This is a genomic window from Ruegeria sp. HKCCA0370, assembly GCF_013033705.1.
In the GTDB taxonomy this organism is placed as follows: Bacteria; Pseudomonadota; Alphaproteobacteria; order Rhodobacterales; family Rhodobacteraceae; genus Ruegeria.
Map to the genome: position 1 here is coordinate 335,404 of NZ_WQEP01000002.1, position 109,975 is coordinate 445,378.

General features: G+C 58.7%; 132 protein-coding genes and 1 pseudogene (2 of these 133 running past the window's edge). 59 read left to right on the top strand and 74 right to left on the bottom strand.

The window, feature by feature from the left end:
* On the bottom strand, positions 1-452 hold the 5' portion of the coding sequence (rplC, locus tag GOW31_RS07970) for a 50S ribosomal protein L3 (protein ID WP_152459170.1). The gene continues 274 nt to the left of window position 1, outside the view; 452 of the gene's 726 nt are visible here — the first part of the coding sequence; the start codon lies at positions 450-452; its stop codon lies off the left edge, out of view.
* Between the two features lie 15 nt (positions 453-467).
* The gene (gene rpsJ / locus GOW31_RS07975) at positions 468-782 is read right to left on the bottom strand and encodes a 30S ribosomal protein S10 (RefSeq protein WP_008756422.1); all 315 of its coding nucleotides are present in this window, start codon (positions 780-782) and stop codon (positions 468-470) included.
* Between the two features lie 409 nt (positions 783-1,191).
* Between rpsJ and GOW31_RS07980 the strand changes: the two genes are divergently transcribed.
* On the top strand, positions 1,192-2,001 hold the full coding sequence (locus GOW31_RS07980; RefSeq protein ID WP_171169131.1) for a hypothetical protein: 810 nt from the start codon (positions 1,192-1,194) through the stop codon (positions 1,999-2,001).
* A gap of 121 nt (positions 2,002-2,122) precedes the next feature.
* Here the strand turns inward: GOW31_RS07980 and tuf are convergent, their stop codons facing one another.
* The 3 genes from tuf to parC form a co-directional block, all read right to left on the bottom strand.
* Positions 2,123-3,298: an elongation factor Tu gene (gene tuf / locus GOW31_RS07985; RefSeq protein ID WP_152457114.1), complete on the bottom strand. Its 1,176-nt coding sequence runs from the start codon at positions 3,296-3,298 to the stop codon at positions 2,123-2,125.
* A 115-nt stretch (positions 3,299-3,413) separates the two neighbouring features.
* A complete protein-coding gene (locus GOW31_RS07990; protein WP_171169133.1) occupies positions 3,414-4,004 on the bottom strand; it encodes a hypothetical protein in 591 nt (196 codons plus the stop codon).
* Positions 4,005-4,100: 96 nt separating this feature from the next.
* Positions 4,101-6,449, bottom strand: a complete 2,349-nt coding sequence (parC, locus tag GOW31_RS07995; RefSeq protein ID WP_171169135.1) for a DNA topoisomerase IV subunit A — start codon at positions 6,447-6,449, stop codon at positions 4,101-4,103.
* 203 nt (positions 6,450-6,652) lie between these two features.
* Between parC and GOW31_RS08000 the strand changes: the two genes are divergently transcribed.
* The 6 genes from GOW31_RS08000 to GOW31_RS08025 all read left to right on the top strand — a co-directional run bounded on the left by GOW31_RS08000 (position 6,653) and on the right by GOW31_RS08025 (position 10,913).
* Positions 6,653-7,282 (top strand): SH3 domain-containing protein, encoded by a 630-nt coding sequence (locus GOW31_RS08000; protein ID WP_253282630.1) that lies wholly within the window; start codon positions 6,653-6,655, stop codon positions 7,280-7,282.
* A gap of 69 nt (positions 7,283-7,351) precedes the next feature.
* Complete coding sequence (locus GOW31_RS08005) at positions 7,352-8,179, top strand: SDR family NAD(P)-dependent oxidoreductase (protein ID WP_171169137.1); 828 nt, start codon at positions 7,352-7,354, stop codon at positions 8,177-8,179.
* A 78-nt stretch (positions 8,180-8,257) separates the two neighbouring features.
* Positions 8,258-8,461, top strand: coding sequence for a twin transmembrane helix small protein (locus GOW31_RS08010; protein ID WP_152457110.1), 204 nt, complete (start codon positions 8,258-8,260; stop codon positions 8,459-8,461).
* Positions 8,462-9,034: a cob(I)yrinic acid a,c-diamide adenosyltransferase gene (locus GOW31_RS08015; protein WP_152457109.1), complete on the top strand. Its 573-nt coding sequence runs from the start codon at positions 8,462-8,464 to the stop codon at positions 9,032-9,034.
* Between the two features lie 191 nt (positions 9,035-9,225).
* A complete protein-coding gene (locus tag GOW31_RS08020) occupies positions 9,226-9,984 on the top strand; it encodes an electron transfer flavoprotein subunit beta/FixA family protein (protein WP_171169139.1) in 759 nt (252 codons plus the stop codon).
* Positions 9,984-10,913, top strand: coding sequence for an electron transfer flavoprotein subunit alpha/FixB family protein (locus GOW31_RS08025; protein ID WP_152457107.1), 930 nt, complete (start codon positions 9,984-9,986; stop codon positions 10,911-10,913). The genes GOW31_RS08020 and GOW31_RS08025 overlap by 1 nt, the downstream gene beginning before the upstream one ends.
* A gap of 50 nt (positions 10,914-10,963) precedes the next feature.
* Here the strand turns inward: GOW31_RS08025 and GOW31_RS08030 are convergent, their stop codons facing one another.
* Entirely contained in the window at positions 10,964-11,767 is an 804-nt protein-coding gene (locus tag GOW31_RS08030; RefSeq protein ID WP_253282629.1) for a DUF6473 family protein, read from the bottom strand.
* A 163-nt stretch (positions 11,768-11,930) separates the two neighbouring features.
* On the opposite strand from GOW31_RS08030, the gene GOW31_RS08035 reads away from it, so the two are divergent.
* A complete protein-coding gene (locus GOW31_RS08035) occupies positions 11,931-12,806 on the top strand; it encodes a 3-hydroxybutyryl-CoA dehydrogenase (RefSeq protein WP_152457106.1) in 876 nt (291 codons plus the stop codon).
* A 75-nt stretch (positions 12,807-12,881) separates the two neighbouring features.
* Here GOW31_RS08035 and GOW31_RS08040 read toward each other — a convergent pair whose 3' ends face one another.
* From GOW31_RS08040 to GOW31_RS08075, 8 genes are read right to left on the bottom strand one after another with little or no spacing between them, the layout of a single operon-like run.
* Positions 12,882-13,781, bottom strand: a complete 900-nt coding sequence (locus GOW31_RS08040) for a lysophospholipid acyltransferase family protein (RefSeq protein WP_171169141.1) — start codon at positions 13,779-13,781, stop codon at positions 12,882-12,884.
* A 39-nt stretch (positions 13,782-13,820) separates the two neighbouring features.
* Positions 13,821-14,090 (bottom strand): HPr family phosphocarrier protein, encoded by a 270-nt coding sequence (locus GOW31_RS08045; protein ID WP_152457104.1) that lies wholly within the window; start codon positions 14,088-14,090, stop codon positions 13,821-13,823.
* A gap of 16 nt (positions 14,091-14,106) precedes the next feature.
* The gene (locus tag GOW31_RS08050) at positions 14,107-14,499 is read right to left on the bottom strand and encodes a PTS sugar transporter subunit IIA (RefSeq protein WP_152457103.1); all 393 of its coding nucleotides are present in this window, start codon (positions 14,497-14,499) and stop codon (positions 14,107-14,109) included.
* Positions 14,496-15,389, bottom strand: a complete 894-nt coding sequence (rapZ, locus tag GOW31_RS08055; RefSeq protein ID WP_254441660.1) for an RNase adapter RapZ — start codon at positions 15,387-15,389, stop codon at positions 14,496-14,498. The genes GOW31_RS08050 and rapZ overlap by 4 nt, the downstream gene beginning before the upstream one ends.
* Positions 15,374-15,844, bottom strand: coding sequence for an HPr kinase/phosphorylase (locus GOW31_RS08060; protein WP_171169143.1), 471 nt, complete (start codon positions 15,842-15,844; stop codon positions 15,374-15,376). The genes rapZ and GOW31_RS08060 overlap by 16 nt, the downstream gene beginning before the upstream one ends.
* A gap of 4 nt (positions 15,845-15,848) precedes the next feature.
* On the bottom strand, positions 15,849-17,567 hold the full coding sequence (locus tag GOW31_RS08065) for a sensor histidine kinase (RefSeq protein WP_171169146.1): 1,719 nt from the start codon (positions 17,565-17,567) through the stop codon (positions 15,849-15,851).
* Between the two features lie 32 nt (positions 17,568-17,599).
* Positions 17,600-18,304, bottom strand: a complete 705-nt coding sequence (locus GOW31_RS08070; protein ID WP_171169148.1) for a response regulator transcription factor — start codon at positions 18,302-18,304, stop codon at positions 17,600-17,602.
* A gap of 21 nt (positions 18,305-18,325) precedes the next feature.
* Positions 18,326-18,649 (bottom strand): hypothetical protein, encoded by a 324-nt coding sequence (locus GOW31_RS08075; protein ID WP_171169149.1) that lies wholly within the window; start codon positions 18,647-18,649, stop codon positions 18,326-18,328.
* Here GOW31_RS08075 and GOW31_RS08080 point away from each other — a divergent pair.
* The 3 genes from GOW31_RS08080 (at position 18,648) to GOW31_RS08090 (ending at position 21,475) form a co-directional block, all read left to right on the top strand.
* Positions 18,648-20,246 (top strand): phosphoenolpyruvate carboxykinase, encoded by a 1,599-nt coding sequence (locus tag GOW31_RS08080; protein WP_152457097.1) that lies wholly within the window; start codon positions 18,648-18,650, stop codon positions 20,244-20,246. The genes GOW31_RS08075 and GOW31_RS08080 overlap by 2 nt on opposite strands.
* Before the next feature lie 359 nt (positions 20,247-20,605).
* Positions 20,606-20,896: a hypothetical protein gene (locus GOW31_RS08085; protein ID WP_152457096.1), complete on the top strand. Its 291-nt coding sequence runs from the start codon at positions 20,606-20,608 to the stop codon at positions 20,894-20,896.
* 24 nt (positions 20,897-20,920) lie between these two features.
* Positions 20,921-21,475, top strand: a complete 555-nt coding sequence (locus tag GOW31_RS08090) for a hypothetical protein (RefSeq protein WP_367397137.1) — start codon at positions 20,921-20,923, stop codon at positions 21,473-21,475.
* Positions 21,476-21,479: 4 nt separating this feature from the next.
* Here the strand turns inward: GOW31_RS08090 and GOW31_RS08095 are convergent, their stop codons facing one another.
* Positions 21,480-22,244 (bottom strand): sulfite exporter TauE/SafE family protein, encoded by a 765-nt coding sequence (locus tag GOW31_RS08095; protein ID WP_171169150.1) that lies wholly within the window; start codon positions 22,242-22,244, stop codon positions 21,480-21,482.
* A gap of 144 nt (positions 22,245-22,388) precedes the next feature.
* On the opposite strand from GOW31_RS08095, the gene GOW31_RS08100 reads away from it, so the two are divergent.
* The 3 genes from GOW31_RS08100 (at position 22,389) to GOW31_RS08110 (ending at position 25,317) form a co-directional block, all read left to right on the top strand.
* Complete coding sequence (locus GOW31_RS08100) at positions 22,389-24,080, top strand: acyl-CoA dehydrogenase family protein (RefSeq protein WP_171169152.1); 1,692 nt, start codon at positions 22,389-22,391, stop codon at positions 24,078-24,080.
* Between the two features lie 249 nt (positions 24,081-24,329).
* On the top strand, positions 24,330-24,884 hold the full coding sequence (locus GOW31_RS08105) for a hypothetical protein (RefSeq protein ID WP_171169154.1): 555 nt from the start codon (positions 24,330-24,332) through the stop codon (positions 24,882-24,884).
* 40 nt (positions 24,885-24,924) lie between these two features.
* The gene (locus GOW31_RS08110; protein WP_171120247.1) at positions 24,925-25,317 is read left to right on the top strand and encodes an META domain-containing protein; all 393 of its coding nucleotides are present in this window, start codon (positions 24,925-24,927) and stop codon (positions 25,315-25,317) included.
* On the opposite strand, the gene recO is transcribed toward GOW31_RS08110, so the two are convergent.
* Positions 25,301-26,026, bottom strand: coding sequence for a DNA repair protein RecO (recO, locus tag GOW31_RS08115; protein WP_171169330.1), 726 nt, complete (start codon positions 26,024-26,026; stop codon positions 25,301-25,303). The two genes, GOW31_RS08110 and recO, sit on opposite strands and share 17 nt — an antisense overlap.
* Before the next feature lie 194 nt (positions 26,027-26,220).
* On the opposite strand from recO, the gene GOW31_RS08120 reads away from it, so the two are divergent.
* Together GOW31_RS08120 and GOW31_RS08125 are read left to right on the top strand one after the other, a co-directional pair.
* Positions 26,221-26,472: a hypothetical protein gene (locus GOW31_RS08120; protein ID WP_152457090.1), complete on the top strand. Its 252-nt coding sequence runs from the start codon at positions 26,221-26,223 to the stop codon at positions 26,470-26,472.
* A 290-nt stretch (positions 26,473-26,762) separates the two neighbouring features.
* A complete protein-coding gene (locus GOW31_RS08125) occupies positions 26,763-27,152 on the top strand; it encodes a VOC family protein (protein ID WP_152457089.1) in 390 nt (129 codons plus the stop codon).
* A 56-nt stretch (positions 27,153-27,208) separates the two neighbouring features.
* Here GOW31_RS08125 and GOW31_RS08130 read toward each other — a convergent pair whose 3' ends face one another.
* From GOW31_RS08130 to era, 3 genes are all read right to left on the bottom strand, one after another.
* Complete coding sequence (locus GOW31_RS08130; RefSeq protein ID WP_152457088.1) at positions 27,209-27,532, bottom strand: SemiSWEET transporter; 324 nt, start codon at positions 27,530-27,532, stop codon at positions 27,209-27,211.
* 110 nt (positions 27,533-27,642) lie between these two features.
* On the bottom strand, positions 27,643-27,972 hold the full coding sequence (locus tag GOW31_RS08135) for a DUF1491 family protein (RefSeq protein ID WP_152457087.1): 330 nt from the start codon (positions 27,970-27,972) through the stop codon (positions 27,643-27,645).
* Positions 27,969-28,877, bottom strand: a complete 909-nt coding sequence (era, locus tag GOW31_RS08140; RefSeq protein WP_171169156.1) for a GTPase Era — start codon at positions 28,875-28,877, stop codon at positions 27,969-27,971. Before era ends, GOW31_RS08135 begins: the two co-directional genes overlap by 4 nt.
* A 159-nt stretch (positions 28,878-29,036) precedes the next feature.
* Between era and GOW31_RS08145 the strand changes: the two genes are divergently transcribed.
* Positions 29,037-30,419 (top strand): multicopper oxidase family protein, encoded by a 1,383-nt coding sequence (locus tag GOW31_RS08145; RefSeq protein ID WP_171169158.1) that lies wholly within the window; start codon positions 29,037-29,039, stop codon positions 30,417-30,419.
* 2 nt (positions 30,420-30,421) lie between these two features.
* Here the strand turns inward: GOW31_RS08145 and GOW31_RS08150 are convergent, their stop codons facing one another.
* The 11 genes from GOW31_RS08150 to folK form a co-directional block, all read right to left on the bottom strand.
* Positions 30,422-30,940: a GNAT family N-acetyltransferase gene (locus GOW31_RS08150; protein WP_171169160.1), complete on the bottom strand. Its 519-nt coding sequence runs from the start codon at positions 30,938-30,940 to the stop codon at positions 30,422-30,424.
* A 4-nt stretch (positions 30,941-30,944) separates the two neighbouring features.
* Positions 30,945-31,637, bottom strand: a complete 693-nt coding sequence (gene rnc / locus GOW31_RS08155) for a ribonuclease III (protein ID WP_171169162.1) — start codon at positions 31,635-31,637, stop codon at positions 30,945-30,947.
* Positions 31,634-32,473: a signal peptidase I gene (lepB, locus tag GOW31_RS08160; RefSeq protein ID WP_171169164.1), complete on the bottom strand. Its 840-nt coding sequence runs from the start codon at positions 32,471-32,473 to the stop codon at positions 31,634-31,636. Before lepB ends, rnc begins: the two co-directional genes overlap by 4 nt.
* A 60-nt stretch (positions 32,474-32,533) precedes the next feature.
* On the bottom strand, positions 32,534-32,953 hold the full coding sequence (gene acpS / locus GOW31_RS08165) for a holo-ACP synthase (RefSeq protein ID WP_171169166.1): 420 nt from the start codon (positions 32,951-32,953) through the stop codon (positions 32,534-32,536).
* 4 nt (positions 32,954-32,957) lie between these two features.
* A complete protein-coding gene (locus GOW31_RS08170; protein WP_171169169.1) occupies positions 32,958-33,428 on the bottom strand; it encodes a hypothetical protein in 471 nt (156 codons plus the stop codon).
* Positions 33,428-34,051 (bottom strand): LysE family translocator, encoded by a 624-nt coding sequence (locus GOW31_RS08175; RefSeq protein ID WP_171169170.1) that lies wholly within the window; start codon positions 34,049-34,051, stop codon positions 33,428-33,430. Before GOW31_RS08175 ends, GOW31_RS08170 begins: the two co-directional genes overlap by 1 nt.
* Positions 34,048-34,794, bottom strand: a complete 747-nt coding sequence (locus GOW31_RS08180; protein ID WP_171120263.1) for a pyridoxine 5'-phosphate synthase — start codon at positions 34,792-34,794, stop codon at positions 34,048-34,050. Before GOW31_RS08180 ends, GOW31_RS08175 begins: the two co-directional genes overlap by 4 nt.
* On the bottom strand, positions 34,787-35,485 hold the full coding sequence (locus GOW31_RS08185; protein WP_171169172.1) for a DUF2062 domain-containing protein: 699 nt from the start codon (positions 35,483-35,485) through the stop codon (positions 34,787-34,789). The genes GOW31_RS08180 and GOW31_RS08185 overlap by 8 nt, the downstream gene beginning before the upstream one ends.
* Positions 35,486-35,501: 16 nt before the next feature.
* Positions 35,502-37,634 (bottom strand): bifunctional (p)ppGpp synthetase/guanosine-3',5'-bis(diphosphate) 3'-pyrophosphohydrolase, encoded by a 2,133-nt coding sequence (locus GOW31_RS08190; RefSeq protein ID WP_117869872.1) that lies wholly within the window; start codon positions 37,632-37,634, stop codon positions 35,502-35,504.
* A gap of 26 nt (positions 37,635-37,660) precedes the next feature.
* Positions 37,661-38,014 (bottom strand): DNA-directed RNA polymerase subunit omega, encoded by a 354-nt coding sequence (gene rpoZ / locus GOW31_RS08195; protein WP_117869873.1) that lies wholly within the window; start codon positions 38,012-38,014, stop codon positions 37,661-37,663.
* 94 nt (positions 38,015-38,108) lie between these two features.
* On the bottom strand, positions 38,109-38,678 hold the full coding sequence (gene folK / locus GOW31_RS08200) for a 2-amino-4-hydroxy-6-hydroxymethyldihydropteridine diphosphokinase (protein ID WP_171169174.1): 570 nt from the start codon (positions 38,676-38,678) through the stop codon (positions 38,109-38,111).
* Between the two features lie 140 nt (positions 38,679-38,818).
* On the opposite strand from folK, the gene GOW31_RS08205 reads away from it, so the two are divergent.
* From GOW31_RS08205 to GOW31_RS08235, 7 genes are all read left to right on the top strand, one after another.
* On the top strand, positions 38,819-39,394 hold the full coding sequence (locus tag GOW31_RS08205; protein WP_117869875.1) for an NYN domain-containing protein: 576 nt from the start codon (positions 38,819-38,821) through the stop codon (positions 39,392-39,394).
* A 190-nt stretch (positions 39,395-39,584) separates the two neighbouring features.
* Entirely contained in the window at positions 39,585-40,535 is a 951-nt protein-coding gene (ispH, locus tag GOW31_RS08210) for a 4-hydroxy-3-methylbut-2-enyl diphosphate reductase (protein ID WP_171169176.1), read from the top strand.
* Positions 40,532-40,984, top strand: a complete 453-nt coding sequence (locus GOW31_RS08215) for a DUF3429 domain-containing protein (RefSeq protein ID WP_171169178.1) — start codon at positions 40,532-40,534, stop codon at positions 40,982-40,984. Before ispH ends, GOW31_RS08215 begins: the two co-directional genes overlap by 4 nt.
* Positions 40,981-41,568 carry a class I SAM-dependent methyltransferase gene (locus GOW31_RS08220; RefSeq protein WP_171169180.1) on the top strand — a complete coding sequence of 196 codons (588 nt, stop codon included), beginning with the start codon at positions 40,981-40,983 and terminating at the stop codon, positions 41,566-41,568. The genes GOW31_RS08215 and GOW31_RS08220 overlap by 4 nt, the downstream gene beginning before the upstream one ends.
* Positions 41,561-42,028 carry a ribonuclease HI gene (gene rnhA / locus GOW31_RS08225; protein ID WP_152457071.1) on the top strand — a complete coding sequence of 156 codons (468 nt, stop codon included), beginning with the start codon at positions 41,561-41,563 and terminating at the stop codon, positions 42,026-42,028. Before GOW31_RS08220 ends, rnhA begins: the two co-directional genes overlap by 8 nt.
* Positions 42,025-42,648: a trimeric intracellular cation channel family protein gene (locus GOW31_RS08230; RefSeq protein WP_171169182.1), complete on the top strand. Its 624-nt coding sequence runs from the start codon at positions 42,025-42,027 to the stop codon at positions 42,646-42,648. The genes rnhA and GOW31_RS08230 overlap by 4 nt, the downstream gene beginning before the upstream one ends.
* Before the next feature lie 65 nt (positions 42,649-42,713).
* Positions 42,714-43,316, top strand: coding sequence for an alpha/beta hydrolase (locus GOW31_RS08235; protein WP_171169183.1), 603 nt, complete (start codon positions 42,714-42,716; stop codon positions 43,314-43,316).
* A gap of 1 nt (position 43,317) precedes the next feature.
* Here GOW31_RS08235 and speB read toward each other — a convergent pair whose 3' ends face one another.
* From speB to def (GOW31_RS08265), 6 genes are read right to left on the bottom strand one after another with little or no spacing between them, the layout of a single operon-like run.
* Positions 43,318-44,139 (bottom strand): agmatinase, encoded by an 822-nt coding sequence (gene speB / locus GOW31_RS08240; protein WP_171169185.1) that lies wholly within the window; start codon positions 44,137-44,139, stop codon positions 43,318-43,320.
* A gap of 60 nt (positions 44,140-44,199) precedes the next feature.
* On the bottom strand, positions 44,200-44,436 hold the full coding sequence (locus GOW31_RS08245) for a GlsB/YeaQ/YmgE family stress response membrane protein (RefSeq protein WP_152457067.1): 237 nt from the start codon (positions 44,434-44,436) through the stop codon (positions 44,200-44,202).
* Between the two features lies 1 nt (position 44,437).
* On the bottom strand, positions 44,438-44,674 hold the full coding sequence (locus GOW31_RS08250) for a hypothetical protein (protein WP_170344822.1): 237 nt from the start codon (positions 44,672-44,674) through the stop codon (positions 44,438-44,440).
* 6 nt (positions 44,675-44,680) lie between these two features.
* On the bottom strand, positions 44,681-45,595 hold the full coding sequence (fmt, locus tag GOW31_RS08255) for a methionyl-tRNA formyltransferase (RefSeq protein WP_171169187.1): 915 nt from the start codon (positions 45,593-45,595) through the stop codon (positions 44,681-44,683).
* A 2-nt stretch (positions 45,596-45,597) separates the two neighbouring features.
* Complete coding sequence (def, locus tag GOW31_RS08260; RefSeq protein ID WP_171120283.1) at positions 45,598-46,092, bottom strand: peptide deformylase; 495 nt, start codon at positions 46,090-46,092, stop codon at positions 45,598-45,600.
* Positions 46,089-46,607, bottom strand: coding sequence for a peptide deformylase (gene def / locus GOW31_RS08265; RefSeq protein WP_171120285.1), 519 nt, complete (start codon positions 46,605-46,607; stop codon positions 46,089-46,091). Before def (GOW31_RS08265) ends, def (GOW31_RS08260) begins: the two co-directional genes overlap by 4 nt.
* A gap of 94 nt (positions 46,608-46,701) precedes the next feature.
* Here def (GOW31_RS08265) and GOW31_RS08270 point away from each other — a divergent pair, with 94 nt between their 5' ends.
* The gene (locus tag GOW31_RS08270) at positions 46,702-47,874 is read left to right on the top strand and encodes a MalY/PatB family protein (protein WP_171169189.1); all 1,173 of its coding nucleotides are present in this window, start codon (positions 46,702-46,704) and stop codon (positions 47,872-47,874) included.
* Between the two features lie 165 nt (positions 47,875-48,039).
* Here GOW31_RS08270 and GOW31_RS08275 read toward each other — a convergent pair whose 3' ends face one another.
* Positions 48,040-48,393, bottom strand: coding sequence for a hypothetical protein (locus GOW31_RS08275; protein ID WP_171169191.1), 354 nt, complete (start codon positions 48,391-48,393; stop codon positions 48,040-48,042).
* Between the two features lie 213 nt (positions 48,394-48,606).
* On the opposite strand from GOW31_RS08275, the gene GOW31_RS08280 reads away from it, so the two are divergent.
* Positions 48,607-49,596, top strand: a complete 990-nt coding sequence (locus GOW31_RS08280; RefSeq protein ID WP_171120289.1) for a glutathione S-transferase family protein — start codon at positions 48,607-48,609, stop codon at positions 49,594-49,596.
* Here the strand turns inward: GOW31_RS08280 and GOW31_RS08285 are convergent.
* Entirely contained in the window at positions 49,578-49,940 is a 363-nt protein-coding gene (locus GOW31_RS08285; RefSeq protein WP_117869888.1) for a response regulator transcription factor, read from the bottom strand. The genes GOW31_RS08280 and GOW31_RS08285 overlap by 19 nt on opposite strands.
* A 185-nt stretch (positions 49,941-50,125) precedes the next feature.
* On the opposite strand from GOW31_RS08285, the gene cobD reads away from it, so the two are divergent.
* Genes cobD through GOW31_RS08300 form a run of 3 tightly spaced genes read left to right on the top strand, consistent with a single transcriptional unit; the run spans position 50,126 to position 53,184 of the window.
* The gene (gene cobD / locus GOW31_RS08290; RefSeq protein ID WP_171169193.1) at positions 50,126-51,091 is read left to right on the top strand and encodes a threonine-phosphate decarboxylase CobD; all 966 of its coding nucleotides are present in this window, start codon (positions 50,126-50,128) and stop codon (positions 51,089-51,091) included.
* The gene (gene cbiB / locus GOW31_RS08295; RefSeq protein WP_171169195.1) at positions 51,088-52,008 is read left to right on the top strand and encodes an adenosylcobinamide-phosphate synthase CbiB; all 921 of its coding nucleotides are present in this window, start codon (positions 51,088-51,090) and stop codon (positions 52,006-52,008) included. The genes cobD and cbiB overlap by 4 nt, the downstream gene beginning before the upstream one ends.
* 12 nt (positions 52,009-52,020) lie before the next feature.
* Positions 52,021-53,184 (top strand): lytic murein transglycosylase, encoded by a 1,164-nt coding sequence (locus GOW31_RS08300; protein WP_171169197.1) that lies wholly within the window; start codon positions 52,021-52,023, stop codon positions 53,182-53,184.
* Between the two features lie 13 nt (positions 53,185-53,197).
* Here GOW31_RS08300 and GOW31_RS08305 read toward each other — a convergent pair whose 3' ends face one another.
* The 5 genes from GOW31_RS08305 to GOW31_RS08325 all read right to left on the bottom strand — a co-directional run bounded on the left by GOW31_RS08305 (position 53,198) and on the right by GOW31_RS08325 (position 59,776).
* Entirely contained in the window at positions 53,198-53,995 is a 798-nt protein-coding gene (locus GOW31_RS08305; RefSeq protein ID WP_171169199.1) for a class II glutamine amidotransferase, read from the bottom strand.
* Positions 53,996-54,130: 135 nt separating this feature from the next.
* Positions 54,131-54,481 (bottom strand): hypothetical protein, encoded by a 351-nt coding sequence (locus GOW31_RS08310; RefSeq protein WP_171169201.1) that lies wholly within the window; start codon positions 54,479-54,481, stop codon positions 54,131-54,133.
* Between the two features lie 53 nt (positions 54,482-54,534).
* Positions 54,535-57,990 carry a chromosome segregation SMC family protein gene (locus GOW31_RS08315; RefSeq protein WP_171169204.1) on the bottom strand — a complete coding sequence of 1,152 codons (3,456 nt, stop codon included), beginning with the start codon at positions 57,988-57,990 and terminating at the stop codon, positions 54,535-54,537.
* 140 nt (positions 57,991-58,130) lie between these two features.
* A complete protein-coding gene (locus GOW31_RS08320) occupies positions 58,131-58,538 on the bottom strand; it encodes a hypothetical protein (RefSeq protein ID WP_171169206.1) in 408 nt (135 codons plus the stop codon).
* A 44-nt stretch (positions 58,539-58,582) separates the two neighbouring features.
* Positions 58,583-59,776: a PLP-dependent aminotransferase family protein gene (locus GOW31_RS08325; protein ID WP_171169208.1), complete on the bottom strand. Its 1,194-nt coding sequence runs from the start codon at positions 59,774-59,776 to the stop codon at positions 58,583-58,585.
* A gap of 150 nt (positions 59,777-59,926) precedes the next feature.
* On the opposite strand from GOW31_RS08325, the gene GOW31_RS08330 reads away from it, so the two are divergent.
* Entirely contained in the window at positions 59,927-60,697 is a 771-nt protein-coding gene (locus GOW31_RS08330) for a FadR/GntR family transcriptional regulator (RefSeq protein WP_152457051.1), read from the top strand.
* Positions 60,698-60,739: 42 nt separating this feature from the next.
* Here GOW31_RS08330 and GOW31_RS08335 read toward each other — a convergent pair whose 3' ends face one another.
* From GOW31_RS08335 to GOW31_RS08360, 6 genes are all read right to left on the bottom strand, one after another.
* Complete coding sequence (locus GOW31_RS08335) at positions 60,740-61,573, bottom strand: hypothetical protein (RefSeq protein ID WP_171169210.1); 834 nt, start codon at positions 61,571-61,573, stop codon at positions 60,740-60,742.
* Positions 61,574-61,774: 201 nt separating this feature from the next.
* The gene (locus GOW31_RS08340; protein WP_170344804.1) at positions 61,775-62,335 is read right to left on the bottom strand and encodes a F0F1 ATP synthase subunit B; all 561 of its coding nucleotides are present in this window, start codon (positions 62,333-62,335) and stop codon (positions 61,775-61,777) included.
* A 5-nt stretch (positions 62,336-62,340) separates the two neighbouring features.
* Positions 62,341-62,892: a F0F1 ATP synthase subunit B' gene (locus GOW31_RS08345; RefSeq protein WP_171169212.1), complete on the bottom strand. Its 552-nt coding sequence runs from the start codon at positions 62,890-62,892 to the stop codon at positions 62,341-62,343.
* A gap of 86 nt (positions 62,893-62,978) precedes the next feature.
* Positions 62,979-63,203, bottom strand: coding sequence for a F0F1 ATP synthase subunit C (locus tag GOW31_RS08350; RefSeq protein WP_005981269.1), 225 nt, complete (start codon positions 63,201-63,203; stop codon positions 62,979-62,981).
* A gap of 48 nt (positions 63,204-63,251) precedes the next feature.
* Positions 63,252-64,010 carry a F0F1 ATP synthase subunit A gene (locus GOW31_RS08355; RefSeq protein WP_152457047.1) on the bottom strand — a complete coding sequence of 253 codons (759 nt, stop codon included), beginning with the start codon at positions 64,008-64,010 and terminating at the stop codon, positions 63,252-63,254.
* Positions 64,011-64,012: 2 nt separating this feature from the next.
* On the bottom strand, positions 64,013-64,345 hold the full coding sequence (locus tag GOW31_RS08360) for an AtpZ/AtpI family protein (RefSeq protein ID WP_152457046.1): 333 nt from the start codon (positions 64,343-64,345) through the stop codon (positions 64,013-64,015).
* A gap of 231 nt (positions 64,346-64,576) precedes the next feature.
* Here GOW31_RS08360 and GOW31_RS08365 point away from each other — a divergent pair, with 231 nt between their 5' ends.
* The gene (locus GOW31_RS08365) at positions 64,577-64,912 is read left to right on the top strand and encodes a metalloregulator ArsR/SmtB family transcription factor (RefSeq protein ID WP_170344797.1); all 336 of its coding nucleotides are present in this window, start codon (positions 64,577-64,579) and stop codon (positions 64,910-64,912) included.
* Here the strand turns inward: GOW31_RS08365 and GOW31_RS08370 are convergent.
* From GOW31_RS08370 to GOW31_RS08380, 3 genes are all read right to left on the bottom strand, one after another.
* Positions 64,909-65,322 (bottom strand): universal stress protein, encoded by a 414-nt coding sequence (locus GOW31_RS08370; RefSeq protein ID WP_171169214.1) that lies wholly within the window; start codon positions 65,320-65,322, stop codon positions 64,909-64,911. The two genes, GOW31_RS08365 and GOW31_RS08370, sit on opposite strands and share 4 nt — an antisense overlap.
* A 127-nt stretch (positions 65,323-65,449) precedes the next feature.
* Entirely contained in the window at positions 65,450-66,364 is a 915-nt protein-coding gene (locus GOW31_RS08375) for a DMT family transporter (RefSeq protein ID WP_171169216.1), read from the bottom strand.
* Complete coding sequence (locus GOW31_RS08380; protein ID WP_152457042.1) at positions 66,361-67,239, bottom strand: LysR family transcriptional regulator; 879 nt, start codon at positions 67,237-67,239, stop codon at positions 66,361-66,363. Before GOW31_RS08380 ends, GOW31_RS08375 begins: the two co-directional genes overlap by 4 nt.
* A gap of 120 nt (positions 67,240-67,359) precedes the next feature.
* On the opposite strand from GOW31_RS08380, the gene GOW31_RS08385 reads away from it, so the two are divergent.
* Together GOW31_RS08385 and GOW31_RS08390 are read left to right on the top strand one after the other, a co-directional pair.
* Positions 67,360-67,941, top strand: a complete 582-nt coding sequence (locus GOW31_RS08385; RefSeq protein ID WP_171169218.1) for an FMN-dependent NADH-azoreductase — start codon at positions 67,360-67,362, stop codon at positions 67,939-67,941.
* A 70-nt stretch (positions 67,942-68,011) separates the two neighbouring features.
* A complete protein-coding gene (locus tag GOW31_RS08390; protein ID WP_171169220.1) occupies positions 68,012-68,749 on the top strand; it encodes an aspartate/glutamate racemase family protein in 738 nt (245 codons plus the stop codon).
* Here the strand turns inward: GOW31_RS08390 and GOW31_RS08395 are convergent, their stop codons facing one another.
* On the bottom strand, positions 68,750-69,280 hold the full coding sequence (locus GOW31_RS08395) for a prolyl-tRNA synthetase associated domain-containing protein (RefSeq protein ID WP_171169222.1): 531 nt from the start codon (positions 69,278-69,280) through the stop codon (positions 68,750-68,752).
* Positions 69,281-69,558: 278 nt separating this feature from the next.
* On the opposite strand from GOW31_RS08395, the gene GOW31_RS08400 reads away from it, so the two are divergent.
* Positions 69,559-70,083 (top strand): hypothetical protein, encoded by a 525-nt coding sequence (locus tag GOW31_RS08400; RefSeq protein WP_171169224.1) that lies wholly within the window; start codon positions 69,559-69,561, stop codon positions 70,081-70,083.
* Here the strand turns inward: GOW31_RS08400 and GOW31_RS08405 are convergent.
* Entirely contained in the window at positions 70,080-70,967 is an 888-nt protein-coding gene (locus GOW31_RS08405; RefSeq protein WP_171120314.1) for a sulfotransferase domain-containing protein, read from the bottom strand. The genes GOW31_RS08400 and GOW31_RS08405 overlap by 4 nt on opposite strands.
* A 251-nt stretch (positions 70,968-71,218) precedes the next feature.
* Between GOW31_RS08405 and ffh the strand changes: the two genes are divergently transcribed.
* The 12 genes from ffh (at position 71,219) to GOW31_RS08465 (ending at position 78,588) form a co-directional block, all read left to right on the top strand.
* Positions 71,219-72,715 (top strand): signal recognition particle protein, encoded by a 1,497-nt coding sequence (ffh, locus tag GOW31_RS08410; RefSeq protein ID WP_171169226.1) that lies wholly within the window; start codon positions 71,219-71,221, stop codon positions 72,713-72,715.
* Between the two features lie 41 nt (positions 72,716-72,756).
* Positions 72,757-73,269 (top strand): GNAT family N-acetyltransferase, encoded by a 513-nt coding sequence (locus GOW31_RS08415; protein WP_171169228.1) that lies wholly within the window; start codon positions 72,757-72,759, stop codon positions 73,267-73,269.
* On the top strand, positions 73,266-73,817 hold the full coding sequence (locus tag GOW31_RS08420; protein WP_171169230.1) for a GNAT family N-acetyltransferase: 552 nt from the start codon (positions 73,266-73,268) through the stop codon (positions 73,815-73,817). The genes GOW31_RS08415 and GOW31_RS08420 overlap by 4 nt, the downstream gene beginning before the upstream one ends.
* Positions 73,814-74,353, top strand: coding sequence for a GNAT family N-acetyltransferase (locus GOW31_RS08425; RefSeq protein WP_171169232.1), 540 nt, complete (start codon positions 73,814-73,816; stop codon positions 74,351-74,353). Before GOW31_RS08420 ends, GOW31_RS08425 begins: the two co-directional genes overlap by 4 nt.
* Positions 74,350-74,646 (top strand): chorismate mutase, encoded by a 297-nt coding sequence (locus tag GOW31_RS08430; protein WP_170344783.1) that lies wholly within the window; start codon positions 74,350-74,352, stop codon positions 74,644-74,646. The genes GOW31_RS08425 and GOW31_RS08430 overlap by 4 nt, the downstream gene beginning before the upstream one ends.
* A 71-nt stretch (positions 74,647-74,717) precedes the next feature.
* Entirely contained in the window at positions 74,718-75,107 is a 390-nt protein-coding gene (gene rpsP / locus GOW31_RS08435; protein ID WP_010437590.1) for a 30S ribosomal protein S16, read from the top strand.
* 12 nt (positions 75,108-75,119) lie between these two features.
* Positions 75,120-75,755 (top strand): 5,6-dimethylbenzimidazole synthase, encoded by a 636-nt coding sequence (gene bluB, locus GOW31_RS08440; RefSeq protein WP_171120327.1) that lies wholly within the window; start codon positions 75,120-75,122, stop codon positions 75,753-75,755.
* A 6-nt stretch (positions 75,756-75,761) separates the two neighbouring features.
* Positions 75,762-75,911, top strand: coding sequence for a hypothetical protein (locus GOW31_RS08445; RefSeq protein ID WP_162896811.1), 150 nt, complete (start codon positions 75,762-75,764; stop codon positions 75,909-75,911).
* Complete coding sequence (gene rimM, locus GOW31_RS08450; protein ID WP_152457030.1) at positions 75,904-76,407, top strand: ribosome maturation factor RimM; 504 nt, start codon at positions 75,904-75,906, stop codon at positions 76,405-76,407. Before GOW31_RS08445 ends, rimM begins: the two co-directional genes overlap by 8 nt.
* Positions 76,407-77,222 (top strand): hypothetical protein, encoded by an 816-nt coding sequence (locus GOW31_RS08455; protein ID WP_171169234.1) that lies wholly within the window; start codon positions 76,407-76,409, stop codon positions 77,220-77,222. The genes rimM and GOW31_RS08455 overlap by 1 nt, the downstream gene beginning before the upstream one ends.
* Positions 77,219-78,028 (top strand): tRNA (guanosine(37)-N1)-methyltransferase TrmD, encoded by an 810-nt coding sequence (trmD, locus tag GOW31_RS08460; protein WP_171169237.1) that lies wholly within the window; start codon positions 77,219-77,221, stop codon positions 78,026-78,028. Before GOW31_RS08455 ends, trmD begins: the two co-directional genes overlap by 4 nt.
* A gap of 134 nt (positions 78,029-78,162) precedes the next feature.
* On the top strand, positions 78,163-78,588 hold the full coding sequence (locus tag GOW31_RS08465) for a hypothetical protein (protein WP_171169239.1): 426 nt from the start codon (positions 78,163-78,165) through the stop codon (positions 78,586-78,588).
* Here the strand turns inward: GOW31_RS08465 and GOW31_RS08470 are convergent.
* A complete protein-coding gene (locus GOW31_RS08470; protein ID WP_171169241.1) occupies positions 78,585-79,385 on the bottom strand; it encodes a GH25 family lysozyme in 801 nt (266 codons plus the stop codon). The genes GOW31_RS08465 and GOW31_RS08470 overlap by 4 nt on opposite strands.
* Before the next feature lie 370 nt (positions 79,386-79,755).
* Here GOW31_RS08470 and rplS point away from each other — a divergent pair, with 370 nt between their 5' ends.
* The 3 genes from rplS (at position 79,756) to GOW31_RS08485 (ending at position 80,765) form a co-directional block, all read left to right on the top strand.
* A complete protein-coding gene (gene rplS, locus GOW31_RS08475; RefSeq protein ID WP_152457026.1) occupies positions 79,756-80,139 on the top strand; it encodes a 50S ribosomal protein L19 in 384 nt (127 codons plus the stop codon).
* A gap of 11 nt (positions 80,140-80,150) precedes the next feature.
* Entirely contained in the window at positions 80,151-80,372 is a 222-nt protein-coding gene (rpmE, locus tag GOW31_RS08480; protein ID WP_050605278.1) for a 50S ribosomal protein L31, read from the top strand.
* Positions 80,373-80,537: 165 nt separating this feature from the next.
* The gene (locus GOW31_RS08485; RefSeq protein WP_152457025.1) at positions 80,538-80,765 is read left to right on the top strand and encodes a hypothetical protein; all 228 of its coding nucleotides are present in this window, start codon (positions 80,538-80,540) and stop codon (positions 80,763-80,765) included.
* Here the strand turns inward: GOW31_RS08485 and GOW31_RS08490 are convergent.
* Both GOW31_RS08490 and GOW31_RS08495 read right to left on the bottom strand, forming a co-directional pair.
* Positions 80,762-82,369, bottom strand: coding sequence for an MFS transporter (locus tag GOW31_RS08490; protein ID WP_171169243.1), 1,608 nt, complete (start codon positions 82,367-82,369; stop codon positions 80,762-80,764). The two genes, GOW31_RS08485 and GOW31_RS08490, sit on opposite strands and share 4 nt — an antisense overlap.
* A gap of 77 nt (positions 82,370-82,446) precedes the next feature.
* On the bottom strand, positions 82,447-83,334 hold the full coding sequence (locus GOW31_RS08495) for an AEC family transporter (RefSeq protein ID WP_171169245.1): 888 nt from the start codon (positions 83,332-83,334) through the stop codon (positions 82,447-82,449).
* Between the two features lie 217 nt (positions 83,335-83,551).
* Between GOW31_RS08495 and GOW31_RS08500 the strand changes: the two genes are divergently transcribed.
* A complete protein-coding gene (locus GOW31_RS08500; protein WP_152457022.1) occupies positions 83,552-84,361 on the top strand; it encodes a division plane positioning ATPase MipZ in 810 nt (269 codons plus the stop codon).
* Positions 84,362-84,394: 33 nt separating this feature from the next.
* On the opposite strand, the pseudogene GOW31_RS22245 reads toward GOW31_RS08500, so the two are convergent.
* The 11 genes and pseudogenes from GOW31_RS22245 to GOW31_RS08555 form a co-directional block, all read right to left on the bottom strand.
* Positions 84,395-84,631 (bottom strand): annotated as a pseudogene (locus GOW31_RS22245) (XdhC family protein); the annotation flags it as partial.
* A 117-nt stretch (positions 84,632-84,748) separates the two neighbouring features.
* Positions 84,749-85,201 carry a carbon monoxide dehydrogenase subunit G gene (locus tag GOW31_RS08510; RefSeq protein WP_171120341.1) on the bottom strand — a complete coding sequence of 151 codons (453 nt, stop codon included), beginning with the start codon at positions 85,199-85,201 and terminating at the stop codon, positions 84,749-84,751.
* A 103-nt stretch (positions 85,202-85,304) separates the two neighbouring features.
* Positions 85,305-86,090 (bottom strand): XdhC family protein, encoded by a 786-nt coding sequence (locus tag GOW31_RS08515; protein WP_171169246.1) that lies wholly within the window; start codon positions 86,088-86,090, stop codon positions 85,305-85,307.
* Positions 86,087-87,274 (bottom strand): VWA domain-containing protein, encoded by a 1,188-nt coding sequence (locus GOW31_RS08520; RefSeq protein ID WP_171169248.1) that lies wholly within the window; start codon positions 87,272-87,274, stop codon positions 86,087-86,089. Before GOW31_RS08520 ends, GOW31_RS08515 begins: the two co-directional genes overlap by 4 nt.
* Positions 87,271-88,146, bottom strand: coding sequence for a MoxR family ATPase (locus tag GOW31_RS08525; RefSeq protein WP_171169250.1), 876 nt, complete (start codon positions 88,144-88,146; stop codon positions 87,271-87,273). Before GOW31_RS08525 ends, GOW31_RS08520 begins: the two co-directional genes overlap by 4 nt.
* Before the next feature lie 59 nt (positions 88,147-88,205).
* Positions 88,206-90,632: an aerobic carbon-monoxide dehydrogenase large subunit gene (locus GOW31_RS08530; protein ID WP_171169252.1), complete on the bottom strand. Its 2,427-nt coding sequence runs from the start codon at positions 90,630-90,632 to the stop codon at positions 88,206-88,208.
* Positions 90,629-91,123 carry a (2Fe-2S)-binding protein gene (locus GOW31_RS08535; protein ID WP_152457016.1) on the bottom strand — a complete coding sequence of 165 codons (495 nt, stop codon included), beginning with the start codon at positions 91,121-91,123 and terminating at the stop codon, positions 90,629-90,631. The genes GOW31_RS08530 and GOW31_RS08535 overlap by 4 nt, the downstream gene beginning before the upstream one ends.
* Before the next feature lie 11 nt (positions 91,124-91,134).
* A complete protein-coding gene (locus tag GOW31_RS08540) occupies positions 91,135-91,989 on the bottom strand; it encodes a xanthine dehydrogenase family protein subunit M (protein ID WP_171169254.1) in 855 nt (284 codons plus the stop codon).
* A 148-nt stretch (positions 91,990-92,137) separates the two neighbouring features.
* Positions 92,138-93,112, bottom strand: a complete 975-nt coding sequence (locus tag GOW31_RS08545; protein ID WP_371813731.1) for an MHYT domain-containing protein — start codon at positions 93,110-93,112, stop codon at positions 92,138-92,140.
* 437 nt (positions 93,113-93,549) lie between these two features.
* Positions 93,550-94,800 carry an adenylate/guanylate cyclase domain-containing protein gene (locus GOW31_RS08550; RefSeq protein WP_171169258.1) on the bottom strand — a complete coding sequence of 417 codons (1,251 nt, stop codon included), beginning with the start codon at positions 94,798-94,800 and terminating at the stop codon, positions 93,550-93,552.
* 60 nt (positions 94,801-94,860) lie between these two features.
* Positions 94,861-95,313 carry a MarR family winged helix-turn-helix transcriptional regulator gene (locus GOW31_RS08555; protein WP_171120356.1) on the bottom strand — a complete coding sequence of 151 codons (453 nt, stop codon included), beginning with the start codon at positions 95,311-95,313 and terminating at the stop codon, positions 94,861-94,863.
* A 57-nt stretch (positions 95,314-95,370) separates the two neighbouring features.
* Here GOW31_RS08555 and hmgA point away from each other — a divergent pair, with 57 nt between their 5' ends.
* From hmgA to GOW31_RS08595, 8 genes are all read left to right on the top strand, one after another.
* The gene (gene hmgA, locus GOW31_RS08560) at positions 95,371-96,726 is read left to right on the top strand and encodes a homogentisate 1,2-dioxygenase (protein ID WP_170344769.1); all 1,356 of its coding nucleotides are present in this window, start codon (positions 95,371-95,373) and stop codon (positions 96,724-96,726) included.
* Complete coding sequence (locus tag GOW31_RS08565; protein WP_171169260.1) at positions 96,723-97,346, top strand: LysE family translocator; 624 nt, start codon at positions 96,723-96,725, stop codon at positions 97,344-97,346. Before hmgA ends, GOW31_RS08565 begins: the two co-directional genes overlap by 4 nt.
* Before the next feature lie 21 nt (positions 97,347-97,367).
* On the top strand, positions 97,368-98,624 hold the full coding sequence (gene fahA, locus GOW31_RS08570; protein WP_171169262.1) for a fumarylacetoacetase: 1,257 nt from the start codon (positions 97,368-97,370) through the stop codon (positions 98,622-98,624).
* Positions 98,625-98,634: 10 nt separating this feature from the next.
* Positions 98,635-99,585 carry an MBL fold metallo-hydrolase gene (locus GOW31_RS08575; RefSeq protein ID WP_039541551.1) on the top strand — a complete coding sequence of 317 codons (951 nt, stop codon included), beginning with the start codon at positions 98,635-98,637 and terminating at the stop codon, positions 99,583-99,585.
* A 135-nt stretch (positions 99,586-99,720) separates the two neighbouring features.
* Positions 99,721-101,331 carry an FAD-dependent oxidoreductase gene (locus tag GOW31_RS08580; RefSeq protein WP_171169264.1) on the top strand — a complete coding sequence of 537 codons (1,611 nt, stop codon included), beginning with the start codon at positions 99,721-99,723 and terminating at the stop codon, positions 101,329-101,331.
* A 5-nt stretch (positions 101,332-101,336) separates the two neighbouring features.
* On the top strand, positions 101,337-101,534 hold the full coding sequence (locus GOW31_RS08585; RefSeq protein ID WP_171169266.1) for a DUF2783 domain-containing protein: 198 nt from the start codon (positions 101,337-101,339) through the stop codon (positions 101,532-101,534).
* Positions 101,535-101,545: 11 nt separating this feature from the next.
* Positions 101,546-102,184 (top strand): maleylacetoacetate isomerase, encoded by a 639-nt coding sequence (gene maiA / locus GOW31_RS08590; RefSeq protein WP_171169268.1) that lies wholly within the window; start codon positions 101,546-101,548, stop codon positions 102,182-102,184.
* A gap of 86 nt (positions 102,185-102,270) precedes the next feature.
* Positions 102,271-102,624 (top strand): DOPA 4,5-dioxygenase family protein, encoded by a 354-nt coding sequence (locus GOW31_RS08595; RefSeq protein WP_171169271.1) that lies wholly within the window; start codon positions 102,271-102,273, stop codon positions 102,622-102,624.
* Here GOW31_RS08595 and GOW31_RS08600 read toward each other — a convergent pair.
* Positions 102,603-104,231, bottom strand: coding sequence for an acyl-CoA synthetase (locus GOW31_RS08600; RefSeq protein WP_171169273.1), 1,629 nt, complete (start codon positions 104,229-104,231; stop codon positions 102,603-102,605). The genes GOW31_RS08595 and GOW31_RS08600 overlap by 22 nt on opposite strands.
* Before the next feature lie 221 nt (positions 104,232-104,452).
* Between GOW31_RS08600 and GOW31_RS08605 the strand changes: the two genes are divergently transcribed.
* Entirely contained in the window at positions 104,453-105,844 is a 1,392-nt protein-coding gene (locus tag GOW31_RS08605) for an aspartate aminotransferase family protein (RefSeq protein ID WP_171120373.1), read from the top strand.
* Positions 105,845-105,934: 90 nt separating this feature from the next.
* Here the strand turns inward: GOW31_RS08605 and GOW31_RS08610 are convergent, their stop codons facing one another.
* From GOW31_RS08610 to GOW31_RS08630, 5 genes are all read right to left on the bottom strand, one after another.
* Positions 105,935-107,110 carry a peptidase S41 gene (locus GOW31_RS08610; protein ID WP_171169275.1) on the bottom strand — a complete coding sequence of 392 codons (1,176 nt, stop codon included), beginning with the start codon at positions 107,108-107,110 and terminating at the stop codon, positions 105,935-105,937.
* Between the two features lie 126 nt (positions 107,111-107,236).
* Positions 107,237-107,602, bottom strand: a complete 366-nt coding sequence (gene rplT / locus GOW31_RS08615; protein ID WP_152457001.1) for a 50S ribosomal protein L20 — start codon at positions 107,600-107,602, stop codon at positions 107,237-107,239.
* A 14-nt stretch (positions 107,603-107,616) separates the two neighbouring features.
* Entirely contained in the window at positions 107,617-107,817 is a 201-nt protein-coding gene (rpmI, locus tag GOW31_RS08620) for a 50S ribosomal protein L35 (protein ID WP_010443552.1), read from the bottom strand.
* Positions 107,818-108,000: 183 nt separating this feature from the next.
* Positions 108,001-109,551, bottom strand: a complete 1,551-nt coding sequence (locus GOW31_RS08625; protein WP_171169277.1) for a sodium:alanine symporter family protein — start codon at positions 109,549-109,551, stop codon at positions 108,001-108,003.
* A gap of 13 nt (positions 109,552-109,564) precedes the next feature.
* Positions 109,565-109,975: the 3' portion of a universal stress protein gene (locus tag GOW31_RS08630; RefSeq protein ID WP_152456999.1), read on the bottom strand. It continues 27 nt past the right edge of the window; the window shows 411 of its 438 coding nt (coding positions 28-438); the start codon falls outside the window, past its right edge; its stop codon occupies positions 109,565-109,567.

A 109,975-nucleotide genomic window follows, 5' to 3' on the forward strand; every position in this document is an offset into this window, starting at 1 on the left:
TGACACTGACCGGTCGAACCGTGCGAACGGTGGCTGATCGAAACACCGTGCGAGGCGCGCAGACCACCGAAGTTGTGGCGCTTCATCGCACCGGCAAAGCCTTTACCGATCGATGTGCCCGATACGTCAACCTTCTGACCTTCCAGGAAGTGTTCTGCCGAAATCTCGGCACCCACTTCGATCAGGCCATCTTCGGAGACGCGGAACTCGGCCAGCTTACGCTTGGGCTCGACCTTGGCAGCGGCATAGTGGCCGCGCATGGCCTTCGAGGTGCGTTTCGCCTTGGCGGCACCGGCGCCCAGCTGAACGGCGGTGTAGCCGTCTTTGTCAGCGGTGCGCTGTGCAACGACCTGCAGGTTGTCCAGGTGAAGAACGGTGACAGGGATCTGCTTGCCGTCTTCCATGAACAGGCGGGTCATGCCAACTTTTTTTGCGATAATACCAGAGCGCATTCTCATACCCTCCGATTACGACTGCAACTTGATCTCGACGTCCACACCAGCAGCGAGGTCGAGCTTCATCAGCGCGTCAACGGTCTGGGGGGTCGGATCAACGATGTCGAGAAGACGCTTGTGCGTGCGGATCTCGAACTGGTCGCGGGATTTCTTGTCAACGTGAGGGCCACGGAGAACCGTGAACTTCTCGATCTTGTTCGGCAGCGGGATCGGGCCGCGCACGTTCGCGCCGGTCCGCTTGGCAGTGTTGACGATCTCTTGCGTGCTGGCATCCAGAACGCGATAGTCAAATGCCTTCAGCCGAATACGGATGTTTTGGCTTTGCATATTTACAGCCTTTTATTCAGGCGTTGGGGTTGAGAGGAGGACAGACGCGCATCGCCAACCCTCATCGAACCCAAAAGGCGGGAATCACCCCGCCTTGATGTTCTTAGTGAGAACTCGCGCGTGATAGTGGGGTTGGTGGGGTTTGGCAAGGGGGTAAAGACCATCAACCATCCGATTTCCCAACAGGAAAGTAGTGGAACCTATCGCTCGAATAAATCAACTTTAGATTGAACTCCTTAGAAAGCACGGTATTTTGGTGTGAAGACGGCTTTCTGAAAGGTTTATCCAACGAAAAAGGCCGCTCACTCGAGCGGCCTTTCATTATAGCGTCGGGGGTCCGTCACGAAAGTCGCGCTGCCGACCATGTATCCCGACGTTTCAAGACTTTATGTAGTAAAGGGAATTACCAATGTCAAGGTTTCTATCCCAATCGGATACAAGCGAAATTTCGGATTTTCTTTCAGCCCCGAGGCTGGGGACTTTCCAAGCGCTGACAAGGCAGAAAACACCTGAAGACGCAATTGAACTACATCAAGCGACAATGAATCTAGGTGTGTCGATCATGGCCGTAACCGGATTAATTGAGGTCGCAGTTCGAAATTCAGCCTGCAACACGTTAAACGATGCCTTTCAGGTAACGGATTGGCTCACGAACCCTCCGACATCCCTTAACTGGTCAGCCATAGAAAAATCATCCATCAAAAAGGCTGCAAAAAACGCTCAAAGGGCAAAGTACTCAAAGCTTAGCGGCCCAGAAAAGACTGCACTGGACTCAGCAGCATTTCCAAACGGCAGACCTCAAGGGATCAAACACAGGAAAGTTGCAGAAAAGCGACAATCAACGATAGCCGTATCAGAAGGCGAAATCATAGCACAGCTAACTATGCATTTTTGGAAACGTCTGTTCTCAGAAAACTACGAGGACACTCTTTGGCGAAGAGGCCTTAAGCGAGTTTTTCCAAATAAGAATTTGAGTCGCGCTTTGATTGCGAAAGAACTCGAAGTTATCTACCAAACCCGCAATCGTTTAGCACATCATGAACCCGTGTACGGAGGAAGGTTGTCCGACACACTATTTGCAATTGACTTTGTTTCGAAGAATCTTGGCAGTCGCGTAGCAAGCACCGAAAGCCCGTTTTATAAACTTGTTTTGCCCCAACTAGACATATTGGAGGGGCAAGTTGCGATTTTCAGGTCGACTTTCGTGAGACTATCCTGAGTTCTTTAACACAGCCCAAATCACAAGAAAGGCCGCCCCGGTGTGGGACGGCCTTCTTTAGTTCAACCGAGTGGGCTCTCATTGCTCTTTCAGAGCAACTGCCGCCCACCGCTTTCCAAAATTATTCAATAATTTTGGAAACAACGCCGGCGCCGACGGTGCGGCCGCCTTCGCGGATCGCGAAACGCAGGCCGTTTTCCATCGCGATGGGCGCGATCAGCTCAACGCCGAACGACACGTTGTCGCCGGGCATGACCATCTCGGTGCCTTCGGCCAGGGTCACGGTGCCGGTCACGTCCGTCGTACGGAAGTAGAACTGCGGACGGTAGTTCGCGAAGAACGGAGTGTGACGGCCGCCTTCTTCCTTGGTCAGGATATAGGCTTCGGCTTCGAACTTGGTGTGCGGGGTCACCGAGCCCGGCTTACACAGAACCTGGCCACGCTCAACGCCGTCACGGTCAACACCACGCAGCAGCGCGCCGATGTTGTCGCCCGCTTCGCCGCGGTCCAGCAGCTTGCGGAACATTTCAACGCCGGTGCAGGTGGTCTTGGTGGTGTCGCGGATGCCGACGATTTCGATCTCGTCGCCAACGTTAATCACGCCACGCTCGACACGGCCCGTAACAACGGTACCACGGCCCGAGATCGAGAACACGTCTTCGATCGGCATCAGGAACGGCTGGTCAACCGCACGCTCGGGGGTGTCGATATATTCATCAACAGCCGCCATCAGTTCGCGGATCTTGTTCTCGCCGATTTCCGGGTTGTTGCCTTCCATCGCCGCCAGAGCCGAACCTGCGATGATCGGGATATCGTCGCCGGGGTAGTCGTAGCTGGACAGCAGTTCGCGAACTTCCATCTCAACCAGTTCCAGCAGCTCTTCGTCGTCAACCTGGTCAACTTTGTTCAGGAACACGACCATCTTCGGGATGCCAACCTGGCGGCCCAGCAGGATGTGCTCACGCGTCTGCGGCATCGGGCCGTCAGCGGCGTTCACAACCAGGATCGCGCCGTCCATCTGGGCCGCACCGGTGATCATGTTCTTGACGTAGTCAGCGTGGCCGGGGCAGTCAACATGCGCATAGTGGCGGTTGTCGGTCTCGTATTCCACGTGGGCGGTCGAGATGGTGATGCCGCGCGCTTTCTCTTCCGGCGCACCGTCAATCTGGTCATACGCTTTGAAGTCACCGAAATACTTGGTGATTGCTGCGGTCAGCGTGGTCTTGCCGTGGTCAACGTGGCCAATCGTGCCGATGTTGACGTGCGGTTTTGTACGCTCAAACTTTTCCTTTGCCATTCCTCAGGCGCCCTTTTGCAATTTGGGGGACCCTTGGTCCCGTGGTTACATCTGCGCGCGCGGGATATTTGGTTCAAAGGGGAAAATCAAGCACATCCTAAGGGAAATGCGCCGATCACGTTGGATTTTGCGTGACCTCGACAGATTCCAGAGGCTGGATCAGGTCCGGCCGCCGGTCGAACCATCCATTTTCTTTGTGCTCTTCAGCCAGCCATTCCTCGACCCGGTCGGCAATTTTGAGGGCCAGACCGCTCATCTGTTCTTCTTTTGTGCGCTCATGCCCCGATCCTTTGAGGGCACTTCCGCCGGTGGTGTCTTCCAGCACTTGGAATTGCTTACCCTTGGCCAGAAACTCTTTTTTCTTCACGTCATAGACGTTGACCAACACAATCGCAGTGCTTTTAGGGTTGTAGATCACAGGGATCCCCGGCGGGGCCAGCATGTAACCCTCAAGGCTGATGCCAAGGTCATATTCCTGTGTGCCTTCGTAACGCCCTAAACGAATATCAACCGCGTTCTGGATCGCCTTCGTCCATTCGTCAGGTGTGGCGTCCCGCGATACAGGTCCCTGAACGGCCTTGTCTGCAAAGGCATAATTCACACGAAGCTTGAATTCTCCTAGGGATTCAGGCGGCTCATACACCTGTGTCTGTGTGCAAGCGGCCATCAGGGCCAGTCCGGTGATCAGCGTCAGAATGCGCAACATGTCTCGTCTCGATAGGCCTGTTTTTTGTTGATCTAGCGCACCGATACGGGTTGTGCCAAGCCGTATCGGCGGAAATTCACCCGCGCAGCAGCGCGATCACGAAAACTTATAGTCGCGCGGGAAGCCATAGGGCGGTTTTTTCCCGACACTGGCCCGTTTTGCCAGCCATTGCGTCATATCCGCCTCATGTCGGGTCTTGTCGCCGCCCATGGACCATTTCAGGCCTTCTTCCCAGTTGAAGGTCGTTACATCCGACAATCCGCCATCCAGCTCGAGCGTTCCCTGCCGGCCGCGTGCCATATTGTACTTTTGCAAACGCACGCCTTTTCCGCGCGTCATCTCGGGCAGTTCCTGGGTTGGGAAAACCAGGAACTTGCCGTTTTGCGACACCACGGCGACGTGGTCGCCCGCGACCGGCTTGCAGATCATCGCGGTCTCGTCACCCTTGACGTTCAGCACCTGTTTGCCGTTGCGCGTCTGCGCCAGCACGTCATCTTCCGGCACCATAAAGCCGTTGCCCGCGTCCGAGGCCACCAGCAGCTTGCGTCCTGGCTTGTGGATCAGAATGTCGATGATCTGCGCCTCGTTCGGCAGATCGACCATCAGGCGTAAGGGCTCGCCCATGCCGCGCCCGCCGGGCAGGTTGGCTGCGCTGACGGTATAGAATCGGCCATTCGAGGCAAAGACCAGCAACCGGTCGGTCGTTTCCGCGTGGAAGATGAAACGCGGGCCGTCGCCGTCCTTGAACTTCAACTCACGCTTCAGGTCGATATGGCCGGTCATGGCGCGAATCCAGCCCATCTGTGAGCAGACGACCGTGATCGGCTCCCTGTCGATCATCGCCTCAAGTGGCACTTCTTCGACCTGTCCGGCCTCGGCGAACTGCGTGCGACGCGCGCCGCCTTCGTAGTCTTTGCCAAAGGTCTTCTTGGTCTCTTTCAGCTGCTCGGCAATCTTGGCCCATTGCAGGGCGGGATCGGCCAGCAGGTCTTCGAGATTGGCGCGTTCCAGCATCAACTCGTCACGTTCGCGGACCAATTCCATCTCTTCCAGACGGCGCAAGCTGCGCAGGCGCATGTTGAGGATCGCGTCGACCTGAACCTCGGACAGTTCGCCTTCACCCGGCTTGGGCGTGACGTAATCAGACTCGTCGGTGGCACGGACGTGATCGATGCCCCAGTCCTCGCGCATCAGCGCGGCCTTGGGGTCGTCGTCATAGCGGATGATGTCGATTACACGGTCGAGGTTCAGGAAGGCGACGATAAAGCCTTCGAGCACTTCCAACCGGTGGTCGATCTTGGCCATGCGGTGACGCGAGCGGCGCAGCAGCACCTCTTGCCGGTGATCGAGGAAGGCGCGCAACACTTCCTTCATCGAACAGACCTTGGGTGTCACCCCATCGATCAATACGTTCATGTTCAGGCTGAACCGCACCTCGAGGTCCGAGTTGCGGTATAACATGCCCATCAGCACCTCGGGGTCCACGTTTTTCGAACGCGGTTCAAGGATCAGACGGATATCGTCGGCGGATTCGTCGCGCACATCTGCGAGGATCGGGATTTTCTTGGTCTGGATCAGTTCCGCGATCTTTTCGATCAGCTTGGATTTCTGAACCTGATAGGGAATCTCGGTGACCACGATCTGCCACTGGCCGCGCCCCAGATCCTCGACCTCGAACTTGCAGCGCAGCCGGAACGAGCCGCGCCCGGTGCGATAAGCCTGCGCGATGTTCTCGGGCGGTTCGACGATCACGCCACCGGTCGGAAAATCCGGGCCGGGGACATATTTCAGCAACGTGTCGTCCCGCGCGTCCGGTGTTTTGATCAGGTGCAGGCAGGCGTCACAAAGCTCCGAGATGTTGTGCGGCGGGATGTTCGTGGCCATGCCGACGGCGATACCGCTGGCGCCGTTGGCCAAAAGATTCGGAAACTGCGCAGGCAGCACCACCGGTTCAGTCAGCGTGCCATCATAGTTGTCGCGGAAATCCACGGCGTCTTCGTTCAGACCTTCCAGCAGCGCCTCGGCCACGATGGTCATCCGCGCCTCGGTATATCGCGAGGCCGCCGGATTGTCGCCGTCGATATTCCCGAAATTCCCCTGCCCGTCGACCAGCGGGTAACGCACGTTGAAGTCCTGCGCCAGGCGCGCCATTGCGTCGTAAATCGCGGCGTCGCCATGCGGGTGGTAATTGCCCATCACGTCGCCGGAAATCTTGGCGGATTTGCGAAAACCTCCGGTTGCGCTGAGTCGCAGCTCTCTCATCGCATAGAGGATTCGCCGGTGCACCGGCTTCAATCCGTCCCGCGCGTCCGGCAGGGCGCGGTGCATGATGGTGGACAGCGCATAGGTCAGGTAACGCTCGCCTATCGCGCGGCGCAGCGGTTCTGCAACCTCACCCCCGTGGTCGGGGGCCTCCATGTTGGGGTCGTCGATCGTATCGTTCATATATGATGTGATACGACGCAAGAACGCCTTGGTAAAGCAAGCAACGCGTATTTTACTGGGGACAAGTCGGGCTTTTTGCAACAGGGGGAGGCAAGTCGGTGTTTTCCCCGAATTTTCGACTCTGCCCTTCTATTATGCTACCATTCCAACAATTGAATGATTGCTGCCTATTTTGTTGTTACGATTGAATCGGGGGATGCGCCATGACGCGCCTTGTACTTGTTACTTTCGCCGCACTCGGCTGGACATTTTACGTGATGAGCGGAGGTCCTGACTTTGAGCCGCGCGGAGTCCGCACAGCGGAGCCGGAGCGTGTTGCCATTGCCCCGAAACCTTCAAGGCCGGCTATCGAATCCGCGCCCGCCGAAACTTTGGTCGCGCGTGCTGCGGTAAAGCCTCCGGCGCCGGTCGCACCGGTCACTGAACCCGTGGCCGAGCTGGACGAAGCAGAAACCAAGGCGCTGTTGTCGCAAGTCGCAGCTGGCCTGAAGGCAAACCCCTCACTGTTCGCTGACGAAAACGTCACTCTGACCCTTGCGTCGCTGGAACAGGGTCTGGCCTCCCTCGAACAAGTCACCACCGACGCCGAGCTTCCAACGGTTGAACTGCCCGCCCCTGTTGAAGCCGCCAAGGATATCCGTGAAATTTCGGGAACCCGCGTGAACCTGCGTGATGGGCCGGGGACGATCTATCCGATCATCGGCAAAGCCAGGATCGGCCAGCAGGTTGAGGTATTCGGGGATTCAGGTACCGGCTGGTTGCGCCTGCGCGTGTTGCCGGGGCAACAGGTTGGGTGGATTTCGGCATCACTCGTCCGGAAAACAACGAACTGACATCGAAGTGTCATTGCCCTGCCGCAAACCCCGCCATAGCTATGGGCGGGGATCAGGCTCGGAAGGCATATGCAGAAATCGATTCTTATCACGGGATGCTCTTCAGGCATCGGTCTGGACGCGGCACACGGTATGCGTGCAAGAGGCTGGCGCGTTTTTGCATCCTGCCGCCAGCAACGCGACTGTGATCGCCTACGCGCACAAGGCTTTGAAAGCCCCAGAATCGACTACACTGATGCAGACAGCATTACATCGGGTTTGTCCCACGTTCTCGAGGCTACAGGCGGCTCGCTGGATGCCCTTTTCAACAATGGCGCACATGGCTTGCCCGGCGCGGTTGAGGATGTTCCTACGGATGGCCTGCGCCATATATTTGAGACCAATGTCTTTGGTTGGCACGAGCTGACCCGACAGGTCATTCCCGTCATGCGGGAACAGGGTCATGGCCGGATTGTGCAGTGTTCCTCGGTTCTGGGGCTTGTCGCCTTCCCGTGGCGCGGCGCGTATGTCGCCACAAAATACGCGATCGAAGGGCTGACCGACACGCTGCGGCTGGAACTTCGGGATACCGACATCCACGTCGTCCTGATCGAGCCCGGCCCCATCACCTCTAAACTCCGGGAAAAGGCGATCCCATTGTTCGAGAAATATATCGACTGGGAAAACTCGGCCATTCGGGAGAAGTACGAAGACTCGTTACTGAAGCGCCTTTATGAAAGCAGTGGGCCAGACCGATTTGAACTGCCCGCCTCTGCCGTCACGGACAAGCTGGCCCATGCGGCCGAGGCCCGACGCCCCAAACCACGTTACTATGTGACCACTCCGACATATATCGCCGGGATACTGCGCCGCATTCTGCCTACAAACGCCTCTGATCGAATCCTTTCGGATATCTGAGACGATATTTCCCGTTCGCTTTTCGACGCCCTGACGCTAGATGGGTGGTAATCGAAAAAAACCGGACGGTGACTTCAAATGGACCTTGTGATGGTCATTCTGCTTCTGGCTATGGCGGCAGTTGTCGTAGTGCTGGCCTTAGGCATCGCGAATTTTGGCAAAGGCGGCATGGAAGCGGCCAAGAAAAGCAACAAGATGATGCGCCTGCGCATTCTATTTCAGTTCATCGCCGTGTTGCTGATCGTGCTTTTCGTGTATCTGCGCGGACAGGGAGTTCAATAAATGGTCGTACTCAACAAAATCTACACACGCACTGGCGATGACGGGAAAACCGCCCTAGGCAACGGAGAGCGCGTGGCAAAATATTCGGGCCGCGTCGCAGCCTATGGCACCGTGGACGAACTGAACGCTTTTGTCGGCGTGGCACGGACCGAGGCCGAAGGTGATGTCGAAACCGCGCTGTCGCGCATTCAAAATGACCTGTTCGATCTGGGTGCCGACTTCTGTCGCCCCGACATGGAAAAAGACGCCGAGGCCGATTATCCCCCCCTACGCATCGTGCCTGCCCAGATCGACCGACTGGAAGCCGAGATCGACGCAATGAACGAGACGCTGGAACCTCTGCGCAGCTTCATCCTGCCCGGTGGCTCGCGTTTGGCAGCTCATCTGCACGTTTGCCGGACCGTTTCGCGTCGGGCGGAACGGCTTGCGGTCGAGCTGACGAATATGGAGCCCGTCAACGACGTGGCGGTCAAATACCTCAACCGTCTCAGCGATTGGTTCTTTGTTGCAGCACGCTGCGCAAACGCAAACGGCAAAGACGACGTGTTGTGGGTTCCGGGCGCGAACCGCTGATCGCGAAATACAGAGTCGCGGGTAATATTCTTTCGCCTCTTGGCAAAAAAATTGCAAAACGCGACGTCCCGACGCCATGACGTGACGATTTTGCTCTGTTGTGCCACTGCGGCAGGCGCTATCTAGTCGGTCGAGAGCATTGGTGGAGTCGCCTGCGCGGCTTACCGTTTTTTTGAGGAGAAAGCGCTACAATGAAGGTACTGGTGCCTGTCAAACGCGTGATTGACTACAATGTGAAGGTCCGCGTGAAAGCGGACGGTAGCGGTGTTGATCTCGCCAATGTCAAAATGTCGATGAACCCGTTCGACGAAATTGCAGTAGAGGAAGCGATCCGCCTGAAAGAAGCCGGCAAGGCCGACGAAGTCGTTGCTGTTTCGATCGGCGTAAAGCAGGCGCAGGAAACCTTGCGCACCGCGCTGGCCATGGGTGCCGACCGCGCAATCCTGGTTGTGGCGGCTGACGATGTACACACCGATATCGAGCCTCTGGCCGTTGCCAAGATCCTGGCCAAAGTGGTCGAGGAAGAGCAGCCTGGCATTGTTCTGGCAGGTAAGCAGGCGATCGACAACGACATGAACGCCACCGGCCAGATGCTGTCGGCCCTGCTGGGTTGGTCCCAGGGCACCTTTGCGTCCGAGCTGGACATCGAAGGTGACACCGCCAAGGTCACCCGCGAGGTCGATGGCGGGTTGCAGACCATCAGCGTCAAGATGCCGGCCATCATTACCGTGGACCTGCGCCTGAACGAGCCGCGCTATGCCTCGCTGCCCAACATCATGAAGGCGAAGAAAAAGCCGCTGGACGAGAAAACCGCCGCCGATTATGGCGTCGACGTCACCCCGCGTCTGGAAGTCGTCAAAACCGAAGAACCGCCGGCACGCGCGGCGGGCATCATCGTGGGCTCGGTTGACGAGCTGGTCGAGAAACTCAAAGAAGCGGGGGCTGTGTAATGGCTGTACTTCTGCTTGCCGAAGTGAACAACGGCGAACTGGCGATGGATGCGACCGCAAAGGCCGTGACCGCCGCGAAAGTGCTGGGTGACGTAACCGTTCTGGCCGCAGGCGGGTCTGCCGCTGCTGCCGGTGAGGCCGCAGCCAAGATCGACGGTGTCTCCAAGGTGCTGGTCGCCGAAGACCCGTCGCTGGGCCACCGCCTGGCGGAATCGACCGCAGCCCTGATCGTGGGCCTGGCCGATGGCTACGAGCACATCGTGGCACCGGCCACCACCGACGCCAAGAACGTGATGCCCCGCGTTGCAGCCCTGCTGGACGTGATGGTGATCTCGGATGCCTCCGGCGTGGTTGACGGCTCGACCTTCGAGCGCCCGATCTACGCGGGCAACGCGATCCAGACCGTCAAGTCGAACGACGCCAAGAAGGTCGTCACCATCCGGACCGCCAGCTTTGACGCCGCCGGCGAAGGCGGCTCGGCCGCGGTTGAGACAGTGTCGGTCGGCGAAAACCCCGGCCTGTCCGAATGGGTCGAGGACAAGGTGGCGGAAAGCGACCGTCCAGAGCTGACCTCGGCTGGCGTCGTTGTTTCGGGCGGCCGTGGTGTCGGCTCAGAAGAGGACTTCAAACTGATCGAAACGCTGGCCGACAAGCTGGGTGCGGCGGTTGGTGCGTCGCGTGCGGCCGTTGACTCGGGCTATGCGCCGAACGACTGGCAGGTGGGTCAGACCGGCAAGGTTGTTGCCCCGGATCTGTATGTCGCCGTCGGTATTTCGGGCGCGATCCAGCACCTGGCCGGCATGAAGGACTCGAAGGTAATCGTGGCTATCAACAAAGACGAAGAGGCGCCGATCTTCCAGGTCGCCGATTTCGGCCTGGTCGCAGACCTGTTCCAGGCCGTGCCGGAACTGACCGAAAAGCTCGGCTGAACCGGATATCCGGATTGATCCGCAAAGGCCCGCCAACAGGCGGGCCTTTTTCAGTTCAGGTTCCGCAAGGCGATCAGCAGGTGTTCGGCAATTTCTCGATGCGCGGACGGGCCGATCATATGTTCCGCAATCGGCTGCTGAAGCGTCCCGAACATTACGTCTTCGAGAGCATCCGATCGAGCGGATACAGCGACCGAAACCTCGACGACATCAGCGTATAGCGGGCGCAGCTGTTCGATCATGGCGGCGTCGGGCACGATATGGTCGACATGCGATCCGGTTTGCCGCTGCACATGCAGCCAAAGCAGAACCACGCCGGGTTCGAGCCGTTCTATCAAGTCACCGGTGGCGCGTATCCAGACCTCTCGCAATTCCTGCGCTACGAGTTCGAAACGTGCGTCTTCTGTTGCGCTCAGCTGCTCCAACAAATGGCGCACAAAATGGATTTCCGTGAAGTCAACATCCGGGTACAGCCCCAGCAAGTCTGCGGTGGGTTCAAGGAACCGATCGTTGCGACGCGGGTGTACGCGGTAAAACCGGTTCGATTGGCGCAGAAGATCGGGCACCTGCAACACGCATAGGTCTGACTGATTGACCAGATTCAGCACCCCCGGATCAGTGGACAACGCTTCGACTCCGCAAAAAAGGCTGCCGAAGTTGACGCATGGCTTTCCCAATCGCTTCTCAAGCACGGCAGGAAACGGGTAATCGACGAATCTGCCAAAAGTTTCCTCTCCTCCCAGACAGGCCACATAGGGCTGATCCAACGTGCCGGGTGGACCCCGGAACCAAAGTTTCGAATTGGCATACTGGCAGGTGGACTCCCTACCGCTGTTTGTCTGATGAAAGCTCATATTAAGCCCCCCGTTTTCTCACCCGGTGCCATCTTGTGGTCATAGATATTGAGATTTTCCTAATGCGCGCATTTGAAGCGAAATTGACCGCCTTGATCCTCTTGCCGCCTGCCCCGGTCTGCCGATACTGTCGCGGTATCCTACAGGGCAAAGGCAGCTGAACATGGAAGTTAAATCGGTCGGGGTGATTGGCGCGGGGCAAATGGGCAACGGCATTGCCCATGTTATGGCGTTGGCGGGATACGACGTCTTGCTGAACGATGTCAGCCAGGATGCTCTGGAAAACGCCATTGCCACGATCGAAGGTAACCTGGCGCGGCAGGCGTCGCGTGGCAAAATCACCGACGAGGCGATGAAGGCTGCGCTGAAACGGATTACGACCACGCTTGATCTGCCGAAACTGGGTCAAACCGATCTGGTTATCGAGGCGGCAACCGAGCGGGAAACGATCAAGCAGGCGATTTTCGAGGACCTCCAACCGCACCTGCTGCCGCATACGATTCTGACGTCAAATACATCCTCGATTTCCATCACCCGTCTGGCAAGCCGCACGGATCGGCCCGAACGATTCATGGGTTTTCATTTCATGAACCCTGTCCCTGTTATGCAACTGGTGGAATTGATCCGCGGCATCGCCACGGATGAAGAAACTTTCAACGCCTGCAAAGCGGTGGTGGATCGGTTGGGCAAAACGGCGGCCAGCGCCGAGGACTTCCCGGCCTTTATCGTGAACCGGATCCTGATGCCCATGATCAACGAGGCGGTCTACACACTCTATGAAGGTGTGGGGAACGTTCAATCCATCGACCAGTCAATGAAACTTGGGGCGAATCATCCCATGGGCCCGCTGGAGCTGGCGGACTTCATCGGGTTGGATACCTGTCTGGCGATCATGAACGTGCTGCATGACGGGTTGGCCGATACCAAATATCGTCCCTGCCCTCTACTGACGAAATATGTCGAGGCCGGGTGGCTGGGGCGCAAGACCGAGCGCGGTTTTTATGATTATCGTGGGGAAGTTCCGGTACCGACACGCTGAAGGGGGCCAGCCCCCCTCGCCCGGACTTTGTCCGGGCTCACCCCCGGAATATTTTTGGCCAGATGAAGACGCGGATCAGGTCTGCTCCGACCTACCCAGAGACATGGTGTGATTTCTGAGCCAGGCCATGAAACCGCGCGGATCGCGCTCCAGCAACTCCATATCGTGGTCCGAAATCGGTTCGCCGATCACCGGCGACTGGGGTTTGTTGCAGGATCGGACGATCTCATGCAGCAACAATCCCTGCCGTAGAATTGCAGAGACACGGTTGGCGATCTGATACCAGCGTGAATTGCAGCCCGGAAAGAAAATCGGCACCACGCGCGCGCCCGAACGGCGGATCATCTTGGCGGTGAACACGTTCCATTCCCGCTCGATCGCAGGTCCGAACCAATCATCCGAGGACATCACAACACCGGATGGGAACAGCGCCACAACGCCGCCGTTTTTGAGATGCTCCATGGCTTTGCCGCGCATTTCCAGCATCTTGGCCTGCGCCTCGGGGTCATGTGGGAACGGAACCGGGATCATGAATGACGTGGCCGCTTCGTCCAGCCCTGTCAGGACCGAACGGGTCAGGATGCGGTAATCGCTGCGTACCCGGCCGATCAGTTCCGCCAGAATCATGCCATCGACCATACCGTGCGGGTGGTTAGCGACGACGACAACCGGGCCGGTCTTGGGAATGCGGTCAATCTGTTCCTGCGGTGTGGTCAGGTCGATTCCCATAGTCTTGAGGGCACCGCCCCAGAACCGCTGGCCGCGATAGTATTCGTTCTTTTTTTCGAACTTGTTGACCATGCGCAAAATGGTCAGCTTGCCTGTGCACCACTCGATGGCCCGAATGGCGGTCGCTGTCCAGGCATCGTCGAATGAATTCGCATAGGTCAGCGTTCTACGGTCGTAGATCTCACCCTGATCTGTGGTCCCATCCACCACCGGGTTTGTCTTGGTCTCGTGCGTCGTTTCCGCCAATTCCTGGTCTTCCCGTTCTTCCTGTCCCGGCGGGGTGGCTTAGAACCCCTCTCCGAACTTGTCGTTCACAAGCGTTTCCAGAGCTTCTGCCAATGCCTCAGCATCCGGCCCGGACGTCTCGACGTCAATAGTTGTTCCGCGCGATGCTGCCAACATCAAAAGGCCCATGATGCTGTCGCCTGATGCAGAAAGTCCGTCTTTTGACACCTCAGCATGTGCATCGAACCCCTCTACAACCTCAACCAGCTTTGCCGAGGCGCGTGCATGCAGGCCCTTTTCATTGATAATTTTCAGGCTTCGGCTCGTCATATTCAATAATCCGTTTTTAATCCAATGTCACATTCTGAGCATTGATGTACTTCCGTCCAGCCTCCATTGCCTGACGGACGGCATCACCAATGGGCAAGTGGCGACTTTTGGCCAATTTGATCAGCATCGGCAGGTTTGCCCCATACAGAATACGCCGGTCCTGAGGCGCGCAGGCACGCAGGCTGAGATTCGAGGGGCTTCCGCCAAAGAGGTCGGTGACAACAACGACACCATCGCCGGTGTCCACTTCGTCAGCGGCACGGCAGATTTCGGCCTGTTTTTCGTCCCGGTCATGGTCAGCCTCAATCGCGACCGCCACGAGGCTGGCCTGTGGTCCGACCACGTGTTGTGTGGCGGCCAGGTATTCCTGAGCCAACCCACCATGTGCAACGATCACAATTCCGATCAATCCGACCTCACATTCAACGACCGACGTTCCATCTCGCGATGCCTAATTGCCACCTGCTGCCCATCTTCCGCAAGGGCCTTTGCAACGGCCTCTGCCAGGGCAACTGATCTGTGCTGGCCCCCTGTGCACCCAAACGCCACGGAAAGATGCGCTTTGCCCTCGGCCCGAAAGGCCGGCAGCAACAGGGTCAGCAAGTCCAGCACACGTTCAAAAAACGGTAAGTAGTTAGCGTCTGATTGCACATAGTGCGCAACGTCAGGGTTTCGACCATCCGCTGCGCGAAATTCCGGGCGCCAGTATGGATTCGCTAGAAATCTGCAATCGAACACCATGTCCAATCCGCGCGGCAGACCGCGTTTGTAAGAAAAGGATTCGATGGAAACCGCCAGATGCCGCCCGCCTTGCGGGGCGAACCAGTGCTCGACCTCTTCCCGCAGCTGATGCACGTTCAGAAGGCTGGTGTCGATCAGCGTATCCGCAATCTCACGTATCGGCGCCAGCAGCTCTTTTTCGCGCTGAACGCCGGTTTCCGGGCTGGCATTCTTGGCGACGGGATGCCGCCTTCGGGTTTCTGAAAACCTGCGCACCAGAACATCATCACTGCAATCCAGATACAGAACCGTCAGATCGACCTGCGCCAAGCGGCCCAGCTTTTCAGCCAATTCTATGAAACCGATCGTCGAGAAATCCCGGTTGCGGGCATCTATACCCAATGCCATCGGACGGTCGCTGTCAGCGCTGTCGAGCAAGCGCGACAAAAGACCCATCGGCAGATTGTCGATGGCTTCAAAGCCTAGATCTTCCAGCACATGAATGGCCGTGGATCTTCCTGCCCCGGAGGGCCCCGTGACAAGTACGATCCGCCTTGGCGATGTCATGTAATCGGCCATTCCGGGTTTACGCGCTCATTTCCTAGAAGCTGCATCATCGCTACAGCCAAGTTGGGCACGCCCGCGCCCCGAAGCAAGGGAACAGTTTGCCTCAGCACGGAAACCGTCAAAGGGTCGGGCAGACGCTCGGGCTCTGGCTGATCCAGATCCACAACGTAACCCAGCGGAACCGGACCACTGGGTTCGGCTTTGACCAGGCCAATTTGGCGCGCCTCGATCAAGCCGCGTATCTGCGATACGGCCGAGGCGATCACCCGATTCTGCCGCATCTCTAGATTGACGCGGTCATCGGCGACCAATTTCGCGCCGAACGCCATCATTTGCAACGCCAGCCCGGACTTCCCTGTGCCGGACGCACCGATGATCAAAAGCCCGCGTCCGGCAACCGAAACGCAGGAGGCATGAACACAGGCGCTGTCCTGATCTTTCGCGAGTGACAACGAATCAATATGCATGGATTTAGACGGGCAACCCCACGACAAAGCGGGCACCCAGCGGATCCGATGTGATATCGGCCTCTGTCGGGCGGATGTTCTCAGCCCAGATCACCCCGCCATGGGCTTCGACAATCTGCTTGGAGATCGCCAAGCCGAGGCCAGAATTATTGCCGAAATGTTCCGCCGGACGCTGCGAGTAGAAACGCTTGAACACTTTGGTAAGCGCCTGTTCGGGAATCCCCGGGCCGGTGTCTTCGACAACAACCAGCACGCGGTTGTCCCGCTGCCGGACCCAGACGCGAATTGCGTCATTTTCCTCGCAGAACGAAATGGCGTTGGTGATCAGATTGACAAAGACCTGCGCAAGACGCGCTTCCAGCCCGTTGATCACAATTGGCTCAGAGGGCAGATCCGTAATGTAATCGATGCCCTTGGAGCGTGCATCTTCACCCAGATACTGGCCGAGATTGCCCAGCAGCTTGAGCAGGTCAAAGGGCTGCTCTTCTTCCTTGACCAGTTCCGCATCCAGACGCGACGCATTTGATATGTCGCTGACCAGCCGGTCCAGACGCCGTACGTCATGCTCGATCACGTCCAGCAGCTTGTCGCGCTGATCCTCGCGCTTGACCATCCGCAGCGTTCCCACGGCGGATTGCAGGCTGGCCAGCGGGTTTTTGATTTCATGGGCAACATCGGCGGCAAACTGTTCGTTTGCGTCGATCCGGTTGTAGAGCGCGGTCACCATACCCCGCAAAGCGCGGCTGAGGCGTCCGATTTCATCAGGACGGGCGCTGAGGTCGGGAATGCGAATGCGCCCGGGATTGACACCCGTGCCCCGGTCTTTGCCCATCTCTGCCGCGGATGCCAGATCGGCCAGCGGGTTGGCAATGGTCGAGGCCAGGACAAGGCTGAGGCCCACGGAAACCAGCAGCGCCACGACAAACATCTGAAGAATGCGCTCCTGCTCGCGGCGGGCAAGCGCGTCGATTTCACCAGCCGGGCCGGTAATCGCCACCGCGCCGGCGGGTACATCCTGATAAAGAATTGGTGCGGCAGCCACGATGACCGTCTCACCCGCGCCATCCTGTACCGCCTGCACCTGACTTTGACCGGCAATCGCTTGTGGAATAATGGTCTGAACACGCTGCGCCAACGTCGGTGCCTCGGTTTCAGTCGACCAGTTGAGCAGGTTTGACAAACCCGTCCAGACGGCATTCAGCGTGTCGCTGATCACCGTACTGCCGGTCTGCATCTCGGCCTCGGATTGCAGAAGAACCGGCATGTCAGAGGCTTGCGGGGCACCACGTGTCCAGCCGATCAGCGTGCCACTGGCGTCATAAACAAAAACCTCGCCCCCTTCGGGCAAGGTGAGGCCAGACAAGGTATCCTTGACGTCCAGGTTCCCGGCATTCTGCCCGGTTTGCTGTACGCCCTGACGCAACCGGGTTTCAAAAACGTTGCTGACAAGTTGCGCATCGCCCAGCAGATTGCGGGCGGTCTGCTGAACCTTCTCTTTTCGCGAGTCGTCCAGATACAGCAACCCAGTGACCAGAATCACCAGAGCGATCAAGTTGAACGTGATGATTTTGCGCGCCAGAGGTGAACCACGCAGAGAAAACAGGTTCCTCCGGGATCGCTTTTCCCTCAGCTCCGCTGACTCGGGGTCTTGGGGAATGACCCAGTCATCCCCAAGAACGACGTCACCGTCGCGCAATTCGCTGGCTTGTTCGGTGTCGCGCACGAGACCCCATTACCTCTTGCAGGCGGCCGCGCCTATTCTTCGTTGTACCGGTAACCGATACCATACAAGGTCTCAATCGCCGAGAACTCGGGATCAGCCGCGCGCATCTTTTTCCGCAGACGCTTTATGTGGCTGTCGATCGTCCGGTCATCCACATAGACCTGATCATCATAGGCGACATCCATCAACTGGTCGCGGCTTTTGACGAATCCCGGACGTTGGGCCAGGGCCTGAAGCAGCAGGAACTCGGTCACGGTCAGGGACACATCATTGCCTTTCCAGCTGACCGCATGGCGCAGCGGATCCATTCTCAGGTCGCCGCGTTCCATGACTTTGGTGTCATTGCTGTTGGATGCGACCGCATCGCCGCTTGTCGCCTCTTGGCGGCGCAGCAAGGCCCGAATGCGCTCGACCAGCAAACGCTGCGAAAAAGGCTTCTTTACATAGTCATCCGCGCCCATGCGCAGGCCCAGTACCTCGTCGATCTCATCGTCTTTCGAGGTCAGGAAGATCACCGGCATCTGCGTCTTCTGACGCAGCCGTTGCAACAGATCCATGCCGTCCATCCGCGGCATCTTAATATCCAGAACAGCCATGTCCGGCAGTTTCTTGTTGAACGCATCCAACGCGGCCTGGCCATCATTATATGTTTCAACCTCGAAACCTTCGGCTTCGAGGGTCATGGATACAGACGTAAGAATGTTTCTATCGTCATCCACAAGTGCAATCTTTGACATCGGGCTCACCCCTATTCCTGCTCACTCGCGCAATAATTCGCTTATTTGTAAGGCATTGTTGGCGGTTTTAAGACGCCGAATCAATCCGTAACTGCGAATCATGCCTTTGTTGCGGCAGGTCTGCGGCAAATTTGCCTTGATGCCCGCAAAAATCTGCCCGCTTTTCCGACATTGAATTTCTGATGGCGCTAAACCCGAACTTGGTTGCGCTAACTGCGTCAAACCCGCCTGTTCATGCCATGAACGACCGTGATAAGACGCGCTCAGCCGCCGGTTTTCCCGGCTCACTGCCCCAAAGGCGCAACGGCCAACGACCTTCGCGCCGCCACAGGAGAAGACACACATGACATCTGGACGGGTTAACCCGCAATTCCGCCTCGAAGATCAGGGCATCGAGGGTCTGGGCAATGTCTATTACAACTTCATGGAACCGGCGCTGATCGAAGAGGCGCTGAAGCGCGGCGAAGGCACACTTGGCAATGGTGGAGCGTTCCTAGTTACCACAGGAAAGTTCACCGGCCGGTCGCCCAAGGACAAACACGTCGTCAAGACCGACAGCGTTGCCGAAACCATCTGGTGGGAAAACAATGCCGAAATGAGCCCCGAGGGCTTTGACGCACTGTACGAAGACATGCTGGCCCACATGAAAGGCCGCGACTATTTCGTACAGGACCTCGTCGGTGGCGCGGACCCGGCTTACGCAATCAATGTACGAATGATTACCGAACTGGCGTGGCACAACCTGTTCATCCGCCACCTGCTGCGTCGCCCGGACCGCGAAGACCTGGATGAGTTCACGGCCGATTTCACCGTCATCAACTGCCCCAGCTTTCAGGCCGACCCGGCAAAGCACGGTTGCCGCAGCGAGACCGTGATCGCGATGAACTTCGACCGCAAACTGATCCTGATCGGCGGCACTGAATATGCCGGTGAAAACAAGAAGTCCGTTTTCACCCTGCTGAACTACATGCTTCCTGAAAAAGGCGTGATGCCGATGCACTGTTCGGCAAACCATGCTGTTGGCAACCCGGTCGATACGGCCGTGTTCTTTGGCCTGTCCGGCACCGGAAAGACCACCTTGTCCGCAGATCCTTCGCGCATACTGATCGGGGATGACGAGCACGGCTGGTCTGATCGCGGTACCTTCAACTTCGAGGGCGGTTGCTATGCCAAGACCATCAACCTGAATGCCGAGGCAGAGCCGGAAATCTATGCCACCACTTCGAAGTTCGGAACCGTGATCGAAAACATGGTCTTTGATCCCGAAACCAAGGAACTGGATTTCGACGATGACTCGCTGACCGCCAACATGCGCTGCGCCTATCCGCTCGAGTATATCTCGAACGCATCCAAAAGCGCATTGGGTGGTCACCCGAAGAATATCATCATGCTGACCTGCGATGCATTTGGCGTTCTGCCACCGATCGCGCGGCTGACGCCGGCCCAGGCCATGTATCACTTCCTGTCGGGTTTCACGTCAAAAGTGGCCGGGACCGAACGCGGCATCACCGAGCCGCAGCCGACATTCTCGACCTGTTTCGGCGCGCCGTTCATGCCCCGTCGCCCTGAGGAATACGGCAACCTGTTGCGGGACAAGATCGCCCAGCACGGCGCGACCTGCTGGCTTGTGAACACCGGCTGGACCGGCGGCGCCTATGGCGTGGGCAGCCGGATGCCGATCCGTGCGACACGCGCCTTGCTGACCGCCGCTCTGGAAGGGTCTCTGCGCGACGCCGAGTTCCGCAAGGATGCCAATTTCGGCTTTGACGTTCCAGTCTCTGTCCCGGGGGTTGCCGAAGTTCTGCTGGACCCGCGCCGTACCTGGGACGATCAGGCAGCCTTCGACAAACAGGCCGAAAAACTGGTGCAGATGTTTGCCGAGAACTTTGAACAATATCTGCCCTTCATCGACGACGACATCAAAGCCGTCGCAATCGGATAAGACAGGAAGAGGGGCCACAGCGCCCCTTTTTTATTTCACCCACTGTACTTCTTGCTAAGGTTGTTTGTCGCAAAAAGCACATACAATTGCGTTGTTTCAAAATGCAATTTGCGCTAGCCCTGATAATCGCTAAGACGAAAAAACCCGGCACTTTTGCGCCGGGTACTGACTGAAATTAGATTGGGAGTCGCTCATGTGCGCACACTCACAACGCTGGATTGAGCAATCCTAATCAGTCACCTAGTCTAAGCGAGAGGGGATGAGTGTCAATACGAGACTTGCTGACTTGCGCGTCATTCAGCATGGCTCAAACAGTCGCAATTAGGCGGCAAATGACACGGCAAACGATAGGTAACATTATGACTGAGATCTCGAAACTCACCGAACTGCGCAAGCTGATGCAAAGCATGGAGCGTACATTAGGCTTGGAGAAACTATCTCCGGTTGAACGCGACATCTACTATGCCGCCGAAGAGCTTTCCAAGTCCGATCAGGAAGTGCGCACATTCGGTTTGATCGAGCACACGTTGGTTCAAAGTGTTTCGCGCCCAACATTCTTTCGCGCGCTGAAATCGCTGGTCGAAAAAGGCTATCTTTCTCAAAGCGGCAGCGCCAACCGGGGACGGTACATCGTTCATGCACCCAAATGATGCGATCCACCCGCGCAAGAGGCCGTGATAACTTTGCGCGGGTGGGCTACTGAAACGCTTTTGGCCTCTTTGGCCTATGTGCTGGCGTCGTTCCTTACATTCGCCGTCCTGATGCCGTTGCAGAACGTGTTTTTCCCGGAATACCCAAGCCGCGCGAGCCTGTTGTTTCTGCCGCATGGCGTGCGAGTTCTGACAGCCTGGCTGTTGGGGTGGCGCGCCGTTTTCGCATTATTGCCCGGCGTGTTCATCGTTTTTGCCTATTTGGGTGGAACGGATGTGCTCCTGCCCAGCCGCCTGATGGCCATGGCGATTGCGGTTCTGACGGTCCCGACCGTGTTTTATCTTCTGAAGGCAATCGGGTGGGATCTGTTTCCCCGTCCGGATCGCAAACCCTGTTGGATATGTGTGATGGGCGTCGGAATCGTAACGTCCTTCCTTGTCTCCGGGTTGACCAACCTGGCTTTTGGCAGCGCGACGGTGGAATATATCGCATTCCTGATCGGCGATATCTCGGGTTTGTTCTTCCTGATGCTAGGCCTGTATTTTGCTTTTCGGCTCGCCGACAAGCGGCCGAGTTGACGCGTTACCCCACCAAACCGCGTCGAAGCAGGTTCAGGCCCGCAATCAGCAAAACGAACAAGGTCGCTTTGCGAAAACTTGCCTGATCAATACGGTCCTGCAGCTTCATGCCTATCCACATCCCGGCCAGGGCCGGAACGATCAGGGCTGCCGAAAACTCAAGTGTTTCTGCGTACAGAATGCCTGATCCAAGATGTGCGACCAGCAACAAAACCGCCCCCAAACCGTAGATTACACCCTGAATTCGAATCTGTTCGGTCTTGGGGGTGTTCAGCGCCGTCAGATAGGCAACTGTCGGAGGCCCCCAAACTCCTGACATGCCGCCGACAAACCCCGCCACGCCACCTACCACAGCCTCGACTGCGGTCGAGGGTTGGTTCAGCGCCATTCTGAACCCCAGAACTTGTAACAGCGCAAAAACTGACACAAAGCCGCCCATCAGAACCAGAAAGACAGACCCCGGGATCAATGCGACCAACTGTGCGCTGAGCAGCAGAAGAAGACCGCCAACAACAAGGAAAACCCGAAAGCGCCGAATCGAGGCGATCGCGGCGACACGGCCACCGCGTAGGGCCTGCAGCCCATTGGTCACCAGCGTCGGCAGAATAAGTCCCGCCAGGGTCAGATCCGGCGGCAGAAATGAATTCAACCCTGATACCAAAATCATGGGCATCGCGAAACCAACCATGCCTTTGACCCATCCAGAGGCAAACGCGATTGCCATGGCCATCAGCAGTTCCTGCGGGGAAAGAATGGAAAACAGGGTCATGTCCCCTAGATATCATCTGGATTTTCTTCTGCATTGCAAAAATGTTGGGGTAATATTTGAACTTTTTCGCAGCGTAATAAGTATTTTTGTTGCGCTGCACGTGCAGCATGATATGACCAGACGACCGAGGAAAGGACGCGATTCATGGCCCACGACGGACAGGATATGACCGAGATGACAACTGCTGCAGTTTTGCCCGATCTTCTGAACTTGACCCGGGCTGCCGTACCCGCGGTAGCAGCCGTTTTTGAAAAAGCCCGTGAATCCGTGCGCGGCATGGTCTCGGCGGATGGCCGTATCTCTGGTGCTTTGATCGAGGCAAACCAGACCGCCGCGCATGGACTGGCATGGCTGGCCACGTACAACCAGTCGCTGCAACAGATGCAGCGCTGGGCCGAAGCACTTCAGGCCGAAGGCAAGTTCGGCGAACTCGAGCAGTTGCTTCACCAGATAGCCGTTGGCGAGTACCTGCATCAGGTCGCTGGTGGCATCCCGATGAACCAGGGCGAAGTCGTGCGCCTTCAGGATATGGGCCTCGGCTGGGATGCGCTGTCGGGCTTTCAGTCGTCCGAAGTACAGACCTTGATGGCGCAGGCAAATTCACAAGCCGCACGCAGCCGTTTGGTCGAGCTGATGCAGGATCAGGCCGGCGCCACCATGTTCGGCGCGTCGGGCCTGGACGAAGAACTGGAAATGATCCGCGACCAGTTCCGCCGCTATGCGCAGGAAAAGGTCGAACCGTACGCCCATGAATGGCACCTCAAGGATGAGCTGATCCCGCTGGAAATCATCGAAGAACTGGCGGAAATGGGCGTTTTCGGGCTGACCATCCCGGAAGAGTTTGGCGGTTTCGGACTGTCCAAAGCATCCATGTGCGTCGTTTCCGAAGAACTGTCGCGTGGCTATATCGGCGTGGGCTCGCTGGGCACCCGTTCGGAAATCGCGGCCGAGTTGATCATCGCCGGCGGCACGGACGAGCAAAAGGCCAACTGGCTGCCAAAACTGGCCAGCGCCGAAATTCTGCCGACGGCTGTCTTCACTGAACCCAACACCGGCTCGGATCTTGGTAGCCTGCGGACCCGTGCCGTGAAGGACGAGAACGGTGATTACCGGATCACCGGCAACAAGACCTGGATCACCCACGCCGCGCGGACCCATGTCATGACTTTGCTGGCGCGGACCGATCCCGACAGCACCGATCACCGCGGCCTGTCCATGTTCCTGGCGGAAAAGACGCCCGGCACGGACGACAATCCCTTCCCCACCCCCGGCATGACCGGGGGTGAGATCGAGGTTCTGGGCTATCGCGGCATGAAGGAATACGAGCTGGGCTTTGACGGCTTCCACGTCAAGGGTGAAAACCTGCTGGGCGGTGAAGAAGGCAAGGGTTTCAAACAGCTGATGGAAACCTTTGAAAGTGCCCGCATCCAGACCGCCGCGCGCGCCATCGGCGTGGCGCAAAGCGCGCTGGATATCGCCATGCAATATGCCATCGACCGCAAGCAATTCGGCAAATCGCTGATCAACTTCCCGCGTGTCTCGGGCAAGCTGGCAATGATGGCGGTCGAGATCATGATCGCGCGCCAGCTGACCTATTTCAGCGCGTGGGAAAAAGACCACGGCCAACGCTGTGATCTTGAGGCGGGCATGGCCAAACTGCTGGGCGCCCGTGTGGCCTGGGCAGCCGCCGATAACGGGCTGCAAATCCACGGCGGGAACGGCTTTGCACTGGAATACAAGATCAGCCGCGTTCTGTGCGACGCGCGCATTCTCAACATTTTCGAAGGGGCGGCCGAGATCCAGGCACAGGTCATCGCACGACGTCTGCTCGGGTGACCGGAACCGGCGCCCGTTTCCCCAACTGACCCGGCCATTGCGCCGGGTCTTTTTCTTGGTTTTTGAGGTTTTGTACGCCTCCTACCCACGGACCTTCCGTTTTGTACGGACCATTTTTGCATCTCTGACCGGCAGGGCAACGGCGAACCGTGTCCGCAGCAATCCAAACTTCCCCTTTGATCCCGGCCCATTCGCCGTTAGAGCGTCAGATTGACCCGACCGAAACCCGATCAGCACCTGGTACATCGCATGACCCGATCCTTCTTTGCACTTTGCGCCACTCTGGCGGTGCTCGTTCTTGCGGGCTGCACCACCCCTGCGCCAACGGCCGATCAGAGCGATGTCGAAGCGCTTGCCCAGTCGATCCGAATGCTCGGGCCGGATGTCGATCCGGCCGAGGCTCAGAGAGCGGCCACCATCGCCTATTCCTACTCGCAGCAGTTGGCGCGGGATTGGAATGTCACCGACCCCGCCATCATCCACAACGCCAAGGTCATCAACGGGTTCCGCGAAAAGGGGCTGTGCAACGATTGGGCAGAAGCCATGACCAAGCGGCTGCGGCAGGAAAACTTCCGAACATTGGATCTGCACTGGGCCACGTCGCCGCCGACGTCTTTTCGCATCATCCACCATTCGGCATTGATCAGCGCCAAGGGGGATTCGATGTATGACGGCATTATTCTTGATCCCTGGCGCAACAGTGGCGCGTTGTTCTGGGCGCCGGTGCGTGAAGATACGCGCTATAACTGGAAACCCCGGCAGGAAGTGCGTGCGCAACTGCTGAACGGGTCTCTTCCCTACTGATCCGGTTCCAACAACATCCCCTATGCGCTAAGACCCAGCCATGACTCGCCTGATCCTGACCCTGCCCTTGTTGGCACTGTTCCAATGCGAGAAGGACGAAACCGTCGCCGCCTATGGTGCGGCGGACCAGACCTGGGTTCTGAGGGAGATCGATGGTCAGCCCTATGAGGCGAGCGCTCTGCTGCGGTTTCCCGAAGAAGGCAGGATTACCGGGAACGCTCCGTGCAACAGCTATGACGGAACACTCAACGCGCCCTACCCGTGGTTTGAGGTTCAGAACCTCAACGCGACGCGCGCCGCCTGCGCGGGGCTCGAAGCGGAAGGGTTCTACTTTGCCGCCCTCATGGCCATGACCCAATCCGAGGTGTCAGGCAATGTGCTGATCCTGCGCAATGAGGACGGGCACGAGATGGTGTTCACAGCCGCCGAGTGACCTGATCCACGAACCGGGCCCGCGCTTCGGGCAGCGGATTATGCCCCAAAGACGGAGCAACGCGGTGCTCCAGAAAATATCCGGTCGTGCGCAGGGCCTCTGCGACCTCGGCATCGGGCGCAGTGCCTTCACCTCGCAGACAAGGCGGCAGGGGCAACAGCTTGTCCGCCCATTCCCCGGCGCCATTGGCGCTGACGGAACGGCCTGTTTTGGGGGATACATAGATCAATCCTTCGGTCACACCAGTCACGGCGCAGGCGGTCAGATCAAGGCCAAAGCCAAGTTCGTCAAGCAACGCGAGCTCCCATCGCAGATAGGCCAGAGGCCAGACTTCATCCTGCCCCAACAGATCCATCAACTGTTCCGTCCGGGAATAAAGCGCGGGGTGTGGTTCCCGTTCGGGCAGACAAAAGGACAACAGCGAAACAACCGCGTTCAGCCCAGACAGTGCCAGCCGACCTGAAAACGCGGCTGCCGCGCGGGACCGCAGGGGTTCGACCTGAAAGGTGCCGATATGTTCTTCCAGCCGCGCGCGCCACAGCACGTCCAGTTGCGCCCCAGGTTGCAGGATCGGCGCGATCTTGCGGCTGGTCCCGCCACGCACCACGCCGGCGTGACGCCCGTGGCCTTCGGTAAAGACCTCGATGATCGCCGCTGTTTCACCATGGCGGCGTAATGTCAGGAGTATTCCGTGATCGCGCCAGTCCAAAACCTGACCCTGTTGCTGGTTTGGTTGGTTCGCAGAAAATCCCAAGCGACGTTGGCACGCAAGAGCGGAAGTGCTTCAACCCCTTTTCAGCGCGCGTTCTTTTCCGAAGCCGCCATAGTTTTGTGACTTCGCGCCACCCGGCTTGTACGCGTTTTTACGACCCCCAACTGCGCTTCAACAGAAGGGGCCGCACCATGATCGATGACGAACCGAAACCCGCCACATACTACGACGAACGCGAAATCTGGACACCGGACCCAACGGCGGCAGACATGCAGGTCTATGAGACGTTTGCGTCGACCGTCGTCGAACTTGTGCAGGTGCTGGATGACAACAAGCCGATGTTGTCGAGGGATGTCTACGCACGCTTTTCTGCGTCTCTGCTGCACCTGTCCAGGGTGTTGGGCGAGTACGAAGACGGGTGGAACGGCGGACATGGCGCGTGATCCCAAGACATGCATAGACTGAAGGGCAGAGCATCGGCTTTTCATTGCAACGGTCCGGTACGATATAGCGACCAGACCTGACCACGGTGGATTCCGTTGTGCCTCAACATGAACCCGCCGCCATTCTTCAGATCACCAATGTGCCCCGCCAGAACGCGCCTGCTGCCCCTTGGCCGATGGAAACCCCGTCTGTCGTCCGGGGTGTCGCCAACTGCGGGCAAAAGAATGCGTTGCTTTAATCCCGTTCAGGCCATAATGTTCTTCTTATGTTCTAAAGCGGGATTCCCAAAATGTCTCTTAATTACGTCATGATCGGTTCCAACGACGTTGCCAAGGCACGCAGCTATTACGACGCGGTTATGCCCCGGATCGGCGGAAAGGTCGTCGCCGAGTATATGCCGCATGCTGTATGCTATGAGCTGCGCGGCGGCGGATGCATATGGGTCGCGACACCGTTCGACAAAAAAGACGCGACAATCGGCAACGGAAACATGGTTGGCCTGTTGTGCCAAAGCACAGAAGAAGTGCGTGATGCGCACGCGGCCGCGCTTGCAAATGGCGGAACAAACGAAGGTGATCCGGGGGACCGCCCCCAATATGGCCCAAACTTTTTTGGTGCCTACGCACGCGACCCTGACGGGAACAAGATGAGCTTTGTCTATTTTGGCGACGCGGATTGATGGACCCGAGCATCGTCTGCGACCGCGAACAAGAAAGACCCAAGCCAGCGTGAAGTTCAGAACGTCACACCCGCATGAACCAGAATTCCTATGACCATCAGCAGGTTCAGCACCATCGAGATACCGTTGCCCACATAGATGGGCAACTTGCCCACCACCAGACCATACGCAAACCACAGGAAGGACAGCCCGGCATAAAGCGACCAGGACAGAAGCGACTGACCAGTAGCGTGTTCTGAATGGGTAAAGTAGAGCTTGACCAGTTGCGGAAGCGTGGCAAAAGGACCAACAACCCCGACAAAGACCATGAAGCTTTCGAACCGCTGCATCCAGTGGCCGAGTTCCGATTTTTCCAGTTTCTCAGCAAGCGTTTCAGCCACGAAAGCACCTCTTGGTTGCGCCTGTCCACAGGGCAAGCCAGCCCTGCCAGTGTAATTGCCGGGGTAAAATAGTCATTTTGGTCTCTGCGTCAAAGACCCTTCAGTACTGGTCACTCCAGCCCTTCTTCGCCCAGCAGGTGCCGCCCCTGACGGTCTTCGACCTCGATCACCCAGAGGTCGGGGTCAAAGCTGCGTTGGCGCTGGATTGCTTGGTCCACGTCACCTTCAAGACCGGACGAGAGTTCGACCCATTTCCGTTCGCCACTCATCAGATCAAAGCTGCGTTGGAAGGCAACGGCCTGCCCGTCCAGTGTGTTCAGCTTGACCAGAACTGCGCCTGCGGTGTCATCGCCATGGGCCACCACATAGGCCGGGATATCCTGAAATCGCAGCCGCGCCAGATAGGCGTGAACCCAGAATTCCGCCGTCAGCCGCGTCATGCGTTTCCGTCTTTGAAATCCAGCCCCATTTCCGAATACCGCTCGGATTCTTCCAGCCAATTGGGCCGGACCTTCACTTGCAGGAACAGGTGGATCCTGCGGTCGAGGAACTCTTCCAGTTCGGCGCGCGCGGCCTGGCTGACGGCTTTGATCGTCTCACCCTTTTTGCCCAGCACGATGCCTTTGTGGCCGTCGCGCATGACATAGATGACCTGATCGATCTTGGCAGAGCCGTCTTTGCGCTCTTCCCAATTTTCGGTCTCAACGGTCAGTTGATAGGGCAATTCCTGATGCAGGCGCAGGGTCAGCTTCTCGCGCGTCATTTCGGCGGCGATCATGCGCAGGGGCAGATCGGCGATCTGGTCTTCGGGATAGAGCCAGGGACCTTCAGGCAATTCAGAGGCCAGCCATTTGCGCAGGTCCTCGACGCCGTGTCCCTTTTCAGCAGAGATCATGAAGGTTTCGGCAAACGGATAGCGTGCGTTCAGGTCACTGGTCAGCGCCAGCAGCTTCTCGGACGGCACCTTGTCGATCTTGTTGATGGCCAACGCGATCGTGCGGCCTTGCCCGATCTCTTCGAGACCTTCGAGGATGCGCTCGACACCTTCAGTAATGCCACGATGCGCCTCGACCATAAGCACAACGATGTCGGCATCCGCGGCCCCGCCCCATGCGGCGGCGACCATGGCGCGATCCAGGCGGCGGCGGGGTTTGAACAGCCCCGGCGTGTCGACGAAAACCAGCTGCGCGTCGCCCTCCATCGCCACGCCGCGGATACGCGCGCGGGTGGTCTGCACCTTATGCGTCACGATCGAAACCTTGGCCCCGACCATGCGGTTCAGCAGGGTTGACTTGCCCGCATTGGGCTCTCCGATCAGGGCGATAAATCCGGCGCGTGTGGTCATGAGTCTGGCGATCCTGTTTGCAAGTGCGCACCCCTATAGCAGAAAGCTTCGACGGGCCAGAGGGATTTGTCGCATTGCGGCCATGCGGTTTCGATGTCAGATGGACGCAGACGCCCAGCCAATCCCAGCCCGGCATCAGATCCGTTCAGTGAGGTTCTCATGAAACGTCGCGAGTTTCTTCTTGGAAGCAGCGCCGCCGCCGGTGCTTTGGGTTTGGGAGGGTTGTCTCTGGCGGCCAGCGATCCCGTTCGGGAACTGGTGGTGCAACCTGCCAGCTATCGGTTGCGTGGTCAGCTGACCACGGGGATGGTCAGCCTGTCACCGGATGCGCCGCCTCCGGTTCTTTACGGGCGCCAGGGCGAAACATTGCGTCTGACGGTGCGCAATACCCTGCCCGATTATACTGCGATGCATTGGCACGGGCTGCGCATCCGCAACAAAATGGACGGTGTGCCCTATCTGACCCAGATGCCCATCGGCGAGAACGAGAGCTTTACCTATGAACTCACGCCGCCGGATGCGGGCACGTATTGGTATCATCCCCATTGCATGACGATGGACCAGATGGCCCGCGGGCTGACCGGTGTGATGGTGATTGCCGAACCGGAAGACCCGGGATTCGACAGCGAACAGGTGATCAATCTGCGGGATTTCCGGCTGGACGAAGACGACGCGTTTCTGCCGGCCTATACCGCCCGCGGCGCGGCGCGGGCCGGCACGTTCGGCAACGTGCAGACCGCCAATTGGCAGAGCGAGGCAGTATATGACCACGCCGCGGGCAGCCTAGTGCGCGTACGGGTGGTCAACACGGACACGACCCGTATCTACAACTTGCATCCCGAAGGGGCCCAGACCCGTATCATCGCATGGGACGGACATCCGGTAGAAACAGACGTGACACGGCCCACAGCAGCCCAGCCGCTCTTGCTGGCCCCGGGTCAACGGGTGGATTTGGCCGTTCGGATGCCGGACGACGAAGGGCAATCAGCCCTGCTGATGGCAAAGTTTCCTGGGCAGAAACACCGCGCCATGGTCCGGCTGCGGGCCACGGGACACTCCATTGCGCGTGATCTGCGAGAGCTGCGCCCATTGCCGGCAAACCCTGTCGCGCGCCCTGATCTTGATCAGGCCGAGTTGCATGAGCTCGTGTTCGGCTGGACCCCGGAAGGCGGCGCCCCGAATGACGGGTTCTGCGGGTCTTTGGGCTATAGTTTCTGGTCGATCAACCGCACGCCCTGGCCGGGCGATGCGGCGCAGGGAACCGGGCCCCTGGCTGTACTGCAACGAGGCAAGAGCTATGTTCTGCGACTGCGCAATGAATCGCCCAATCTGCACCCGATCCACCTGCACGGGCTGGCCTTCGTTCCGCTGACGTCGAACCTGCGCAAACTGCCACCGTTGCTGTCCGATACCATGCTTTTGCTGAAAGACGAGACCGTCGACATCGCGCTGGTCGCGGACAATCCCGGCGACTGGGCGTTTCATTGCCACGTGATCGAACACCAGAAAACCGGGCTGACCGGGTTCATCCGGGTGATTTGACGCTAGCCCTGAGGTGGCAGGTTCAACGCGAGAACGTGGTTCGGATAGGCTTGGTTCGCGATACGGAAATCCGTGACGCCGACCTGACGGAAACCTTTGGACAGGTAGAAATCGATGGCCGGAGCGTTTTCGGAATTGGTCGTCAGCCAAATTTCGGTGCGGCCTTTGTTGCGGCAATGGTCGATGGCCACCTGCAACAAAGCTGACCCGATGCCCTTTCCGTGGTGACGCGGCTGCACGTAAAAGGTCACGATCTCAAGATCGGACAGCCCGTCGATCGGGGCGGGACCGCCCTCTGCCAACCGAATGTACCCATCTATGCCATCGCGGTTTTCCGAAACAATCAGAAGGTCCTTGCCTTCTTCAAGCAGCGCTTCGAACCGTGCAGTGGTGAACTCGGACAGTGCAAACTCGGCGAAGAAGGCGCTCACGCCATGGCGCAGATAGGTGCTAATCCAGACTTCGATCGACAGCGCCGCCAGGCTGGCGGCGTCCGATTTCCGGGCTGGTCTGAGCCGCATGTACTTAGGAAGACCCGACCGGGCTGAGCTGTTCCAGCAGAGCTTTCGCCGCCGCCTGTTCGGCCTGACGTTTGGATCCTGCGGTGGCTTGCGCCTCGGTGCCGTCCTGAAGACGGGCCGCGATGGTGAAGATCGGGGCGTGGTCCGGGCCACTGCGTTTAACCTCGACGTATGAGGGCGGCTTTTGCCCACGCGCCTGCGCCCATTCCTGCAACGAGGTCTTGGCGTCACGCGCATCTGCCTCGACCTTGTGGATGCGGTCCCCCCAAAGCGCCAGGATGACATCGCGGGCAGCCTCGAACCCCGCATCCCGATAGATGGCGGCGATCACGGCCTCCATCGCATCGCCCAGCAGCGCTTGCTTGCGACGGCCACCGGACAGCATCTCGGACCGGCCGAGTTTCAACACCGCGCCCAGATCGATCTGGCGGGCCACATCTGCACAGGCCTCTTTGCGGACCAATGCGTTGAACCGGGGGGCCAACTGGCCTTCGGAGGCTTTTTTGTCAGCTTCAAGCAACGCGGTGGCCATGACCAGGCCCAGAACGCGGTCACCCAGAAACTCCAGCCGCTGGTTGTCGGGTCGGGTGGACGAAGACACCGAGCCATGGGTCAGCGCGCGCACCAGCAGTTCGGGGTTTTTGAACTCATACCCCAATCGCCGCTGGAACGCCTTTATCTCAGACGAAAGCTTCAATTGACCGCCTTGAAGAACCGATCACCGCGCCATGTCCAGAAGAACAGCATCGAACGGCCCGCGGACGAGAACATGATCCGGTCGGCTCGACCAATCAGGTTTTCGTAAGGCACGTATCCGACACCGCCGGCAGATTGCGGCAGACGGCTGTCGCTGGAATTGTCACGGTTGTCCCCCATGAAGAAATAGTGGCCCTCGGGCACGGTGTAGATGCCGGTATTGTCCGATGCCTGGTTGCCGATGTTCAGCACGTCGTAGGACACGCCATTGGGCAGGGTTTCGATCAGGCGCGATTTTTCACAGGTGCCGCCTATTCCAACAGGGCCGTTTTCACAGCGCGGGCGCAGGCGCTGCGGGCCTTGCGGTTCCGCAACTTCGGTAAACACGCCGTCGGGCTGCTGTGGAACCGGAGCGCCATTGAGGATGATCTGGCCATTGCGGACCTGGATCCGGTCGCCCGGCAAGCCAATCAGGCGTTTGATATAATCACGCCCGGTGACCGGATGGCGAAAGACGATGACATCGCCACGTTCCGGATCACCGCCCCAGATACGGGTATTGTCTTCGCCCTGCATCCAGCCACAGATATCTTCGGCATCCACGTTCAGGCCGACGCTGGGGATGATCAGGCTGGGGCAGGATGCGTAGGAATAGCCATACGCCATCTTGTTGACGAAGAGGAAATCGCCAATCAGCAGCGTCTGCTTCATCGAGCCCGAGGGGATCCAGAACGGCTGAAAGAAGAGGGTACGGAACACGCCGGCAATCAGCAGCGCATAGACGATGGTTTTGATCGTCTCCCAGACGGGATTTCCGGTTTTGGCGTCCTCGGCCATTCTGCTCGCTCCAGTTCTTTGCTTGGCTTTGCTGCTACATGCGGGGGCGATGGGGGCAAGTCAAGGCTGCGCGGCCTGATCTTGAAGCGGACGCGCTTCGATCACCACGAAAGCCTGCGCCCAGGGATGGTCATCGGTCAGGGTGACATGGATGATCGCCTCGTGCCCTTCGGGGGTCATTTCATTCAGGCGTTCGGCGGCCCAGCCTGTCACATGCATCACGGGCTGGCCGGTGCGCAGATTGGTGACGGCCATGTCCTTCCAGGCGATGCCCATGCGCAGACCGGTGCCCAACGCCTTGGAACAGGCCTCTTTCGCGGCCCAGCGCTTGGCATACGTACCCGCGGTGTCGGCGCGGCGTTCGGCCTTGCGCTGTTCGGTGTCAGTAAAGACACGGTTGCGGAACCGGTCGCCGAACCGGTCGAGCGTGCCCTGAATGCGGTCAATATTTGCGAGGTCCGTGCCGATGCCGAGTATCATTTTCTCAGTTTCTTTTTTCGCAAAAAAGCGTTTGTTTTGTTTGTATAGCTTGCCCCAACACAGCACGACAAATAGCTGTGGCAATCCCTGCCCAGAAAAGTAAAAAGACGTTTCTCAGGATCAGGTCCCAGAAGTCAATCCTATGCCAATGCCTGAATCCGTAGACCAATACTGAGATTTGAGCAGCCCACAAAACCGACAATGACAGACCAACCATGTAAGTGGCGTTGTACCACAGCGTAGCGTTTGGGGTCGCTTGAGTAAGCCGCTTAGACCATGGAAGAGTTTGGACCAACGATGCCATAATAACTGGGAATACCAAGGCATCGAGCGGAAAGAAAAAAACACCTTTCAGGGCCAATTTTTCTTCGGCAAAGCCTGAGCCTACCGACAGCACAAGAAAAATCATGAACAACGCCACGTATCCAACCCGGTTAAACAACAAGGTTTTCTGTTCGGGTGTCCAAAGTTTCATCACCCCAACCGCACCGTCAGGATCTTGTAACTCGCCACTCCGAAGAACCCTGCAAAGGCGAAATCGAACCAGCGGCGGGCGCGACGGTAGGTGCGGACCATGCGCTCGGATGAAAACAGGAACGCATAGCCGATGAAGATCAGCAGCGATCCGGCATAGAGCATGGCGAAATAGCCCAGCAGCATCGACAGGCTGGCATCATTGGGCGCGACGATGGCATAGATCGAGCCCCAGCTGAGGATCGCCTTGGGGTTGGTCAGGTGAATGGCCGCGCCTTTGGCAAAGATGGTCGGCAGCGCGCCCGTGACCGGTTTTCCCAAAGCGACCTCGTCCGCGGTCATCGCGCGGCGCAGGGCCTTGAGGGCCAGCCAACCCAGATAGGCCACGCCGATATAGCGGATCACCTCGAAGACCCAGACATTGGCCAGCATGATCGCCGACAAGCCAAGCGCTGCGGCAATGCCCCAGGCGGCGGACCCGGCACAGATGCCCAGCGCAAAGACCAGACCGGCGCGGCGGCCTTCGTTCATGGCGGTTCCTGCAATGCCCATCGTGGCAGGCCCCGGAGAGCCGCCAGCCATCAGCCAGGCCAGCCAGATGGCGACAAAGCCGGGCGTGATCACGCGCGCGCCTCGTCCATCAGGCGACGCATTTCCTGAATGGCCGGGGTCAGGCCCAAAAAAATCGCCTCGCCAATCAGAAAATGACCGATATTCAGCTCTTTGACTTCTGGGAAGGCGGCAACCGGTTTTACGGTGTCGTAGGTCAGGCCATGGCCCGCATGAACCTCGAGCCCCAGCGAATGAGCGAAGGTGGACATCTGGCGCAGCGACTCAAGCTCGCGTTCGGCATCTTCCATGCGACCTTCAGCATGGGCGTCGCAATAGGCGCCGGTGTGCAGCTCGATCACTTCGGCACCGATGCGATGCGCAGCTTCGATCTGACGCTGATCGGCGGCAATGAAGATCGACACGCGGCAGCCGGCCTCACGCAGAGGCGCGATGAAATGCGCCAGCTTGTTTTCCTCGCGCGCGACTTCAAGCCCGCCTTCGGTGGTGCGCTCTTCGCGCTTTTCGGGCACGATGCAGACCGCGTGAGGCTTGTGGCGCAGGGCGATTTTCTGCATCTCGGGCGTTGCGGCCATCTCAAAATTCAGCGGCACCGACAGAACCTCCATCAGCCCGTCGATATCGACGTCCGATATATGGCGCCGATCTTCGCGCAGGTGCGCGGTGATGCCATCCGCCCCCGCTTCTTCCGCCAGTTTGGCAGCGCGCAGCGGATCTGGATAATCCCCACCCCGCGCATTGCGCACGGTGGCCACGTGATCGATGTTCACACCCAGACGCAGATGGTTCTCAGACATCACTCGATTCCTTTTGCATGTTCTTGCCCGAGCCTAGAGGCTCTGCCGAAGAAACGGCAGCCGAATCTTCGGCCAAACGCTTGATTTCCTCGAACTTCGCCTTGATCTTGGCGCGGCGGCGCTGCTGATACGTCAGGATCAGCGGCAGGCTGAGGTAATAGCAGATCACCCCCGCAACGACGCCCGGAATGATCCCACCGATCATGTAGGGATAGAAGACGTCATCGTAGAACTGCGACAGCCCGTGCCAGTCGGCCACGCGATCCGTAAACAACGCCAGAAAATTGTTCTTGAGATCCCCTAGGGCACTGGCGAATTTGCCCATCAGCCCTTGTGTGTCGCCTCCTTCGTATTCGGTGCCCAGCAGGAAATGCCCGGTCTGAAGGCAGATCACCCCGATCGGAACATAAGTGAGCGGGTTGCCGAAAAACGTGCCGCTGAGCGCGGCCAGAATGTTTCCCTTGATCAGCCGGGCACCGATGGCGGCGACAAGAAAATGCAACCCGTAAAACGGCGTAAAGGCGGCAAACACCCCTGCCCCGATGCCGCGCGCGATCCGGTCAGGGGTATCCGGCAAGCGCCGGACGCGGTGTTTCACGTAATGGAAGGCGCGGGTCCATCCGCCACGCGGATAGACGAAATCCGATGCGATCTGGACTGGAGAGCGTCGGTCTCGGCGCTTGAATACCACCCGTGATCACCCCTTCTCAGCCAGCCGCAACCGAAGTTTTGACCTGATCCCGATACCGTTCGACCGCAGCAACATCGCTTTCCGCCTCCAGCATCAGCATGAGTGAATGAAGCTGTTCAAGGTCGCGCAGTTCGACATTGATCAGAAGGCGGTAAAAATCCGGTTTGCGGTCAACAAACTCGAGGTTCGAGATATTGGCCTTTTTCTCGCCGATCAATGTGCAAATACGCCCCAGAACCCCGGCATCGTTGCCAATGGTCAGATCCAGCGTCGCGCCATAGACGGCCGGGTGCGTGCCCGAATGCCAGTGCAGATCGACCCACCGGTCAGGTTCGCCTTCGAACTCGCTGAGCCGATCGCAATCGATGGCATGCACGACCACGCCCTTGCCCCGATAGGTGATACCGACGATACGTTCCCCCGGCAGCGGCTGACAGCAGGGGGCCCGGTCGAACTTCTGCCCCGGCTCTAGGCCAATCACCGCACGGCGCAGCGGAATGGCGTCGCCGTCGTCCTTGGCAAGTTCGGGATAGACGGCCTGAACCACCTCATGCGCAGTCAGTTCGGCGCTGCCGAGGCGGGCCAGCAGCTCGTGCCGATCTTTCAGGCGTAGGTGTTTTGCCGCGGTATCCAGCGCCTTGTCGGTCGCCTTGCGGCCCACATGCTCGAACCCGGAACGGGCCAGTTCCTTGCCCAGCTTGATGAATCGTTCCCGATCCACTTCGCGCAGGGCGCGGCGAATGGCGGTACGGGCCTTGCCGGTGACTGCAATCTCCAGCCACGTGACCTGTGGCGTCTGACCATCGGCGGTGATGATGTCCACGGACTGGCCATTTTTGAGCCGCGTCCAGAGCGGAACGCGGATACCATCAACCTTGGCCCCGACACAGGCATGACCGATCCGGGTGTGAATGGCATAGGCAAAATCGATCGGCGTCGCGCCACGCGGCAGCTTCACCACGTCGCCCTTGGGGGTGAAACAGAACACCTGGTCCGAATACATCTCGAGCTTGACGGCCTCGAGGAAGTCTTCGTGATCTTCCTCGTTGTCGAACTGCTCGGTCAGATTGGAAATCCATTTGGCCGGGTCGACGGCGAACGGGTTCTCGGTGCGCACACCGTCGCGATAGGACCAATGCGCCGCAACCCCGGTTTCGGCCACGTCGTGCATCTGGCGGGTGCGGATCTGGACCTCGACCCGTTTACCGTCCCGGCCCGACACCGTGGTGTGGATCGAGCGGTAACCGTTCGATTTGGGCTGGCTGATATAGTCCTTGAAGCGCCCCGGCACCGCGCGCCAGCGCTGGTGGATGGCACCCAGAGTTCGATAGCAGTCTTCCTCGGTCTGGGTGATGATGCGGAACCCATAGATGTCTGACAGGCGCGAGAAGCCCTGATCCTTTTCCTGCATCTTGCGCCAGATCGAATAGGGTTTCTTGGCGCGGCCGAACACCTCGGCCTCGATCCCGGCCTTTTCCAACTCGTGCCGCATGTCGCCGGTGATGCGATGGATCACGTCGCCGGTTTCGCGTTGCAGGGTGATAAAGCGACGGATGATCGACTGGCGGCCTTCAGGGTTGAGGACACGGAAAGCCAGGTCTTCAAGTTCCTCACGCATCCACTGCATACCCATCCGGCCCGCAAGCGGTGCGTAGATATCCATCGTCTCGCGGGCCTTGACGATCTGTTTTTCGGGACGCATCGCCTTGATCGTGCGCATGTTGTGCAAACGGTCGGCCAGCTTGACCAGAATCACGCGCAGGTCCTTGGACATGGCCATGAACAGCTTGCGGAAGTTCTCGGCCTGCTTGGTCTCGCGGCTGGACAGTTGCAGATTGGTCAGCTTGGTGACGCCGTCGACCAGTTTGGCGACTTCATCCCCAAAAAGTTCAGCCACTTTGCCATAGTTGGCCTTGGTGTCTTCGATCGTGTCGTGAAGCAGCGCCGTGATGATGGTCGCATCATCCAGACGCTGTTCGGTCAGGATGGCGGCAACGGCAACGGGATGGGTGAAATAGGGCTCGCCGGAATGGCGGAACTGCCCTTCGTGCATCTGCTGGCCAAATTCATAGGCCAGCGCAATGCGGTCAGCATTCGTCTTGGGATTGTAGTTGCGGACCAGCGCAATCAGATCGTCAGCAGAAATCATCCGGTCCGCACCTTCGTCTTCAGGGCTTACCCCTGCCCTTGAGCCTCCATCAGAGCGCGCAGGAGCTTCTCTTCCGACATGTCGTCCATGGCGGGTTTGTCCGTTTCGGCACCCATCAGCAGCGCCATCTGATCTTCTTCGGGCTCGTCAACCTCGATCTGGGTCTGGTTGGCCTCAATCAGGCGCTCGCGCAGTTCGTCCGCGCTTTGGGTTTCGTCGGCGATCTCACGCAGAGACACGACAGGGTTCTTGTCGTTGTCGCGGTCAACGGTAATCGCTGCACCGGCGGAAATCTCACGCGCCCGATGGGCGGCGAGCATCACCAGCTCGAACCGGTTTGGAACCTTGTCTACGCAATCTTCAACCGTCACGCGGGCCATTGGGCGCTCTCCGTTTCTGAATCCATGTCAGGAAGGGGTTTATCTAAGCGCGAATCCGCGCCTTGACAAGCAGGAAATGCTGCATTTGCACGGATCACAACGCCGTGACCGCCGCAACCTCTGCCGCGGGAAGGGTCTGGATCATCTCGCAGACCGTGCGACCCAGAACCGGATGGCGCCAGTCGGGCACGATATCGGCCATCGGCACGAGGACAAAGGCGCGATCCTGAAGGCGCGGATGCGGCAAGATCAACTGATCCGGTGCCTCTTGCCTTTGCGCGTCGGTCGGCAGGGTCAGCCAGCGATCAAACGTGGCGCGATCCGGCAGGACCTGATCTTCGAAACAGACCAGATCCAGATCCAGCGTCCGCATCCCCCAGCGCTGCACCCGTTCGCGCCCGAATTCCTGCTCCACCTCGTGCAGCACCTGCAACAGCTGCGAAGGAGACCTCTCGGTTGCAATCTGCGCCGCGGCATTCACATAGTCCGGGCCGGCCCCGGCGGGAAAGCACGGCGTTGCAAAAAAACGACTGACGGAGCGAATCACCACATCGTGACGCGATAACGCGTCAAGCGCGTTCTGAAGTGTTACAGCGGGACCATTTCCTCTCAAATCGAGATTTGCGCCCAGCGCAACAACGGCATTTGGCATTGATTTGCTCATGTGATACCCTACATTCGACCCATTGCATACTTGCGATAATCGACAGAAGTTCTAATTATGGCGTACCAGAGCGCGTCATTTTATCACTCACTCACTCACGTAACGCGGCACGCACTGGATTATACCGGAAGGGAACATTTATGTTTTATAAAGACGAACGGCTAGCGCTGTTCATCGACGGCTCGAATCTTTATGCCGCGGCAAAAGCACTCGGTTTCGACATTGACTACAAACTTCTGCGGCAGGAATTCATGCGCCGCGGCAAGCTTCTTCGGGCCTTCTACTATACAGCGCTGCTGGAAAACGACGAGTATTCGCCGATCCGTCCATTGGTTGACTGGCTGCATTACAACGGCTTCACCATGGTCACGAAACCGGCCAAGGAATACACCGACAGCATGGGGCGTCGGAAAGTCAAAGGAAATATGGATATCGAACTTACCGTCGATGCCATGGAACTGGCGCCGCGCGTCGATCATATCGTGCTGTTCTCGGGTGATGGGGATTTCCGCCCGTTGATCGCCAGCCTGCAACGGCAGGGCGTGCGCGTATCGGTGGTGTCGACCATTCGCAGCCAACCGCCGATGATCTCGGATGAACTGCGCCGCCAGGCCGACAATTTCATCGAGCTGGAGGATTTGCGCGATGTCATCGGTCGCCCGCCGCGTGAAATGCCGACGGAGCATCGCAGCGTCGCTGTTGCCAGCAACAGCTGACAAGACGATAGGCCTGTCATGATGGGGAAAAATCGCGCGGTCAGGACATCGGTCCTGGCCGCGCTTCTTTAACAAGGTACAGGTGCTTAAACATCACCCGAGTAGCAACGATTCGTGTCAGATGAATGACGATGTCCTGTCTGGACCAAGGCCGGGAAAAGACTTACCTGTGCCTCAAGGAGACAGCCTGATGAAAAAGCCGCCACTGACACTTTACCTTGCCGCCCCGCGCGGGTTCTGCGCCGGTGTGGACCGTGCCATCAAAATCGTTGAGATGGCTTTGCAGAAATGGGGCCCACCGGTCTATGTGCGCCACGAGATCGTGCACAACAAATTCGTGGTCGACGGCCTTCGCGCCAAAGGGGCCGTTTTCGTCGAGGAATTGCAGGAATGCCCCGATGACCGCCCGGTGATCTTTTCCGCCCACGGGGTGCCGAAATCCGTTCCCGCCGAGGCTGCTCAGCGCGAGATGATCTATGTGGACGCCACCTGTCCTCTGGTTTCCAAGGTGCATGTCGAGGCGCAGCGCCACGCGGACGCGGGGTTGCAGATGATCATGATCGGCCACAAAGGCCATCCCGAAACCGTGGGCACCATGGGGCAGCTGCCCGAGGGCGATGTGCTGCTGGTCGAAACCGTGGACGACGTGGCCACGGTGCAGGTGCGTGACCCGGATAAGCTGGCCTTTGTAACCCAAACCACCCTTTCGGTCGATGACACCAAGGATATCATCGCCGCCCTTCAGGCCCGATTCCCGGCCATTGTCGGACCGCACAAGGAAGATATCTGTTATGCCACCACCAACCGGCAGGAAGCGGTGAAAGCCGTGGCCCCCAAGGCGGATGCCTTGCTGGTTGTGGGCGCGCCGAACTCATCGAACTCGCGCCGCCTTGTCGAGGTTGCCTCGCGCGAGGGGTGCCAGTACGCGCAGCTGGTCCAGCGCGCAACCGAGATTGACTGGCGCGCGCTCGAGGGTATCTCGACCGTGGCTGTCACCGCAGGCGCGTCGGCCCCGGAGGTTCTGGTAAACGAGGTGATCGAAGCGTTCAGCGCGCATTATGATGTCACCGTCGAGCCGGTCGAGACCGCCATTGAAAACGTCGAGTTCAAAGTCCCCCGCGTGTTGAGGCAACCGGCGTGAACGGAGTACCGAAAGCGCCTCTCTATCTGGGGCTGGCGGGACTGATCCCGTTTGTCTGGGGCGCCCTGACCTATCTGAACGGCGACCTGAATGCCTGGGGCGCGCAAACCTTTGGCCCACGTTTCGTGGGGCCTTATGTGCAACTGTTCTATGGATCGGTCATCCTCAGCTTCATGTCCGGTGTTCTCTGGGGTTTTGCCACCAAGACATCGGGCAGCAAAGCGGCCCTGTGTTATCTGTTGTCGGTTCTGCCCGCGCTTTGGGCCTTTGCCATGACAGGCGGCGGGCCGGTCAATGCGGGCACCAATCTGATGTATGGGTTCGCTGGTTTGTTGTTGCTGGATGCCCTGTTTTCCTACTGGCGCCTGACACCGGTCTGGTGGATGCGGTTGCGCATCCTGCTGACCGCGGTCGTATTGGCCAGTCTTGCAGTCGGAGTGTACCTGTGACCGATGAACGCACGATCAACGCCTATACAAACAAGGTGGCCGAATATCTGAAAATCCCTCTGCCGCCCGAGCAGCTTGAGGCCCGTCAGGCTTTTGCCGATGCGGTCGGCGCAGGCGGCTATGTACTGGATTTGGGGTCCGGGCCGGGGTCAGACAGCGGGTTCCTGATGCGTCAAGGGCTGAAGGTTCGCGCGCTGGATGCCACGCCAGCCTTTGTCGAACATGCGCGGGAAAACGGTGTGGATGCTTATCTGGGTACGTTCGATGACGTCACTGAGACGGCCGAATATGACGGCGTTTACGCCAGCTTTTCCCTGCTGCACGCGCCGCGCGCCGATTTCCAGCGACATCTGACTGCGATCCACAGGGCTCTGAAACCCGGTGGACAGCTGTTTCTGGGGATGAAGCTGGGCACTGGTGAACATCGGGATGATCTGGATCGTTATTATACTTATTACACCGAGGCCGAGATCGAGGACGCCTTGAACAAGGCAGGGTTCACGATTGACCGCGCAGTCCATGGCATGGGCAAAGGCCTGGCCGGATCGTATGACGGATATATTCTGGTGTTCGCCCATGCCTGAATTGTTTGCCTATACGGATGGTGCCTGTTCCGGAAACCCCGGCCCCGGAGGCTGGGGCGTGCTGTTGCGCGCGATGGACGGGGACAGCGTTCTGAAAGAGCGTGAGCTGAACGGGGGCGAAGCCGAGACGACCAACAACCGGATGGAGTTGCTGGCCGCCATCAGCGCCCTTGAAGCGCTGGAGCGACCGTCGAAGATAACCGTCGTCACCGACAGCGCCTATGTGAAGAACGGCGTCACCGGCTGGATTTTCGGTTGGAAACGCAACGGATGGAAAACCTCGAACAAGAAACCGGTCAAAAATGTCGATCTTTGGCAGCGTCTGGATGAGGCGCAGGAACGGCATGATGTGACATGGGAATGGGTCAAGGGCCACGCAGGCCACCCCGAGAATGAAAAAGCTGATGAGCTGGCCCGGGCCGGAATGGCGCCGTTCAAACCGAAGAAGGCACAGGCGTGACCGCGCTGACGCTGCTGGACTATGCCTCGGTTCTGATCTTCGCGTTGACAGGGGCACTGGTGGCCAGCCGTGCCCAGCTGGATCTGGTAGGATTTGCCTTCATGGCCTGCCTGACCGCCGTCGGTGGCGGTACGGTGCGCGACCTTCTGCTGGATCGTCACCCGATCTTCTGGGTTGGGCAGCCGGATTACATCCTGATCGCAGTCGCGGCTTCGGTCCTGGTGTTCTTTACAGCACATCTGGTGGAAAGCCGTTATAACTGGCTGGTCTGGCTGGACAGTTTTGCACTGTCGGTGGCTGTCGCGGCCGGAACCGGCGCGGCGCTGTCGCTGGATCAGTCCGGCGTCATTGTCGTTTTGATGGGTGTGACCACCGGATGCCTGGGCGGGCTGATGCGTGACGTGGTCTGCAACGAAGTACCGCTGGTGCTGAAACAGGGCGAGCTTTATGTGTCCTGCGCCTTTACAGGTGCTCTGACTGCGGTGCTGGCTTCCGGGTTGGGGGCGGCGCCTGCGTTTTCCCTGGGTCTCTGCGCCCTGGTGTGCTGGGCGTTGCGCGCCGGATCGTTGACGTTTGGCTGGCAATTGCCGGTCTACAAAAGCCGGCCGCCGCGCAACTGAGCCCGACAGTGGACGCCAAAGCGGCATGCTGATACCCCTTTTGAAAGCGCAGCCCGGAGGCCAACGTGACATTCAGACTTGCATCCATCACAGCCTGCCTGGCCCTGCTCGCCTCATGCGGTGCGTATTACACCCCCGTCAGTTTTGTTGCGCAGGGCGACCAGATCATCGCCTCGGGCACAATTGACGAGACGACGCTGTCTGCCTTTGAGGAAGTGAAAGCCCAAAACCCCGAAGCCCGCACTCTGGTTCTGCGGTACATTGAAGGATCTGTTGACGATGACGCCAGTGTCATCTTCGCCCGTGAAGTGCACAGGGCCGGGTTCGACACCGTCGTGCCCTCGAACGGTCTGGTTGCCAGCGGGGGTACCGATCTGTTTCTGGCCGGAAACCGCCGCGTGCTGCAACCGGGGGCCTGTGTCGGTGTCCACAGCTGGGCCGGGTCAGGTCTGGTGGCGACCGACTTGCCCGAGGACGACCCCGAACATGATCGATACCTGGACTATTTCAAGGATATCGGCGTGGATGAGGAGTTTTACTGGTACACCCTCTATGCTGCCCCTGCCGACAGTATGCACTGGATGAACGCCACCGAAGCGAACCGTTTCGGCCTGACCACCAGAGGTGCTCCGGCGCTTGGGTCTGCGACGGAGTGCGACGAAAGGTAAACTAGCCGTTCAACAAGCGCGCGCCGATTTCCTTGACGAACTTCGCGGCCACCATCGCCGTCATGCCATGGGGGTCGCGATGCGGGTTGAGCTCGACGATATCCGCACCGACCAACTGGCCTTTGAACCGGTGGATCAGGTCGATAACCTCGCGCGTGCTCAGCCCACCGGGTTCATGATGCGAGACGCCGGGGGCAAAGGCCGGGTCCAGCGCATCCAGATCCAGTGACAGGTAGACCGGGCCATCGAATGAAATCTGCAAGTCGGGGCTCCAGCTGCGCATGTCGATCACCTCGACCCCGAACTTATCGGCCTGTTCGCGCTGATGGGCGTTCATGGTGCGGATGCCGACCTGCACCAGACGCTTGACCGGGCAGGTCTCCATCACCCGGGCAAAGGGGCAGCCATGGCCGAGCGGTCCGATATCCTGCGTGTCGTACAGATCAGGGTGGCTGTCGATATGCAGGATGTTCAGCCCTTCGTACCGATCCGCATGGGCCTTGATCAGCGGATAGGCCACCGAATGGTCGCCGCCCAGAGACAACAGGCGCGCGCCGGTTGCGATCCGTTTCGCCGCTTCGGCCTCGATCTGGTCAATCGGTTCCTGCCCGCGCATTTCGAACACATCCAGATCGCCGGTATCCCTGAATTTGGCGCTTGCACCCAGATCGGTGCCATCCTCGGCGGTCAGGTTGGCGGCACCGGAATGCAGCGCCTCGCGGATGCGTCCGGGGGCGAAGGCCGGCCCTTGCAGGAACGAGGAATGCAGATCCAAAGGAACGCCCATCAGAGCGACATCACCCGGCTTCAAATCATGCGGCATCATCATTCCCCTTTTTCGTTGAAGGCGATCTGGACGGAGGAAAGACGCCGGGTCAAGGGGTTAACGGCGCAGGTAGGTCTGCCAGATCCAAATCACCAGCAACGCACCCAGAACCGCCCCGACAAAACCAGACAGCCACCCCATAACGGTTACAAGAAACCGCAGCAGCATCCCTCCGATCAGGGCCCCCACGATTCCGATCAGCATGGTCGTCGGGATATCCGCCTCGATCCGCATCAGGCGGGTGGCCAGAAACCCTGCCGCTGCACCGATGATGATCAGGGCGACGATTGGCATGTCACTTCCTCCAGTGGGTCGGCACGATGATCAAGGCACCAACAGAGGAAATCACCGCATCCAGCCCCGGAGGACCAAAGCTGATACCGAACATGATACGGACGAAATAGAACAGGAACGCCCCGCCCACACAGATGATGATGGATTGCAAATAGCCGTTATGGGTGAAACCGGTCTGTTCGGACAGATACCCGACGATCCCGGCAATCACGACAGTGCCCATCATCACCATGAACATATGGCTTTACTCCGAAGACATCCGGGTGCCGATCGGGATTGGCCAGCCCCGCAGGAACGTTTCCTTATCCTGCGCGCCTTTGCCCGCCCTTTGCAAGCGCAGCAGTTCTATGGCGCCCTGCCCGCAAGCCACATACAGATCGTCATTCAGAACTTCGCCCGGCGCGCCCTGCCCTTCGGCCAGACGCGAAGCGAGGAGTTTTACCCGGTTGCCGTCGATCTCGGTCCAGGCCCCGGGAAAGGGCGACAGGCCGCGGATCTGCCGATCGACCTCGACCGCGGGGCCCGACCAGTCCACGCGGGCCTCGGACTTGTCGATCTTGGCGGCATAGGTGACACCAATCTCGGGCTGCGGATCAGGGGTCAGGCCGGGCAGCTTTGCCAACGCCTCGACAATCAAAGCCGCGCCCATCGCCGAGAGCCGGTCATGCAGTTCCGCAGTGGTTTCCTCGGGCCCGATATCGGTGGCCTGTCGCAACAGAACGGGGCCGGTATCAAGGCCCGCCTCCATTTGCATGATACAGACGCCGGTTTGCGCATCGCCCGCCATGATCGCGCGGTGGATCGGAGCCGCCCCGCGCCAGCGCGGCAAGAGGCTGGCATGAATGTTCAGGCAGCCATGAGCCGGCGCATCGAGGATGGGCCGGGGCAGGATCAGCCCATAAGCCACAACCACCGCCACATCCGCGTTCAGTGCCGCAAAACTGTCCTGCTCCTCGGCCGGTTTCAGCGAGGTTGGGTGACGCACGTCCAGACCCAGCGCCTGGGCACGCGCGTGAACCGGTGTCGGGCGATCCTTCTTGCCCCGCCCCGCCGGGCGCGGGGGCTGGCAATAGACGGCGGCGATCTCATGCCCGGCCTCGACCAGCGCATCCAGAACCGGCACCGAGAAGTCCGGGGTTCCCATGAAAACAACGCGCATATTTACCCCTGTTTCTTGGCTTTGCGCAGCAGCATGTCGCGTTTGACCTTGCTGAGCCGGTCAAAATACATCCGGCCATTCAGATGGTCGATCTGATGCTGGACACTGGTGGCCTCGATGCCGACAAAATCGCGACGGTCCACCACGCCCTGCTCGTTCAGGAATTTGACAGTCACCGCGCGCGGGCGTTTTACCTTGGCCGACACGCCCGGCAGGTTCGGACTGGCCTCTTCATGTTCACGCAGTTCGATCGAGCTGTGCAGGATTTCCGGGTTCGCCAGACGCACGGCCTTGCCCCGCTCGGCCGACCCATCGACCACGGCCAGACGCAACATCACTCCGATCTGCGGCGCGGCCAGACCGACACCGGGCATGGCCTCCATCGTGTCGATCATGTCCTGCCAAATCCGGCGAATGTCATCGGTGATTTCAGTCACCTCATCCGCCTTTGTGCGCAAGCGTTTGTCAGGCCAGGGCAGACAGGTGCGGACGGTCATGCGCGCGCCCGTTCACGTTTAAGCTTTTGCATCTTGCGGGTAATCATCTGCCGTTTCAGCGGTTTTAGGTAATCAATGAACAGCTTGCCGTTCAGATGGTCGATTTCATGCTGCACGCAAGTGGCCCAAAGCCCGTCGAACGTCTCCTGTCGCAGGTTTCCCTTCTCGTCCATCCAGGTGACATCGACCACCTTGGGGCGGGTCACTTCGGCATATTGATCCGGGATCGACAGGCATCCTTCCTCGTATACATTGGTTTCCTCGGAAGAGGCGATGACCTGAGGGTTGAACATGATCAGCGGGCGCGGTGTTTCGCCTTCTTCCTTGATGCAATCCAGCACGATCAACCGTTCCAGCACACCGATCTGCGGCGCGGCGAGGCCAATCCCGGGCGCGTCATACATGGTTTCCAGCATGTCGTCAGCCAGCGTGCGCAGCTCGTCCGTCAGGTCGGATACGGGCGCGCAGACCTTTTTCAGGCGGGGATCGGGATGGATCAGGATAGTGCGTTTCATGAGGCTGATTTAGGCCATCCCGCCCCGCGCCGCAACGCCCCCCTTGCACCCGCCCGATTTGCGGTTAGCTTTCGGTCGAGAAAATGGAGCAGACATGACTTTCAACGACCTGATCGACCGCCGGGGCACCAACAGTTCAAAATGGGACAAGATGGAGATGCTGTATGGCGTCTCGCCCGAGGACGGTCTGGCCATGTGGACGGCCGATTCCGATTACCAGACGGCACCCTGCGTGATCGAGGCCGTGCGCAAGGCCGCAGATCACGGCGTGTTCGGCTATTCATGGATGCACCCGGACTATCTGGCCTCGGTTCAATGGTGGATGAAAACCCGCCATGATTGGGAAATCGACACGGATTGGATCCTGACCACCCAGGGCTTGGGCAATGCAATCGCCCTGTCGCTGGATGTCTGGACCGATCCCGGTGATGGCATCGTGATCTTCACCCCCGTTTACCATGAGTTTGCCCACAAGGTGAACAAATCGGGCCGCCGGGTCGTAGAATGCCCTTTGGTGCGGGACGGGGAAAGTTACGGCCTTGATCTGGACGACGCCCAGTCCCGGTTGGACGGGTCCGAGAAGATGCTCCTGTGGTGTTCGCCGCAAAACCCGTCGGGTCGTGTCTGGACGCCCGACGAGTTGCAGGCCGTGGCTGCGTTTGCCGAACGGAACGGTTTAATACTGGTGTCGGACGAGATTCACCACGATCTGGTCTATCCCGGCGCCAAATTTGTGCCGATGGACGTGGCAGCCCCGGATGCACGTCCGTGGACCGTGACGCTGACTGCGGCGTCGAAGACCTTCAACATCGCCGGGCAGCGGACCGGCAACATGATCATTCCCGATCCCAAACTGCGCGCGGCCATGAAGCAACGGCTGCAAACATTGGACTACGATCCCGGCGCGTTGGGCGTGGCGATGATCACCGCCGCGTACAGCCCCGAAGGGGCCGAATGGGTAGATGCCCAGATCGCGCATCTGGATGGAAACAGGCGTCTGTTCGATCAGACCATCACCGAGATTCCGGGGCTCTGGTCGATGCCCTTGCAGGCGACCTATCTGGCCTGGGTCGATTTCTCGGGCACCGGCATGGATCACGCTGAATTTGTCCGCCGGTTGCGCGAGGACGCGCGGATCGCGACATCGTCAGGTCCGGGTTTCGGCACTGGAGGAGAAACGTTTGAACGGTTCAACCTCGCCACGCAACGGGCGCGGGTCGAGGATGCTTGCCTGCGGCTGAAACGTGCTTTCGGGGATCTGCAATAAGTACGTGCCGGCCGGGACTTGCAAACCCTGCCCTGTTTTCACAGGTGCCGGTTGCCTTGGTTGAGGCCGCTTTGGGCCGCGCGTGCCTGCCATTAGGCTGGCACCGCTGGCCTTTGGCATCGACCAAACCCTGGGCCAAATGGGAATACCAGTTGAAATTCGCCCCTAGTCGTCACGCCCCAGCAGGGCGATCGGCGCATCGGGCGCGCGGTAAAAGTCAAGCGGCGCGCTGTCATGGGCGGCCGTGCTGCGTTTGAATTCATACCGCATCTCACCGCCTTCATCCTCATCCGCGACGATGAGGCATTGATAGAGGTGGTTGGCCCCGTCAAAGATATCAACAAGCCCGCGCAAGCGCGGCGTGGTTTCCGCTTCAACCGTAAAACCGTCTTTCCACAATTTGAGTATTTTGTAGGTATTGTCGCCCATCTCCACCCGTAAACGGCTGGCTTTTTTCAATGTGGCGATTCGGGCCGCGTCCAACTCGGCGCGTATTTCCTTTGAAACATAGGTACTCATTAATCCGTTCCCCCGTGAATGACTTCTATTGTGCGGGATAAGTTGTAAAAATCCAGTGAACCACGTCACAGAAACACGATCCGGCCGAGGTTTGTTGCACAGAAATCCCGAACTCGACTGTGCGCGGATGCAGAGCATTTGCGCGGGCGCTCGCATAGGAAGATGCAAGCCCTGGCCCTATGTTTTTCGAAACGCACATGCGGAGGAAAAGACATGGGCCTGCTGGTCGACGGAAAATGGCAAGATACCTGGTATGATACCAAATCCACGGGTGGTGCATTCAAGCGCAGCGCCGCGCAGTTTCGCAATTGGTTGACCGCTGACGGCAAGGCGGGGCCATCAGGCAAAGGCGGGTTCAAAGCAGAACCCGGGCGCTATCACCTGTACGTCAGCTATGCCTGCCCCTGGGCCCATCGCACGCTGATTTTTCGCGAGTTGAAAGGGCTGAGCGATCTGATCTCGGTGTCGGTCGTGCATCCGGACATGCTGGATCAGGGTTGGACCTTTGAAACAGACGCTCACGGCGCGACAGGAGACGACCTTTATGGGCTGGGCTTTGCGCACCAGATCTATACCAAAGCCGATCCAGCCTATTCGGGTCGCGTGACCGTGCCGATCCTGTGGGACAAGCGGCAGGAAACCATCGTGTCGAACGAAAGCTCGGAAATCATCCGCATGTTCAATTCGGCCTTCAACGGGATCACCGGCAATACCGATGATTACTGGCCCGAAGCGATGCGCGATGAAATCGAAGAGGTCAACGCGCGCATCTATTCAGACGTCAACAACGGCGTCTACAAGTCCGGCTTTGCCACCTCGCAAGCGGCCTATGACGCCGCCGTGGGCCCGTTGTTCGACACGCTGGACTGGCTGGAAGATCGTCTGGCCCGGAACCGTTACCTGATGGGGGATCGGATCACCGAGGCTGACTGGCGGCTGTTTACGACGCTGATCCGCTTTGATCCGGTCTATCACCTGCACTTCAAATGCAACAAGCGGCGCCTGATCGATTACCCGAACCTATGGGCCTATACGCGTGAACTGTACCAATGGCCCGGGGTGGCACCCACGGTGAACATGAACCATATCGTGCGCCACTATCACTACAGCCATGACAGCATCAATCCGCACCGGATCATTCCGGTGAACCCGGTGCTGGATTACACAGAACCGCACCGCCGCGATCAGCGCCCTGCGGCGTAATGCTCGACCATCGCCGCCAGATCCTCTGGCGGTGTTTCGCTTTGCACATAAGCACAGGCGTTCGGGCTGTGGGCAAATATCGATCCATCGGAGAAGAAAGTGGTGTTAGTGACAAAGATCACCCGCGCCTGGGGGCGGCGATAGCTTGCAAAATCGGCCACGGCCAATGCACTTCCGGTTTCCAGGACCAGATCCAGCACGATGATTTCGAAATCCGTGCCGTACAGCGCCAGAATGGCGGCTTCCTGCGTCTCGACCAGCGTGACCTCGGCGCCCTGCCGTTCCAGATGCCTTTTCCAGACCCGACCAAGGTCGGGATTACTCTCAACAATCAGAACTTTCATTTGCAACAACCTCGGCACTTGGTATGGTGAGTGGTGCCGACCCCCGTGGTCCGTGATCTCGTTATTTCCTTAACAAAGTGTTAACAGCAGCCCCACAGGCCCGTGAACAGGCGGATTTGCTTGTGTAAGAGGCGAAAATCCGCTTGAAGCGGTCCAAAAGCGGTAATTTCTCGCAGAGAGAGCAGATGAACACTTTGGACGAAGATCTGGATCCACGCGCGGTTCGTGACCATGGCGGCGGGTTGGACAAGGCAATTGTCAAATATGGCGGGCAACGCACCGACTGGATCGATCTGTCCACCGGCATCAATCCTCATGCCTATCCCGTGTCCGGCCTGACGGCCGGGGATTGGGCCGAATTGCCGGATCACGGGGCGTTTGAACGGCTCAGCGATGCCGCGCTCCGGTTCTGGAACGTGCCGCAGCGTGCCGCGATCCTGCCCGCGCCCGGAGCGTCGGCGATCATCGCGCGTCTGCCGGCTCTGGCCGCGACGGGTACGGTACAGATCACGCCGCCCACCTATAACGAACACGCCGCCGCCTTTTCGGCGCAGGGGTGGAAGGTGCGGCAAGACGCGCCCAGCGACGCCCGCGTGATCGTACATCCGAACAACCCGGACGGGCGTATCTGGCAGGAAAGCGACGTATCGGCACCACTTACCGTGATTGACGAAAGCTTTTGCGACGTCATGCCGGACAAGTCCTTGATCCATCTTGCAGACCGCCCCGGCGTGATCGTGCTGAAGAGTTTTGGCAAATTCTGGGGGCTGGCCGGGGTAAGGCTGGGGTTTGCCATCGGACGGCCGGATATGATTAGCCGGTTGAACGATCTGACCGGCCCTTGGTCGGTATCAGGTCCGGCCTTGCGGGTCGGCACACAGGCTTTGATGGACAACCGTTGGGCGGACGCCACGCGTGCGCGTTTGGCTGACGAGGCCTCAAGGCTGGATGCGCTGGTCACAAGAAAGGGGGCCAAGGTGATCGGCGGCACCAGCCTGTTCCGACTTTATCAGGTCGACAACGCCGCCCATTGGCAAGGTCGTCTGGCACGGTCCCATATCTGGAGCCGCATCTTCCCCTATTCTGAAACCTATCTGCGCCTTGGGCTCCCGCCCGAGGATGGATGGAACAGGTTGGAGGCGGCCCTGTGAGCCCTGGCCTGATGCTGGTCTGTGCCATGTGTCTGGACGCAGCACTGGGGGAACCCGACTGGCTCTGGTCGCGCGTCAGGCATCCGGCGGTGATGATCGGCAACCTGATCGGCTGGCTGGATACACGCCTGAACCACGGGGCCCAGCGCCGTTCAAAAGGGGTGGGTGTGCTTGTCCTGCTGGTTTGCGGCGCAGGGGCGCTTGGCTGGGGTTTGTCCCTGTTGGGGCCGGTGATTGAAATCCTGGTCTGCGCGATCCTGTTGGCGCAAAAATCGTTGGTCACCCATGTGCGCGCCGTGGGCGAAGGGCTGATGGCCTCGCTGTCAGAGGGGCGGGCACGGGTGGCCATGATCGTCTCACGCGATACACGGGACATGACCGAGGCACAGGTGGCACGCTCGGCCATCGAAAGCGCCGCTGAGAACCTCAGCGACGGCGTCATCGCGCCTGCTTTCTGGTTTCTGATTGCCGGGTTTCCGGGGCTGCTGGTCTACAAGGCGGTGAACACGGCCGACAGCATGATCGGATATCGCAATGAAACGTACCGCGCGTTTGGCTGGGCTTCGGCACGGTTCGACGACCTGCTGAACCTGATCCCAGCCCGCCTGACCTGCGTGATGATCGTGGCGCTGTCGGGCCAGTGGTCGCGCTGGCGCGAAATCTTGGCAGATGCGCACCGTCACATCTCGCCCAATGCGGGCTGGCCCGAGGCCGCCATGGCCCGCGCGCTGAACGTCGCCCTAGCCGGGCCGCGCAGCTATGACGGCAAGGTGCGGGATCTGGCATGGGTCAATGGCAACGCTCAGCGCGAGATCGGAGCTTTGGACATTTTCCGCGCATGTCGCATGTTGTGGCGTGTTTGGGGGCTTGCGCTTGGGCTCGTGTCGGTGTCGGTTGGGATCGACCTGATTTACTGACGGACATTTGTCATGCGTTTTCTTTCCGGCCTGATCGCCGCCACCTTGTTTGCCCAACCTGCCCTGGCCCAATGTGGTGGTGGCTTCAATTCCTTTGTCAAAGGGCTAAAGGCCGAGGCCGTGCAGCAAGGCTTTGACAAATCCACCGTGAACGCATTTTTCAAAGGCGTGCAGCAGGACAGCGCCGTGCTGAAGGCCGATCGGGCGCAGGGGGTGTTTCAGAAACCCTTTATCGAGTTTTCCCGGCGGCTGATCTCGGCCAATCGGATCGAACGCGGGCAGGCGATGTCGCGCAAATATGACGCGGTGTTTGACCGGATCGAAAAGCAATACGGCATCTCACGCGGGGTGTTGCTGGCCTTCTGGGCGTTCGAGACCGACTACGGATCCTTTCAGGGCGACTTCAACACCCGCAATGCACTGGTGACTTTGGCCCATGACTGCCGTCGCCCCGACCTGTTCCGCCCTCAAATCTTCGCGGCCATCGAACTTTATCAGAATGGTGATTTCGACCCGGCCCGCACAACGGGCGCGTGGGCCGGGGAAATCGGTATGGTCCAGATGCTGCCGCGGGACATTCTGGAAAACGGTGTCGATGGTGACGGCGACGGGCGTGTCCGCCTGAAAACCTCGGCCCCGGATGCGCTGATGTCCGGCGCCAAGATGCTGTCGCATCTGGGCTGGCGCGCAGACGAACCGTGGCTGCAAGAGGTCACGGTGCCCGCGCAGATGGACTGGTCTCTGTCCGGCCCCGGCAAGCCCCGGTCTGTGGCCGATTGGCAGGCCATGGGCGTTCAGGCACGCAGCGGGTCGCTGGCAAACCTGCCTGCCTCGCTGATCCTGCCCCAGGGGCACAAGGGTCCGGCCTTTCTGGCCTATCCGAATTTCGACGTCTATTTCGAATGGAACCAGAGCTTTGTCTATGTATTGACCGCCGCCTATTTCGGGACACGTCTGGAAGGGGCACAGATCTACGATGCTAGCAATCCCGCACAGGGTCTGAACGGTGCGCAGATGAAGCAGCTGCAAAGCAAGCTTCAGGCCAAAGGGTATGACGTTGGCAAGGTCGACGGGATCCTGGGCGCTGGCACGCGGGCGGCCGTGCAGGCGGAACAGAAGCGGCTTGGCCTGCCGGCCGACGCGTGGCCGACAGTGGATCTGTTAAACCGGCTTTAGGCGGCAATCACGCTTACGCGACCCATTCCGGTTGCTGCGGGACACAAGGCGCAAAGGCGCGCGTCGTCACCGTGGCACCCTCGGTTTCGATTGCCGTGTTGGGCTGTATCTCGAGCCATCCCTCGTTGATGGCATCCAACGGCTCGGACGAAATGATGATACCGTCTTTGCAGGCCTTGTAGTGCAAGCTGGGCGCAAACCGATCCGAGGCATATCGGGCCGCAAAAACCCGTTTGCCGTCCGACCAGCAGGCGGCAAACCGAAGATAGGGTGATGCTCCGCGGCGCCTGGAAAGGGCTTCGACCCGACCGACCGCACGGGCCATTGCACCCACAGGATCGGTGTCCAGCCCCTCGCCATGAGCGATGAGAAAGATCGGCTCGCTCTCGGTTGCGCCCATACGATGCTGGTACAGATGCGCCGGGATCATGGCATCAAGCTCTTGCCGGATTCGTTCATGACCCCCGGCCTGACCGTTATGCATGAAACTCCACCTGCCGACGCCGAAGGGGTGACAGTTGTTGCGCGAGGTCGCCGTACCCGTCGAGGCCCGTACATGGGCCAGAAACAGCCGGGATTTCGTGTGATGCGCCAATTGCTTCAGATTGGCATCGGACCACGCCGGATGGGTGTCCTTGTAAAAACACGGCGTGTCACGATCAGAATACCATGCCAGCCCGAACCCATCCGCGTTTATCGGTGTTTTTCCGATCAATGCGTTTCGGCTTTGAATGACAAGCGATTGTTCTTGCTCGAGGACCAGTTCGTCCAGGTATCGCTGCTGCCCAACCCAAGCCAAGAATCGGCACATGTGCCTGTCTCCGTCCGACAGTGAAAATTTCCGGGACGATACCACCTTGGCTATCAGATTTTCTCCCATGCATTATCCGATTTGTCGGGTTTTCCCTATCAAATGCACGGAAATTGCAAAAATTTCAGATCAATTTCACTTACTACGCACCGGATAGCGGTCGCCCTTCTCGTCTATCAGGATCAGTCGCCCCCCGCTACGCACGTACAGATCACAGCGGCTCAACCCATTGCGGTACGCGATGCACACGCTGCCATCATCGGCAATCGCGTAAGTTCCAAAGGCAGAATCTCCGCTTGCGTATGTGTAGGAATAGGCGCCCCCGGCCGAGAATTTGGCCTGTCCGTCGTCGTAAAAGGTCAGTGTCTGCCCCGCCAAAGCATCAAGCTCTGAGGCTGTAAGGGGCGTATCCCCGGTTTTGACGGGCCAGTCGGCTGCAAATACAGGGCCGGCGGCGATGAGGGCGGGGATCAGGAAGCGCGTCATGCGCTCACGTTAGCGCGATAAAGCCGCAACCGTCATAAACTTCCAGTGAGCGGTCAGGCGACCATCTGTTCGGCCTTCTTCAGATCGACCGAAACCAGCTGGCTGACGCCCTGTTCCTGCATGGTGACACCGAACAGGCGATCCATGCGCGCCATCGTCACCGCATGGTGGGTGATGATCAGGAACCGTGTGTCAGTCTGGCGGCACATCTCGTCCAGCAGATCGCAGAAACGCGTCACGTTTGCATCATCCAAAGGCGCATCAACCTCGTCCAGCACGCAGATCGGAGCTGGATTGGCGAGGAAGACGCCGAAGATCAGCGCGGTCGCCGTCAGGGTCTGTTCTCCGCCCGACAGCAGGCTGAGAGTCGACAGTTTCTTGCCAGGCGGCTGGCACATGATCTCAAGGCCCGCATCCAGCGGGTCGTCACTTTCGACCATCACAAGATTGGCCTCGCCGCCCCCAAAGAGATGCTTGAACAACATGGCAAAGTTCGAATTCACCTGTTCAAACGCGGTCAGCAACCGCTCGCGCCCTTCGCGGTTGAGGCTGGCGATCCCGCTGCGCAGCGCCTTGATTGCCTCTTCCAGATCGGCTTTTTCGCTGCTGAGCGTATCGAATTCTTCCTGAACTTCCTTGCTGTCTTCCTCGGCCCTCAGGTTCACGGCCCCCATCGCATCGCGCTGACGTTTGTGACGGTTCACTTCGGATTCCAGAACGTCCGCAGCTGGCATCTGGTCGGGGTTCACGTCCAGCTGGTTCAGCAATTGGTTCGGGGTCAGTTGCTGATCCTCGGCAATCCGTTCCGCCGCCGCGACAACACTTTCCTTGGCCGCGTCACAGCGCGCCTCGGCCGCGGCACGGCTTTCGCGCGCTTCTGATGCCAGACGCTCGGCCTCCCGTTCGGCCAGAACGATTTCACGGTGCATAGCCTCGGCTTCGGCCAATTTGTCGGCGGCTTCGGCGCGCCGTGCTTCGGCGGCTTCGATCTGTTCGTTCAGCTCCTCACGCGCCTCGGCGATTTCGCCGGGCACGGCCATGGCCTCCGTCAGCTCTTCTTCCGAGCTTTCCTTGCGCTCGGCAAGTTCGGAAATCCGCTTTTCAGCCGTTTCCAAACGGTGGCGCCACCCGCTGAGATCTTTCGCGACCTCCTGGCTGCGACGCGTTCGGGCGTCTCCCTCACGGCGCAGCTCGTCATGGGTCGAACGGTGGGTCAGCATGGTGATCCGCGCCGCCTCGACCGTCTGCTTGATGTCTTCGACCTGTGCGCGAGCACTGTCGAGATCACCCAGACCCGCCAAAGCCGCTTCGGCCTCGCGCAGTTGCGCGCGGGCGGCCATGGCGTCGTCCTTGTGGCGGTCAACGGCGAGGGTCAGAGTTTCCAGCTTGCCCTGGGCCAGATTGCGGTCGGCCTCGGCCCGCGACAGTGCGCGCGCGGTTTCGGCCATGCGCTGATCAGCAGCACGGCGGGCCTCACGCGCGCGCCGGTCTGCCTCGGTCACATCCGCCAATTGCTGAGACAGCGCCTCATGCGCGGCACGGGCACCGCCAGCCTGTGCTTCGGCACGGGCAAGGTCCTGTTTCAGTGCTTCCAGCCTGTTGAGCTGCTCCAACCGCAGAGCAGCAGCACTTGGCGCGTCTTCGGCCCAGGCCCGGAACCCGTCCCAGCGCCACAGGTCTCCCGAGCGCGACACCAGACGCTGGCCGGGTTTCAGCGATGCCTGCAACCGTGCGCCCTGATCCGCATCCACCAACCCGATCTGCGCAATGCGCCGGCTGAGACGATCGGGGCCCGATACATGAAGCGCCAGAGGCTCGACCCCTTCAGGCAATGGCTGGTCGCTGTCATATCCAGCCACCTGCACCCAGCCGGATGGCCCGTCACCCTCGACCAGCGGCGCGCGAAGATCGTCGGCCAGAGCAGCACCCAAAGCCTTTTCATAACCGGGTTCGACGCGCAGCAGGTCCAGCACCTGACCGCCTTCCGCCGTGTCGCGCTCCACCAGCTTGGCCAGCGCCGTGGTTTCGGCCCGGATCGCGCCCAGCTCGCCTTCTGCCTCGGACCGTCTCGCCCGGGCCTCGGCTTCGCGCGCTTGCGTTTCGTTGCGCAGTTCATCCGCCGCGGCAAGCGCCTCTTCGGCGGCTTCCACCGCTTCACGGGCTTCTTCTTCGCCCGATTGGGCGTCTTCAAACGCCTCGCTGGCGCGGATCAGGGCCGTCTTGGCCTCGTCCACGGCTTTCCGGGCTTCTTCCTCTTCACTTTCGGATCGGGCCAGTGTCTTGCGGCTGTCTTCGACCAGACGCTGGGCGGACTGGTGCCGGGCGACAAGACGGGCCATATCTTCGGTTTGCTGCGACAGGTGGTCTTCGCGTTCCTGTAGGATCGAGGCTGCCTCGCGGGCGATTTCCGCCGCTTCGGCCACTTTCTCATCGTGACCTTCTGCCGCCTTGGCCAGTTCGCGCGCTTCCCATTCCAGCCGTTCAATCATTTGTCCCGCATCGCGGTTCAATCCGGCTTCGCGTTCGATATCGTTGGCCAGCTGCTGGATTCGGTTGGTCAGCGTCTCGATCGCTTGACGGGCGCGGGTTTCCTGATCGGACAATTGATCGCGCTGCACCTGCTGGCGTTGCAGCACGGCGGCGGCAATGGCCTCCTCCTCGCGCAGCGGCGGCAGGGTTTCCTCGATCTCGGCACGTTTTGCGGCGGCAGCGCGGGCTTCAGCCTCGGCACGGGAGGCTTCGGTGATCCGCTCACGCAGTTTTTCTTCGGCCTGCTGGCGGGCCATGTCGGCCTCTTTCCAGCGTCGATACAGCAGCATCCCCTCGGCCTGACGCAGCTGTTCGCCAATTTCGCGGTAGCGGGCCGCCTGACGGGCCTGACGCGCAAGCTGGGCCAGTTGCCCGCCCAACTGCTCCAGCACGTCATCGACGCGGGTCAGGTTGGCTTCGGTGCCTTTCAGCTTGAGCTCGGCCTCATGGCGACGCTGATACAGGCCCGAGATCCCGGCGGCCTCTTCCAGAATGCGGCGACGGGCGCGCGGCTTGGCGTTGATCAACTCGGCAATGCGGTTCTGTCCGACCAACGCGGGCGAATGCGCACCGGTCGAAGCATCGGCAAACAACATCTGCACATCACGCGCACGAACGTCTTTGCCGTTCGTCTTGTAGGCGCTGCCCACATCGCGGGTGATGCGGCGAACGATTTCCAGTTGATCGCTGTCGTTGAACCCCGACGGCGCCAGACGTTCCGAGTTGTCCATGGTCAGGACAACTTCGGCAAAGTTGCGCGCGGGCCGCGTGGCGGCCCCGGCAAAGATCACGTCTTCCATCGCGCCACCGCGCATGGATTTGGGGCGGTTTTCGCCCATCACCCAACGCAAAGCTTCCAGAAGGTTGGACTTGCCGCAACCGTTCGGGCCCACCACACCGGTCAACCCGTCCGCGATGATCAAATCGGTCGGATCAACAAAGCTTTTGAAGCCGGTCAGTTTGAGCTTGCTGAAACGCAATGGCTGCGTGCCCCATGATTCCTTTGCATTGGAAGTCTGCGCAAGGGATGGGGTCTGAGTCAACGGAGTTGCGCAGGATATGGGATATCAGCCCGAGTTATCCACAACATCTTGCCGAAAAACGCAAGAACGCGCGCATCTCAATACGGCGTGCATTCAAAGACCTGATACCCGTTTTCCCCACCGACGTTTTCATAAAGACCAAAGTCGATGCATTCGTAATTGGGGGTCGAGACGGCCGTCAGCAAAAGCCGCTCACCCACATCACGGTCACACCCCAAAACCCCAACGGTCACGGCTGCGTCCCCCAGCACGTCCAGAATCGGACATCCCGAAACCTGCGCCATCGCCAAAGCGGCGCGATCCCGGACCGGGCCCAGCCGAGGGGCGTATTGCGCGTTGATCCGCACAGCCTCGGCCAGGTCGCCGCGCACACGTACATCGAAGACACTGCCATTCACAGCCACGCGCGTGGCGGGAACGTCACGGAAATGCGGAGTACCGGCGGCGCAGGCGGCCAGCAACAGAGGTGCGAGAAACCGGATCATGCCGCAGAGTTGCAGCATTTTGGTTAACAGAACCTTTCCGGACGTCAGGCCCGCAGCACCTCTCCCAGCCGGCGAATGCCTTCGCGTATTGTCGCCTCGTCAGAATTCGAAAAACTGAGACGGATCGTGTTTGCCCCGCTGCCATCCGGGAAAAACGCCTGCCCCGGAACAAAAGCTACTTTGACGGTGTCCAGCGCACGCGCCAGCAGGTCAGAGCCAACCATCCCCTCGGGCAACGTGACCCAGATGAACATCCCCCCTTCGGGACGTGTCCAATCCACCCCGTCAGGCATATGCTGGTCCATGGCGTTCAGCATCACATCACGACGGGCGCGATAGACATTTCGTACTTTCGGAATATGGGTGTCGAAACAGGCCTGCGCCACCTGATGCACAGCCATCTGGTTGATGGTCGCGGAATGAAGGTCAGCTGCCTGTTTCAACAGCACCATTTGGGAAATGACTGGCTTGGACGCAACGACCCATCCCATACGCAAACCCGGCGACAGCGTTTTCGAGAAACTGCCGCAATAGATCGTCCGACAGTCCTCGATTGACCCTTTGCGGGCCTGCTCCAATGACAGTATGGGGGGGATCGGATCCCCGTCATAGCGCAGAGCCTGATAGGCTCCGTCCTCTATCAACGCGCAATCCAGTTCCTCGGCCAGATCCAGCAGAGCCTCTCTGCCCTGCAAGTCCACGGTTTCTCCTGTCGGGTTCGCAAAATCCGCCGACAGATAGGCAAATTTCACTGCGCCTGCGCCCGCTGCGGCCTTGTATTCCTTGGCCCCCTGATTGCCATTGAGCCGGTCAAAGCGTGGCTCGTAGGCGTTGAATGCAGCCAGCGCGCCCAGATAAGTGGGCCACCCGACCAGGGCCGTGTCACCGGGGGACAGGAACAGCTTGCCCAGATAGTCCAGCGCCTGCTGTGACCCCGAGGTGATCAGGATGTTGTCGATGTCACAGGCCACCCCGATTTCGCGCATGTGCTGCGCCAGCCACTGCCGCAATGGGACATAGCCTTCGCTGACCGAATATTGCAGCGCCTGCGCTTGCAAATCCGGCCCCAGGGCCTGCTGAAACGCCTGTGCAAACGCATCGGCGGGAAACAGTGCGGGATCAGGAATCCCACCGGCAAACGAAATGATGCCGGGTTGGTCAAGCAGCTTCAGCAATTCGCGAATCTCTGACGCTTTCATTCGCGAGGCCCGGGTGGCAAACAAAGGGTGTTGGGACATGAGGCTCCTCCGATCTCAATTCGGTGCAGCCTAAGCTCTCCACTATTAAAGTCAACATTACTGACCTTATTTTTCAATGGATGCGACCGGGGATTCTTGAACAGCACCGACGTCCATGGTCAAATGAATTGACCAATTTCGGAAGATGAGATGCCATTTCACAAAGTTCAGACGGAAAAGCTGTCGCTCGCAGTCGTTCGCCAGATCGAGCTTTTGATCCTGCGAGGCATCCTGCGCCCCGGCGAGCGCCTGCCATCCGAGCGGGAGTTGGCAGAGCGCATGGGCGTTTCGCGCCCGTCCCTGCGAGATGCGATTTCCGACCTTCAGGAACAGGGCCTTTTGACCGCGAAAGCCGGATCCGGGATCTATGTGGCCGAGGTTCTGGGTTCTGCCTTTTCACCGGCACTGATCCGCCTGTTTGGCAGCCATGAAGAAGCCGTATTCGATTACCTGTCCTTTCGCCGTGACATGGAAGGGCTGGCGGCGGAACGGGCGGCGCGCCTGGGGTCAGACAGCGACCTGAAGGTCGTTCAGGCGATCTTTGACAAGATGCAGGCGGCCCACAACCGAAACGCCGCGAATGACGAGGCGCAGCTGGACGCCGAGTTCCACATGGCCATCATCGAAGCCAGCCACAATGTGGTGATGCTGCACATGATGCGGTCGATGTATGACCTTCTGGTGCAGGGGGTGTTCTACAACCGTCAGACCATGTTCCGTCAGCGCGCCACCCGCGAGGCCATCCTGGATCAGCACCGCGCCATCAATGCGGCGCTGCAAGAGCGTGATCCTCTGGCCGCCCGAAATGCAATCGAACGCCATTTGGATTTTGTGGAACGCTGCATGGCGGACCAGCAAAAGGCCGATCGGAACGAAGCTATCGCGCAACAAAGGCTGCAACACGAAACCGGGCGGGGCTGAGCGCGGTCCGGATTTTGCAGACATGGCAGGGCAAGGCCGGGACTAGGCAGCGCCTGACGCGGCTGGCAGCAGATGTCGGGGGAACGGCGCGCCGCTGCCTTCTCCCAGACGGTTCTCCGCGGCCAGTGTCGTCAGCGCCGGGTCGATGAACAGCCTTGCGCCGCGATCTCTCAGACGTTTGTGCAGCATTACATGTTCGCACACCTGTTGGCCTTTTTCGTCCCGGCAAGTATAGCGCAACCCTCGCAGCGCGCGGGATTTATACAAACCGGCGCCGCCGAATGCGCTGTCGACCGGGATCAGGGGCGTATCGGCAGGAATGTGAAACTGGCGGTCAAAAACAGCGGACTTCATGACAGACCGGCGCCACTTGCGACGCCCGAACAGCGGCCGGCGCGTGCTTTGAATGCGTTGCCACACGTCTTCATCACACCAACCCGAACAACGCAAAGCGTAGATATCGTCATATGCTGGTTTTGGGTTGGCGAAAACACCCTCCCACAACGGGGCGACCCGCTGCGCTGCTGTCAGAACCGCCTGGGCATCCAGGCAGGTATTCGGACCATCCAGATCCAACACCAGCGTCAACTCCAGGTCCGTGTCCTGATCCTCGAGTTTTTTGAGAACTGCATTTCTGGCCGCCGTGATACGCTCGACCCGGTTTGGCAATTCTGACGCAAGACCATCCAGCTGCAGGATATCAACATACCGGCTTTGACCCGCATAGTCGGACAACACTTGATCCGTACCGTCCGTGTTGTCGTTCGTGGCAATGGTGACGGTGAACCGGTGCAACTGCGCAGACAGGTTTTCGATTCTGTTGATCGTGTCGATCAGCGCTGACCCGCCATTTCGGACGACGCCGACAATATTCATCGAAACTGCGTTGCCTGACACCGCCTGTCTTTCCCTGTTATTGTCACGCTCTCATCAGAGCGCCCCTATCAACCTGATCCCCGGCAGGTCGTAGGATTCGGAGTGTTTGAAACAACAGAAGCAGAAGCACGACGAAAACAAAAGACCCGACAGCCAAAAGCTCTCGGGTCGTCTGTATCGCGTGTCTGTCGGGGTCACCCGTCAGTGCAGCTTGGCATCCACGTCTGCAATCGATGCATCGATCAGTTTGTTGGCCTGCGCTGCGGTCATTTGCTTTGCCAGAACCGAGCTGGCCGCCGAAACCGCAACCGATACGGCCTGATCACGCACTTCCTTCAGTGCAGACGCTTCGGCCGAAGCGATCTGGTCCTGAGCTGCGGCCAGACGACGCTCGATCGACTTTTCCAAGTCAGCTTTCGCCTGTTCTGCCGCCAAGGCCGCGTCTTCCTTCGCTGCCGCGACGATCGCATCGGCCTGCCCCTGAACTTCACGCTGCTTGCGCTCGTACGAGGCCAGCAAACTGCGGGCTTCTTCATGCAGAGCACGGGCTTCGTCCAGTTCAGATTTGATGCCTTCGGCACGGTTGTCCAGCGCGCCACCGATCATACCGGGGACCTTGAAGTAGAACAGGACCGCGATGAAGACGATGAAGCCCAGAAGGACAACAAAGTCGGTATTGCCAAGCGAAAAGAACGGGCCGCTTGCAGCCAGCGCGGGGCTGGCGGCACCAACGGTCAGGATAAGGGCAAGAGTGTTCCGCATGTCACTTATCCTTTCGTCTGTGCGTCTACTGCACTGTCGATGGCTTTGGCATCTGCCTCGCCGCCCAGTGCGGTGACCAGTTCAGCCGCCGTATCCTTGGCAACCACTTGAATGCTTTCCAGCGCACCGGCACGGATTTCGGCGATTGCCTTTTCCGATTCAGCCGCCTTGGCAGCGATTTCCGCATCCGCCTTGGCAATCGCGTCATCCAGTCCAGCCTGAATTTCAGCGCGTGCTTCGGCAGCGATACGCTGCGCTTCGGCACGGGCATCGGCCAGCGCCTTGTTATAGGCCTCTTCGGCCTCGACCGCCTTGGCCTTCAGATCTTCGGCCGCAGCCAGGTCATTTGTAATGGTCCCCTGACGTTCAGCCAGGATTGCCGCGATGCGGGGCAGAGCCACGCGCGACAGGACCAGAAAGATGACGACCAGCGTAATGACCAGCCAGAAAATCTGGTTGGGGAACCAATCGAAGCAGAGCTGCGGCATCCCGATGGCAGAGCCATAGGAGTCGACGCACGAGCCAGCTACCTCTTTTGTAAGGGGTTCAGTCGCCATGATATCCTCCGTCGGAAACTTGTCTTTACAACAGGTGGGCCGCTATGGCTTGGACCCACCTGCGCGTAAGGATCAGGTTCCGCAGATTATACGGCGAACATCAGCAGCAGCGAGACCAGGAATGCGAAGATCCCCAGGGCTTCTGCGAACGCGATACCGATGAAGAGGGTTGCGGTCTGCGAAGCAGCCGCCGAAGGGTTGCGCAGGGCGCCGGCCAGGAAGTTGCCTGCTACGTTGCCCACCCCGATTGCGGCTGCGCCGGAACCGATTGCTGCCAGGCCTGCGCCGATGTGTGCGAGATCGCCTTCCATGATGTATCTCCTTACGAATTGGAAGTTTCGATGTTGGGGTATCGGACCTTAGTGCGACGGATGCAGCGCATCTTTCAGATAAACACAGGTCAGAATGGTGAATACGTAGGCCTGAATGAAGGCCACGAGGACCTCAAGACCATACATAGCGGTGATCGCCAGAACCGACACGGGCGAGATCACGGCAATCGCGGCGAAGCCTGCGAAAACCTTGATAACCGCGTGGCCAGCCATGACGTTTCCGGCAAGACGAATGGAGTGGCTGACCGGACGCACGAAGTACGAGATCAGCTCGATGATCGCCAGGATCGGGCGCAGCGCCAGAGGCGCGCTGGAGACCCAGAACAGACCGAGGAATGCGGCGCCGTTTTTCACGAAACCCAGCACGGTCACGGTCAGGAACACAGCCAGCGCCAGCGGGATGGTCACGGCAAAATGCGACGTGGTGGTGAACGAGGTCGGGATCAGCCCCAGGAAGTTCGCGCAGACGATGAACATGAACAGGGTCATGACATAGGGGAAGTATTTCACGCCTTCCTTGCCGCAGATGTCTTCCAGCATCTTGTAGATGAAGCCATAGGCCAGCTCGGCCACCGACTGCATACGGGTCGGAACGATGGCGCGTTTCGAGGTGGGCAGTACCAGCAGAGCGATTATGGCCAGCACCGCAAAGAACAACCACAGGGTCACGTTGGTGACGGTGAACATGCCTACTGCACCATCGCCGAACAGCGGCTTGACGATGAACTGATCCATCGGGTGGAATACCAGGCTGCTGCCTTCTGCTGCGGTGGTCTCGGTTGCCACGTTCAGTCCCTCTCGTCCTTCTCGGCAGCCGTTGCCGCCGTTTGTTTCTCTTGAACCTCTTTCGCGCTGCGGAGCATAACCTTCACGCCCGCGACAAGGCCCAGCAATGTAAACAGCACCAGAAAGATCGGGATCGTCCCGAGCAGGCTGTCCAGCCCGTATCCGATGCCAAATCCGATCCCCAGACCGGATACCATTTCGATGACCATCCGCCAGGCAAGCTCACCCCCGGACACGTCAGCATCCGCACGAGGCTTTGGCGCTTTGGCCTTTTTCGCCGCTTCGATCTTGGCCTCAAGCTGCGCCATACGCTGCTTTTGGTCATCATCGGTCACGGGCGTTTCCCTCGTACAAACTTGGGCATGGTGCTAAGGCGCGAAGCGCGCAGAGTCAACGACCTTGAATGCCCTCATTGACGCAGCCTAGATCGTTGAAAATGCTTTGGTTTTCAGAAGTCCCGGGGCGTGTCATTGGTTTCGAGGGCCACCATTGCGCCGCCAAAGCCCTGAATCCGCATATTCAACCAAATGGTTGACCAATCCCGGCGGCTATGGTTGAGCGGACGCATGTCCAACGATCTCGACACCGTCTTTGCAGCCCTCGCCGACCCCACCCGCCGCGCCATTCTGGCGATGCTGCTGGAGGATGACATGGCGGTGACGGATGTGGCCGAACCGTTCGAGATGTCGCTGGCGGCGATCTCCAAACACCTGGTCATACTGACCAAGGCCGGTCTGATCAGTCAGGAAAAACGCGGGCGGGTAAAATGGTGCAAGCTGGAACCCGACGCCTTGCGCGCCGCTTCGGTCTGGATGCAGGGGTTCGGACAATTCGAGCCCGTCAATCTGGACGCGTTCGAACGGTTTCTGGAAGCTGAACTGCCAAAGTCGGGCGAGGCCTAGCGCACCACAAAAACAGACATGCTGGCGTGTTTCGCCAGAAAACCGGCGTGGCTGGAAAAAATATAGTCGGTGATCCGGGGCGCGTGGGTGCCGACAATGACCAGATCTGCGCCGATCTCCTCGGCCGCGCGGGTCAGATCGCTGTCCACCTCAGCGGCAACGTCGACCGAGTGGATTTTGCGCATCGAAACGTCTGATCCACTTTCTGCGGCCAACTGTTCGGTGAACTCCGCCAATTCCTTGTCGATCTCGGCCTCGGTTTCCGAGGATTCACCCATATGGGCCCCGGTGACGCTGACCAGAGTGATTTTGGCGCTCTGCCACTTTGCAACCTGCCCGGCAACATCGGCTGCTTTGCGAACTTCGGGCGGTAGATGCCGGTCAACCGGCAACATGATATGTTTGAACATGATCTCCTCCATTTGCCTGCCAAAGAGGTTATGGAAGGGCCCACAGGGGTGCCTTGATCTGGCTCAACAAATTCCACCACTGGAATGCATCTTGGATCTGCCGGGTCTTTTCTAGCGATGATGTGGCTTATTCCATGGCGCGGCGCTCTGGCACCGAGGGCGCGACTTCCTCTTTCAACAACATCAGCAGGGCGATGATTGTCAGCGCCACACCACCCAGGATCAAACCGGTTGGCACGCCTTTGCCCAGCGCAATCTCCCACAGAATGACCCAGCTGGGAACCAGATAGGTATAGGCCATGACCTTGGCCGACGGCAGCCGCAAGGAAGAAAACTGCACCAGCACGAAGCTGGCTGCCGTTGCAAAGAACGAAATGTAGAACAGGCCGATCCAGACAATAGCCGGAAGCCCGGCCCAATCGGTTGCCATCAGCTCGGACCAGCCGAACACGACCAACAACAGACACCCGGCGACCAGCGTACCGAAGGTGAATACCACGGCGGGCTCTCCTCGGTTCAGCTTGCGTATCATGGGCGTATAGATCGCATGGGCGACGCAGCCCCAGAAATAGATAATTTCGCCGCCACCGATTTCAAAGGCGCGGAACATTTGCCAATCGGCCCGGAAAATCACCCAAAGCGCCCCCACAGCGCCAATGGTCAGGGCCAGCGCCATGCGCGGCGTCGTGATTTGGCGCAACAAGACCCACCCCGCCATGGCAGAGACAACTGGTGTCAGGGTGAACACCGCTGCCGCACTGACAGGTGGGGCGGTTTGCAACCCATAGAACATCAGGACGAAATAGGTGGCGAACAAAGCCCCGAGCACCAGATAGCGCCAAGGGGCCTGCGCAGCGCTGCGCGGCAGGCCGGTTGTCGCCAGGGCGGCCAAACCAATCACGGCAGCGGCAATCGCAAAGCGAACCGCATTCAGGGCGGCTGGCGCGATTTCGTTGGCGATCATGGACCCCAGCGAAAAGCTGCCTGCAACAAGGGCTGAAAAGGCAAGCATGGCCAGATGGCCACGCATCTGCGGGCTCATGGCTGCCAGCCTTTGGCTTCTTCTTTCAAAAAGCTCAGGAACGCCTGTACCTTGGTGGTGCGGTGCAAGTCCACGTGGGTCACCAGCCACAGATTGCCGAACCATTCCGGCAGCGGATCAATCACCTCGACCAGATTGTCGTGGCGGGCAGCCTCCCAACGGGCCATGAAGCCGATGCCGGCACCGGCCAGAACGGCCTCGCGCATGCAGAAGTTGTTGGTACAGCGGAAGGTGATGCGATCGGCGGGTACCGTCGCGCGCAACCAGCGTGTGAACGGCGCGCGGCTGGTCTCATCATCAGAACTGACGAAGTGATGGCGTGCAAAATCTTCGATTCCGGATGGCTTGCCGAACCGTTCGATGTACGAGGCGCTGGCATAAAGACCAACTTCCTCCTGTCGGAAAGGCTGGACGACATTGTCGGGTTGATCGGGGGCCGATCCGGCGCGGATCGCCACATGCGCCTCACCGTATTCCAACCGGAACAGCCGGTCGCCCGTCAGGTATCGCACGATCAGGTCCGGATGCATCTTTTGAAACGCGGTGAGCGTCGGCACCACCAACGGGGCAAGAGACCCCAGGGATGTCACGACCAATTCACCCGAGACATCGTCTCCGCGTCCCTTCATCCGGCCGACAAGCTGGTTGAACTGATCTTCGGTCGCCTGTGCCACGCGCAACAGATCGTCGCCTGCTTCGGTCGGCGTATACCCGCGGGCATGGCGCTGGAACAGTTTGACACCCAATCGCGCCTCGATCGCATCAATGTGACGGATCACGGTGGCGTGGTGAACACCCAGAACCTCTGCCGCGCCGCTGACCGTCCCCATGCGTGCCACCTGATAGGCGGTTCTCACCTCATCCCAATTATCCATGGCAATGTCGTCACTGTGCAATTTCCAACAATAACTGTTGATGTATCCGAGTTTTGTTCATCAACGCAACAATCATATTGGGCGCAGGACAAGATTCCCCTGACCAAAAGGACTAAAACAATGACCAAAACGATCCTTCACATCGACTCATCCGCCCGCCGCGTGAACTCGACCACGCGCGATCTGTCTGACCGTGTGGTCAAGCAACTGGGCGCAGACCGCATCATCCGCCGCGATCTGGCCACCCCCCTGCCCCTGCTGACAGAAGACTGGATCGCCGCCAATTTCACCCCCGCCGAGCAGCGCGACGATCTACAGCGCGACCGGCTGGCCCTGTCGGACGAACTGGTTACCGAACTGCAAGAGGCCGACACCATCGTCATCGGCCTGCCGATCTACAACTTTTCGGTGCCTGCCGCATTCAAGGCCTGGGTCGACCTCGTGGCGCGCGCGGGCCTGACCTTTTCCTACACGGAAAACGGCCCCAAAGGCCTGCTGGAAGGGAAACGTGCGATTCTGGCCATCGCATCGGGCGGCGTTCCCGTCGGATCCGAAGCTGATTTCGCCACCAATTACGCGCGCCACGTTCTGGGTTTCATCGGCATTCATGACGTTGACGTCATCGCCGCGGATCAGATGGCCGTGAACCCGGATGCGGCGCTGGAAAATGCCCACAAGGCGGTTGCGGAGCTTGCAGCCTGATCGCCTCTGGCCAACGAGCGTGGAAACGTCCAGTCTGCATGCGAGCAAACAGGCAGACTGGATGGGCCACATGAAGAAAATCGGCATTCTGGGCGGTGTGGGCTGGGCCTCGACCGTCGATTATTACCGGGCGATTGCCGAAGGGGCCGGGCGTTATCACGCGGAACGCGGCCATGGTTCGCCTTTGCCGATCCCACCGATGACCATCGAATCCGTTACGCAGGCCAGAACGCGCGCCCTGCGCGGTGTCGCCGGTGATGAGGCAAGCTGGGCGGATTTTGACGCGGTGTTCCGCGACGCCCTACTGACTCTCGAACGCGCCGGGTGCGATTTTGGCATTATCGCGTCCAACACCCCCCATGCGCGGCTTCACGCGATACGGCAGGGTGTCTCGATGCCGATCCTCAGCATCTTTGACGCAACCGCCGAGGCGACGGCAGGTACCGGCGCATCACGGGCTCTGGTCCTGGGAACCACCGTGACAATGCAGGCCACCAACTATGCGAACCGACTGGCCGCCGAAGGCATTGCCGCGAATGAACGGTTGCCCGAACCCGAGATTTCCCAGATGCAGGCCATGATCGACAGTGATTTCTACGGTGGTGCGTCTGACATCGCCCGCGCCAGACTGCTGGCGTTTTGCGACAAGCACGCCAGCCCCGGAACCGCGATCCTGCTGGCCTGTACCGAGCTTCCACTGGCTTTTCCCAACCACCTGGACGATCCGGTGTTCGAAGCTGACGGGCATCTGTTCGTCAACCCGTCAGCCGCGCATGTTGCCGCCGCATTGAAAGAGGCGCTGATGTAATCAGGGCAACCACGTGACCGCGCAGCCGATGCGAACGAAAAAGGCCATCATGTCGGCCCGCGTCAGGGCCACGGTGCGGTCGTTGACAAGGGGGTGCATGTAAATCACCTCGGCCTGCTGTGCCGCCGCATCCATGAAGAACCTGACATCATTCTGAACACCGTTGATCATCGCCAGCGGACTGACGGCGCCGGGACGTATGCCGAGATTCTGAAACAGCCGGTCCGCCGAGCCGAAGGACAGGTTGCCTATGCCCAACTCGGCCCCCAAAGCCTTGAGATCAATCTCGCGACTTTGTTCCAAGGTCACCAGATAGTTGCGCTTTTTCTTGTCGCGCAGATACAGGTTCTTGACCCGCAGCGCGTTCTCTCCGGGTGTCATGAACTGGTCTTCGACCACCTTTGCATCCTCGACCGTACGCAATGGCACATGGGTATGCAGGCGATAGGTCAGCCCCCAATCTTCCATCTGCGCAAGCAATGCGTCCGAACTCAGCGGCAAAGTGTCCTGATGGGTGGATGAAGCGTCCATGAAGCCCTCGCTTTTTTGGATTGCTCATCGCGCAACAAAACTTGGAATTCAAGCGCGAGAGATACAATTGCCCGGGTGATACCACCCAGAATGCAGATCGCGCGCATCACAGGCGCAGTCAGCGTCTGGCGTGCCGAACCTGGCCTTGACCCCGCCAACCACACTGCCCGAGATCAAGGACGGTGCTGCGCTGGCCCTGCGCGTTTCAGCCTGATTTCACGCAAGACGGTGATGAAACAAACTGGAACAGGGTGTTGGAACGGTGCTAGCGTACCGCCATGAAAGTGACCCGAGACACCCCGAACCAACTGATCATCGCCAATACGCCCTGGTTCATCGGCATCACGCTGGTCATTTTCATTCTGGCCTTTGTCGGCCCCGGTATCTTTCTGATGAGCACGGGCGGCGAAGGCATCTGGTTCGGCCTGATCTTTGCCCTTGGCGGAGGCGGTCTTGGGTTTGGTGCGTTTTGTGTTTTCGTAAGACGGGTTCAGGTCATTCTGGATCGGAACAAGGACAGTATCCTGATCCGCCGCCAATCGGTTTTTGGTTATGAAGCGGTTGAACACAAACTGTCCAACCTGTCCCACGCAGAAATCGAAAGCACGACATCCCGTGGCAAAAACGGCACCTCGACGCTGTATCGCCCGGTCCTTGTTCTTGAGAAAGGCATGAGCGCGGGTCGCCATCCCATTGTCGAAGCGTTTTCCAGCGGCTCCGGCTCTCACCGGTTGGCCGAGGCGGTGAACGACTGGCTTCCATCTAAGCCCGGCCAAGACCGTCGCGCAGTCGGGACAAACTAAGACGCCAGGCCGCGTTCCAGCCACAAGCGCTCTTCGGCTGAGACCAGCCGGGACATGCAGGCGTCATATCGCGCCATGTCCTGCTCGGTCAGTTTGCCTTCCCACTTGTTGCTTGTGCCCGAAGAGAAGAACTGCGCAAAGTCGTGAAACCCACTGGTGAATCCGGGGGTTTGCTCCAGACGTATGGCGTTGTTTTTCATTGATCCGAAACTGCCGGCCTCGGCTATGTCTTTGACCAGGTCCGGGTCAATTTCGATGTCCATGATCCGGGCAAGCCGCGCGACCTGTCCCGGAAGATCCCGGCTCAGCTCGGCATAGTGCAGAAAATGAATGTTGGGCAGGTCGCGATACTTCCAAAAGGAATGGAAGTGATGAATGATCGATCTGAGGGTCAGGTCATCTGTGCCCTTGGATGACGCGGGCCGGTTCAAAAACATGTCGAAAGCTTCCGACAGATCGTCAGGGAACAGGTAATCAAGCCAGTCATGTTTCATATTCTCGACATGGCGGCGCATTGAAAAATGAACGTCAACCGGATGGCGGTGAACAACCAAGTATTGCGCATTTGGCGAGAACACGATGCCATCAAGCGGGGTATGTGTCTTGATACAGCGCCGATGTCTTTGCGCGCTCAGTTCATCCGCCTGCGCGACCCGATCGCGAAAACTGCAATCAAGCCACGGTGAGACCCTGTTGTCGTACACACTGGGGTCGGCCGTTTCGGTGATGAGCATGCGCACCAGTGTTTGCGTCCAAGTGGTGCCGCATTTGGGCGGTGTGCACACAAAGACGTCGCTGGGCCGGATCTCGAATCCGGACCATATATCGGTGTTGGTCACTTCGCCGACATAGTCGGTCGTCTTTCGCGGCAGACCATTCTTCATCGCCCCCTCCCTCAGCTTCAATCACGCAGAATAGCCCGCAATGTGACACTCACATAGCTTATCTTGACTCACACGGCCCAGAGGCGTAGATGACGCCCCAACATCCGGAAGCCTTTCGATCTTCCGGTCCCTTGAGTCGTTCAGGGATCGCCCCCCACCAGCGAGTTTCGCCCGTGGGGGCGTTTGTGCATTGACCCGTCTGCCCTTATCTAAGGGGCGCCAAACCAGAACCGGCTAAGGAGGCCGCAGGCATGTTTGAAAATCTATCCGAACGCCTCTCTGGCGTCTTCGACCGGTTGACCAAACAGGGTGCCCTGTCCGAAGAAGACGTCAAAACCGCCCTGCGTGAGGTCCGCGTTGCCCTGCTTGAGGCCGACGTCTCGCTGCCGGTTGCAAGGGAATTCGTCAAGAAAGTTCAAAGCCAGGCCACCGGTCAGGCAGTCACCAAGTCGATCACCCCCGGCCAGCAGGTCGTCAAGATCGTGCATGACGCTTTGGTTGACACCCTGCGTGGCGAGGAAGACCCCGGTGCGCTGAAGATCGACAACCCGCCTGCCCCGATCCTGATGGTCGGCTTGCAGGGTTCGGGCAAGACGACGACCACCGGCAAGCTGGCGAAACGTCTGAAAGAGAAAGAGGGCAAGAAGGTCCTGATGGCCTCGCTGGACGTCTACCGCCCGGCGGCGATGGATCAGCTGGCGGTTCTGGGCACGCAGGTTGGTGTGGACACTCTGCCGATCGTGCCGGGCCAGAAACCGGTCGATATTGCCAAACGCGCCAAGCAACAGGCAACGCTGGGCGGCTATGACGTCTATATGCTGGACACCGCGGGTCGTCTGCATATCGACGAGGTTCTGATGGACGAGGTCGAGCAGGTCCGCAACGCCGTTGACCCGCGCGAGACGCTGCTGGTGGTTGACGGCCTGACCGGTCAGGTCGCCGTCGAGGTGGCCGAGGAGTTCGACGCCAAGGTCGGCATCTCGGGCGTGGTCCTGACCCGGATGGACGGTGACGGGCGCGGCGGTGCGGCCCTGTCGATGCGCGCCGTGACCGGCAAGCCGATCCGCTTTGTCGGTCTGGGCGAGAAGATGGACGCGCTCGAAACTTTCGAGCCGGACCGGATCGCCGGTCGGATTCTGGGCATGGGCGACATCGTTGCCCTGGTCGAAAAGGCCCAGGAAACGATGGAGATGGAACAGACCGAGCGCATGATGAAGCGCATGGTCAAGGGTCAGTTCAACATGAACGACCTGAAGATGCAGCTGGAACAGATGATCCAGATGGGCGGCATGCAGGGCATGATGGGCATGATGCCGGGCATGGGCAAGATGGCCAAGCAGATGGATCAGGCCGGTCTGGACGACAGGATTCTGCGCCAGCAGATCGCCATGATCCAGTCGATGACCAAGCGCGAACGCGCGAACCCGCAGATCCTTCAGGCCAGCCGCAAAAAGCGTATCGCGGCGGGGTCCGGGATGGAGGTCAGCGACCTCAACAAGCTGCTCAAGATGCACCGGCAGATGTCGGACATGATGAAGAAGATGGGCAAGATGGGCAAAGGCAAGATGCTGAAACAGGCCATGAAAGGCATGTTCGGCAAAGGCGGCCCCAGCCCCGAGGACATGGCCGCAGGCATGGATCCCAAGGCGCTGGAACAGGCGGCCAAGGCCATGGGCGGCAAGATGCCCGGTCTGGGTGGCGGCATGGGTCTGCCACCGGGCCTGAGCGGGTTCGGAAAGAAAAAGTGACCCCCGCACGCTGTACCCAGCCCCCGTCCGGAAAGGCGGCGATGGCAGCAGCGCAATATCGCGCAGCCCTGCCGGTCATTCAGACCCGGCGGCTGGTACTGCGCGTGCCCACTCTGGAAGACCTGCCGGTGTGGACGTCGATCTGCGAGGACAGCTTTGGCGACGCCCCGCAAGCCGCGTGGACCGAGTTTTCCTATTATACCGCGGGCTGGCTTCTACATGGTCACGGCCTGTTCACGGTCACGCTCAAGGGTGATGATCGGGCAATTGGCTTCGTCGTTCTGGGTTTGGAATGGGACGATCACGAGCCGGAACTTGGCTATATGTTCGGCGCTGAACACCGGATGCAGGGCTATGCCACCGAGGCTTGCGCCGCCGTGCGTGATTTCGGATTTGACCTGCTCGGATCGGGGCAGTTCGTAAGCTATGTTTCGCAATCCAACACCCGTTCGAACGCGCTTGCCCAACGACTGGGCGCAGCGCGCGATGCCGATGCAGAAAGCGCCTTTGGGCCAACCCAGCATGTCTGGCGCTACCGCGAGGTGCAGGCATGACATTCGCGATGCCGATCCCGACGCTGGAAACCGAACGCCTGATCCTGCACGCACCGTCCGAGGCTGATGTCAACGCGGACACTGCCTTCTTTGCAAGCGATGCGGCCAAGTTCGTCGGCGGCCCTCTGCGCAAAGATGAGGTATGGCGGGTGGTCGCCTCGCTGCTGGGGCACTGGGCCTTGCGCGGCTATGGGTATTGGAGCGTCGATGAAAAAGACACCGGCACCTATGTCGGGCGGATCGGGCTTTGGTTTCCCGAAGGCTGGCCGGAACCCGAAGTTGGCTGGACCCTGTTGAACCACGCCACCGGCAAGGGCTATGCGACCGAGGCCGCGCTGACCGCACGTGCCTACGCCTATGATGTATTGGGCTGGGAAACCGCGATCTCACTGATCGACCTGGACAATCACGCCAGCAAGGCCGTGGCCAAGCGTCTGGGCGCGCAGTTCGAGTATCACTATGACCACCCCAAGTTCGGAAAATCCGAAATCTGGCGGCACCCGGCGCCCTCGGATCTGGTGAATGGCGGAATGGAGGCATACGCATGACCTCTTTCACCATTCCCACAATTGAAACCGAACGCCTGATCCTGCGCGCGCCGCATCTGGATGACCTGCCCGCGATGACCGCATTCTTCGCGACCGAGCGCAGCCATATGGTGGGCGGTCCCAGGGATGCGCGCGAATGCTGGAGCTCATTGTCGAACCGGCTGGGTCATTGGGCGCTGCGGGGTTATGGCCTGTGGCACCTGACCGAAAAGGCCCGCGGCACATTCGTTGGCTGGGCCGGAATGATCTACGTGCCGGGCTGGGCCGAACCGGAACTGGGTTGGACCCTGATGGAAGAAGCCGAAGGCAAGGGGCTGGCCTTTGAAGCTGCATCGGCTGCGCGTGATCATGCCGCCCGGCATCAGGGCCTGAACGGCGTGATCTCGTACATCGCCCATGCAAATGATCGTTCGCGCGCTTTGGCTGAACGGCTTGGGGCAACGCTGGAGCTTGAGAATGCCGAACTTCTGGGCAAGCACGCTCAGATCTGGCGCCATCCGCAGATTGACTTGACCACCGAAAGGACCGGCCAATGACCAACCCCGTGACACAGGCTGCCACGCTGTTGAAAGAGCATCGCGAAAGCATCGACAGGCTGGACGCGATCCTCGTCTATACGCTTGGCGAGCGGTTCAAGCACACGCAGGCCGTTGGCAAGCTCAAGGCCGAACACGACCTTCCCCCGTCCGATCCCTCGCGCGAAGCTGCGCAGATCGCACGGTTAGAAGACTTGGCGAATGAGGCCGATCTGGACCCCGATTTCGCCAAGGCTTTCCTGAATTTCATTATTCAGGAAGTCATCCGACACCACCGGAAGCATCAAGAGTGAACCTCCGGTTCAACAAACACCAGAACTAACCGGCACCCACGCCGGACACGCCATTCAAAGGAGATACCACCATGGCAATGAAAATTCGTCTCGCCCGCGGCGGCTCGAAAAAACGTCCTTTCTATCGCATCGTTGCGGCTGACAGCCGTATGCCGCGCGATGGCCGTTTCATCGAGAAACTGGGCACCTACAACCCGCTGTTGCCGAAAGACAGCGAAGAGCGCGTGAAAATGAACATGGAGCGCATCCAGTACTGGCTGGATCAGGGCGCACAGCCCACCGACCGTATCGCACGTATGCTGGAAGCGGCCGGTGCCCGTGACAAGGCCGAGCGCAACAACCCCAACAAGGGAACTCCGGGCAAGAAAGCCCAGGAGCGCGCCGAAGAAAAAGCCGCCAAGGCCGCTGAAGCAGCCGAAGCCGCTGCTGCTCCGGCAGAAGAAGCCGCAGCAGAAGAATAAGCAGGCGCACGCGTGCGGGATCACCCCTTTACAGACGATTTTCGCACGCAGTTCGACCTGTTGTTGCGGCTCCGGCGGGATGTGCGCCGGTTCCGCACCGATGCGATTGACGAGGCAGTGCTGGCGCGCTGCCTCGACGCATTTCGACTGGCCCCTTCAGTGGGGCTCAGCGAACCCTGGCGCGTGATCCGCGTCGAAAGCGAAGCGGCAAGGGCCGCAGCGCTGAAGAATTTTCGCACCGCCAATGACCACGCTTTGACGGGCTACTCGGGGGACAAGGCGCAGCTATACAGCAGGCTGAAGCTTTCCGGGATGCAGGAAGCGCCTGTGCAACTGGCCGTCTTCTGCGACGACAGCACCGAAAAAGGGCTGGGGCTGGGCGCCGGCACGATGCCCGAGATGCGGCGCTACTCTGTCGTGTCCGCGATCACTTTGTTCTGGCTTGCACTTCGGGTGGAAGGGCTGGGGCTGGGCTGGGTTTCCATTCTGGACCCCGACCAGATGAAGCGCGATCTGAATGTTCCTGAAACCTGGCGCCTGATCGGCTATTTCTGTGTCGGCCGGCCGGAACAGATGTCGGATACACCTGAACTGGAACAGGTCGGCTGGGAAACCCGGGCGCAGGGCCTGACGATCGAAACACGGTAAGGCCTCATGTTCGGATTGATACGACTTCCCATTCTGCTGTTGATCGCCTTTATTGTTGGCGTGTTCTTCGAGCGCAACAACCAGCGCGAAGCCTGCAACGGGCTTGGCGAATGGAGAAACGGGATATGTTTGACGACTGGGGCAGCCAATGAGTGATCTGATCTGCGTCGGCAGCATCGCGGGGGCTTACGGTGTGCGAGGCGAGGTGAGGCTGAAAAGCTTTTGCGCCGTTCCCGAAGATATCGAGACCTATTCGCCGCTGACCGATGAAGCGGGCAAAGAGCGTTATCCTGTGGTGCTGACGCGCACCATCAAGAACGGATTCGCGGCCCGCCTTGGTGGCGTTGAAACCAAGGAACAGGCGGATGCCCTGAATGGGTTGCGCCTTTACGCAAGGCGCGATCAGCTGCCGTCGCTGCCCGATGATGAATTCTACCACAACGATCTGATCGGGCTGGATGTCTATGACACCGGAGGCACCCTGCTGGGCAAGGTCAAATCGGTGCAGAACCACGGCGCCGCGGACTTGTTGGAATTGCACGGACCGGGCCTGAAAACCACTGTTTTGCTACCCTTCACGATGCAAGTTGTACCCACGGTGGATCTGGAACAAGGCCGTATCGTGGCCGACCCGCCCGAAGGCCTGATCTGATGCGTCGGGTCCTGCTGCATCTGGGCCTGCACAAGACAGGCATGACCGCAGCACAGTCCTTCCTCCATGAAAACCGGAAACTGATCTGGCCCCGCTTCGCATTGGTTCTGCCCTACAAGACGCGCAACAGCGGCTTGAGCGAGAGCGCCACGCGTCACTCGCTTTACCGGCTGGATTCCACATTGGCGGGTTTTGGAAGCCACCTGCACGCGTTTCTGGACGATCTGGATTTCGGCGCACGCCGGGGGCTGATCCTGAGCGAAGAGAATTTCGCAGGCTTGCGCCCCAGCAGAAACAAGCGTGAAGGTTACGGTGCTGCACCGGAATTGGCGGAAACTCTGGTCAGCGTCGTGCGGCGTCGGTTCCTGGGTCATGAAACCGACATCACGATCTACATATCCTTGCGCGCCCGCGATCAATGGCTGCGGAGCCTGTGGGCACACGACTTGCAGAAATCACGCATGGTGCAGGATTTGGACGCCTTTTCTTTCGACCTTGCCCATTTGCCATCCCTTCAGGAAACCGCTGATGCCGTCCGGAATCGGTTGCCATCCGTCACGGTCAGAACAGAGTGGATGGAGGCGTTGCAGAACCACCGCCTTGGTGCAGGTGCGCCCTTGGCCGAATTTCTGAACCTGCCACCCGAGCTTTCGTCACAACTTGTCGGGCCTGCACATAGCACGCCAACATTTTCAGACGATGTGCTACAGGAAATCCTGGCGCTGAACCGATCCTCGCTGGACGACGCCGCCATGATCACCCAGAAGAAAGCACTGATTCAATCCGCACAGAACGAACTGGCCCGCCAGACATGACAGAGAAACCCAGCAGATCCCATGGCCGCAAGGCGATCCGTCCTTCCCTGAAACCACGCGAGCTGATGACGCCGAGCCCTGATCTGCACGGGGTCTGGAAAGCCAAGATCATCACTTTGTTCCCGTCCGCCTTCCCCGGTGTTCTTGGCGAAAGCCTGACAGGTAAGGCCTTGCAGGAAGGGCTTTGGCAACTGGAAACAGTGGATCTGCGACAGTTCGGTATAGGCAAACATCGCAACGTTGATGACACCCCGGCCGGGGGTGGCGCGGGCATGGTTCTGCGGGCCGATGTTCTGGGTGACGCGATCGAACATGCGATGGCAGGCATTCAAGGGAACTGGCCGCTGATCTACCTCAGCCCGCGCGGGCGTCGCATGGATCAGCGCATGATGCAGAATCTTGCCCGTTGTGACGGCATGACCCTTCTGTGCGGTCGTTTTGAAGGCGTGGACGAGCGCGTTTTGGAACATTATGGCGTGCAAGAGGTGTCGTTGGGTGATTTCGTCATGACCGGCGGCGAAATCGCGGCCCAAGCCCTGATCGATGCCACGGTACGCCTGATTCCCGGAGTGCTTGGAAATCAGGCTTCGACCGAAGAAGAAAGTTTTGCCTCGGGTTTGCTGGAGCACCCCCAGTATACCCGCCCCGCAGATTGGAAAGGGCGCCCGATCCCCGAGATTCTGATGTCGGGCCATCATGGCCGAATCGCGGAATGGCGGCAAAAAATGGCAAAAGACATCACGCGCGAACGGCGTCCTGATATCTGGGCAGAATACGTCAAATCCAGATCAGAATCCCAAGACTAGACCCGCGCGTTGTGGCCGGGATGCCTCAGTTTCGATGTTTGTCAGAATGCCATTTGAAGTTGAACGCACCTGAACTTATTCACCTCCATGCCCCATTGGTTTTTTGGGCAACAAGAAGTGAAACAGAAGGCATTATGAAAAAGCTATTTCTTGGCATGTTACTGGTTGCCTCCGCCTGCACCACCAAACCGCTCGGGATGTCCGTTCCGACGCAAGCCGGTCACAATCTGCACTCTGCGAAGGTTGCCGTTGATTCCTGTTCTCAGGAAGCTGACGAGGGCGGCAACAGCGCCGTAATCGGTGGATATGCAACCAATATCCTGCTTTGGGGCATCGTCATCGGGCCTGCGGTCACCGCACCGTTTCAGGACGAGTTGCGCGCGCAGGGTGAAATCGATCAGGTTGACCGCTGCCTGCGTGCACGCGGTTTCGAACGACGCGAACTGAGCGCGGGTGAGTCGTTCTGGGTGCGCAATGCTTTCGGTGACGAACGCGAACGGCGGCTGGACCACCTGGTCGGGGGCGGCACTATCAAAACCTACGGAACAGCCAAAAACTAGCGGCGCGCTTTCCAGCTGGCCCAAGTTTCTGGGGTGCCGTTGAACGTGTTGATATCCACCCTGCCTTGAACCCCCGGCACCAGCCCGGTGCCGGTGTATTGCCAAAACCGCCAGACCGTTCTGGGATAGACCTGACGCGGATGGCCTGCGACGGATCGCAACCAGAACTCGGTTTTGGGCAAACGCCCGATATCCGTATCCGCAAAGAAATCCACTGTCGTATAGACGATGGGACGCCGGCCATAATGCCGTTCGAGAATGTCCAGAAAGCGCTGCGCTTCGGCGCGGACGGTTCTGCCATCGGGCCGCAACGTGCAGGTCTTGGAATGCGGCGTCCACTCCATGTCAAGAACATGCGGCAGATCTGCCCCTTTCGGGACGTTCTGAATGAACCAACGCGCCTGTTCCCGGGCCGATCGGCAGAAATAATAGTAATGATAAGCCCCCCACGGCACGCCCGCCGCCTGAGCACCGCGCCTGTGGTCGTCGAATAATGGATCCGCCACATCGCCGCCTTCGGTTGCTTTCAGAAACGCAAAGCTTACGCCCGAAGCTTTGGCTGTGCGCCAGTCTATCGGTCCCTGCCAGCGCGAGACGTCAAGCCCGTGGATCGGATACAAGCCGGGGTGACGGCCCTCCCAGTCATGCGGATCGGCGTCCCCAAAATCAGGATAGATTACGGACGGTGCTGTCCTGTCCACACCCGGCGTGGGTTCCACGACCTGCGGTTTCGGGCCGCCGCGTCCGCACGACACAAGCAAAGCGGCTGCAATCGTCAGCATAAGTGCAATTCGCATCATGGGGTCCTGTCTGAAATTTCTGCTCTTTCAATTTCCTTCAGAATGCCTGATCTGACCGCTGTGGCAACGGTGGGATTTTCGAAAGGCGGATTCCCACTGCTTCGCCATACGATTTGTTCTTGATCCCGGCACTCAATACCCTTAAACGACCGCAATCCGGTGCCGCATTCTGCGACTCCGGTGTTTTGGTTTGATTTTCGGCTTAAAGCCCGGCTTTCTTCGGCGGGGATGTGTCAGATCAAACCAGACCAAAGGAACATTCGATCTGACCTCTGGCGGGCTGCATGCAGGACCCGGTGAAGACCAAGAGCTCTCAGGCCGTGCCCAAACTTCGTGGGCCAACCACGAGCATATAGGAGTACCTGCGATGGATCTTATCGCACAGCTTGAGGCGGAACAGATTGCCGCCCTGGGGAAAGACATCCCCGACTTCAAGGCCGGTGACACCATTCGTGTCGGCTATAAGGTGACCGAAGGGTCGCGCACCCGTGTGCAGAACTACGAAGGCGTCTGCATCGCGCGCAACAACGGCAATGGCATTGCCGGTTCGTTCACCGTTCGCAAGATTTCGTTCGGCGAAGGCGTGGAGCGTGTGTTCCCGCTGTATTCGACCAACATCGACAGCATCACCGTTGTCCGCCGTGGCCGCGTTCGTCGCGCCAAACTGTACTATCTGCGCACCCGCCGCGGTAAATCCGCGCGTATCGCAGAGGTCACGAACTACAAGCCCAAGGCTGGCGCCGAAGCGTAAGGAACGGAAAGATGAAAAAAGACATCCATCCCGATTATCACGTCATCGACGTCAAAATGACCGATGGCACAGTGGTTCAGATGAAATCCACCTGGGGCGCCGAAGGCGACCAGCTGGCTCTGGAAATCGACCCCTCCGTGCACCCTGCATGGACTGGTGGTTCGTCGCGCCTGATGGACGCCGGCGGCCGCGTGTCGAAGTTCAAAAAGAAATACGAAGGTCTGGGCTTCTAAGTCTGACTTGTTTCGATTTCGAAAGGCCGTCCCTTGGGGGCGGCCTTTTTTCTGGAAGCTTCCATGTGTCTTATGGACGCGAAACCGGACAAGATGCGTTTTTGCAAAGACCCAGTGATGTTACACTCCGTGTGAACAACCCTCAGCTTCCACGGAGACCCGGACATGCCCCAGTACAACGACATGATCGAGCTTTCAGTCGATGATATGGATCTGATTGAAACGGCGTTGCGCGACTCGATCGCTTCGTTGTCACATGCCGCTTCGGATGAACCAGAGGATAGCAGGACCGACCGGGAAGACACGTTGCGGCGTATTCACGAACTTCTGGGCAAGCTACACGATCAGAAGGTCTTTTTTCGCCCTCAGAAAGGGGTTTACCTCGGCGGTTAGGAGCTTGGTTGTCGCGGATTGCGGGTCAATTCCGCCGCACTGTGTACAGGGGGAACCGGTCCGCGCAGCAACATCAGCGCCAGCGTCATTCCGGCCAGCGCCGCAATCGCGGCAACCAACATGGCATTGTCAAAGGCGTTGTCCTGCACATCCCGCAGGGCCTTCGCCAATGTATCTCCCGCAGACGGATCCATCCCCGAGATCAATTGCTGTATCTGGTTCGGCGTTCCATGTGCCAGCGCATGGGCCAGATCCTCGCGCTGGATTGACCCGGCAGGCAGCGCGTCGATCACCTCGGACAGACCTCGGCGTTTGGTGATCGCTTCGGCCAGACCGCCCACCACGGCACCAAGAGTTGCTCCGAAATAGAGACAGGCGTTGATGACCCCCGAACCCTGCCCCACATGCTGCTCGGGCAGCAGGCGCAGGCCCAGACGTGGCAACAGCGAAAAGCAGATGCCCAACCCGACACCGACGATCAGCAACTTCCACCAGATTTCGGAAAACTGCGTTGTGTTCGTTGTTGTCATCAGCAGCAGGAACCCGCAGGCCATCGCCCCCAGGCCAATGGCGATCGGCCATTGAAAGCTGTAGGGGGCAAGAAAGCGGGGTGCGGTGACCGAGATCACAAACATGCTGAGGCTGAGCGGCATGATCGCCAGACCCGCATCGATGGACGAATACCCAAAGGCATCGGGCGATTGGACGAATGTATTGAAATAGACGAAGAAGCAGAACAGCGTGAAGCCAGTAAAGAACATCCCCGCCGCGGCCATCAGATAACGCGGATGGCGAAAGTACCGAAGCTCGATCAAAGGGTCGTCGCTGCGGCGGGATACGATGACAAGGGCAATTGTCGACACGGCCGCCACGACCAGCGGCACCAGTGTCAAAGGCGAAGTCCACCCGCCGTTTTCCCCGTTGCTGAGCGCAAAGGACAACGGCCCGAGGAAAAACAGAATGGCAACGGCCCCCGCATAATCGAACTTTGCCCCGGCAAGACGGGTATCGGGAACGTATTTCCGTTTGCTGACATGCAGCCCGATGGCGAAGGCCACCGCCAGCAGAACCAGGTCGGCTGCAAAGACGGCGCGCCAGCTGACATAATGGCCGAAAGCGCCACCGACGATGGGCCCAACACCGATCGCCAGACCGACAATCGCCCCCCAGATGCCGGTAACGCTGGCGCGCTGCTCTTCGGGCGTGGCCGCCGTCAACAATGACAGGGACGTGCCGAACAAAGCAGCCGCGCCCGCGCCTTGCGCGCCGCGCCCGATGAGCAGCATCGCCCCGTCCTGCGCCAACAGGGCAAAGGCAGACCCGATTGCAAAGACGATCATGCCAAAAAAGAACACACCCATCTTGCCGGTAATGTCACCCAGCCGGCTGACGATGCAGACAAGCGTGGCGCTGGTCACGGAATACGTGGCCATCACCCATTGCAAACCTGACGGGGTCAAATCGAACTCGGCCCTGAGATTGGGCAATATGGTGGTCACAGCAGTTGTGTTGAACCCCACGACCATCATGCAGATGGCCGTCATGGCCAGCACCACACGGGCGCGGGACTGCGGAGATACATTGACCGAGCTCTCATCGCCCATAAAACACCCACTGACCAAGAATTTTGAATACAAACATCATCAGTTTAACGATTTCTGGTCCTGCGCATAGGGTTGCGTCAAATCCAGTAAGACAGCGCAACGGGCAGCACCAGTACAGTGCTGAGCGTCGAAACAAGAATGAACCCCGCCACATCCGGCCCGTATTCCGGAACATGCTGGTCGATAAACAGATAGGTCGCCACGGAAGAAGGCATCAGGCAACACAGGATCAGCGCACCCCGCTCGGTTCCCGTGAACCCAAACAACCAGATCAGAACACTGGCAATTGCAACCGCCATCGCCAGATGCAGGGCCGTCAGCAGAACCGCGCGACCCAGGCTTTTCACACGCAGCGTCGCGAGCGTATGCCCCAGGGTCAGCAGCATGAGCGGGATCGACAATCCACCCAAGATGTCAAAGGACTTTGCGACCGGTTGCGGCAGGCTTTGCCCCGTTGCCATCAGGATCAGGGCGAGGCCCACGGCGTAGATAATCGGGGACGTCGCCAGTTTCCTGGGCGAGAATTCTCCGGCCGGGATCCACATGCCGACGGTAAAGATGCTGATCAGCACAACCACCACGAACGCCATGGTATAGGCCATACCTGCATCGCCCAGCGCCAGCAAAGTGATTGGCAGGCCGATGTTGCCGACATTGCCGTGCATCAACGGCGTCAGAAATGCCCTCACCGGCAAGCGAAGAACCTTTAGCACGACATACCCCAACACCCCGAAACCGGCCACCGCAAGGGCAGCGGCCGCCATCATGTCAAGAAACGTGCCCACGGCCAGTTTGGTGTTCGACAGATGAGAAATGATCAATGTCGGATAGCCGACTTTTGAGACGATCCCACCAATGACCTTGTTGTCGAAAGGCGCCTGAATCACGGCAAGAACATAGCCAATTCCAGCGCAGATCAGGACGGGCAGAACCACGTTCAAAACGTTCAGGAACAGGTGCTCCAAGCAAAAATCTCCTTGCCGAAACCGTTTGTCGACAGTGAATCAGTGCCATTGCAATGGCAAGCGCTCTGTGTAACTCGTGCGCAGCGTTAGGTTTTCCCGAATAGAGTCTGATATTGCCCGAAAGCGCCGCTTGAGGTTCTTTCCTTCGCCGCCGACACAACATATAGTGGGTGACAACAACGTGTAGTGAAGCACGGCGGGACTTGGGAATACAAGCATGGCACATATCATTGTGGTCGGGAACGAAAAGGGTGGCGCAGGCAAATCGACCGTGTCGATGCATGTGGCGACCGCACTGGCCCGATTGGGACACAAGGTCAGCACGTTGGATCTGGACCTGCGTCAGCGCAGTCTGGGACGATACTTCGAGAACCGCAACAATTTCCTCAAAAGCTCGGACCTGACTCTGCCCAGCCCGCGCCATCACGACCTGCCCGAGATCGATGCCGCAACGTTGAAACCGGGCGAGAACATCTATGACCATCGCCTGTCTGCTGCCGTATCCCAGCTGGAAAGCGACAGCGACTTTATTCTGATCGACTGCCCGGGGTCTCACACCCGTCTGAGTCAGGTGGCGCATTCGCTGGCCGACACGCTGATCACCCCGTTGAACGACAGTTTCATTGACTTCGACCTTTTGGCGCGGATCGACTCGAAGGGAGAGAAGATCCTTGGCCCGTCCGTCTATTCCGAAATGGTCTGGAACGCTCGTCAACTGCGGGCACAGGCGGGGCTGAAGCCGATCGACTGGGTCGTTGTCCGCAACCGGGTCGGTACGCAGCGCATGGTCAACAAGGAAAAGATGCAGCGCGCGATCGAAATGCTGTCCCAGCGCATCGGCTTCCGCGTCGCCTCGGGCTTTTCCGAGCGGGTTATCTTCCGCGAGCTGTTCCCGCGTGGCCTGACACTGTTGGACCTCAAGGATATCGGGGTCAAACAGCTGAACATCTCGAACATCGCAGCCCGGCAGGAACTGCGTGACATGATGAAAGAGCTGAATCTGCCGGGTGTGGAGATTGACTTCTGATCAGCTGTCCCGGCGGCCGCTATGCGGACTTTTTTAGGCAGTATGAATGTTCTTTGGTTCTGGACTTGCATTCAGAAACAGCTGCAAAGACTTCCCGCATGGAAGCTTGAGAGCAAAGAAAGAAGACCCTGCAACGTTTCGGATCGTTTTGGCCGTGCCGCCGGTTTCAAGCACCGAGACCACCTGTAGTCGGATGTCCCGGTCAATGCAGCCATTGGACATATAGCCGACCATCCTCCCGCTTGAAGAGACAACGGCGCGCGAACCTACTTCGCGCGCCGTTCAGCCCTTGATACTGATCGATGTGATCAGAACAAACAGCTTACCAACGTTTAGCTGGTCAACTGCATGGCCAAGGACATCAACCCGGTGTTCAGGACGTGTGGATCAAGAAACGGGTTCTTCCGACATGACTTCTGCAAAGGATTTGAAGAATTTGGCGGCGAGTTTCTTTGCTGTACTCTGGATAAGACGGCTCCCAAGTTGCGCCAGCTTGCCGCCGATCACGGCCTTGGCTTCGTAGCGCAGAATGGTCTGAGACCCATTTTCAGTCAGTGTGACGTCGGCTCCGCCTTTTGCATGTCCAGCCGGGCCACCATTGCCTTGGCCATCCAGCGAAAACGTCTCTGGCGCGCCATCGGTTTTGAGCACCACATCTCCGCTGAATTTCGCTTTCACGGGGCCAACTTTGAGTACAACTTTGGCTTCAAGTTCGGTGTCGGATTTCTTGATCAGTTCTTCGCACCCGGGAATACAACGTTTAAGTATCTCGGGGTCGTTCAAAGCTGCGTAAACCACATCCCTAGGGGCATCGATGATAATTTCGTCGGCCAGTTCCATGGCGGTTCCTTTCTTTGTTCAGCAACAGGGGTATTTAATCGTGGCAAGCACCTCAGCCTGCTCTGTAGATGGCTTGAAACCACGAGTTAAGATTTTGAAAAGTTTACGCATTTTGGTTCCTTTCTACGGAATTCCTGCGCACGGTGATCAGTTCCGCCAGGATGGAAAGCGCGATTTCTTCAGGTGTGACAGCACCAATGTCCAAACCAGCTGGGGCTGAAACCATCGCGAGTGTGACCTCGGGCACACCAGCTTCGGAGAGCTTTTCAGACAGGGCCGCGAATTTCTTTTTACTGCCCACAAAGGCGACATAGTTTGCTTCACAAGCAAGCGCGTCGCGCAAGGCGTCAAGATCACCCTGCCCTTGCGTCGCCACGACGATCGCACTCATCTTTCCAAGTGCATTCTCCTCATCCACGGCACGTGAGATTGACCAGTGAAAATGCGGTGCGATTTGTGCCAAAGCCTCTGCGACCGGCGAGTTTCCGAGTATCGTCAACTCTGGCATCGGAAGACAGGGCTCAATAAAAATGTCGATGGTGCCACGAGAGGGACAACCGTTGCGCGCATAGAATACGCCCTCCACCATTGCTCCGGCACTGACGCCGATATCGTTCAAAAAGTCTTCCGGCGCGACCGACACAAGCTTGGGTGCGCCGGTTTCGAGGGCTTCCAAGGTGGCTCGCCTCACAGCGCCACGGGTGCAGCCGCCACCAAGAAACCCGTGCAATATGGTGCCATCCGCACCAATGATTGCCTTTGCGCCGGGTTTTGCCGCGGTGGTTCCGGCAGTGCGCACGATTGTTGCAAAGGCAAAAGGTTGTTCCTTTGCGCGCAGTGATTGGGCTGTTTCTGCCAGGTCAGATGAAAACAACTCAGCGGGGGTCATAGCGATACCAACTCCTTCTCCAGCGCGGCGAGGTCCGCCAGCGTGTTGGCGGCGGAAAAGAGGTCCAAATGAGGCAAGGCTGCCGTCATGCCCGCTGCGACGGGCGCATAGTCGCGCCAGCCTTTGAGCGGGTTCAGCCAAAGAATGCGGCAGCCGCGTTTGCGCAGCTTGGTCAGCGCCGCGTCAATGTGGTCAGGGGAAGAGGTGTCATAGCCGTCCGAGAGGATCATCACGACTGAACGCCCATCGACGAAACGGCGCGCGTAGGTAGATGCAAATCGATCCAGGCTTTCCCCGATTTTGGAACCTCCGCCGAACCCATCCGCCATCAAGGACATCCGTCCGATGGCGCGCATCGTGTCCTTATCGCGTAAAGCCTCGGTTATCCGCACGAGGCGTGTGTGAAACAGGTATGCGTCGGCGGTTGGATCACCGCGCATCAGGCCGGCCAAAAAGGCCAGGAATACTTGCGCATAGACGGTCATAGAGCCGGAAACATCGCATAGCGCTACGATTTTTCGGCTACGATCAGGGCGTTTGCGCTTGATGAGTCGGATGGGTTCGCCCCCTGTCGCCAGGCTGCGCCGGATTGTTTTGCGGAAATGCAGTCGATCGCCCTTGCGGGCAGCGATGCGGCGGCGGGAGCGGCGGTCGCGCAGCGCTTGTCCGAGGCGGCGAGCAACTTCTTCGGCCTCGGCAATCTCTTCTGCCCGTACCAGATCACGTAGATCGCGCCGGGACAGGTTGCGCATTTCGGTGGCGATCAGCTTACCGTCGCCATCACTTTCGGCATCACCGTCACCTCCGTCTGGCGCTGTCGCATCGCCAGCGCCTCCAACGTCTTCTCCTTTGGCATCTCGTGACGAATGTACGCTGTCGTCGCCCTTGGGGTGGGTCGACATTTTCGGCATGACCTTTGTTCGCACGCGACCGGCATCCATCCAGAAACTATCAAACAGCGGATCAAACCTCTGCGCTTCGTCCTTGCATCCCGTGCAGACGGCCTTGAGTGCGCAACGCGCCTCTTCAGGGTTGGCTGCCTCAACACAGGTCAACGCCGTCAGAGCTGCTTCGGTTTCCTGCACGCCAAGGCGCAGGCCATTCTCCCGCAAATGGGCCACGAACCCTGCCATGCGCGCCGTGGCGCCGGGATCGCGGCCAGCAAAGCGGGTCACGCGGGTCATGCGGCCTTCCCCGCGATGCGTTGTGCCACTTCGCGGGTGATATGTGCGCGATCGCTCTGCGTTTTTAGAAGTGTCGTGAGTGTGGCTTGGAGGGCTGCCGGGTTTTCCGTCAGATCAGCAATCCCTAACCCCATGAGCGCGGCGGCAAAATCCAGTGTCTCCGCGATTCCGGGCACCTTCTCAAGCTCTTCCTTGCGCAGCGTCTGGACGAACCCGATCACCTGATCGGCCAGCTGCGCTTCAATCCCAGCACACCGGGCTTTTAGGATCGCGAGTTCCGTTGTCCGGTCGGGATAATCGACATAACTGAAAAGGCAGCGACGCCTCAACGCGTCCGACAAGTCGCGGGTGCCATTCGAGGTCAGTATAACTGTTGGCACGGTGGTGGCTTTGATGGTGCCAAGCTCCGGAACGGTGATTTGGTAGTCAGCGAGGATCTCGAGCAGGAAAGCTTCGAACTCTTCGTCTGCGCGGTCGATTTCATCGATCAATAAAACCGGAGAAACGTCTTGCGTGATCGCCGACAGCAAGGGGCGCTCCAACAAATACTCACGCGAGAATATCCGATCCTCGACCGCCTTGCCGGCCTCGCCTGCTTCAGAAGACGCACGGATCGCCAGCAGTTGCCGTTGGTAATTCCACTCGTAGATCGCCTGAGAGGCGTCCAGACCTTCATAGCATTGCAGGCGGATCAACTGCGTGTTCTGGGCCGCAGCCAGTACTCGTGCAACCTCGGTTTTTCCTACGCCCGCTGCGCCTTCCAGCAGTAGAGGGCGGCGCAATGACAAAGCCAAATGCAGCGAAACCGCCAGATCGTCTGAGGCGACGTAGTTCTGTTCTACAAGTGCAGATTGGAGATCGGTCCAGGTCATCAGAGCCTCAAGTGGTTTATGAGGCGCGCGCCGCCATCCCTGCCGCGCGCGCCGGAAGCTTAGCCGTGAAGGCCCAGTTCGTTTGCTGTCTTCCAGATCCGCCAGTGATCGTGCGGCATATGGGTGTGACGCAGGCCAAAGGCACGGAAGGCATCATTCACCGCGTTAGAGAAACAGGGCACGCCGCCCACATGGGGGCTTTCGCCGACTCCTTTGGCGCCAATTGGGTGGTGCGGGCTGGGGGTAACGGTGTGATCGGTCTCGTAATTCGGCACTTCCCATGCGGTCGGCAGGAAGAAATCCATCAATGTGCCGGTCTTGACGTTGCCCATCTCGTCATAGGCGATCTCTTGCCCCAGAGCGACGGCCAGCGCCTCGGTCAAACCACCGTGCACCTGGCCCTCGATGATCATCGGGTTTATGCGCGTGCCGCAATCATCCAGCGCATAGAAGCGGCGAATGTCGGTCACACCGGTGTCCACATCGATGTCCATCACGCAGACGTAGGCGCCAAAGGGATAGGTCATGTTCGGCGGGTCATAGTAGCTGACCGCCTCCAGACCCGGCTCGATGCCCGGAATGGCCTGATTGTAGGCGGCAAAGGCGATTTCCTTCATCGTCTTGAACTTTTCAGGCGCGCCCTTGACCACGAAACGATCCACGTCGAATTCGACATCATCGTCATGCACTTCCAGCAGGTAGGCCGCGATCATCTGTGCCTTGGCGCGGATCTTGCGCCCTGCCATCGCGGTCGCGGCACCCGCTACAGGCGTCGAGCGCGAGCCGTATGTTCCAAGACCGTAGGGCGCGGTATCCGTATCACCCTCTTCGATGGTAATACTATCCGCCGGCAGGCCGATCTCGGTTGCGAGGATCTGTGCAAAGGTCGTGGCATGGCCCTGGCCTTGCGAGATGGTGCCAAGGCGTGCGATCGCTGAGCCGGTCGGGTGAATGCGGATTTCACAGCTGTCGAACATGCCAAGACCAAGGATATCACAATTTTTGACGGGTCCAGCACCGACGATTTCGGTGAAATGCGTCAGGCCGATGCCCATCAGCTTTCGGGTTTTGCCCGCCTTGAAATCCTCGATCCGTTGAGCTTGTTCTGCACGCAGCCCTTCGTAATTGACGGCCTTTAGTGCCTTGTCCCACGCAGTGTGATAGTCGCCGGAATCATACTCCCACCCAAGCGCGGACTGATAGGGAAACTGCTCTTTCTTGATGAAGTTGATCCGGCGCAGCTCGGCCGCGTCCATGTTCAACTCTATCGCCAGAACCTCGATCATACGTTCGATGAAGTAAGCGGCTTCGGTTACACGGAAGGAGCAGCGATAACTGACCCCGCCCGGCGCTTTGTTGGTGTAAACGCCGTCCACTGCCAAATACGCAGTCGGAATATCGTAAGACCCGGTACAGATGTTCATAAACCCAGCCGGAAACTTGGTCGGGTCGGCACAGGCGTCAAAGCCACCATGGTCTGCGGTCGTGTGGCACCAGAGACCGGTGATTTTACCCTCTTTGGTGGCACTCATCTTACCTTTCATCCAGTAGTCACGGGCAAAAGCGGTGGTCATCAGGTTTTCCATACGGTCCTCGACCCATTTCACCGGAACGCCGGTGACAATCGAGGCCACGACCGAGCACACATAGCCGGGGTAAGCCCCAACCTTGTTGCCAAAGCCGCCACCGATGTCGGGCGAGATCACGCGGATATTGTGCTCTTCAATGCCCGAGATCAGGCTGACCACTGTGCGAATAGCGTGAGGCGCCTGGAACGTGCCGTGCAGCGTGAGCTTGCCGTTGACCTTGTCCATCGAAGCCACGCAGCCACAAGTTTCGAGCGGACATGGGTGCGTGCGATGGTAATACACCATCTCTTCAGCGACCACGTCAGCCTCCCCCATTACCTGCTCGGTCGCATCCTTCTCGCCAACCTCCCAGGTAAAGATGTGGTTAGGGTGTTTGCGTGGGCCGTGGGCCCCATCTGGAATCGCTCCACCTTCGCCCATCAGGTCTTCGCGAAGAACCACGTCGGATTCCAATGCTGCGTGGGGATCGGTCAAAACGGGGAGTTCTTCATACTCCACTTCGACCAGCTCGACTGCATCGGCTGCAATATAACGGTCCTTTGCCACAACAAATGCCACTTCCTGACCTTGGAAGAGCACCTTGCCGTCAGCCAGAACCATCTGTTTGTCGCCCGCCAGCGTCGGCATCCAGTGAAGACCAAGGGGGGCGAGGTCTTCGGCCGTCAGTACGGCAATCACGCCGTCCAGCGCCAATGCCGCCTCGGCATTGATCGACACGATCTTGGCGTGGGCATAGGGCGAACGCACGAAATCACCATGCAGCATGCCGGGCAGTTTGATGTCGTCAACGTAATTGCCTTTGCCTTGGGTAAACCTGGCATCTTCAACGCGCTTGCGCTTGCAACCCATTCCTCCCAGTGCGTCGGTGCGTTCTTCGCGGGTCAGTTCCTTGTTCATTGTGCCGCCTCCTTCGCAGAGTTCATCTCGGCCGCGGCGGCGAGGATAGATTTGACGATGTTCTGATACCCGGTACAGCGGCAGAGGTTACCCGCCATGCCAAAGCGCACCTCTTCTTCAGTTGGGTTCGGGTTTTCTTCCAAAAGCTTTGATGCGCGGGTGATCATACCCGGTGTGCAGAAGCCGCATTGAAGACCGTGGTGTTCTTTGAAAGCTTCCTGCAGCACGTGCAGGCTGTCCGGGTTACCAAGCCCTTCGATCGTGGTGATTTCGGCACCGTCAGCCTGTGCTACGAACACGGTACAGGACTTCACCGATTTGCCGTTCATGGTCACGGTGCAAGCGCCGCAATGCGAGGTCTCGCAACCAATGTGCGGACCGGTCTTGCGCAGTCGTTCGCGCAGGGTGTGGATCAGCAGTTCGCGCGGTTCAGCCAAGAACTCTTGCTCCTCGCCATTCACTGTTAGAGTGAAGTGTTTCTTCTTTGACATGATCTCTCTCCTCAGGCTCTGGCCCAGGCGTTTTCGATCGCACGGCGCAAGATAATCGCCGCTGCGTGACGTTTGAATTCAATGGGACCGCGGTTGTCCTGTGTGGGGTCAATGTCGCCCAACATCGCGTCCACCGCCGCTTTGATTGCCGCATCATCCAGGGACGTGCCGACAAGCGCAGCGCCAGCTTTTTCGGAATGAACCGGTGTATCGCTCAGATTGGTCATCGCGATGGAAGCCGAGGTGCAAGTCCCATTTTCTTTAGTTAAGAGGACCGCAGCAGCCGCAGTGGCGTAGTCGCCGATTTTGCGCTTTTGCTTTTCGTAGGCGTACCCGCCCTTTGGCGCATTGAACTCCACCGCTGTCAGGATCTCTTCATCCTCACGGTCAGTCATATAAGCCGCTTCGTAGAAATCACGGGCCGCCACTTTGCGTTCGCCATCCGGCCCGACCAAAGTGAAAGTCGCGTCCAGACACTGCATCAAGCCCGGCATGTCATTACCCGGGTCGCCGTTTGCAACGTTGCCGCCAACCGTGCCCATGTAACGCACTTGCGGGTCTGCGATCTGCAAAGAAGCCTCGCGCATGATCGGAGCAGCCAACGCCAATTGAGCGTTGTCGATGATGTCATGTTGCGTCGTCATCGCGCCGATGCGGATGCTATCCCCCTCAATGGAGATGCCGCTCAATCCCTCCACATCCTGCAAGTCGATCAGATGTGGCACTTCGGCCATGCGGAGCTTCATCATAGGTATCAGACTGTGCCCCCCTGCGAGGACCCGTGCGTCATCTCCGTGCTCCACAAGTACGGACAGGGCGCCCGCCAAATCCTTAGGTCTATAATATTCAAAGGCAGCTGGAATCATTGCCTCTCCTCCCTGCAGCAACTGTTCTGGCTGTTAGAGAAGCTCGCGCGATGCCGGGTTGTAGACCCGAGAAAACACTTTGTTTTCGCTAATTTTGCACGAAATGCGCTTCAGGACGCACGAGTTGCGCTGCCTGAATTACCACGCGTTACCCAAAGGCGGTCAGTGCTGCTTTCAGGTTTGATCGGCTGACCGGCACCGGGGGAAGATCGGCCTCACCAAAGGTGCATTGTCCCTTGTCTTTGGTCCGTTCAAACCGCGCGACTTTTTTGGGGTTCACGATATAGCTGCGATGCACGCGCAAAAAGCCAGTTGGCTCCAGCCGTTTGACCGCTTCAGTGATCGGCCAGACGCAAAAGTACTTTTCTGTGCGGGTGTAGACCTGCGTATAGTGACCATCCGCCCTGACGAATGCAACGTCAGGCGCGGCAATAAAGACCTTGCCTCCGTCTCTTTCACAGGGGATGCGAATAGGTGGGGTCTGATCTGGTGAAGGCTCGTCTTGGGCCACGCCTGTCATCGGGATCTCTGTGGCTTGCATAGGCACAAGATAAGTTGTGCCGACCCACAAAAATGCGCCGAAGATAACAAAGCTCGACAGGATCACCCCAACGGCCATGACTTCGTTGCTGATGACGGGCCCAAACTCTCGGATATCTTTCAAGGCTACAAAATTGGTTCCTGCCATGGCCAGGAAATGCACTGAAAAGACAGCTACGCCAAAACACAGCGTGCCGATCGCGATGGTCCTGTTGGAACGCTCATTATAGGCAACGCCGATCGCGAGAATGCACAGGACAATAGCCAATACCGACGACCCGAGCACCCCTTGAAGGGTATAAACGGGTTTGCAAAGCTGCATGCCAGCCATTCCCACATAATGCATCGCCAAGATGCCCGCGCCTACGATTGCTCCAGCAGCAATGATGATCCCCCTGGAGCGCTCAGTGAAATGCAAAAGGACAAGCGCCAAGGCGACCATAAGGATCGCAATAAGCGCAGACGCGAGCGTGATTGCGGCATCATAGTAAAACAGGATGGGCAGCCTTAGGCCAAGCATAGCCACGAAGTGCATTGACCAGATCCCTCCACCCAAAGCAACGGCACCCAACGCGATGGCCAACCTGCGTTGTGAAAGCGACTTCTCGGACAAATCCCTCGTCAAAGACAATCCCGTGGCCCCAGCAACTAGCGCCACAACGAACGATGTAACCACCAACCAAGGGTTATGTCCGAAGTCCAGAAATTCCATGGGCCGGACAATGCCGCAGCGGATTTCTTAATTCAATCTTTGCCTGTACCTAGCAGAGGTACATCCGGCAGAAACAATTCCTGCACAGCCATTGCAAGCAAGGACCAGAGTCTGTCTCAGCGTTTATTGCTCGTTGGGCAGGACTGCTGTGAGATGAGCCATCGACGGCTTTGGGCTCTAACCAGCTTAATGTTCATATTCACAATATAGTCGAACATTCGGTCCAAACCGCCGCTCAAACCCGGTGAGTTAAATGCGTTCCATCAAGACTTTCAGTTTCGGAACCGCTGGAAGGAATAGCCGCTGTTTCAATCGGATTCTGATGGCCCGCCGGGACTGTATACCGTAAACAACTCTTTTGGTTCATTCACGCCGCGCAGCATGTAGCGACCGACTGAGACAAGCTCCTGCGCGCAGGGCTGTGCAGCGCGGGCGACATCGTCCGAGATCAGGATCCTCTGACCCAAAGACCGGTGCATTCCCGCGATGCGGGCGGCCTGGTTGACGGCCGGACCGATCACAGTGAAGTCCAGCCGGGTCTCGGACCCGATATTGCCATAGAGAATCTCGCCCGAATGTAGGGCCAGCGTATAGTTGGCCACCGGCAGACCTTGCGCGCGGCGTCTTGCGTTCAGTTCATCCATGCGGGACTGCAACAAAGGCACGGCATCAAGCGCGGCACGGGCGTCTTCGTCGATCTCTCCGACATCAAACATTGCCATCAGCCCGTCACCCATGAATTTCAGGATGTTACCGCCCTTGTCATGCACCACACCCACCGCGACGGCCAGATAGTCGTTCAGCATGTCGATGATCTCATGCCCTGGCAGGTCTTCGGACAGCGTGGTGAAGCCTTCGAGGTCGAAATTCCAGATCACAGCATCGATTTGCTGCAAAGACCCGCGCCGAATTTCACCCGACAGAACCCGGCGACCGGCATCTCGCCCCAGATAAACCCGCATCAAATCCTTGGCCAGATCCTGGTTCTTGGCGGATTTGAGCGCCAGCCCCAGATGCGGCAGTACAGATTGTATTTTGTTCAGATCGCTGTCTTCGAATCCGTTCGGTGCGTCGCTAGTCCAGGACATCAGAACACCATCGCTGACCTTCTTCGTGCCGTCGGGGCGCAGTTGACTGGCCCCTTCATATGACAGGCCGGTGGCATAATAGTCTGTCGCTCCGATTTCACGCAGATCATTCAACAAGGGAAAGCGGCTGGGTTCATTATGGTCGACCAGTTTGACCCGGATTTCATCCAGATCTTCATTCAGCAGCGCATAGAGTGGGCTTTGCTGCCAAACTTCGCTGGGCGTTTCCGTGTATTCAAACTTCTCGGATTCACCGCCCGCGCCGTTGTACCAGCTGTAACCGGTACCTCCGTAAACCGGATGCAGGGTCGACTGCGCCGCATGAAAGCGCATCAACGGAATACCCATTTCCACCAATCGGGCACAAAACCCTTCCAACAGCTCTTCTTGCCCGGCGCCCTGTAGCCCCTTGTTGACCAGCCAATCAATCAGGGAATGTGAGAAAACTGAAGCGGAATCTGGCAATGTCATTTTGTTGTCCGTATCAAGTATGATCCCCATTTGGGGGCAGGCCGCGTCAATTGCCATAGGTCAGTCCAAACCAGCCAACCTTTGCAGCATTTGTCGCAACAACGCGGCCTCTTCCGGTTTGAACAGGCCTGACAGTTTCGCATCGTAATTGGCAGCAACGCCGCGCAGGTCACGATACACAGCTTGCCCTGCTGGTGTTAGTGTCAACCATTCCGCCCGCCGATCCGCTTCGTCCCGTGTGCGTTTCAGGTATCGACGCTGTTCCAGCTTGGCGACAGCGCGGCTGATTTTGGTTTTGTGCATTCTGGCGCGCTCACCGATTTCCTTGGCAGTCATCTCGCCAAACAAACCCAGATGGAACAATACCCGCCATTCGGTTCTGAGCATCCCATAACGGCCCTTGTAAACTGCCTGAAACTCTAGCGAAGCCCGTTCGGCCGCCTGATTCAGTAGGAAGGGCAGAAAATTTTGCAGATAAAAGTCATCATTTTTTTCGGATTCATCGTGTGTCATGCTTGTTAGTTACAAAATCAACTATTAACCGACAAGCAGCAAACGGAGGAAAACGCAATGAATCGTCCGACTGATCCGCATACGCTGACACAGGCTGCGACGCCTGTCGGAACTCATGCAGGCTATATGCCAGGCTTTGGGAACGACTTTGAAACCGAGGCCCTGCCCGAGGCCCTGCCGCAAGGGATGAACAGCCCGCAACGGTGCAACTATGGTCTTTACGGAGAGCAGCTGAGTGGCACGGCCTTTACCGCCAACCCACCCGAGCGCACCTGGTGCTATCGTATTCGCCCATCCGTAAAGCATTCACATCGTTATGAAAAAATTGACCTGCCCTACTGGAAATCGGCCCCCTGCATTGATCCGGATGTGATCAGCCTTGGCCAGTACCGCTGGGATCCCATCCCGCATTCCGACGAAGGTCTGAACTGGATGACGGGTATGCGGACCATGACGACCGCAGGTGATGTGAACACGCAGGTCGGCATGGCAAGCCACATCTATCTGGTCACGGAATCCATGGTCGATGACTATTTCTTCTCGGCTGATTCCGAATTGCTGGTTGTGCCACAGGAAGGGCGCCTGCGATTTGCGACAGAACTGGGAATCATCGACCTGGAGCCAAAGGAAATCGCGATCATTCCGCGTGGTTTGCTGTACCGGGTTGAGGTTCTGGAAGGCCCTGCGCGCGGCTTTGTCTGCGAGAATTACGGTCAGAAATTTGAATTGCCGGGTCGCGGGCCGATCGGGGCCAATTGCATGGCGAACCCACGCGATTTCAAGGCACCTGTGGCGGCTTACGAGGATCGTGAAACCCCTTCTACCGTGACAATCAAATGGTGCGGGCAATTCCACACCACCAGGATCGGCCACAGCCCGCTGGATGTCGTGGCATGGCACGGCAACTATGCGCCCTATAAATACGACCTGCGCAACTATTGCCCCGTCGGCGCGATCCTGTTTGACCATCCCGACCCGTCGATTTTTACCGTTCTGACGGCCCCGTCCGGTCAGCCGGGTACGGCCAATATCGACTTTGTCCTGTTCCGTGAACGCTGGATGGTGATGGAAGATACCTTCCGCCCGCCGTGGTACCACAAGAACATCATGTCCGAGCTGATGGGCAACATCTACGGCCAGTACGACGCGAAACCTCAGGGCTTTGTTCCCGGCGGCACAAGCCTGCACAACATGATGATCCCGCATGGCCCCGACAGGGAAGCCTTCGATAAGGCGTCATACTCCAACCTGGGGCCGGACAAGCTGGACCAGACAATGTCGTTCATGTTCGAAACCCGCTTCCCGCAGCACCTGACCCCGTTTGCCGCCACCGAAGCGCCGTTGCAGGATGATTACATCGACTGCTGGACATCGCTTGAGAAGAAGTTCGACGGAACGCCGGGCAAGAAATGAGCTTGGATATCTGGATCACCTATGTGGCAACGGTCCTGCTGCTGATGAGCACACCGGGACCCAGCCAGTTGCTGATGTTGTCAAACTCAGCGACTAACGGGCTTCGGCGCGGGCTGTTCACCGCTGCCGGAGATCTGACGGCGAACTTTCTGCAAATGCTGGCGGCGGGGCTGGGCCTAGCCGCCCTGATCGCCACATCTGCAACCGCACTGACGGTCATCAAGTGGCTTGGTGTCACCTATCTGGTTTATCTGGGGGTTAAACAGATCCTAAAGGCCCGTATGTCTGACGCGCAAACCGCGCCAAAGGCCAGCCGTAAATCTCTTTGGATGCAGGGGTTCATTACTTCTGCCGCAAATCCCAAGGCCGTGGTCTTTTTTGCAGCACTGTTTCCGCTGTTCATTGACGCAGCCCTGCCCTTCTGGCCGCAATTCGCCATTCTGTCGTCTACCTATCTGGTCATGGACGGGATGTTCCTGACCGCATATGGCGGCAGCGCAAGCTGGCTGGCTCGCCGTTTGCAAGGCCCGGCAAAGCTGTGGCTTGACCGCATTGGCGGCAGCTTCATGATCCTCGCTGCTATCTTGTTGGGGCTGAAATCCCTTCGCCCTTCTGCTTAACCAACAAAACAGGGACATCGTATGCCTCTAATGACATCCTGGGTGGCGTCGGCCAATGACGCGACACATCCGTTCCCACTGAACAACCTGCCTTATGGTGTCTTCTCGACCGAAGGTGATGATCCGCGTTGCGGCGTGGCCATCGGTGACATGATCCTTGACGTTACCGCAGCCGAGGCCGAGGGTCTGATCTCCCTGACCGATGAGCCTCTGTTCGACATGCCGTTCTGGAACCCCCTCATGGAAGAAGGTCCAGCCGTCTGGACCGCGCTGCGCGAGCGGCTGATCAGCCTGCTGGCCGAAGGTTCAGATGAACAAGCCAAGGTCGAGCCGCTGCTTGTCAAACAAGAAGATGCGGAAATGCATCTGCCCTTTGCGGTCAGCGAATACACCGATTTCTACGCAGGCCGAAACCATGCCTTCAACGTGGGCACCATGTTCCGGGGGCCGGAAAACGCCTTGCCGCCGAACTGGCTGCACATTCCCATTGGTTACAACGGCCGCGCATCTTCGGTCGTGGTCTCAGGCACGGATATTCGCCGCCCCTGGGGTCAGTTGAAAGCCCCCGATCAGGACTTGCCCGCCTTCCTGCCCAGTCGCCGTTTTGACATCGAGCTTGAGATGGGCGCGATTGTCGGAACGCCCTCGGATGGTCCGATCACCGTGCAGGAAGCGGATGACAATATCTTCGGTTACGTGCTTCTGAATGACTGGTCTGCGCGCGACATTCAGGCATGGGAATATCAGCCGCTGGGCCCGTTTCAGGCAAAGGCCACGGCAACCTCGATCAGCCCGTGGATCGTGACCAAGGCGGCGCTGGAGCCATTCCGCTGTGACACGCCACCCCGCGAGTTCGAGTTGCTGGATCACCTCAAGGATTGCGGGCCGATGCTCTATGACATCGATCTGGCGATCACCATGGCACCTGCCGGACAACCCGCCACGACGATTGCCCGGACCAACTACAACCAGATGTACTATTCCGCTGCGCAGCAATTGGCGCATCACACCACATCAGGATGCCCCATGAACACGGGCGACCTGCTGGGATCGGGAACCATTTCCGGGCCAACCAAACCTGAACGTGGCTCGTTGCTGGAGCTTAGCTGGGGCGGCAAGGAACCTCTGACATTGGACAGCGGTGAAACCCGCAGCTTCATCGAGGATGGCGACACGTTGACCCTTACCGGCGCAGCTCGTGGCGACGGCTACACGATCGGCTTCGGTGAATGTGTCGGCACCGTTTTGCCCGCTCTTGAAAACCCATATTCACGATAAGGAATCCACCATGGCCAAGGCATTCGCGTCCCAGGGGGACATGTCGGAAAAAAAGATCAGCTTTACTGAAGTCGGAGAAGGGCTTTATGCCTTTACTGCTGAAGGCGATCCGAATTCGGGTGTGATCATCGGTGACGACAGCGTGATGATCGTCGAGGCGCAGGCGACTCCGCGTCTGGCAAACAAGGTTATCGAATGCGTGCGTTCCGTCACCGACAAACCGATCACGCATGTGGCCCTGACCCACTACCACGCAGTGCGTGTTCTGGGCGCAAGCGCGTTCGGCGCGCAGCAGATCCTGATGTCGGACATGGCCCGCGCCATGGTTGTCGAGCGGGGTCAGGAAGACTGGGACAGCGAATTCCAGCGCTTCCCGCGCCTCTTTGAAGGGCATGAAAGCATCCCCGGCCTGACATGGCCCACCACCACCTTCAGCGATACGATGACGGTGTATTTGGGCAACCGCCGGATCGACCTGATGCATCTGGGCCGCGCGCATACGGCAGGCGATATCGTCATCCATGTGCCGGATCAGAACGTGATGTTCACCGGCGATATCGTCGAATATCACTCGGCCTGCTATTGCGGTGACGGTCATTTCAGCGATTGGGGTGACACGTTGGACGAGATCAAGTGGTTCGATGTCGACGCCATCGCACCGGGGCGCGGCGATGCGCTGGTTGGCAAGGACATGGTGAATGCGGCCATCGAGAACACCCGCGATTTTGTCGAAAGCACATACCGGCCGGCGGCGAAGGTCGCGGCGCGCGGCGGGTCCCTGAAAGAGGCCTGGGACGCAGTCCGCGCTGAATGTGATCCGAAGTTCGCCGACTACGCAATCTACGAGCACTGCCTGCCGTTCAACGTGGCCCGCGCCTATGACGAGGCGCGCGGCATTGACACGCCCCGCATCTGGACCGCCCAGCGCGACCTCGAGATGTGGGAAGCCCTGCAAGGCTGACGAAAAACGGTCGAGTTTGATCCAGATCGTTTTTTGCGGCGGGATTCGATGAAACCATAAACTAAGACCTCCGGCGCCCGTCGCCGGGGGACAGGACATGCAGCACATCGGTGCATCTGTTTCGGGGGGGAGCCCATGAACAAGATCTTTGAAACGCCGCTTTACGGATATAAACGCAGCCCGGATCAGGACAGCCCGACGCCCGTCAGGCACAAGGTCATCGTGATCGGTGCGGGGCCGGTTGGTCTGGCCGCCGCCATCGATCTGGCCCAGCAAGGGGTCGAAGTTGTGGTTCTGGACGAGAATGACAAAGTCAGCTTCGGCAGCCGCGCCATCTGTTTTTCTCAGCGTACGCTGGAAATCGCAGACCGGCTGGGTTGCGGCCAGCGATTGGTCGACAAAGGCGTGCTGTGGGACCGGGGCAAGGTCTTTTTCGACGACCGTCAGGTCTATGATTTCAACCTTCAGCCGGACGAAGGTTATGCCAACCCGGCCTTCATCAACTTGCAGCAATACCATTTTGAAAACTTCTTTGTGGAACGCGTGCGCGAGTTGCAGGCAAAAGGCGCACCGATTGAAATTCGCGGGCGCAACAAGGTTGACGCAATCGGTACGCACGAAGATCATGTTCGGCTGGAGGTCGAAACCCCCGAAGGCCCCTATACACTCGAGGCCGAATGGCTGATCGCCTGCGATGGTGCCGCGTCGCCCACCCGGCGCATGCTGGGCATCGATTTCGAAGGGCGTGTTTTCGAAGACAATTTCCTGATCGCGGACGTGATCATGGATGCCGATTTCCCTTCGGAACGCTGGTTCTGGTTTGACCCGCCGTTCAATCGCGGGCAATCCGCGCTTTTGCACAAACAACCCGACAATGTCTGGCGTATTGACCTGCAACTGGGTTGGGACATCGACAAGGAACGCGAAAAGCGCCCCGAGAATGTGATCCCGCGCCTCAAGGCGATGCTGGGCGATGACGTCGAGTTTCAGCTGGAGTGGGTCTCAATCTATACGTTCCAGTGCCGCCGCATGGAGAGCTTCCGCAAAGGGCGTGTCCTATTCGCCGGCGACAGCGCGCACCAAGTCAGCCCCTTTGGCGCGCGCGGTGCCAATTCCGGCCTGCAAGACACTGACAACCTGTGCTGGAAACTGAAACTGGTACTGGATGGGAAAGCCCCAGAAAGCCTGCTGGACAGCTACAACGCGGAACGCGTGCACGGGGCTGATGAGAACATCCAGAAATCCAGCCGCTCCACCGATTTCATCACGCCGAAATCCGAAATGTCGCGGGTTCTGCGGGATGCGGTTCTGGACCTCAGCGAGAAGTACGAATTTGCGCGTCCGTTGGTGAATTCAGGACGCCTGAGTCAACCTTGCACCTATGACGGCTCGACCCTGAATTCTGCCGACGCGCTGGATGGCCCAGCCGAAACGCGCCCCGGCTCGGCCTGCCCGGATGCGCCGCTGGGTGATGCGTTCCTGTTGCCCAAACTGGCAGGCAAATTCACCCTTTTGACGATTGATGCGGATGCCCCAGAAGTGCTGGAAGAAGACGGGGTCGAGGTCACGCGGTTGGCGCTGTCGGTCAAGGATGACCAGACCCTGGCGCTGAAACGTCGCTATCTGGGCGACGCAACCAGCGCGGTTTATCTGATCCGTCCTGATCAGCACGTGGCGGCGCGCCGGGACAGTTATGAAGAAAACAGTTTCCGCCATGCAATCCGCAGAGCCTGTGGCAAGGAGTGAGCGCGATGTCTGACCTGATCCTATCCCCGAATATCGACGATGCTGACGACTTCTATGCCGAGCTGCTGGCCGCGCATGAAGGGCTTGAAAAAGCCGGCAGTGACGCGCTGAACGCCCGACTGGTTCTGGTGCTGGCCAATCACATCGGCGACAAGGCGGTGTTGTCTGACGCTATTCGCGCCGCCACCCTGGTCGACAAGTGACGGATTCGAATGTGAGCAAAACCGTCCTTTATGACTATTGGCGGTCCTCGGCCAGCTATCGGGTGCGGATCGCCCTGAATCTGGCCGAGATCGACTATCGCGCGGTTGTCGTCGACCTGGTGGGCGGCGAACACAAGGGCGATGCACATATCGCGCGAAATCCACAAGGGTTGGTTCCGGTGCTGGATATTGACGGGCAGCGGCTGACACAGTCTCTGGCCATTCTCGACTATCTGGACAAGACACGTGAATTGAACCTTCTGCCCGACGATGCAGCAGGGCGCGCGCGCGTGCAGGCGCTGGCCTATGCGATTGCGGTGGACATTCACCCTGTTTGCAACCTTTCAGTTGCTCGCCATGCGACCACCCTCAGCAAAGACCCGACCGACATGCCCGGAGAGTGGATGCGGCACTTCATACGGCCGGGGTTGCAGGCCTTCGAGACTATGTTGGGTGAGTTTGAACAAACCCCCTATTGCGTTGGTTCACAGCCCGGCCTCGCCGACATCTGCCTGATCCCGCAGATCTACAATGCACGCCGGTGGAAGGTCGACCTGTCGGACATGCCGCGTCTGCTGGGTGTCGAAAAGGCCTGCGCCGATCACCCCGCATTTGTCGCGGCGCATCCTGACAGGCACGCACCCCAATAAGCTTGCACAGGTCCTGTGTGCCGGTGTGCCTAGGCGTCCGTCGCAATCGGACTTAGCTTTGTTTCATCAAAGCAAAAGAGGTTCTGATGCCCGAGATCACCGGATACCACGCCCATGTCTATTACGACGCCGACACGCAGCACACGGCGCAACAGGTCTGCGAAGAGGCCGCCCGTCTGTTCCCCGTCCGGATGGGACGCATGCATAGCCGCAATGTCGGCCCCCACCCGCGCTGGAGCTGCCAATTGAGTTTTGCGGCTGATGCCTTCGATCAGGTCACTCCGTGGTTGATGCTGAACCGCCGGGGCCTTACGGTTTTCACCCACCCGGAAACCGGAGACCATCTGGCCGATCACCGCGATCGCGCGATCTGGATGGGTGAAATGCTGGATCTGGACCTGTCGATCTTTGCCAAGCTTCAGCCCAGCGCCCGCGCCTGATCCCGCAGAACGAATTTCTGTACCTTACCGGTTGAAGTCTTCGGCAGGGTGCCGAACACCACGGTTTTGGGCGCTTTGAAATGGGCCATGTTGTCCCGGCAAAAGGCAATCAGCTCTGCCTCGGTCGCGGTTGTACCGGGCTTCAGTTCGACAAAGGCACAGGGGGTTTCGCCCCATTTCTCGTCTGGCCGGGCCACAACCGCGGCTTCCATGACTGCCGGGTGTTTGTAGAGAATGCCCTCGACCTCGACGGAGGAGATGTTCTCGCCGCCTGAAATGATGATGTCTTTGGACCGGTCTTTGAGCGCGATATAGCCATCCGGGTGCATGACGCCCAAATCGCCGGATGCGAACCAGCCGCCCTTGAAGGCCCCATCGGTGGCATCAGGGTTCTTGAGATACCCTTTCATCACCACGTTGCCCTGCATTAAGATCTCGCCCATGGTTTCACCATCCGCAGGCACGGGCTCCATCGTTTCGGGATCGGCCACCATCAGGCCAGACAGTGCCGTATACCGCACGCCCTGCCTTACTTTCAGGGCAGCACGGTCTTCGGGTCCCTTGTCGTTCCATTCATCCTTCCAGGCACAAACGACCGAGGGCCCGTAAGTCTCGGTCAGGCCATAAACGTGCGTGACCTCGACCCCCATCGCCTCCATCGCTTCGATCACGGCGGCCGGCGGCGGAGCGCCCGCGGTCATAACCTTGATCTGATGGTCAAAGTCTTTCAGTTCATCCGGCGCGTGGGCCAGCATGTTCAAAACGATGGGAGCACCGCAGAAATGGGTGACCTTCTCATCACGGAATGCCGCATAGATCGGCTCCGCACGCACGGCGCGCAGACAGACGGACACGCCCGCATTGGCGGCCATGGCCCAGGGGAAGCACCATCCGTTGCAGTGAAACATCGGCAAGGTCCACAGATAGATCGAATGCTTGGGCATATCCCAGTCCAGCAAATCCGATTGTGCATTCAGCGTGGCGCCGCGGTGGTGATAAACCACGCCCTTGGGATTGCCCGTTGTGCCGGACGTATAGTTCAGCGTGATCGCGTCCCATTCGTCCTCGGGCAGTGACCAGTCAAATTCCGGGTCGCTCTCTGATATCAGGGCGTCATAGGTCAGACTGCCAAGCCTTTCACCGCCTTCAAAGCTGGGATCCTCGATGTCGATTACCAGAATATCATGATCAACCTGCTCCAGCGCCTCTTTCACAACGCCGGAAAACTCGGGGTCAACCAACAAGGCCTTGGCTTCGGCGTGGTTCAGGATGAAAGCGACTATCGGAGCATCCAGACGCGTGTTGATGGCGTTCAAAACGGCACCCGCCATGGGCACACCAAAATGCGCTTCGTACATCTCGGGGATGTTTGCGGCGATAATTGATACGGTATCACCCTTTCCGATACCCTGCGCATTCAGGGCCCCCGCCAGCCGGCGGCACCGGGCATAGGTTTCAGCCCAAGTATACCGCCGCTCACCATATACGACCGACGGGTAATCGGGATAAACCTGCGCCGTGCGCTCAATGAACGAGAGGGGCGACAAGGGTGTGTAATTCGCCCGGCATTTGTCCAAATGACGCTCATAGATATTGGTCGCTGCCAACTGCTGATCCTCCCTGCACTCGGTTTGCGCGACTTGAGCATAAACTTGGTGCTCTGACAAATCCGTAGTATTACGGTACCCTTATTGACTGGCAATACGGGATGGTGCGATCTGGCCCTACTTAGATCCGGCCATTCGCGGTGATCTGAAGCATCTTAAACATATGCCGGGGCACGCCATTTCCGCACCCCGTGCACCGCACCTCACTGAAAGGACTTGTCATGGACGGCACGTTCAACGAAAACGATCTTTCCCGCGTGGTCGAAGCCGACCGCGCCCATATCTGGCATCATCTGATCCAGCACAAACCCTTTGAAACCAATGACCCCCGCATCATTGTCGAAGGCAAGGGCATGCGCGTCTGGGACCAGAAAGGCAAAGAGCATCTGGATGCGGTTTCCGGCGGCGTCTGGACTGTCAACGTCGGCTATGGCCGCGAATCGATCTGCAAGGCCGTTTATGACCAGCTGATGAAGCTGTGCTATTTCGCCAATTCGGCCGGCTCGATCCCCGGCGCGATCTTTGCCGAGCAACTGATCGACAAGATGCCCGGCATGAGCCGCGTATATTACACCAACTCAGGGAGCGAGGCGAACGAGAAGGCGTTCAAGATGGTGCGCCAGATCGCGCACAAGAAATACGGCGGCAAGAAGACCAAGATCCTGTATCGTGACCGCGATTATCACGGCTCGACTCTGGCGACCATGTCGGCAGGCGGTCAGGACGAGCGCACCGCACAATACGGCCCCTTTGCGCCAGATTTCGTGCGCGTGCCCCACTGCATGGAATATCGCAAGCACGAGCTGGACGGCGCCCCCGAAGAGAACTTTGGCGAATGGGCCGCAGATCAGATCGAACAGGTCATCCTGCGCGAAGGCCCCGACACCGTTGGCGCACTGTGCCTCGAGCCGGTGACCGCAGGTGGCGGCGTGATCGAAGCGCCCGAAGGATACTGGCAGCGCGTGCAGGAGATCTGCAAGAAATACGATGTGCTGCTGCATATCGACGAGGTTGTCTGCGGCGTGGGCCGCACCGGCACTTGGTTCGGTTATCAGCAATACGGCATCAAGCCGGATTTCGTGACCATGGCCAAGGGCGTCGCCTCGGGCTATGCCGCGATTGCCTGCATGGTCACCACAGAGGAAGTCTTTGACATGTTCAAGGATGATGCCTCGGACCCGATGAGCTATTTCCGCGACATCTCGACCTTTGGTGGCTGCACTGCCGGTCCGGCTGCTGCAATCGAAAACATGCGCATCATCGAGGATGAAAACCTGCTGGGCAATTGCGCGGCCATGGGTGACCGCATGATGGGCAACCTTCAGGCGCTGATGGAAAAACACAAGGTCATTGGCGACGTGCGCGGCAAGGGCCTGTTCCTGGGTGCCGAGCTGGTCGCAGACCGTACCAGCAAAGAGCCTGTGGACGAGAAACTGGCACAGGCGGTTGTGGCTGACTGTATGAACCAGGGCGTGATCATCGGTGTCACAAACCGCTCGATCCCAAGCCGCAACAACACGCTGTGCTTCTCGCCCGCCCTGATCGCCACGGCCGATGACATCGACCAGATCACCGACGCGGTCGATGGCGCGCTGGGGCGTGTGTTCGGGTAAGTTCCCTCAATGAATTTACAAAAGCCGGCGCTGAATGCGCCGGTTTTTTTGCGTTCGCGTGGTATCTACGCGGGCTTTCCTGCCATTCGTCTAATTTCTCAGACTTCTGAGAATTCGTTGATAGAACGCGCCGTGTGCATCTTCAGCGGTAGGTTCGTTGATCAATTCCCAATCCAAATCCAGTGTTCCAGCCGGAACTAGTTGCCGCGCGATCTCGGCTGGTGTGGTTTCATCGCTGGTTCCGTTCTCCCAATCGTGAAAAGCCGATGAGTATCGAACGACCGCCCCGCTGGTGGGCAAATCGAGCGAACCTCCCTCGGCAAAAAACGTCAACCCGTCACCCATTTCTTCCCCTATGAGCTTGAGCCTAGGTCCCAATCGATGTTTGAGGATGGCGACAAAAACTATCGCAGCCGAAAACGTGAATTTATCGACAAGCACAACAACCTGCCTGCTTGCGTTTTCAGAGATGGCGTCGATCAAGGGCATCGTTTTGAGAAAGTCGCCACCGGTGTTTCCACGAATGTCAATCAAGAGCGTTTTTTCCGAGCAAACGCTTACTTGTTCTGCTGCACCTGAGATGGCTTTCGGCAGCGCACCTTCTCCTGAATCGAGAAAACTGGGCAACAGTATCGCAAGCCCAAGTCCCCGCCAGCCCTTAGTCTCCACAAGTCTCTCGGGTGTCCAAGCCGGATCGCCCCGGCCATGCTCGTTTCTCGGGTAGAGCGTTGATGCAGGAACCGTATGACCGTTTTCCACTTCGAATTCGGATATCTGACCGTTCTCGTCTTGCACGCGATACTCGGTCGTTTCGTCTTTTGAGGAAAAACCGAGACGAGCCAAAGCATAGGGCCACACGAGTATAATCGATCCGATTACCCGTTTCCTTTGGCGCGTTCCTGCCAGAAATGTTTCTGAGGCGGCTTCGATTTGGCTTAACGGTGTGCCGTTGACTGCAACCAGCTTTCCTCTGGGCGCAGTTGTTTCTGGTGCCGTACCAACTAACTGGATGGCAGTTCCGATGCTCACGAATCTCAGCGGGAGCACCGAGATGGCATCATTCGGAATCAGCCGCGTGTGCCCGTTGTCGGGAAGCGCCAGTAGGCGCATTGTTGAAAACAGAAAGGCCTCTTTTAGACCTTCTGAAGCGTATCTTCGGGCATCACTAATGCAACTGTCTATCGCCGTCTTTTCGATCCGCCGAAAGCTGGGATCGCGTGGCAAGGCAGTTTCCAAAACTTGCTCAAAGTCTTGTATCAGCGACATAGTTTAAGGTGCGCACGACTGCTGGACGATGTCCAGAGTGTGCTTAACACCGACGTCCAATCTATGGAAAACAAAAAAGCCGCCCCAAATGGGACGGCCTTTCTTTCACTGTCTCTCGAAAGAGGATCAGGCGGTCAGAGCTGCCTGAGCTTTGGCGACGATCGCGCCGAACGCTTCCGGTTCGTGCACGGCCAGGTCGGCCAGAACTTTGCGGTCCACCTCGATACCGGCCAGGTTCAGGCCGTTGATGAAGCGGGAATATGTCAGTGCTTCGTCATGCGAACGGACAGCAGCGTTGATCCGCTGGATCCACAGGGCGCGGAAGTTGCGCTTGCGGTTCTTGCGGTCGCGGGTTGCATACTGGTTGGCCTTGTCTACGGCCTGACGGGCAACCTTGAAGGTGCTCTTGCGGCGGCCATAGTAACCTTTGGCGGCCTTGATGACCTTCTTGTGACGGGCGTGAGTTACGGTTCCACCTTTAACGCGGGACATCTCTTAATCTCCTCTTAGCGGTCGTAGGGCATGTAGCCCTTGACGATCTTGGCGTCGGGGGCGGACAGGGTGGTGTTGCCACGGGCGTCGCGAATGAACTTTTTGGTCCGCTTGATCATGCCGTGCCGTTTGCCGGCCTGGCCAGCAAGGACCTTACCGGTCGCAGTCACCTTAAAGCGCTTTTTGGCGCTCGACTTGGTCTTCATCTTAGGCATTTCCGTCTCCTTTTTCGGGTTCGGTTCCAGACGCGACTCGGCATGCCATCTCGGCCGGTCACGCGATCAGAAGCGCCGTTTACGCAAGTTCGGTCATACTGGCAAGGGGGTTTGGATCAGATTCTGCGCTTTTTGCCGGCTGATCGGGCACTGGGGCGACAAAGGCCGCCCCAGTGATTGGGTTTAGTGTTCGAATTTCCGGATTTCACCGGTTTTCAGGCGCTCGGAATACGAGGCCAGCTCCTGACGCACCACTTTCATCAGGAAGTAGAGCGCAAAGACGTTGACCACCGCCATCGCAAAGATCGCCGCATCCGAGAAGTCGATGACCGGGCCAAGGTTGGCTGCGGCACCGATGACGACGAAGATGCAGAAGATGATCTTGAACACCAGCTCTTTGGTGTGGCCCTCACCGAACAGGTAGGTCCAGGCCTTGAGGCCATAGTAGGACCAGCTGATCATGGTCGAGAAGGCAAACAGGATCACCGCAACCGCCAGGATATACGGGAAGAAACTGAACGCGCTGCCGAAGGCGGCAGAGGTCAGGCTGACACCCGAGTTGCCGTCAACAGTGGCAATCGCCGTGCCGGCCTCATTCAGCATGTAGTTTCCGGTTTCCGGATCGATGATCAATTGCTGGGTGATGATGATGACCAGAGCGGTCATTGTGCAGATCACCACGGTGTCGATGAACGGTTCCAGCAAGGAAACGAAGCCTTCCGTGATCGGTTCCTTGGTCCGAACAGCCGAGTGCGCAATCGCTGCCGAGCCAACACCCGCTTCGTTCGAAAACGCCGCACGTTTGAAGCCCTGGATCAGCGCCCCGACCATGCCGCCTGCAACACCCAGACCGGTGAAGGCGCCGGCGAAGATCTGACCAAAGGCCCAGCCGATCATATCCGCATTCATCAAGATGATGACCAGAGCGGTCAGAACATAGAGAATGCCCATGAACGGTACCACCTTCTCGGTCACCCGTGCGATAGACTTCAGGCCACCAACGATGACCATGAAAACAACCGCTGCGAAGACCAGCCCGGTAATCCAGCCCGGATAGTCACCCACGATTCCCGCGATCTGCTGATGCGCCTGATTGGCCTGGAACATGTTGCCCCCACCCAGCGCGCCAAGGATACAGAAGATAGAGAACAAAACCGCCAGGATCTTGCCACCCGGCAAGCCCAGTTCGTTGAACCCTTTGGACATATAGTACATCGGGCCACCCGAAACGGTGCCGTCTTCGTACTCGTTGCGGTACTTCACGCCCAGCGTACATTCGGTGAATTTCGACGCCATCCCCAGGAGACCCGCCAGGATCATCCAGAAGGTTGCGCCCGGTCCGCCGATGCCGACGGCAACAGCAACACCCGCGATATTCCCCAGACCGACCGTACCGGAAAGCGCTGTGGCCAGAGCCTGAAAATGGCTGACCTCGCCCGCATCATTGGGGTCGGAATAGTCACCTTTGACAAGACTGATTGCGTGGCCAAAAAACCGCATCTGCACAAAAGCAAAATACAGCGTGAAAACCGTCGCAGCGATCACCAGCCACATCACGATCCATGGGAAACTGGTCCCGGGGAATGGCGCGAAGATGAAGCTGACGAATGGACCGGTCAGATTAGCGAAAGTCTGGTTGATTTTTTCATCAAGCCCCGGAGCTTCTTGCGCAAAGGCAGGGCTGGCGACAATAGCGGCTGCCATTGAGGCGCCGAGTTGTTTAAGCATTCTCATTTTGTCCCTCCCTTCAGTTCACAACCGTGACCGGAACATCGGCATGCATCACAAGGTTCTGGGTCGAGCTGCCGAAGATACGTTTCTTGATCCCGTCCGCCGAAGACCGGCCGACAACGATCTGCGAGCCACCCATTTCCATTGTAATGGCGTTCAAGGTCTCGGCCACGTCGCCGTGGCGAACAACACCCTGCGCTTCAAAACCAGCCTCTCTGAGGGCCTCAACGGCAGGTGTCACGATCCGCGACGTTGCCAGATCAACCTCTTCTTCCCGTCGCTTGTGACGCTGCGCGTTTTCTTCCGGTGTCTGAAAGGTGTAAGGGGACCATTCAATCACATAAGCGACCACCAGTTCACACGACCCGATCAACTTTGCCAAATCTTTGGCAAAGGTAATCACGCGCTCACCGGTCTCTGTCCCGTC

Coding starts and splice junctions, on each gene's coding strand:
- rpsJ (WP_008756422.1), bottom strand. CDS start 782: ATGCAAAGCCAAAACATCCGTATTCGGCTGAAGGCATTTGACTATCGC.
- GOW31_RS07980 (WP_171169131.1), top strand. CDS start 1,192: ATGTCAAGGTTTCTATCCCAATCGGATACAAGCGAAATTTCGGATTTT.
- tuf (WP_152457114.1), bottom strand. CDS start 3,298: ATGGCAAAGGAAAAGTTTGAGCGTACAAAACCGCACGTCAACATCGGC.
- GOW31_RS07990 (WP_171169133.1), bottom strand. CDS start 4,004: ATGTTGCGCATTCTGACGCTGATCACCGGACTGGCCCTGATGGCCGCT.
- parC (WP_171169135.1), bottom strand. CDS start 6,449: ATGAACGATACGATCGACGACCCCAACATGGAGGCCCCCGACCACGGG.
- GOW31_RS08000 (WP_253282630.1), top strand. CDS start 6,653: ATGACGCGCCTTGTACTTGTTACTTTCGCCGCACTCGGCTGGACATTT.
- GOW31_RS08005 (WP_171169137.1), top strand. CDS start 7,352: ATGCAGAAATCGATTCTTATCACGGGATGCTCTTCAGGCATCGGTCTG.
- GOW31_RS08010 (WP_152457110.1), top strand. CDS start 8,258: ATGGACCTTGTGATGGTCATTCTGCTTCTGGCTATGGCGGCAGTTGTC.
- GOW31_RS08015 (WP_152457109.1), top strand. CDS start 8,462: ATGGTCGTACTCAACAAAATCTACACACGCACTGGCGATGACGGGAAA.
- GOW31_RS08020 (WP_171169139.1), top strand. CDS start 9,226: ATGAAGGTACTGGTGCCTGTCAAACGCGTGATTGACTACAATGTGAAG.
- GOW31_RS08025 (WP_152457107.1), top strand. CDS start 9,984: ATGGCTGTACTTCTGCTTGCCGAAGTGAACAACGGCGAACTGGCGATG.
- GOW31_RS08030 (WP_253282629.1), bottom strand. CDS start 11,767: ATGAGCTTTCATCAGACAAACAGCGGTAGGGAGTCCACCTGCCAGTAT.
- GOW31_RS08035 (WP_152457106.1), top strand. CDS start 11,931: ATGGAAGTTAAATCGGTCGGGGTGATTGGCGCGGGGCAAATGGGCAAC.
- GOW31_RS08045 (WP_152457104.1), bottom strand. CDS start 14,090: ATGACGAGCCGAAGCCTGAAAATTATCAATGAAAAGGGCCTGCATGCA.
- rapZ (WP_254441660.1), bottom strand. CDS start 15,389: ATGGCCGATTACATGACATCGCCAAGGCGGATCGTACTTGTCACGGGG.
- GOW31_RS08060 (WP_171169143.1), bottom strand. CDS start 15,844: ATGCATATTGATTCGTTGTCACTCGCGAAAGATCAGGACAGCGCCTGT.
- GOW31_RS08070 (WP_171169148.1), bottom strand. CDS start 18,304: ATGTCAAAGATTGCACTTGTGGATGACGATAGAAACATTCTTACGTCT.
- GOW31_RS08080 (WP_152457097.1), top strand. CDS start 18,648: ATGACATCTGGACGGGTTAACCCGCAATTCCGCCTCGAAGATCAGGGC.
- GOW31_RS08075 (WP_171169149.1), bottom strand. CDS start 18,649: ATGTGTGTCTTCTCCTGTGGCGGCGCGAAGGTCGTTGGCCGTTGCGCC.
- GOW31_RS08085 (WP_152457096.1), top strand. CDS start 20,606: ATGACTGAGATCTCGAAACTCACCGAACTGCGCAAGCTGATGCAAAGC.
- GOW31_RS08095 (WP_171169150.1), bottom strand. CDS start 22,244: ATGACCCTGTTTTCCATTCTTTCCCCGCAGGAACTGCTGATGGCCATG.
- GOW31_RS08100 (WP_171169152.1), top strand. CDS start 22,389: ATGGCCCACGACGGACAGGATATGACCGAGATGACAACTGCTGCAGTT.
- GOW31_RS08105 (WP_171169154.1), top strand. CDS start 24,330: ATGACCCGATCCTTCTTTGCACTTTGCGCCACTCTGGCGGTGCTCGTT.
- GOW31_RS08110 (WP_171120247.1), top strand. CDS start 24,925: ATGACTCGCCTGATCCTGACCCTGCCCTTGTTGGCACTGTTCCAATGC.
- GOW31_RS08120 (WP_152457090.1), top strand. CDS start 26,221: ATGATCGATGACGAACCGAAACCCGCCACATACTACGACGAACGCGAA.
- GOW31_RS08125 (WP_152457089.1), top strand. CDS start 26,763: ATGTCTCTTAATTACGTCATGATCGGTTCCAACGACGTTGCCAAGGCA.
- GOW31_RS08135 (WP_152457087.1), bottom strand. CDS start 27,972: ATGACGCGGCTGACGGCGGAATTCTGGGTTCACGCCTATCTGGCGCGG.
- era (WP_171169156.1), bottom strand. CDS start 28,877: ATGACCACACGCGCCGGATTTATCGCCCTGATCGGAGAGCCCAATGCG.
- GOW31_RS08145 (WP_171169158.1), top strand. CDS start 29,037: ATGAAACGTCGCGAGTTTCTTCTTGGAAGCAGCGCCGCCGCCGGTGCT.
- GOW31_RS08150 (WP_171169160.1), bottom strand. CDS start 30,940: ATGCGGCTCAGACCAGCCCGGAAATCGGACGCCGCCAGCCTGGCGGCG.
- lepB (WP_171169164.1), bottom strand. CDS start 32,473: ATGGCCGAGGACGCCAAAACCGGAAATCCCGTCTGGGAGACGATCAAA.
- acpS (WP_171169166.1), bottom strand. CDS start 32,953: ATGATACTCGGCATCGGCACGGACCTCGCAAATATTGACCGCATTCAG.
- GOW31_RS08170 (WP_171169169.1), bottom strand. CDS start 33,428: ATGAAACTTTGGACACCCGAACAGAAAACCTTGTTGTTTAACCGGGTT.
- GOW31_RS08180 (WP_171120263.1), bottom strand. CDS start 34,794: ATGTCTGAGAACCATCTGCGTCTGGGTGTGAACATCGATCACGTGGCC.
- GOW31_RS08190 (WP_117869872.1), bottom strand. CDS start 37,634: ATGATTTCTGCTGACGATCTGATTGCGCTGGTCCGCAACTACAATCCC.
- rpoZ (WP_117869873.1), bottom strand. CDS start 38,014: ATGGCCCGCGTGACGGTTGAAGATTGCGTAGACAAGGTTCCAAACCGG.
- folK (WP_171169174.1), bottom strand. CDS start 38,678: ATGAGCAAATCAATGCCAAATGCCGTTGTTGCGCTGGGCGCAAATCTC.
- GOW31_RS08205 (WP_117869875.1), top strand. CDS start 38,819: ATGTTTTATAAAGACGAACGGCTAGCGCTGTTCATCGACGGCTCGAAT.
- ispH (WP_171169176.1), top strand. CDS start 39,585: ATGAAAAAGCCGCCACTGACACTTTACCTTGCCGCCCCGCGCGGGTTC.
- rnhA (WP_152457071.1), top strand. CDS start 41,561: ATGCCTGAATTGTTTGCCTATACGGATGGTGCCTGTTCCGGAAACCCC.
- speB (WP_171169185.1), bottom strand. CDS start 44,139: ATGCCGCATGATTTGAAGCCGGGTGATGTCGCTCTGATGGGCGTTCCT.
- GOW31_RS08245 (WP_152457067.1), bottom strand. CDS start 44,436: ATGCCAATCGTCGCCCTGATCATCATCGGTGCAGCGGCAGGGTTTCTG.
- GOW31_RS08250 (WP_170344822.1), bottom strand. CDS start 44,674: ATGTTCATGGTGATGATGGGCACTGTCGTGATTGCCGGGATCGTCGGG.
- fmt (WP_171169187.1), bottom strand. CDS start 45,595: ATGCGCGTTGTTTTCATGGGAACCCCGGACTTCTCGGTGCCGGTTCTG.
- def (WP_171120283.1), bottom strand. CDS start 46,092: ATGACCGTCCGCACCTGTCTGCCCTGGCCTGACAAACGCTTGCGCACA.
- def (WP_171120285.1), bottom strand. CDS start 46,607: ATGAAACGCACTATCCTGATCCATCCCGATCCCCGCCTGAAAAAGGTC.
- GOW31_RS08270 (WP_171169189.1), top strand. CDS start 46,702: ATGACTTTCAACGACCTGATCGACCGCCGGGGCACCAACAGTTCAAAA.
- GOW31_RS08275 (WP_171169191.1), bottom strand. CDS start 48,393: ATGAGTACCTATGTTTCAAAGGAAATACGCGCCGAGTTGGACGCGGCC.
- GOW31_RS08280 (WP_171120289.1), top strand. CDS start 48,607: ATGGGCCTGCTGGTCGACGGAAAATGGCAAGATACCTGGTATGATACC.
- GOW31_RS08285 (WP_117869888.1), bottom strand. CDS start 49,940: ATGAAAGTTCTGATTGTTGAGAGTAATCCCGACCTTGGTCGGGTCTGG.
- cobD (WP_171169193.1), top strand. CDS start 50,126: ATGAACACTTTGGACGAAGATCTGGATCCACGCGCGGTTCGTGACCAT.
- GOW31_RS08300 (WP_171169197.1), top strand. CDS start 52,021: ATGCGTTTTCTTTCCGGCCTGATCGCCGCCACCTTGTTTGCCCAACCT.
- GOW31_RS08305 (WP_171169199.1), bottom strand. CDS start 53,995: ATGTGCCGATTCTTGGCTTGGGTTGGGCAGCAGCGATACCTGGACGAA.
- GOW31_RS08310 (WP_171169201.1), bottom strand. CDS start 54,481: ATGACGCGCTTCCTGATCCCCGCCCTCATCGCCGCCGGCCCTGTATTT.
- GOW31_RS08320 (WP_171169206.1), bottom strand. CDS start 58,538: ATGATCCGGTTTCTCGCACCTCTGTTGCTGGCCGCCTGCGCCGCCGGT.
- GOW31_RS08325 (WP_171169208.1), bottom strand. CDS start 59,776: ATGTCCCAACACCCTTTGTTTGCCACCCGGGCCTCGCGAATGAAAGCG.
- GOW31_RS08330 (WP_152457051.1), top strand. CDS start 59,927: ATGCCATTTCACAAAGTTCAGACGGAAAAGCTGTCGCTCGCAGTCGTT.
- GOW31_RS08335 (WP_171169210.1), bottom strand. CDS start 61,573: ATGAATATTGTCGGCGTCGTCCGAAATGGCGGGTCAGCGCTGATCGAC.
- GOW31_RS08340 (WP_170344804.1), bottom strand. CDS start 62,335: ATGCGGAACACTCTTGCCCTTATCCTGACCGTTGGTGCCGCCAGCCCC.
- GOW31_RS08345 (WP_171169212.1), bottom strand. CDS start 62,892: ATGGCGACTGAACCCCTTACAAAAGAGGTAGCTGGCTCGTGCGTCGAC.
- GOW31_RS08350 (WP_005981269.1), bottom strand. CDS start 63,203: ATGGAAGGCGATCTCGCACACATCGGCGCAGGCCTGGCAGCAATCGGT.
- GOW31_RS08365 (WP_170344797.1), top strand. CDS start 64,577: ATGTCCAACGATCTCGACACCGTCTTTGCAGCCCTCGCCGACCCCACC.
- GOW31_RS08370 (WP_171169214.1), bottom strand. CDS start 65,322: ATGTTCAAACATATCATGTTGCCGGTTGACCGGCATCTACCGCCCGAA.
- GOW31_RS08375 (WP_171169216.1), bottom strand. CDS start 66,364: ATGAGCCCGCAGATGCGTGGCCATCTGGCCATGCTTGCCTTTTCAGCC.
- GOW31_RS08380 (WP_152457042.1), bottom strand. CDS start 67,239: ATGGATAATTGGGATGAGGTGAGAACCGCCTATCAGGTGGCACGCATG.
- GOW31_RS08385 (WP_171169218.1), top strand. CDS start 67,360: ATGACCAAAACGATCCTTCACATCGACTCATCCGCCCGCCGCGTGAAC.
- GOW31_RS08390 (WP_171169220.1), top strand. CDS start 68,012: ATGAAGAAAATCGGCATTCTGGGCGGTGTGGGCTGGGCCTCGACCGTC.
- GOW31_RS08395 (WP_171169222.1), bottom strand. CDS start 69,280: ATGGACGCTTCATCCACCCATCAGGACACTTTGCCGCTGAGTTCGGAC.
- GOW31_RS08400 (WP_171169224.1), top strand. CDS start 69,559: ATGAAAGTGACCCGAGACACCCCGAACCAACTGATCATCGCCAATACG.
- GOW31_RS08405 (WP_171120314.1), bottom strand. CDS start 70,967: ATGAAGAATGGTCTGCCGCGAAAGACGACCGACTATGTCGGCGAAGTG.
- ffh (WP_171169226.1), top strand. CDS start 71,219: ATGTTTGAAAATCTATCCGAACGCCTCTCTGGCGTCTTCGACCGGTTG.
- GOW31_RS08415 (WP_171169228.1), top strand. CDS start 72,757: ATGGCAGCAGCGCAATATCGCGCAGCCCTGCCGGTCATTCAGACCCGG.
- GOW31_RS08420 (WP_171169230.1), top strand. CDS start 73,266: ATGACATTCGCGATGCCGATCCCGACGCTGGAAACCGAACGCCTGATC.
- GOW31_RS08425 (WP_171169232.1), top strand. CDS start 73,814: ATGACCTCTTTCACCATTCCCACAATTGAAACCGAACGCCTGATCCTG.
- GOW31_RS08430 (WP_170344783.1), top strand. CDS start 74,350: ATGACCAACCCCGTGACACAGGCTGCCACGCTGTTGAAAGAGCATCGC.
- rpsP (WP_010437590.1), top strand. CDS start 74,718: ATGGCAATGAAAATTCGTCTCGCCCGCGGCGGCTCGAAAAAACGTCCT.
- GOW31_RS08445 (WP_162896811.1), top strand. CDS start 75,762: ATGTTCGGATTGATACGACTTCCCATTCTGCTGTTGATCGCCTTTATT.
- rimM (WP_152457030.1), top strand. CDS start 75,904: ATGAGTGATCTGATCTGCGTCGGCAGCATCGCGGGGGCTTACGGTGTG.
- GOW31_RS08455 (WP_171169234.1), top strand. CDS start 76,407: ATGCGTCGGGTCCTGCTGCATCTGGGCCTGCACAAGACAGGCATGACC.
- trmD (WP_171169237.1), top strand. CDS start 77,219: ATGACAGAGAAACCCAGCAGATCCCATGGCCGCAAGGCGATCCGTCCT.
- GOW31_RS08465 (WP_171169239.1), top strand. CDS start 78,163: ATGAAAAAGCTATTTCTTGGCATGTTACTGGTTGCCTCCGCCTGCACC.
- GOW31_RS08470 (WP_171169241.1), bottom strand. CDS start 79,385: ATGCGAATTGCACTTATGCTGACGATTGCAGCCGCTTTGCTTGTGTCG.
- rplS (WP_152457026.1), top strand. CDS start 79,756: ATGGATCTTATCGCACAGCTTGAGGCGGAACAGATTGCCGCCCTGGGG.
- rpmE (WP_050605278.1), top strand. CDS start 80,151: ATGAAAAAAGACATCCATCCCGATTATCACGTCATCGACGTCAAAATG.
- GOW31_RS08485 (WP_152457025.1), top strand. CDS start 80,538: ATGCCCCAGTACAACGACATGATCGAGCTTTCAGTCGATGATATGGAT.
- GOW31_RS08490 (WP_171169243.1), bottom strand. CDS start 82,369: ATGGGCGATGAGAGCTCGGTCAATGTATCTCCGCAGTCCCGCGCCCGT.
- GOW31_RS08500 (WP_152457022.1), top strand. CDS start 83,552: ATGGCACATATCATTGTGGTCGGGAACGAAAAGGGTGGCGCAGGCAAA.
- GOW31_RS08510 (WP_171120341.1), bottom strand. CDS start 85,201: ATGGAACTGGCCGACGAAATTATCATCGATGCCCCTAGGGATGTGGTT.
- GOW31_RS08515 (WP_171169246.1), bottom strand. CDS start 86,090: ATGACCCCCGCTGAGTTGTTTTCATCTGACCTGGCAGAAACAGCCCAA.
- GOW31_RS08520 (WP_171169248.1), bottom strand. CDS start 87,274: ATGACCCGCGTGACCCGCTTTGCTGGCCGCGATCCCGGCGCCACGGCG.
- GOW31_RS08525 (WP_171169250.1), bottom strand. CDS start 88,146: ATGACCTGGACCGATCTCCAATCTGCACTTGTAGAACAGAACTACGTC.
- GOW31_RS08530 (WP_171169252.1), bottom strand. CDS start 90,632: ATGAACAAGGAACTGACCCGCGAAGAACGCACCGACGCACTGGGAGGA.
- GOW31_RS08535 (WP_152457016.1), bottom strand. CDS start 91,123: ATGTCAAAGAAGAAACACTTCACTCTAACAGTGAATGGCGAGGAGCAA.
- GOW31_RS08540 (WP_171169254.1), bottom strand. CDS start 91,989: ATGATTCCAGCTGCCTTTGAATATTATAGACCTAAGGATTTGGCGGGC.
- GOW31_RS08550 (WP_171169258.1), bottom strand. CDS start 94,800: ATGACATTGCCAGATTCCGCTTCAGTTTTCTCACATTCCCTGATTGAT.
- GOW31_RS08555 (WP_171120356.1), bottom strand. CDS start 95,313: ATGACACACGATGAATCCGAAAAAAATGATGACTTTTATCTGCAAAAT.
- hmgA (WP_170344769.1), top strand. CDS start 95,371: ATGAATCGTCCGACTGATCCGCATACGCTGACACAGGCTGCGACGCCT.
- GOW31_RS08565 (WP_171169260.1), top strand. CDS start 96,723: ATGAGCTTGGATATCTGGATCACCTATGTGGCAACGGTCCTGCTGCTG.
- fahA (WP_171169262.1), top strand. CDS start 97,368: ATGCCTCTAATGACATCCTGGGTGGCGTCGGCCAATGACGCGACACAT.
- GOW31_RS08575 (WP_039541551.1), top strand. CDS start 98,635: ATGGCCAAGGCATTCGCGTCCCAGGGGGACATGTCGGAAAAAAAGATC.
- GOW31_RS08580 (WP_171169264.1), top strand. CDS start 99,721: ATGAACAAGATCTTTGAAACGCCGCTTTACGGATATAAACGCAGCCCG.
- GOW31_RS08585 (WP_171169266.1), top strand. CDS start 101,337: ATGTCTGACCTGATCCTATCCCCGAATATCGACGATGCTGACGACTTC.
- GOW31_RS08595 (WP_171169271.1), top strand. CDS start 102,271: ATGCCCGAGATCACCGGATACCACGCCCATGTCTATTACGACGCCGAC.
- GOW31_RS08605 (WP_171120373.1), top strand. CDS start 104,453: ATGGACGGCACGTTCAACGAAAACGATCTTTCCCGCGTGGTCGAAGCC.
- GOW31_RS08610 (WP_171169275.1), bottom strand. CDS start 107,110: ATGTCGCTGATACAAGACTTTGAGCAAGTTTTGGAAACTGCCTTGCCA.
- rplT (WP_152457001.1), bottom strand. CDS start 107,602: ATGTCCCGCGTTAAAGGTGGAACCGTAACTCACGCCCGTCACAAGAAG.
- rpmI (WP_010443552.1), bottom strand. CDS start 107,817: ATGCCTAAGATGAAGACCAAGTCGAGCGCCAAAAAGCGCTTTAAGGTG.
- GOW31_RS08625 (WP_171169277.1), bottom strand. CDS start 109,551: ATGAGAATGCTTAAACAACTCGGCGCCTCAATGGCAGCCGCTATTGTC.